Origin of the sequence: Aquimarina sp. BL5, assembly GCF_003443675.1 — a bacterium.
GTDB lineage: Bacteria > Bacteroidota > Bacteroidia > Flavobacteriales > Flavobacteriaceae > Aquimarina.
In genome coordinates this window covers 115,343-230,685 of the sequence record NZ_CP031963.1, presented here as the reverse complement: position 1 = coordinate 230,685, position 115,343 = coordinate 115,343, and the positions used below count along the sequence as shown (strand labels likewise).

105 protein-coding genes, 1 other RNA gene and 1 pseudogene (2 of these 107 running past the window's edge) are annotated in these 115,343 nt (G+C 32.2%); 42 read left to right on the top strand and 65 right to left on the bottom strand.

Going from position 1 to position 115,343, the window contains the following annotated elements:
- The 17 genes from D1818_RS01130 to D1818_RS01045 all read right to left on the bottom strand — a co-directional run.
- Positions 1 to 600, bottom strand: the beginning of a protein-coding gene (locus tag D1818_RS01130) for a P-loop NTPase fold protein (protein ID WP_118455557.1). Its footprint begins 2,190 nt before the window's first position; 600 of the gene's 2,790 nt are visible here — the first part of the coding sequence; it begins with the start codon at positions 598 to 600; its stop codon lies beyond the left edge, outside the window.
- A gap of 47 nt (positions 601 to 647) precedes the next feature.
- Positions 648 to 1,985, bottom strand: coding sequence for a restriction endonuclease subunit S (locus tag D1818_RS01125; protein ID WP_118455555.1), 1,338 nt, complete (start codon positions 1,983 to 1,985; stop codon positions 648 to 650).
- Entirely contained in the window at positions 1,986 to 3,446 is a 1,461-nt protein-coding gene (locus D1818_RS01120) for a type I restriction-modification system subunit M (RefSeq protein WP_118455552.1), read from the bottom strand. It lies immediately after the preceding gene.
- A gap of 26 nt (positions 3,447 to 3,472) precedes the next feature.
- Entirely contained in the window at positions 3,473 to 6,688 is a 3,216-nt protein-coding gene (gene hsdR, locus D1818_RS01115) for a type I restriction-modification system endonuclease (protein ID WP_118455550.1), read from the bottom strand.
- 111 nt (positions 6,689 to 6,799) lie between these two features.
- Positions 6,800 to 8,755 (bottom strand): hypothetical protein, encoded by a 1,956-nt coding sequence (locus D1818_RS01110; protein ID WP_118455548.1) that lies wholly within the window; start codon positions 8,753 to 8,755, stop codon positions 6,800 to 6,802.
- A gap of 390 nt (positions 8,756 to 9,145) precedes the next feature.
- Entirely contained in the window at positions 9,146 to 9,664 is a 519-nt protein-coding gene (locus D1818_RS01105) for a hypothetical protein (protein WP_051335916.1), read from the bottom strand.
- Positions 9,665 to 10,630: 966 nt separating this feature from the next.
- Positions 10,631 to 10,909 carry a GIY-YIG nuclease family protein gene (locus D1818_RS01095; RefSeq protein ID WP_233558571.1) on the bottom strand — a complete coding sequence of 93 codons (279 nt, stop codon included), beginning with the start codon at positions 10,907 to 10,909 and terminating at the stop codon, positions 10,631 to 10,633.
- A 230-nt stretch (positions 10,910 to 11,139) separates the two neighbouring features.
- Complete coding sequence (locus tag D1818_RS01090; RefSeq protein WP_118455542.1) at positions 11,140 to 11,334, bottom strand: hypothetical protein; 195 nt, start codon at positions 11,332 to 11,334, stop codon at positions 11,140 to 11,142.
- 318 nt (positions 11,335 to 11,652) lie between these two features.
- Complete coding sequence (locus tag D1818_RS01085; RefSeq protein ID WP_118455540.1) at positions 11,653 to 12,000, bottom strand: hypothetical protein; 348 nt, start codon at positions 11,998 to 12,000, stop codon at positions 11,653 to 11,655.
- 437 nt (positions 12,001 to 12,437) lie between these two features.
- Complete coding sequence (locus D1818_RS01080) at positions 12,438 to 12,716, bottom strand: GIY-YIG nuclease family protein (RefSeq protein WP_233558570.1); 279 nt, start codon at positions 12,714 to 12,716, stop codon at positions 12,438 to 12,440.
- A gap of 259 nt (positions 12,717 to 12,975) precedes the next feature.
- On the bottom strand, positions 12,976 to 13,608 hold the full coding sequence (locus D1818_RS01075) for a hypothetical protein (RefSeq protein ID WP_147406148.1): 633 nt from the start codon (positions 13,606 to 13,608) through the stop codon (positions 12,976 to 12,978).
- Between the two features lie 25 nt (positions 13,609 to 13,633).
- Positions 13,634 to 14,794, bottom strand: a complete 1,161-nt coding sequence (locus tag D1818_RS01070) for a hypothetical protein (protein WP_118455534.1) — start codon at positions 14,792 to 14,794, stop codon at positions 13,634 to 13,636.
- 122 nt (positions 14,795 to 14,916) lie between these two features.
- A complete protein-coding gene (locus D1818_RS01065; RefSeq protein WP_118455532.1) occupies positions 14,917 to 16,032 on the bottom strand; it encodes a DUF1266 domain-containing protein in 1,116 nt (371 codons plus the stop codon).
- Between the two features lie 7 nt (positions 16,033 to 16,039).
- Positions 16,040 to 16,780: a hypothetical protein gene (locus D1818_RS01060; protein WP_120752468.1), complete on the bottom strand. Its 741-nt coding sequence runs from the start codon at positions 16,778 to 16,780 to the stop codon at positions 16,040 to 16,042.
- Between the two features lie 360 nt (positions 16,781 to 17,140).
- The gene (locus D1818_RS01055; protein WP_118455528.1) at positions 17,141 to 17,812 is read right to left on the bottom strand and encodes a hypothetical protein; all 672 of its coding nucleotides are present in this window, start codon (positions 17,810 to 17,812) and stop codon (positions 17,141 to 17,143) included.
- Positions 17,813 to 17,850: 38 nt separating this feature from the next.
- On the bottom strand, positions 17,851 to 19,032 hold the full coding sequence (locus tag D1818_RS01050) for a hypothetical protein (protein WP_118455526.1): 1,182 nt from the start codon (positions 19,030 to 19,032) through the stop codon (positions 17,851 to 17,853).
- Between the two features lie 175 nt (positions 19,033 to 19,207).
- Positions 19,208 to 19,636, bottom strand: a complete 429-nt coding sequence (locus D1818_RS01045; RefSeq protein ID WP_118455524.1) for a hypothetical protein — start codon at positions 19,634 to 19,636, stop codon at positions 19,208 to 19,210.
- Between the two features lie 294 nt (positions 19,637 to 19,930).
- Here D1818_RS01045 and D1818_RS01040 point away from each other — a divergent pair, with 294 nt between their 5' ends.
- On the top strand, positions 19,931 to 20,353 hold the full coding sequence (locus tag D1818_RS01040; protein ID WP_118455522.1) for a hypothetical protein: 423 nt from the start codon (positions 19,931 to 19,933) through the stop codon (positions 20,351 to 20,353).
- 123 nt (positions 20,354 to 20,476) lie between these two features.
- On the opposite strand, the gene D1818_RS01035 is transcribed toward D1818_RS01040, so the two are convergent.
- The 3 genes from D1818_RS01035 to D1818_RS01025 form a co-directional block, all read right to left on the bottom strand.
- Complete coding sequence (locus D1818_RS01035; RefSeq protein ID WP_118455520.1) at positions 20,477 to 20,878, bottom strand: hypothetical protein; 402 nt, start codon at positions 20,876 to 20,878, stop codon at positions 20,477 to 20,479.
- A gap of 75 nt (positions 20,879 to 20,953) precedes the next feature.
- Entirely contained in the window at positions 20,954 to 22,444 is a 1,491-nt protein-coding gene (locus tag D1818_RS01030; protein WP_118455518.1) for a hypothetical protein, read from the bottom strand.
- 107 nt (positions 22,445 to 22,551) lie between these two features.
- A complete protein-coding gene (locus D1818_RS01025; RefSeq protein ID WP_118463403.1) occupies positions 22,552 to 22,965 on the bottom strand; it encodes a DUF3052 domain-containing protein in 414 nt (137 codons plus the stop codon).
- A 197-nt stretch (positions 22,966 to 23,162) separates the two neighbouring features.
- Between D1818_RS01025 and gcvT the strand changes: the two genes are divergently transcribed.
- From gcvT to D1818_RS01010, 3 genes are all read left to right on the top strand, one after another.
- A complete protein-coding gene (gcvT, locus tag D1818_RS01020) occupies positions 23,163 to 24,245 on the top strand; it encodes a glycine cleavage system aminomethyltransferase GcvT (protein ID WP_118455516.1) in 1,083 nt (360 codons plus the stop codon).
- A 95-nt stretch (positions 24,246 to 24,340) separates the two neighbouring features.
- Positions 24,341 to 25,156: a sugar nucleotide-binding protein gene (locus tag D1818_RS01015; protein WP_118455514.1), complete on the top strand. Its 816-nt coding sequence runs from the start codon at positions 24,341 to 24,343 to the stop codon at positions 25,154 to 25,156.
- Positions 25,157 to 25,215: 59 nt separating this feature from the next.
- Positions 25,216 to 25,629, top strand: a complete 414-nt coding sequence (locus D1818_RS01010) for a thiol-disulfide oxidoreductase DCC family protein (RefSeq protein WP_118455512.1) — start codon at positions 25,216 to 25,218, stop codon at positions 25,627 to 25,629.
- A 491-nt stretch (positions 25,630 to 26,120) separates the two neighbouring features.
- On the opposite strand, the gene D1818_RS01005 is transcribed toward D1818_RS01010, so the two are convergent.
- Positions 26,121 to 26,300 carry a hypothetical protein gene (locus D1818_RS01005; protein WP_118455510.1) on the bottom strand — a complete coding sequence of 60 codons (180 nt, stop codon included), beginning with the start codon at positions 26,298 to 26,300 and terminating at the stop codon, positions 26,121 to 26,123.
- A gap of 259 nt (positions 26,301 to 26,559) precedes the next feature.
- Here D1818_RS01005 and D1818_RS01000 point away from each other — a divergent pair, with 259 nt between their 5' ends.
- Positions 26,560 to 28,431: a DUF4139 domain-containing protein gene (locus D1818_RS01000; protein WP_118455508.1), complete on the top strand. Its 1,872-nt coding sequence runs from the start codon at positions 26,560 to 26,562 to the stop codon at positions 28,429 to 28,431.
- Between the two features lie 69 nt (positions 28,432 to 28,500).
- Here D1818_RS01000 and D1818_RS00995 read toward each other — a convergent pair whose 3' ends face one another.
- Together D1818_RS00995 and D1818_RS00990 are read right to left on the bottom strand one after the other, a co-directional pair.
- A complete protein-coding gene (locus tag D1818_RS00995; RefSeq protein WP_118455506.1) occupies positions 28,501 to 28,893 on the bottom strand; it encodes a hypothetical protein in 393 nt (130 codons plus the stop codon).
- 83 nt (positions 28,894 to 28,976) lie between these two features.
- On the bottom strand, positions 28,977 to 29,375 hold the full coding sequence (locus D1818_RS00990; protein WP_118455504.1) for a hypothetical protein: 399 nt from the start codon (positions 29,373 to 29,375) through the stop codon (positions 28,977 to 28,979).
- Between the two features lie 194 nt (positions 29,376 to 29,569).
- On the opposite strand from D1818_RS00990, the gene D1818_RS00985 reads away from it, so the two are divergent.
- From D1818_RS00985 to D1818_RS00970, 4 genes are read left to right on the top strand one after another with little or no spacing between them, the layout of a single operon-like run.
- Entirely contained in the window at positions 29,570 to 31,897 is a 2,328-nt protein-coding gene (locus tag D1818_RS00985; protein ID WP_118455502.1) for an outer membrane beta-barrel family protein, read from the top strand.
- Positions 31,881 to 32,621 carry a hypothetical protein gene (locus D1818_RS00980; RefSeq protein WP_118455500.1) on the top strand — a complete coding sequence of 247 codons (741 nt, stop codon included), beginning with the start codon at positions 31,881 to 31,883 and terminating at the stop codon, positions 32,619 to 32,621. The genes D1818_RS00985 and D1818_RS00980 overlap by 17 nt, the downstream gene beginning before the upstream one ends.
- Positions 32,622 to 32,646: 25 nt before the next feature.
- Positions 32,647 to 33,675 (top strand): sensor histidine kinase, encoded by a 1,029-nt coding sequence (locus D1818_RS00975; RefSeq protein ID WP_118455498.1) that lies wholly within the window; start codon positions 32,647 to 32,649, stop codon positions 33,673 to 33,675.
- Positions 33,672 to 34,346, top strand: coding sequence for a LytTR family DNA-binding domain-containing protein (locus D1818_RS00970; RefSeq protein ID WP_240338275.1), 675 nt, complete (start codon positions 33,672 to 33,674; stop codon positions 34,344 to 34,346). The genes D1818_RS00975 and D1818_RS00970 overlap by 4 nt, the downstream gene beginning before the upstream one ends.
- A 39-nt stretch (positions 34,347 to 34,385) precedes the next feature.
- Here D1818_RS00970 and D1818_RS00965 read toward each other — a convergent pair whose 3' ends face one another.
- The 4 genes from D1818_RS00965 to D1818_RS00950 form a co-directional block, all read right to left on the bottom strand.
- On the bottom strand, positions 34,386 to 35,828 hold the full coding sequence (locus D1818_RS00965; RefSeq protein WP_118455493.1) for an aminotransferase class I/II-fold pyridoxal phosphate-dependent enzyme: 1,443 nt from the start codon (positions 35,826 to 35,828) through the stop codon (positions 34,386 to 34,388).
- Positions 35,829 to 35,938: 110 nt separating this feature from the next.
- Positions 35,939 to 37,261: a dicarboxylate/amino acid:cation symporter gene (locus D1818_RS00960; RefSeq protein ID WP_118455491.1), complete on the bottom strand. Its 1,323-nt coding sequence runs from the start codon at positions 37,259 to 37,261 to the stop codon at positions 35,939 to 35,941.
- A 106-nt stretch (positions 37,262 to 37,367) separates the two neighbouring features.
- The gene (aroC, locus tag D1818_RS00955) at positions 37,368 to 38,432 is read right to left on the bottom strand and encodes a chorismate synthase (RefSeq protein ID WP_118455489.1); all 1,065 of its coding nucleotides are present in this window, start codon (positions 38,430 to 38,432) and stop codon (positions 37,368 to 37,370) included.
- 145 nt (positions 38,433 to 38,577) lie between these two features.
- Entirely contained in the window at positions 38,578 to 39,738 is a 1,161-nt protein-coding gene (locus D1818_RS00950) for a histidinol-phosphate transaminase (protein ID WP_118455487.1), read from the bottom strand.
- A gap of 157 nt (positions 39,739 to 39,895) precedes the next feature.
- Between D1818_RS00950 and D1818_RS00945 the strand changes: the two genes are divergently transcribed.
- The 13 genes from D1818_RS00945 to D1818_RS00885 all read left to right on the top strand — a co-directional run bounded on the left by D1818_RS00945 (position 39,896) and on the right by D1818_RS00885 (position 54,744).
- Positions 39,896 to 42,196, top strand: coding sequence for a type IA DNA topoisomerase (locus D1818_RS00945; RefSeq protein ID WP_118455485.1), 2,301 nt, complete (start codon positions 39,896 to 39,898; stop codon positions 42,194 to 42,196).
- A 195-nt stretch (positions 42,197 to 42,391) separates the two neighbouring features.
- Positions 42,392 to 43,180 (top strand): lipopolysaccharide assembly protein LapB, encoded by a 789-nt coding sequence (locus tag D1818_RS00940; protein WP_118455483.1) that lies wholly within the window; start codon positions 42,392 to 42,394, stop codon positions 43,178 to 43,180.
- 96 nt (positions 43,181 to 43,276) lie between these two features.
- Entirely contained in the window at positions 43,277 to 43,705 is a 429-nt protein-coding gene (locus D1818_RS00935; RefSeq protein ID WP_118455481.1) for a hypothetical protein, read from the top strand.
- Positions 43,706 to 43,794: 89 nt separating this feature from the next.
- Complete coding sequence (locus D1818_RS00930; protein WP_118455479.1) at positions 43,795 to 44,388, top strand: hypothetical protein; 594 nt, start codon at positions 43,795 to 43,797, stop codon at positions 44,386 to 44,388.
- A gap of 99 nt (positions 44,389 to 44,487) precedes the next feature.
- The gene (locus D1818_RS00925; protein WP_118455477.1) at positions 44,488 to 45,057 is read left to right on the top strand and encodes a Crp/Fnr family transcriptional regulator; all 570 of its coding nucleotides are present in this window, start codon (positions 44,488 to 44,490) and stop codon (positions 45,055 to 45,057) included.
- A 64-nt stretch (positions 45,058 to 45,121) separates the two neighbouring features.
- A complete protein-coding gene (locus tag D1818_RS00920; RefSeq protein WP_118455475.1) occupies positions 45,122 to 45,529 on the top strand; it encodes a DUF6463 family protein in 408 nt (135 codons plus the stop codon).
- A gap of 3 nt (positions 45,530 to 45,532) precedes the next feature.
- Positions 45,533 to 46,261 carry a DJ-1/PfpI family protein gene (locus D1818_RS00915; protein ID WP_118455472.1) on the top strand — a complete coding sequence of 243 codons (729 nt, stop codon included), beginning with the start codon at positions 45,533 to 45,535 and terminating at the stop codon, positions 46,259 to 46,261.
- Positions 46,262 to 46,265: 4 nt separating this feature from the next.
- Positions 46,266 to 47,432 (top strand): FAD-dependent monooxygenase, encoded by a 1,167-nt coding sequence (locus D1818_RS00910; RefSeq protein WP_118455470.1) that lies wholly within the window; start codon positions 46,266 to 46,268, stop codon positions 47,430 to 47,432.
- A gap of 265 nt (positions 47,433 to 47,697) precedes the next feature.
- A complete protein-coding gene (locus D1818_RS00905) occupies positions 47,698 to 48,330 on the top strand; it encodes a LysE family translocator (RefSeq protein WP_118455468.1) in 633 nt (210 codons plus the stop codon).
- 1,094 nt (positions 48,331 to 49,424) lie between these two features.
- Entirely contained in the window at positions 49,425 to 50,033 is a 609-nt protein-coding gene (locus tag D1818_RS00900; protein ID WP_118455466.1) for an ankyrin repeat domain-containing protein, read from the top strand.
- 88 nt (positions 50,034 to 50,121) lie between these two features.
- A complete protein-coding gene (locus D1818_RS00895) occupies positions 50,122 to 50,661 on the top strand; it encodes a hypothetical protein (RefSeq protein WP_118455464.1) in 540 nt (179 codons plus the stop codon).
- A gap of 208 nt (positions 50,662 to 50,869) precedes the next feature.
- Complete coding sequence (locus D1818_RS00890) at positions 50,870 to 51,271, top strand: hypothetical protein (RefSeq protein WP_118455462.1); 402 nt, start codon at positions 50,870 to 50,872, stop codon at positions 51,269 to 51,271.
- A 272-nt stretch (positions 51,272 to 51,543) separates the two neighbouring features.
- Complete coding sequence (locus D1818_RS00885; protein ID WP_162897246.1) at positions 51,544 to 54,744, top strand: YCF48-related protein; 3,201 nt, start codon at positions 51,544 to 51,546, stop codon at positions 54,742 to 54,744.
- A gap of 76 nt (positions 54,745 to 54,820) precedes the next feature.
- On the opposite strand, the gene D1818_RS00880 is transcribed toward D1818_RS00885, so the two are convergent.
- On the bottom strand, positions 54,821 to 56,413 hold the full coding sequence (locus D1818_RS00880) for an IS1182 family transposase (protein WP_205487257.1): 1,593 nt from the start codon (positions 56,411 to 56,413) through the stop codon (positions 54,821 to 54,823).
- 290 nt (positions 56,414 to 56,703) lie between these two features.
- Positions 56,704 to 57,114: an Lrp/AsnC family transcriptional regulator gene (locus tag D1818_RS00875; protein WP_118455458.1), complete on the bottom strand. Its 411-nt coding sequence runs from the start codon at positions 57,112 to 57,114 to the stop codon at positions 56,704 to 56,706.
- Between the two features lie 166 nt (positions 57,115 to 57,280).
- Between D1818_RS00875 and D1818_RS00870 the strand changes: the two genes are divergently transcribed.
- Both D1818_RS00870 and D1818_RS00865 read left to right on the top strand, forming a co-directional pair.
- Complete coding sequence (locus tag D1818_RS00870; protein ID WP_118455456.1) at positions 57,281 to 57,517, top strand: hypothetical protein; 237 nt, start codon at positions 57,281 to 57,283, stop codon at positions 57,515 to 57,517.
- Complete coding sequence (locus tag D1818_RS00865; RefSeq protein WP_118455454.1) at positions 57,510 to 58,025, top strand: N-acetyltransferase; 516 nt, start codon at positions 57,510 to 57,512, stop codon at positions 58,023 to 58,025. Before D1818_RS00870 ends, D1818_RS00865 begins: the two co-directional genes overlap by 8 nt.
- Before the next feature lie 234 nt (positions 58,026 to 58,259).
- Here D1818_RS00865 and D1818_RS00860 read toward each other — a convergent pair whose 3' ends face one another.
- Positions 58,260 to 58,613 carry a helix-turn-helix domain-containing protein gene (locus tag D1818_RS00860; RefSeq protein ID WP_118455451.1) on the bottom strand — a complete coding sequence of 118 codons (354 nt, stop codon included), beginning with the start codon at positions 58,611 to 58,613 and terminating at the stop codon, positions 58,260 to 58,262.
- A gap of 99 nt (positions 58,614 to 58,712) precedes the next feature.
- On the opposite strand from D1818_RS00860, the gene D1818_RS00855 reads away from it, so the two are divergent.
- The 6 genes from D1818_RS00855 (at position 58,713) to D1818_RS00830 (ending at position 62,319) form a co-directional block, all read left to right on the top strand.
- On the top strand, positions 58,713 to 59,312 hold the full coding sequence (locus D1818_RS00855) for a nitroreductase family protein (RefSeq protein ID WP_118455449.1): 600 nt from the start codon (positions 58,713 to 58,715) through the stop codon (positions 59,310 to 59,312).
- A gap of 102 nt (positions 59,313 to 59,414) precedes the next feature.
- Positions 59,415 to 59,711, top strand: coding sequence for a putative quinol monooxygenase (locus D1818_RS00850; protein WP_118455447.1), 297 nt, complete (start codon positions 59,415 to 59,417; stop codon positions 59,709 to 59,711).
- 1 nt (position 59,712) lies between these two features.
- A complete protein-coding gene (locus D1818_RS00845) occupies positions 59,713 to 60,573 on the top strand; it encodes a DUF4437 domain-containing protein (protein WP_118455445.1) in 861 nt (286 codons plus the stop codon).
- Between the two features lie 395 nt (positions 60,574 to 60,968).
- Entirely contained in the window at positions 60,969 to 61,448 is a 480-nt protein-coding gene (locus D1818_RS00840) for a hypothetical protein (RefSeq protein WP_118455443.1), read from the top strand.
- A gap of 98 nt (positions 61,449 to 61,546) precedes the next feature.
- Positions 61,547 to 61,762, top strand: a complete 216-nt coding sequence (locus tag D1818_RS00835; protein WP_118455441.1) for a hypothetical protein — start codon at positions 61,547 to 61,549, stop codon at positions 61,760 to 61,762.
- A gap of 56 nt (positions 61,763 to 61,818) precedes the next feature.
- Positions 61,819 to 62,319 (top strand): hypothetical protein, encoded by a 501-nt coding sequence (locus tag D1818_RS00830; RefSeq protein ID WP_118455439.1) that lies wholly within the window; start codon positions 61,819 to 61,821, stop codon positions 62,317 to 62,319.
- 127 nt (positions 62,320 to 62,446) lie between these two features.
- Here D1818_RS00830 and D1818_RS00825 read toward each other — a convergent pair whose 3' ends face one another.
- The 5 genes from D1818_RS00825 to bglX all read right to left on the bottom strand — a co-directional run bounded on the left by D1818_RS00825 (position 62,447) and on the right by bglX (position 69,445).
- Entirely contained in the window at positions 62,447 to 63,490 is a 1,044-nt protein-coding gene (locus D1818_RS00825) for an AraC family transcriptional regulator (RefSeq protein WP_118455437.1), read from the bottom strand.
- A 126-nt stretch (positions 63,491 to 63,616) separates the two neighbouring features.
- On the bottom strand, positions 63,617 to 63,751 hold the full coding sequence (locus D1818_RS25785) for a hypothetical protein (protein WP_255424788.1): 135 nt from the start codon (positions 63,749 to 63,751) through the stop codon (positions 63,617 to 63,619).
- 140 nt (positions 63,752 to 63,891) lie between these two features.
- The gene (locus tag D1818_RS00820; protein ID WP_118455435.1) at positions 63,892 to 65,235 is read right to left on the bottom strand and encodes a GntP family permease; all 1,344 of its coding nucleotides are present in this window, start codon (positions 65,233 to 65,235) and stop codon (positions 63,892 to 63,894) included.
- Positions 65,236 to 65,238: 3 nt separating this feature from the next.
- Positions 65,239 to 67,155, bottom strand: coding sequence for an NADP-dependent phosphogluconate dehydrogenase (gene gndA, locus D1818_RS00815; RefSeq protein ID WP_199726299.1), 1,917 nt, complete (start codon positions 67,153 to 67,155; stop codon positions 65,239 to 65,241).
- A 16-nt stretch (positions 67,156 to 67,171) separates the two neighbouring features.
- Positions 67,172 to 69,445 carry a beta-glucosidase BglX gene (gene bglX, locus D1818_RS00810; RefSeq protein WP_118463395.1) on the bottom strand — a complete coding sequence of 758 codons (2,274 nt, stop codon included), beginning with the start codon at positions 69,443 to 69,445 and terminating at the stop codon, positions 67,172 to 67,174.
- 318 nt (positions 69,446 to 69,763) lie between these two features.
- Between bglX and D1818_RS00805 the strand changes: the two genes are divergently transcribed.
- The 3 genes from D1818_RS00805 to D1818_RS00795 all read left to right on the top strand — a co-directional run bounded on the left by D1818_RS00805 (position 69,764) and on the right by D1818_RS00795 (position 72,576).
- Entirely contained in the window at positions 69,764 to 70,609 is an 846-nt protein-coding gene (locus tag D1818_RS00805; RefSeq protein ID WP_118455433.1) for a UDP-2,3-diacylglucosamine diphosphatase, read from the top strand.
- 160 nt (positions 70,610 to 70,769) lie between these two features.
- Positions 70,770 to 71,864: an adenylate/guanylate cyclase domain-containing protein gene (locus tag D1818_RS00800; protein WP_205487261.1), complete on the top strand. Its 1,095-nt coding sequence runs from the start codon at positions 70,770 to 70,772 to the stop codon at positions 71,862 to 71,864.
- 127 nt (positions 71,865 to 71,991) lie between these two features.
- Complete coding sequence (locus D1818_RS00795; RefSeq protein WP_118455431.1) at positions 71,992 to 72,576, top strand: tRNA-(ms[2]io[6]A)-hydroxylase; 585 nt, start codon at positions 71,992 to 71,994, stop codon at positions 72,574 to 72,576.
- A gap of 55 nt (positions 72,577 to 72,631) precedes the next feature.
- On the opposite strand, the gene D1818_RS00790 is transcribed toward D1818_RS00795, so the two are convergent.
- The gene (locus D1818_RS00790; RefSeq protein ID WP_118455428.1) at positions 72,632 to 74,296 is read right to left on the bottom strand and encodes a serine hydrolase; all 1,665 of its coding nucleotides are present in this window, start codon (positions 74,294 to 74,296) and stop codon (positions 72,632 to 72,634) included.
- Between the two features lie 235 nt (positions 74,297 to 74,531).
- Positions 74,532 to 75,086, bottom strand: a complete 555-nt coding sequence (locus D1818_RS00785; RefSeq protein ID WP_118455425.1) for a DUF4494 domain-containing protein — start codon at positions 75,084 to 75,086, stop codon at positions 74,532 to 74,534.
- Positions 75,087 to 75,395: 309 nt separating this feature from the next.
- On the opposite strand from D1818_RS00785, the gene D1818_RS00780 reads away from it, so the two are divergent.
- Positions 75,396 to 76,571 (top strand): DUF4848 domain-containing protein, encoded by a 1,176-nt coding sequence (locus tag D1818_RS00780; protein WP_118455423.1) that lies wholly within the window; start codon positions 75,396 to 75,398, stop codon positions 76,569 to 76,571.
- 2 nt (positions 76,572 to 76,573) lie between these two features.
- Here the strand turns inward: D1818_RS00780 and D1818_RS00775 are convergent, their stop codons facing one another.
- A complete protein-coding gene (locus tag D1818_RS00775) occupies positions 76,574 to 79,498 on the bottom strand; it encodes an FAD-binding and (Fe-S)-binding domain-containing protein (RefSeq protein ID WP_118455421.1) in 2,925 nt (974 codons plus the stop codon).
- Positions 79,495 to 79,974 carry an Lrp/AsnC family transcriptional regulator gene (locus D1818_RS00770; protein ID WP_118455419.1) on the bottom strand — a complete coding sequence of 160 codons (480 nt, stop codon included), beginning with the start codon at positions 79,972 to 79,974 and terminating at the stop codon, positions 79,495 to 79,497. The genes D1818_RS00775 and D1818_RS00770 overlap by 4 nt, the downstream gene beginning before the upstream one ends.
- A 161-nt stretch (positions 79,975 to 80,135) precedes the next feature.
- On the opposite strand from D1818_RS00770, the gene D1818_RS00765 reads away from it, so the two are divergent.
- The 3 genes from D1818_RS00765 to D1818_RS00755 all read left to right on the top strand — a co-directional run bounded on the left by D1818_RS00765 (position 80,136) and on the right by D1818_RS00755 (position 82,234).
- Positions 80,136 to 80,948, top strand: coding sequence for a DUF1338 domain-containing protein (locus tag D1818_RS00765; protein ID WP_118455416.1), 813 nt, complete (start codon positions 80,136 to 80,138; stop codon positions 80,946 to 80,948).
- 119 nt (positions 80,949 to 81,067) lie between these two features.
- Complete coding sequence (locus tag D1818_RS00760; RefSeq protein ID WP_118455414.1) at positions 81,068 to 81,556, top strand: hypothetical protein; 489 nt, start codon at positions 81,068 to 81,070, stop codon at positions 81,554 to 81,556.
- Between the two features lie 141 nt (positions 81,557 to 81,697).
- Positions 81,698 to 82,234: a hypothetical protein gene (locus D1818_RS00755; RefSeq protein WP_118455412.1), complete on the top strand. Its 537-nt coding sequence runs from the start codon at positions 81,698 to 81,700 to the stop codon at positions 82,232 to 82,234.
- 75 nt (positions 82,235 to 82,309) lie between these two features.
- Here D1818_RS00755 and bshA read toward each other — a convergent pair whose 3' ends face one another.
- A complete protein-coding gene (gene bshA / locus D1818_RS00750; protein ID WP_118455410.1) occupies positions 82,310 to 83,437 on the bottom strand; it encodes an N-acetyl-alpha-D-glucosaminyl L-malate synthase BshA in 1,128 nt (375 codons plus the stop codon).
- 187 nt (positions 83,438 to 83,624) lie between these two features.
- Positions 83,625 to 83,936: RNase P RNA component class A (rnpB, locus tag D1818_RS00745), an RNA gene on the bottom strand.
- Between the two features lie 126 nt (positions 83,937 to 84,062).
- On the opposite strand from rnpB, the pseudogene dnaX reads away from it, so the two are divergent.
- From dnaX to D1818_RS00735, 3 genes and pseudogenes are all read left to right on the top strand, one after another.
- Positions 84,063 to 85,520, top strand: a pseudogene (gene dnaX, locus D1818_RS00740) (DNA polymerase III subunit gamma/tau); the annotation flags it as partial.
- A 38-nt stretch (positions 85,521 to 85,558) separates the two neighbouring features.
- Complete coding sequence (locus tag D1818_RS25865; RefSeq protein ID WP_369899418.1) at positions 85,559 to 85,867, top strand: hypothetical protein; 309 nt, start codon at positions 85,559 to 85,561, stop codon at positions 85,865 to 85,867.
- Between the two features lie 102 nt (positions 85,868 to 85,969).
- On the top strand, positions 85,970 to 86,551 hold the full coding sequence (locus D1818_RS00735) for a tRNA-(ms[2]io[6]A)-hydroxylase (RefSeq protein ID WP_118455408.1): 582 nt from the start codon (positions 85,970 to 85,972) through the stop codon (positions 86,549 to 86,551).
- A 71-nt stretch (positions 86,552 to 86,622) separates the two neighbouring features.
- On the opposite strand, the gene D1818_RS00730 is transcribed toward D1818_RS00735, so the two are convergent.
- The 6 genes from D1818_RS00730 to D1818_RS00705 all read right to left on the bottom strand — a co-directional run bounded on the left by D1818_RS00730 (position 86,623) and on the right by D1818_RS00705 (position 92,182).
- Complete coding sequence (locus D1818_RS00730; protein ID WP_120752579.1) at positions 86,623 to 87,348, bottom strand: DUF6733 family protein; 726 nt, start codon at positions 87,346 to 87,348, stop codon at positions 86,623 to 86,625.
- A 2-nt stretch (positions 87,349 to 87,350) separates the two neighbouring features.
- Positions 87,351 to 88,229 (bottom strand): alpha/beta fold hydrolase, encoded by an 879-nt coding sequence (locus tag D1818_RS00725; protein WP_118455404.1) that lies wholly within the window; start codon positions 88,227 to 88,229, stop codon positions 87,351 to 87,353.
- Positions 88,230 to 88,231: 2 nt separating this feature from the next.
- Entirely contained in the window at positions 88,232 to 89,815 is a 1,584-nt protein-coding gene (locus tag D1818_RS00720) for a class I adenylate-forming enzyme family protein (RefSeq protein WP_118455401.1), read from the bottom strand.
- 130 nt (positions 89,816 to 89,945) lie between these two features.
- Complete coding sequence (locus tag D1818_RS00715; RefSeq protein ID WP_118455399.1) at positions 89,946 to 90,218, bottom strand: hypothetical protein; 273 nt, start codon at positions 90,216 to 90,218, stop codon at positions 89,946 to 89,948.
- Between the two features lie 11 nt (positions 90,219 to 90,229).
- On the bottom strand, positions 90,230 to 91,507 hold the full coding sequence (locus D1818_RS00710; protein WP_118455397.1) for an alanine racemase: 1,278 nt from the start codon (positions 91,505 to 91,507) through the stop codon (positions 90,230 to 90,232).
- 129 nt (positions 91,508 to 91,636) lie between these two features.
- Positions 91,637 to 92,182, bottom strand: coding sequence for a DUF4440 domain-containing protein (locus D1818_RS00705; protein ID WP_118455395.1), 546 nt, complete (start codon positions 92,180 to 92,182; stop codon positions 91,637 to 91,639).
- 244 nt (positions 92,183 to 92,426) lie between these two features.
- Here D1818_RS00705 and D1818_RS00700 point away from each other — a divergent pair, with 244 nt between their 5' ends.
- Positions 92,427 to 93,077 (top strand): Crp/Fnr family transcriptional regulator, encoded by a 651-nt coding sequence (locus D1818_RS00700; protein WP_118455393.1) that lies wholly within the window; start codon positions 92,427 to 92,429, stop codon positions 93,075 to 93,077.
- Between the two features lie 10 nt (positions 93,078 to 93,087).
- Here the strand turns inward: D1818_RS00700 and D1818_RS00695 are convergent, their stop codons facing one another.
- The 4 genes from D1818_RS00695 to D1818_RS00680 all read right to left on the bottom strand — a co-directional run bounded on the left by D1818_RS00695 (position 93,088) and on the right by D1818_RS00680 (position 97,285).
- Positions 93,088 to 93,642 (bottom strand): porin family protein, encoded by a 555-nt coding sequence (locus D1818_RS00695; RefSeq protein WP_118455391.1) that lies wholly within the window; start codon positions 93,640 to 93,642, stop codon positions 93,088 to 93,090.
- A gap of 140 nt (positions 93,643 to 93,782) precedes the next feature.
- Complete coding sequence (locus D1818_RS00690; RefSeq protein WP_118455389.1) at positions 93,783 to 94,682, bottom strand: Ppx/GppA phosphatase family protein; 900 nt, start codon at positions 94,680 to 94,682, stop codon at positions 93,783 to 93,785.
- Between the two features lie 5 nt (positions 94,683 to 94,687).
- The gene (gene ppk1 / locus D1818_RS00685; protein ID WP_118455387.1) at positions 94,688 to 96,793 is read right to left on the bottom strand and encodes a polyphosphate kinase 1; all 2,106 of its coding nucleotides are present in this window, start codon (positions 96,791 to 96,793) and stop codon (positions 94,688 to 94,690) included.
- Positions 96,794 to 96,799: 6 nt separating this feature from the next.
- On the bottom strand, positions 96,800 to 97,285 hold the full coding sequence (locus D1818_RS00680; RefSeq protein WP_118455385.1) for a histidine phosphatase family protein: 486 nt from the start codon (positions 97,283 to 97,285) through the stop codon (positions 96,800 to 96,802).
- Positions 97,286 to 97,682: 397 nt separating this feature from the next.
- Here D1818_RS00680 and D1818_RS00675 point away from each other — a divergent pair, with 397 nt between their 5' ends.
- Complete coding sequence (locus D1818_RS00675) at positions 97,683 to 99,863, top strand: OmpA family protein (protein WP_120752412.1); 2,181 nt, start codon at positions 97,683 to 97,685, stop codon at positions 99,861 to 99,863.
- A gap of 8 nt (positions 99,864 to 99,871) precedes the next feature.
- On the opposite strand, the gene pdxH is transcribed toward D1818_RS00675, so the two are convergent.
- The 14 genes from pdxH to D1818_RS00605 all read right to left on the bottom strand — a co-directional run.
- Entirely contained in the window at positions 99,872 to 100,516 is a 645-nt protein-coding gene (gene pdxH, locus D1818_RS00670) for a pyridoxamine 5'-phosphate oxidase (protein WP_118455381.1), read from the bottom strand.
- Positions 100,517 to 100,622: 106 nt separating this feature from the next.
- Positions 100,623 to 102,245, bottom strand: coding sequence for a S8 family peptidase (locus D1818_RS00665; RefSeq protein ID WP_118455379.1), 1,623 nt, complete (start codon positions 102,243 to 102,245; stop codon positions 100,623 to 100,625).
- 117 nt (positions 102,246 to 102,362) lie between these two features.
- A complete protein-coding gene (locus D1818_RS00660) occupies positions 102,363 to 103,268 on the bottom strand; it encodes a ribonuclease Z (RefSeq protein ID WP_118455377.1) in 906 nt (301 codons plus the stop codon).
- A 62-nt stretch (positions 103,269 to 103,330) separates the two neighbouring features.
- Complete coding sequence (locus tag D1818_RS00655; protein ID WP_199726270.1) at positions 103,331 to 103,783, bottom strand: thioredoxin family protein; 453 nt, start codon at positions 103,781 to 103,783, stop codon at positions 103,331 to 103,333.
- Positions 103,784 to 103,834: 51 nt separating this feature from the next.
- Complete coding sequence (locus D1818_RS00650) at positions 103,835 to 104,167, bottom strand: ribonuclease Z (protein WP_118455372.1); 333 nt, start codon at positions 104,165 to 104,167, stop codon at positions 103,835 to 103,837.
- Between the two features lie 4 nt (positions 104,168 to 104,171).
- A complete protein-coding gene (locus D1818_RS00645) occupies positions 104,172 to 105,101 on the bottom strand; it encodes an aspartate carbamoyltransferase catalytic subunit (protein ID WP_118455370.1) in 930 nt (309 codons plus the stop codon).
- A gap of 62 nt (positions 105,102 to 105,163) precedes the next feature.
- On the bottom strand, positions 105,164 to 105,703 hold the full coding sequence (pyrR, locus tag D1818_RS00640; RefSeq protein WP_118455367.1) for a bifunctional pyr operon transcriptional regulator/uracil phosphoribosyltransferase PyrR: 540 nt from the start codon (positions 105,701 to 105,703) through the stop codon (positions 105,164 to 105,166).
- 179 nt (positions 105,704 to 105,882) lie between these two features.
- Positions 105,883 to 107,709: a 30S ribosomal protein S1 gene (gene rpsA, locus D1818_RS00635; protein WP_118455365.1), complete on the bottom strand. Its 1,827-nt coding sequence runs from the start codon at positions 107,707 to 107,709 to the stop codon at positions 105,883 to 105,885.
- A 173-nt stretch (positions 107,710 to 107,882) separates the two neighbouring features.
- Positions 107,883 to 109,940: an OmpA family protein gene (locus D1818_RS00630; RefSeq protein WP_118455363.1), complete on the bottom strand. Its 2,058-nt coding sequence runs from the start codon at positions 109,938 to 109,940 to the stop codon at positions 107,883 to 107,885.
- Positions 109,941 to 109,942: 2 nt separating this feature from the next.
- Positions 109,943 to 110,860: a type IX secretion system membrane protein PorP/SprF gene (locus D1818_RS00625; RefSeq protein WP_118455361.1), complete on the bottom strand. Its 918-nt coding sequence runs from the start codon at positions 110,858 to 110,860 to the stop codon at positions 109,943 to 109,945.
- A gap of 3 nt (positions 110,861 to 110,863) precedes the next feature.
- Complete coding sequence (locus D1818_RS00620; protein ID WP_120752411.1) at positions 110,864 to 113,644, bottom strand: gliding motility-associated C-terminal domain-containing protein; 2,781 nt, start codon at positions 113,642 to 113,644, stop codon at positions 110,864 to 110,866.
- 163 nt (positions 113,645 to 113,807) lie between these two features.
- Positions 113,808 to 114,404, bottom strand: coding sequence for a bifunctional phosphoribosyl-AMP cyclohydrolase/phosphoribosyl-ATP diphosphatase HisIE (gene hisIE, locus D1818_RS00615; RefSeq protein ID WP_118455357.1), 597 nt, complete (start codon positions 114,402 to 114,404; stop codon positions 113,808 to 113,810).
- 80 nt (positions 114,405 to 114,484) lie between these two features.
- Positions 114,485 to 115,240: an imidazole glycerol phosphate synthase subunit HisF gene (hisF, locus tag D1818_RS00610; RefSeq protein ID WP_118455355.1), complete on the bottom strand. Its 756-nt coding sequence runs from the start codon at positions 115,238 to 115,240 to the stop codon at positions 114,485 to 114,487.
- A 58-nt stretch (positions 115,241 to 115,298) separates the two neighbouring features.
- Positions 115,299 to 115,343: the 3' portion of a DinB family protein gene (locus tag D1818_RS00605; RefSeq protein ID WP_118455353.1), read on the bottom strand. The gene runs 465 nt beyond the window's last position; the window shows 45 of its 510 coding nt (coding positions 466–510); its start codon lies off the right edge, out of view; it ends in the stop codon at positions 115,299 to 115,301.

Below are 115,343 nucleotides of genomic sequence, written 5' to 3'. Positions count from 1 at the left end.
TTGATTAAACCTTTCCAAAAAAGTAGTTTTACCATATCCCCAAACCGCATTAATTCCTATACTAAATGATTCCGAAGGTCTAAAATCGGTTAACGTAGTAATTAAATTCTCAACTATATCTTCATTTTCTATGATCTCACCTTTAAAAGGTAAATCTTCTATAAAATGAACAGGATTTATTTTTTTATTATCTGGTTTTTTTGATGTATTATTTAAGTATTGTACAAAAAGAACTATACAATGTAACAGGAATATAAAAAATAATAAATCGAGATATTTAATACTATTTTCTATGGGCAAGAAAACTATATTATCATTAGTAAATCTTGATAAGACATATAACGATGTACTTAAAATTAAAAGAAATGTATGATTAGGGCTAAAAATGTATTTTCTTGTAAAAGCCAAAATATATAGTATAAGTACTACAGAACAAAGAATGTAATAACCTATTTCGAAATACAACTGATCCAAACCTGATAGATCAATAATTTTAGCAAGAAAAATCTCAATACTTGGTTTTAACATCAAGAATATTGCAATCGCAATAAAATAGATCACCACATATCTTTTAGTTTGGTTATTAAGTCTTTCGAGCATCTTATTTTTATCTAATTATTTATTCCTAATTTCGTTTGTTATATTTATCATACTTTAACATTCCTTCGCTTACTCACTTTCTTAGGCTTCTTAACCGCAGCCTCCTCCTTCAATCTCTTAATCTCTTCCAACAACGCTCGTGCATCGCCATCACTATCTAATTGCGGTACCAATTCTCCTTTAAAAGCTTTATGTAAAATTGCTTGCGGTAAGGTGTCTACTTTAGCTTTTAACTTTTCGTATTGCTCTTGGATAGCATCAGCTTTTGCAAATAAACTTTCTACTCTGTTTACGATTTCTTGTTGTTCTTTTAAAGAAGGCAATTCAATTGGAGTATTGCTAACTACTCCTTGATTTATTTTAGGCATGTTACCTGCAGTCCCAGTAGCGTTATCTTTAAAATATTTTCTTGTATTTATTGAGCTTAAAGTATAATTCAAAAAATTATTAATTACTTTTTGATTAGCTTGTATTTTCATCATTATATCTGGATAAATGAACTCATAATCTTCCCCATCATAAATTGCGGATGTTCCAACATAATCCAAAGAATTAGATCTTTGAATTAAAATATCTCCGTGTTTCAACCATAAGTGAGATTCTTTATTTGGTTTATCTATATCCAAATATTTAATTTTCGAGCCATCAAATTTTCCCGAAGTAGTTGACGATAGTGATAAGCTTTTCACTAATGTTTCAAACTCTACTCCTTTTGGGGAGTAGCCATTTCTAGGTTTTTCTTTTATCAATTCAATTAAGGTTCTTTCTTCCCATTCCTCCAACTTCTTCCCTTCACGCCACTCCTCTGTCAACTTACCAGTCACCGCTTGCGTAAGCACTTGTTGTTTAAAATTTTTAAGCAATACTGGGATTTTCTCCAAACTCGCCTTCATCTCCTCTAATTGCCCAAAAACTACGTCCAACTTTGCTACAATACGTTCTTGTTCTGGGAGTGGTGGGAGTGGGAATGGAATTGTTCTTAATGATTGTTGATTAAGTTTCAGCCTAGTTGTGCCGCCAACATGATTTGTATAATCAAATTGATTAAAAAAATGTAATAAAAATTTATTGTCAACGAAATTATTAAAACCCTTAATAACGTGCGCATGATTATTTACCCAACTCTTTCCTGAAATTTTATATGCTACATTTTTAGATTTATCAAAAAAAGGAGCACCATCTTCTCCTAGTAAAATCAGCTCTTCGTTAAAGATGTAATCGTCAATCCACCCTGCTATTCCAGTAGCTCCGTAATATGGAATTTCCCCTAATCTTTTAGCTCTCTCATTAGCACTTACTGGCTTCCTCTTATTATCCAGAATTTCTGTAACAGTATCTATATTAGTTTCTTCCCAACTATTTGGCAATTTCTTTTCTTCCTCCATCTATCCTAACTCTTTAATCATTGCTTCTAGCTGTTTGGTAATCCCCTGTAATTCTACCATCGCTTCTTTGGCAATATCAATTGGTTCCCCTAGATCTCCAGCTTTACTAATACTACTATCTGCAATTAACCCTAAATCCAGAGAATTATTTTTCTTGGTAATTTCTTCTCTTGGGATACAACTCCAACGTTCGTCTTCTATCTTTTTTCGTTTAACATCATCAATGCTACCATCATATTTCTTTTCTACATCCTTGATACTAATACCACCTGTATAGGCTTTTACAAAACCTTCAAAGGCTTTTTCGGTAAAAGGGGTACGTTTCCCATAATTAGGGGTATTGGTGCGCATATCGTAAAACCAAACAGATTTCGTATTGTCTACTTCTGTAATACCTCGACTAAAAAACAATACATTGGTTTTTACTCCTGCTGCATAAAAAATACCTGTTGGCAATCGTAACACCGTATGTAGGTTACATTTGTGCATTAAATCACGCCGGATCTGTTGTCCATCTCCATCTTCAAACAATACATTATCGGGTAATACTACTGCGGCACGTGCCTTCCCATCTGGTTTTAAACTTCGATAGATATGCTGTAAAAAGTTTAACTGTTTGTTACTGGTTGGATAGGTAAAATCATCACGTGTAGGGCGCTCTCCTCCTTTTTTGGTGCCAAATGGTGGATTTGCCAATACGCCGTCATATCCTTTTAACCCTTTACCAAATTCGGTTAAGGTATCTGCCAGATGAATGGTACTTTCCATCCCATGCAATCGTGCATTCATCAATGCTAGTCTATGTGCATCAGGTACCAGTTCTACTCCACTAAATGCTTCTTCTTTCTGGAATTTTCGTTCTTTATCTGATAAGTGATAATAGTTATCGTATTTATCTCTTAGGTAACTATCTGCAGAGATCATAAACCCAAAGGTACCTGCTGCAGGATCATTCCACTGTTCGCCTAATTTGGGGACCAACAAATCAATCATAATATTAATCAATGGTCTAGGTGTAAAATACTGCCCTGCCCCACTCTTTTTCTCTCCTGCATTTTTCTCTAACAAGCTCTCATAGATATCGCCCATCACATCGCGATCATCTTCCTCATACCAATCTAGTTTATCGATGGCTTGTATGAGTGAATTAAAGTTTACAGGTTTGCGTAAACTAGTGGTAGCATTGGCATAGATCTCCTTGATGCTTTCACTTGTAGTTAGTTCGCTAATCTCCGCCAGAAACCTACGATAACGGGCAAATGCTTCACTATTATCGTGCTCATTGACAAAACCACGCCATTGGTATTGTTCAGGAATATGTTTTTCAAAATCTTTTACTTCGGATAACTTCAAGAATAAAATATAGGTTAACTCATTGAGGTATTGGTGATAGGTAACTCCATCATCACGCAATACATTACATAGGTTCCAGAGTTTATTGGCAATTTCGTCTGCGCTCATTGTCGATTTGTTGTTTTGTAATTATTCTAGGCGGAATATAAGTTATCGTTCAACACTTCTAAAATATGTTCGAGTTTATTTTCAAAAATTTTATCCAATCGTTTAAACCCTCCATCATTCATGAAAGGTTCTTGATTGAGATCGTCTTTGGTAAGTACCGTTTCCTTAAGTAATTGCGCCTCGAACCGGTCTATCCATTTCTGTTGGATTTTGTTCCATTGTTGTAACTCTTTTACTTTGGTTACTGCATTGCGTATCCGTTGTTCATGGCTGACCAAATTGGTATCTAATGCCAGTGTGCGTATATAAGAGATAATATCGGCTGCTATATCCTGGTTTTTGGCATTTTTCCAAGCGGTGTTTAGCGTGAGGCTGTTATACCCTTCTTGATCCAGTAGTATTTTTAATTCTTTAAGCGATTGCCTATCCAGTTCTGAAGGTCTGGTACAGATAACCTTTAATGCGCTAATCGTATTTCTGTTTTCTGCGATGAATTGTTTAAATCCTTCAATATAATCTTCAGGTTTCTCAGCTTTACCATAACCACGCTCCATAGGTCGATACTCATCGTAATGTTCGGATACCAATTGTACTTTAGGTTGATAGATCTTTTTATCTAAAAATTGCCACAGGCTAGCATATTCTGTAATCACTTGCTGTACAGAATCTCCATCAATATCTTTTAAGATGTCTATAAAATCCTCTGGTGAATTCCCTTTTGCCAAGTACATAAACTGATCCATATGATCATCTGTAATACGGTTTTTTTTTCGTTGTAGTTTGGCAATAATCTGATCTACTTGCTTTTTTGATCGTTCTGGGGTATTGATATGTTCTAATTCTTCTACCAATTTTGTAAAAGAGATAGACGGATTAGATACCGTTTTCATCTGGGTATAATCCTGCAATGCCTCATATACTCGTACGGCATCATAAATTCTAAAAAATTGCTTATCAATATCTGGACATAAACGCGTAGCACGACCTAACATTTGCTCAAATAGAATTCGTGAACGCACTCTACGCAAAAAAACTAAATTGGTAATGGTAGAAACATCTATTCCTGTGGTCAATAAATCTACTGTAACTACTATCGAAGGAAATTTTTCGTTTTTTAATCTTCTGGTTAGTTCTTCAGGATTGTAAACATTACCCGTTATTTTTTCAATGGTATCTTCGGGAACATCTAGACCAATAATAGAAAATTCTTCAAACAACAGTTTTACAATAAGATCAGCGTGAGAATCTCGTGCGGCAAAGATCATTGTTTTCTCCTCACCTTCTGGATCTATTTCTTGTACCAGTTGCCGAATGATTTCGCGATTAAAAGATTCTGTAATCACCACTTTATTAAATTGCTCAATCTCTATATGTAATTCGTCTTCAAGAACAGCTAGTTCTTCTATTGTATTGGTTTCAGAATTATATATTTTGGGTTGCGCTCCTTTTTCCCATAACATTCCTTCTTCGCTTAACTTAGTTTTTAATAAATAAGGAGGTTCATGGTCTACCAAATAGCCATCAATCACAGCTTCCCGATACGAATAACTGTGAACAGGCTCTCCGAAAACCTCGGTAGTATGTAATGCTGGTGTAGCCGTTAATCCTATGATGTATGCATTAAAATATTCTATGACCCGTTTATACTGGCTGATATAGTCATTTTCATCTCTAAAATGTAAATCCTCTTCATCCAGTTCTTTGTCCAGATTGTATCCTCGATGAGCCTCGTCAATAATAATACAATCATAGGTGTCTATTGGTAATGGATCGTTCTCTGAGTAAAATAAACGTCGTACTAGACTCTGCACCGTAGCAAAATGCAGTCGCGTATCTTCTTCTGGCGTAATAGCCTTTAATTCTTCTATCTGATAGACATCAGCAAAAGTATTAATTCCTTCTATTTTATTATCCTTAAAACTACCTAAAGCTTGTGTAGCTAGTAATCTTCTATCGGTAAGAAATAAGATTCGTTTAAAACGATCTGATTTAATAAAACGATAGGCTAATCCTATAACAGTCCTGGTTTTTCCAGTTCCTGTTGCCATGACTAATAAGGATCGCTTTTCTACAGCATTTGTAATGATTTTTTTTTCAATGGCTTTAATAGCATCAATTTGATAATCACGTAAACCCAGATTCTTTGGGTTTTGCAGATACTCATAATCACTATCACTTAATCGTTCATTCGCCTCATCAATATCTCTTTCATATTTAGTTACCAAACCTTCTGGAGAAAACCATCCTCTCAAGGCTTCCGCATGGTTTCGAGCTTTTCTAATATCTAAAAACCAGATACCACTTTTGGTTTTTAATTGTTCTAGATATGATCTTCCGTTTGCAGAGAATAGAAAAGGTACTTTATAACTATTCCAATCCCCTAAAAGTTTATAATTAGCGTCTTCTGAAATAAGAGAAGAATACACTTTGGATTGTCTTAGATCTGTGGAGATATCGGTGGCATATTTCTTGGCTTCTACAATACCATACAAAGTAGTTCCAACAAACAAAGCATAATCTGCCCATTTGCCTTGGCAAGGCCATTCGGCAATGGCTATATTTTTTCCTTTTTCTGGTAGGGTTTTATTTTTTTTATAATTGAGAACCTCTGTATCGCACTCCCATCCTACTTCTCTTAGTTGTTCATCAATTAGCTCTCGGGTTTCTGCTTCGGATTTATGAATATTGTTAGCATTTTTTATTGCTCTGACATGCCTTTCTTCTACCACATCCTTATTAGCATTAAAAGCTGCTATTTTATCCTTATAATTTTGAATTTCTCCTGATAATTGCGCTAATTCTGTCTCTAATTTTTCTACAGAATCATCAACTTCTTCCGATGGTAATTCGTATGAAGTAGATTCAATATATGTATTTTCATAGGTTTCATAAAACCATCTAGCCAATTGAAAGCACTTTTTAAGAATAAATAACGCTTCTGAATGCGATCCAAGACCATCATGACTTGCCTTATTCCCTGATTTACGAATTCTATGCAAAAGATCTTTTACTACATCTGGTATTGCATTGACATAAAAAAGTTGGTTGATCCGTTCTATCTGAGTCCCATGAAACTCCTCCATATTCTCAAACTGCCATATTAGTATCGATAGTTTCTCTGAAAATAGTCTGGATTTAGATAAGGAAGAACTTGGATCGACATGAATAAGTTTCTCAGATAAATCTGCAATAACATACAACTCTGGATATTCTGAAGAAAGAAATGAAAAACTGGAAGGCATAGTTATAATCGGCTAAATCTTGGGGGCAAGATTATTATTTCCCCGAATATAAGAAATAATCCGTTATTCTTACATAACGGATTATTTGCATTCTATATTGATTACTATAAATTAATTACCTGGCTTATTATTTTTTAAGAAATAAAAAGAATACCCAAATTGTAATTGTGAAAAATTGTTATTGATGTTGTCTAACTCATGTAATAGTTTATAGCGTATAAACAATCTACCAGTACTAGATATATCTAGGTTAAAATTAACATTAAAACTATTAATCCATCGGTTCTGAGAGGTAACTAATTTATCTTCTATAGATCTTAGAGGAATATCTGCATCCAGATTCTCAAACCATGACAGTTTATCAGAAAGCATGATGCTAAACCGTTTTTCTGGTAATAAATGGAATTTATATTCTATAGGAATTTCTATATTATTTACAAATTGAGTATTGACTGTTTCTGCATTAGGATCTTCGCCAATAGGTATATATCCACTTCTACCAAAAAGAAACCCCGCATCCAAATACATGTTTAGTTTTGCATTTTGATTTTCTAAGTTTAAAATATTCAGCATTCCACCAATGGCATAGTTTCGATGTTGCAACAATGCTAAAGGTTCATAAAATGGCTCAGAATTTACCATAGCTCCAGCTTCATCTTCTATCATTATGGTTCTGGATTCTAAGAATTTATTATTCTTTTCTATTTTAGAAATGTGAAATTGCGCATCAAAGTATTGGAAAAAACCATAGGCTTCCGAAATAAGCCCCGGAAAAAATGGAGGGATTACTTTTCCCCATCCACCAACTTGACGTCTTCTTGTCTTAATATTGAATCTTTTATTAACTTCTGTTTGTACCAAACCGTTAGGGTTTTCTTCATCAAACAAACTTAAAAAATCTGTATATACTACGGCTTCAAATAAACGGGTAGATTCTTCCTTATAAAGCTTAGTATTTGATCTTGATTCCTGATTTAATAGTACTAACTGCTTTTCTGGACTTACATCATTTGCATTGACATCTACCTTCTTTACATAGCGTATCGCATCACTAAAATATAGTTTTAAAGAAACATTTTTGAAACGTTTTATTATTCCTTCTTCCTCTGAGATTTCGTCGAACAATTCCACCAGAGATTTTTCAAATTCATTTTTCTTGTTTACTTCGAATTTTGTCTTTAAATCAGCAATTAAAAGGTTAATTGCTGGATTATCGATGGTCAAATACTTTTTAATATAAAGTTGTTCAAATAATATAGTTAATTCCTTTTGTTTCTCTGTAGGATCCGCGATTGGGGACTTTGGTAAATATTTTTCTAGGACATGGTCTATCTGTTTTCGGTTATTAAGAATAATATCTTCGTTAAATTTATCTTCAGAATAAAGGAGAGTACTAGATAACTTCTTAATGTTTTTTGTGGAACTTATACCGATTGAATATATATTACTAAAAGTTACATCTTGATTTTTTACAGTTCCTTTTAGTTGTACCTTTTCGATAAATCCATCATAAAAAGTAATTTCCGCATTAGCATTATCGAGTGTACCTACAAGGATACTATTCAATGCCTTTTTACTATTATCACTATAAACAGGTATATTGCTTTTCAAATAAATAGTAGCCACTTGTGGCCGTTCTTCATCTGTATTAAATGCTGTTACAATCCTTGCAAACAAAGTAGCTATTTTACCTTCTACGGCAAGTACTCCTGAATGATTGACTGATCTTACCTTATAGCTGTTTTTTGCTGCATTATCCTTTATTGCCTTCTCCAAAATACTTTTCACATTCCGTTTAAAACTAGAGATAAAACTAGGATAGGTAAGCGGCTGTAAAATAAAGGATTCTTCTTGCCCATCATATTTTAGTGAAATTTTGTATAGTTGATTTTCTTTTTCCTTTTTGCCTAGATATATTTTTATGCCATCTGCATTTTTAACAGCTTTTACACCATCAATTGATTCTACAAATGCGGCTAATATTTCTGATGATAATGTGTATTCTTGTGAGTATATCTGTTTTACTCCTAGAATAAGTAAAAAAAGATAGAACGTAATTTTTTTCATAATTTATTATTTAGAGTTATTTATAATGCGAAAAATAAGCAACACTATTGAACGAAATCATACCCAATGACAAGTATATTTTCAAAAAAGTATTAGGGGAAATTAATTTTTATTTACTGGATTTCTTACAGGTAGTTATACTTGTTTTTTTTAGTTGTTTTCCCCGATAAATACTAAAAAAAATCCCCAATAGTTACGTTAACTATTGGGGATTTTGGGTCATTTACTTCTAGCTTCTCAACCTTCGACTCCGCTTACCCTTCGGCTCCGCTCAGGGTTCGCACTCCAAAGGTTGAGGCTCTCGAAACCCGATTCGTCACCCTTCGAGAACCTCAGGGTTCGCTAAAATTCACCCTCGGATTACGTCTGGAGACTGAGGCTCTCGAAGTCTCATTCCGTACTACCATCCGTACCCTGATCGGTTTGATCCGGTATATCCTCTTCTGTGGTACTCGGGCTATTCGCAAATCGTTCTTTTAGTCTGCTATGTAACGCCTCTGCTCCTGCTACACCGCTACTAGCCGCCACACCAAACATCTTATAGGCTAATAAAGAAGTGCTATAGGCTTCGGATCCAGCCAAGATTCTCGTATCGTTTACCTTTTCTGATAATTCTGCTAACTCTAGTGCTAAAACCTTTAGCTCATTGTATAACGCATAATCTTTATCTACCTCTTCTACATTGATAAAATTGGGTAGAATATCTCCGTTTTGGCGCATACTATCTAGTGTATCTTCTACAAAGATTTTGTTACTACGATTGATCTTAGGGAGCGTCCTACGCTCGTCTTTAGTCAATCCTGTTAAAAATGGTAACAGTGTATTGATTTCCTCAATTCTGTTTTTTACTTCTGTGATCGCTGCTGGATCTACGGTTACCGATAATCGGTTGTTTAATACATTACTCATACTTCATTTGTTTTAATAATCTGGATCAATTTATTTTACTATTTCAGTATGTCAGTCTGAGCCTGTCGAAGACCGACAAGACCTAGGATCATTGTACACTTCGACAGGCTCAGTGTGACAAAGAAGTTCTGTATATAAAACTATTGTATCCAGATTGAGTTTAACATTCATTTGAGTTGCTATATGGTCAATTACAATACCGATAATTTTAAGATTCCGTATTTTTATTAATAATATTCTGTTAAATTTTAAATTTAATTGATTACTATCTAATGTTTTACATAAAAAATTATCAATACACAAATACCACAAAATCACTACTGACATACTGACCTCTATATAAAACGCTACATTACAATCATTTACAAACGCTTTCTTTATATATGGATACGTTTTTGATTTCATTTTTTACAATTACTCATTCGATGGATACTGACAGTGCTATTGGCTAAGGTTTGAGATATACTGGCGTTGTGTCACCCTTAGCCATTTCACCCTTCGAGAGCACTTCGACAGGCTCAGCATATCACCTCAGGGTTCGGTTACGTCCGAGGGCTGAGGCTCTCGAAGTCCGGTTCACCACCCTTCGAGAGCACTTCGACAGGCTCAGCATATCACCTCAGGGTTCGAAAATACATGGTGTTCAAAAATATCGTTTCCCGAGGGTTGAGGCTCTCGAAACCCAATTCGTCACCCTTCGAGAGCACTTCGAGAACCTCAGGGTTCGGGAATACTCAGGGTTCGGAAGTATTCTCATCCACGAGGGTTGAGGCACTCGAAACCCGATTCGTCACCCTTCGAGTGCACTTCGACCGCATTTCGACAAGCTCAATGTGACACTCAGTGTGACACCTAAGGGTTCGATATATCACATCAGGGTTCGATTGCTTCCGAGGGCTGAGGTTCTCCAAGCCCGGAAGGCTCTTCATCCGCGGAGTCGAAACCCGGTGACTTCGAGAGCCTCAGTCACCTAATATCACGATAAGCCATTGACAATCCTGGCAACGTATCCAAATCCCCATTAATCAACGCTTCCTTTTTTGCTCTGCTCCATCCTTGTACTTGTTTCTCTCGATAGAATGCAGTATCGATTCTGTCATATTGTTCGTAGTATAATAACCTAATAGGTAATCGTTTTTTTGTATGATTCGCTCCTTCTCCATTTTGGTGTTGCTGCAATCTCTTATCTAAATCTTTTGTACTTCCTGTATAGTAACTGCCGTCACTACATTCTAATATGTACATATATCCCGTCATACTTTATGATAGTAAGGTATTTATAGTATTATGTGTCAAAAATAAAGCAATTGTTACCTTACGAATTCACCCTTCGAGAACCTCAGGGTTCGGTTGCGTCCGAGGGTTGAGGCTCTCGAAACCCGGTTCAACTAGAATCACCCTTCGGCTACCACTTCGACAGGCTCAGTGTGACAGCTCAGGGTTCGGTTACTTCCGAGGGCTGTACTTCGGCAAGCTCAGCATCCGCGTAGTCGAAGCCCGTATTTATCAAATATTGAGTATCTTTTTCCTGCATCTGTAACCGGATAGGTTTTAGCATATGCTGCAGCCGTTTTTTTCATTTGCTGCATCCAATCTTTTTTAGGGATTTCTATTTGATCCGTGGTCTGATAAAAAACTATTACGGGTTTCTTATTTATATTCCGAGCCAAACCTTTGTTTATGAATTTTTTATGTATTCAAACTTCCATATCATTGTATGGAGATACGAATTGATTTTTAAGTGTTTGATACTGTACTAAACGCTCACTGATTGTAAAAATCGGCATTGCTACTTTTATATAAATCAATAATATCGAAAAGTAAAACTATTTAGAACGATCCCTACCACTAAAAACCATTGTTATTTACCACAAATTATTTTGGTTTACAGCGGCCTTTATGCCATCTACATTCTTTTTATGAAATGGATAACGATTACGTTATATGGACGATAGATTATTATATGCTAAAATTATAGGAATACAAAATCAATGAACAGGCATCAAAGATACCCATACATTACTTATAGAAGAAAGTATCTTGCTGACTATTGAATGTCTTTTTATAGTATCCATTACAGGATATTCATTAGCATACGCATCCACTGCTTTGATCATTTGATCTGTCCAATACCTTTCAGGAATCACAGCTTGATCTGTAGTGGTGTGAAACGTAACAATTGGTTGCTTCAGTATTTTTGTTCCAAAACCATTGTTTATGATCTTTTTATGCATACGTACTTCTAATAAAACTTCCCTTTTGTTATATGGTGAAACAAATTGAGTTTTTAAAGTTTTATAAGGCTGAACATGTTCTGTAGGTCTTGATATTTGCATACTTTGGGGGTATTGATAAATATTACAAAACAAAATAAAGAATTCTGTAGGATAAAATCACCCCTGAAAACCACTGTTTTAAAATTTATATAAGAAAATTTCCCCTTTACAATTAGGGTATTGAAGAACTTTTGACCTTTCGACGAACTTCGTGTAAATAAACTCACCCTTCGAGAGCACTTCGACAGGCTCAGCATATCACCTCAGGGTTCGCACTCCGAGGATTGTACTTAGATAAACTCAGCAGCCGCGTAGTCGAAATCCGGTCAGGGTTCGGGAGCATCACCCTTCGGTTTATTATTGGAGACTGAGGCTCTCGAAGTCTCACCCTGCTATTACCCTTCGACTACGCTCAGGGTTCGGGAATACGTGGTGTTCAAAAATATCGTTCCCCGAGGGTTGAGCCACTCGAAACCCGGTGACTTCGAGAGCCTCAGTCACCTAATATCACGATAAGCCATTGACAATCCTGGCAACGTATTCAAATCCCCATTCATCAACGCTTCCTTTTTTGCTCTGCTCCATCCTTGTACTTGTTTCTCTCGATAGAATGCAGTATCGATTCTGTCATATTGTTCGTAATATATTAACCTAACCGGTAATCGTTTTTTTGTATGATTCGCTCCTTCTCCATTTTGGTGTTGCTGCAATCTCTTATCTAAATCTTTTGTACTTCCTGTATAGTAACTGCCGTCACTACATTCTAATATGTACATATATCCCGTCATACTTATGATAGTAAGGTATTCATATTACTATGTGTCAACAATAAAGCAATTGTTACCTTACGAATTCACCCTTCGAGAACCTCAGGGTTCGGTTGCGTCCGAGGGCCGTACTTCGGCAAGCTCAGTGTGACACCTCAACCTTCGAGAGCCTCAGGGTTCGGAATTCAGTTCAGAGTTCGAACATCCGAGGACTGAGGCTCTCGAAGACCCATTTACCACACCTTCTTTTTCTATAAGCACAAAAAAGTTATAACCTTGGGATTTTTCTCCTATTTTCTTCAGTGAAACCTATATACTTTAAATCCTTGTTAGCATCTATATTTGTTATATCAAACTCATATCTAAGATGATATGTACAATGACATGAACAATTGCCGCCATAATCTATATAACCCAACTGAATCATATCTCCACGTACATCGGCTTCACCTAAAAAATCGTTACAGCAATTAGAAACCAATTGAACATCAATGAAGAGTAAGTTATCCTTTCGCCATATCCGAGTAATATTCTCGTGTAACTTAGTATAACGATTAGATGCATTGAATACTAATATATCTTCTTCTAGCGTTTCATCTCCTGATGACTCTTCTTCACGCCCTTCATCACAAGTATCTATCATTTTAAAACTAAGTGCTTCTACCCCATTTAAAGAAAGTCTACTTAACTTTCTAGAGTCTTTAAGCAACATAGTTCCTACTAAAACTTGGTTACTCCTCATAGCATCTTTCTGAACCAACAAAGTATCTACCTCATAATCATTGCTATAGTTTTGCCTTTTTATAATAACTGTATCAAATTTTCTTTCTTGTCCATAGAAAGGAATGATCCATAGAAGACTGATCATTAAGAATACAAAAATTTTTGATAATTTTCTCATCACGCAGTATTTTACATATACATTACTATTCTACTGTAAAGGCTTTATAATTAGGATACCAAACATCTAATATTGGAAAAGATCCTTTGATATAATATTGATACGCATCCACTTCATAGAAATTTGATAGTATTCTAGAGACATTATCAAGATCATCTACCCTAGAATACGCTTCATTAGGTGTTTTTACCCACCTATCAATATAATAAGTTTCCTCATTAAAAAATTCCAGATAAATATATATTTCTTTTGTATACTGATCCCTAATAAGATGAAAACCCTCTGTTAGTGCTTCGAGATATGCTTTTTTCAATGCTAAGTTGTCGTCTTCTTTAAATTGCAATGTTTTTACTAACAATAATAATTTACTATCATTCTTTTTAAGAATATAGGTATTCAGAGAATCTTTTTCGACACCTAAATACGCTTTCATATGCTTTTTGAACTCCTTCATTTCCCGATTCTTTGAGTATCGCCATTGAGTATTTAATTCTTGTATTTGCCTACTTATTAAATTGTTAACAGCATCTTTTTCGAATTTCTTAGTACCGTAGATTAGATTGTGTAACGCTGTTGGATAATGCTCGGATAACAATTCATAATATGCACGATCAATTTTCTCCAAATAGTAAAAATAAGTTCCAAATTTTGGGTCGCTTCTTGAAGAATACTTAGAAACACTATCTGTCTTCGACGCGTTATTTAGAATACCTGTGTAGGCCATATTTAGTGATTCTAAATATTCTGATATTTTATTTTTAACTTTATACACCTTAGAAACATTACGTAATGTGTCCCCTACCTTATATATTTCTGATAGGTATGCTTCATCTGTTACATAATTTCGGATGTATACATCTTCTTCAAATCGATCCCAAAACCTCACTATATCAGAATGTTTAAAGGGTAAGTCTGCCACAGTATATTTAGGATGTTCTATAGTATCTCTGTTATGTACTGTAGTTATTTTAGCATATAAAGTACTCCAATCCCTAGCTGCATATTTTAGTTTTGCATATTGATAGTCCAAATCCTGAATCACATCTTTTTTAGCTTTAAGCTTAGTAATCTTAGCCTCCTTATTAGTATCATACCTAGATTTCAAAAAAATAAAACTAACAAATAGCGCAACAATACATGTACTAATTACTAATATCTGATATGCTTTCTTCTTTGTATTTGACATTGTTGATTTATGGTTTGATATTCATTTTATTTAGTATCTTTTTTCTGTATCGGTTTAGGAATTGTATTTAAACCTTTTGCACCTTATACCTTTCGAGACCTCCAAGTGCTCGGTAGTAAATCCTACCCATCCTCTGTCTTACGAAAACCTATGGGTGTTATTTGTTTGTCTTTTTGGATATCAGAAAGATGTTCTGCAAAATTAGTCTTCATATTATCTGGCAATTCTATTGCTTCGGGTTTTGTCCATTCCAGCTTTTTAGAAGGCCAGTCGCAACGCTCTTTAAAGTTTTTCCATTTCTCTAATCGATCTGTGCAAGCCTCAAAATTGTTACTCCAAAAAGCATGACCCACGCGATAATTATCATAATAGTCTTCATGACTATCAAATAAGAAATAAATAAGCTCAGAAGCTTTTAAAATATTAGACCAAGCCTCTTCTTCTGAAATATATCCTGACATAAAAGCCCATCTACTCATTGGAATCACCCTAAACAAATCAAATCCCCATATCAATTTCTTTGGCTTATTGTTTAATACCGTTCCACAATCTTGTATATATTGCTTATCCACTTTGGTTAGCCCTGAGATCTGATTTATCATATCTCCTGCTGAATCAGATTGGATGTCTTGAGCAAACCATTTAGAATGCATTCCATCAAACAGTCTTCCTATCATCTCCGTGTATTGATCTCTATTTAAGACTCCCCAATCCTCGTTTAAGTATTGTTGATATAACTTATCATGTTGTATATCAAATGTCTTCGGGTTAAATTTTTGTTTACCCAGACGAATATTACACGGAAAAACCTCTAAAGTATTCGACCAACCACCAAAATAAAACATGTGTACCAGATTGAGCCGTATTGCTTTTTTCTGATCTATATCCAAAGGCTTTACATTTCCCAGTGTATAATATGCCTGTTGTTCTTTGATTGCTAACTTTCGCTGTTTATTCAGAAAAAATAGTATAAAAAATATGGATACTCCTACTCCTAAAATAATCGCTATAAAATCGGGTTCTAGTAGCGTACTTATAGATATTCCATCACCGTTCGCAGGATTTCCAAAAACCTCATAAAACCCCATACCGATTACTAAAAGAAAAAATAGTGTAGCTGTTCCTAGTATTGACAAGCCCACCTTAGCATTAGATTCTAAATTTTGATACGCTTGTAAAAACGTGTCATTTTTTGGTGGGTTTTTACGACTTAGTGGAGTGTTCTGTAATAATTCCATATTTGGTCTATTCTGCAGTAATTTTATAATTCTTAGTTTTATTACTCATTACCTGGGAATTAAATCGCCAGCGTTTATCTTGTGAAATAATACTAATCTTCTGCGCATTTTTATCTGAATTAAATTTTCCTTGAATTTCTTGATCCGAAAAACTAGTGTGTTCAGCTTCTAAAGTATCGAAAGTTAGCTCTCCAATACTAGTACTTGTTACATAAACACAAGTACTATCTATAGGGTTAACATTCACGATCTGGATCCATCCATGTGCTAAGAAAGGGGTTTGACTGTCATCTATAGTTTGATTGATAAATCCATAATATCGGTCTCCCTTTTCTGGTAAGGACACAAACTCTTCTATATTCATTTTAGCTTGTGGGTTACCAAAATACACTAGATAAAAAATTAATGCAAATGCGCCAACTACGCCAATAATAGTTGTTGAAAACAGTATTTTACCAAATAAAGAATATGTTTTTCCCGAATCCATCACAGGATACTCCTGAGCATATCGAGAGGCTGCCTGTTTCATTTGTTGTGTCCAATCTCGTTTTGGAACTTCTGTTCGATTGGTTGTAGTATAGAATGCAACTACCGGTTTCTTTTTTACGTTTTCTACTAAACCGGTATTAATGACCTTTTTATACAAACACACTTCCATTAAGACTTCCATCTTACTACTAGGGGAAATAAATTTACTTTTTAGCGTATGATAATGCTCCAGATGTTCACTTATCGTTATGATTGGCATGATTTACTTTTATCTAATTCTTGTTATTCAAAGTAAATAATATTTTAAACAGCAGTCACCCCTGTAAACCACTGTTTAGATATGGAAGTTATCTTTGTTACAACCCGTTATGCATTTTAATTTTTTTATTCGAAACCCGTCAATTCGAGTACTTCGAGCGAAGTAAGAAGTGTATCGAGAATAGGATTTTGTGCACGAAAAGCTATTCTCGATACCCTCCAGAGGCGGGCAGGCTAGTTTTTTTATTTCATTACAAAAAATCACTCCTTTAGATTAGCATTTATATATTTTATAATTTAAAGAACGGAAAAGTAATTGTTGAACACTTGTAAAAAAGGGTAACTTCTTTTTAATTGAATGTCACTCATATCGAATGCCTTTAATCCAATTATGCACCATTGTATCTGACAGCAGCTTGCCAATAATTCTGTATTTAGAATACTTCAGTGGGTTTTCTGAATCTAATGCTTCGGCCATTACACCTATTTCCGGTTGATAATAACTAGCATGAATAAATCTTATTTTGTTATTGTCTACACTAATAAAACCCGTATGATCATCCAGCCCAACTAGATACAATCCATCTCCACTATTTAATAAAAAGTCTTCTATGGTTCTTAATGGCTTATTGGTAAAACGTTTAACTTGTTGCTTGGCTAATTTCTTAATAAACACTTCGGAGGCAGATTGTGCCCATTTATATCTAGGAATGTTAAATCCAATATCTTGCAATGTAGTGGTTACAAAATAGCCGCATGCGATCTTGCCTTCTCCTGGTGTTTTGGTATGCCCATTAAAATCCCAGGGAGTTCCATACCATAAAGGAAAAATATCCTTTACTAGTATTTTAAAAATATAAGCTCGGGTTTCTACAATAATAGAATCTTTTTCTGTGGTATTTGCTACATTATAAGAGGTTCTCACCTTTTCTCTTACCATTTCTATTTCCTGTAATGTAGTTGTATAGTCTTTTTGTTGCGCGTGAATGCTGCAAGCAAAAAATAATAATAGCACAAGTAAAGTGTATTTCATTTGATAAAATTATACGTATTCAAATAAGTCAACAAAGATTATTCCTTTCTTATCAAATGAAGATATTTCTGATCACCACATTCCCCAAACACGATGAATGAATTCATAGAATTTCCATAATTCTGGATAACGATCTCATTTCTATAGTATGCTCCTTGCACTTCAACTTTAGGTTCATCGGTTAGCAATCCTTCAAAAGTAATACTACCATCTTTAACTAAAAAGGTTCCTGAATGTTCTCGTTTATTAGTTTTGAGATAATATCGGTTGTCTTCTAATACAATTTGTAATCCACAGGGAGATTCAGTTTCTAAAGTATATACTTTCTTATAAACCTTATAATTACCGTTTGTATATTTTAGAATTTGCTTTGATTTCTGCGTAGTTTCCTTTTCATCACAATCATCCTCTCCTTTTTCGAAAGTTTCCATAGTAGTGGTTGCTATGCTTGCTTCTATATCATAGAATCCCTCTGTCTTATTAGAATCTATAATCAAAATTTTATTCACGTTGATAAACTCACCTGTACATTTCATATCCCATTCTCCCCAATGAGAATATACTTCATAAGCGTCTAGGATTTTTAATAATTTATCGGCAACCGGAACAAATAATGAAATTGTCTTGGAGCTATAAGGGTTAGGTTTAGATGCTCCTAAAAAATAAATCCTCACTCCAAATGCTCTTAGATCATCTTTAACCAAATAATTGGCAGTATCAATACCTATTTCTGCAATACGTATAGCATCAGAGTCCCAACCATTGGTTTCATTACTTTCATAAAATTGCTGTTTGATAACGGCTGTTTCTGAATCTACTACCAAAACATAACTGTTTAACGAAAAGGAATATCCATCATCTTCTAGGCTGGCTACTGTAGGTATCACCACTACTGCACTCTTAGCATCATAAGGCAATATTTTCTGCACAACAAACTCTTCATACACTTGTATGGGTTTTATCCCTAGTTGTTCTAAGATTTTCGCTATAAATGGAGAAGGTACAAAAGCTTCTCTCTCTACCTCTATTATTTCATTCTCTTCTTTTGAGGAAGATTTTTCTACCCTTTCTACTGCGTCCTCTACCCTTTGTGGAGTGCTTTCTGTAGCGTTCTCTGTAGAATCTTCTATACGGTTATTAGTAGTATTTACTATTTTTTCTTGTGTAGAATTACAAGAAAAGAGATTAATTAGGAATATAACTATAAGTATTTTTTTCAACGATGCTCTATTATGAAGTTTATCATATCGTAAGTTTACTTTTATGGAAATTTACAAAATCACTTTTTATTATTTTCTTTTATGCTGAAAAATATCGATTTTAATGAGTCCTTAGCTTTTTTTATCGATGTCTAGCTATAAGAAAAAAATATTAGATAATATGCTGTATCCAATTTTAGTTAGAAACTGCCGCCTCGGTTAGGCTTTTAGTCCAATGAATAGCCTCTTCTAAGGATTCAAAACTTTTAAACTTACTTTTGATGAATAATTTTTCTATCAATGAGTTTAGTAACCCCTTGGGAGTATAACTAACAATCGCATAGCCTTTCATCCTGTAATCGCTCTTATAAAATTTTATCCAATCACTGGGTTTTACGGCATACCTATGCACCCTGTTAGTAATGTAAACTACATTAGATCCATCGTGATCATATAGGTTCGTTAGATCTTCCACCAACAGTTTTGCATGGTCATCCCAAGTAACCACTGTATCTTCTTTAAATTCTCCAATTACAAATCTATCAAACAAATAAAAGTCGCCAAACGAATAATTTAATTCATGAATGGCATCTTGATAGAATATAGAATCTTTTACATATTGCATAGAGCAAAAATATTATAAATCATTATCTTATCTTATAGCAAACATCTAAAACTCCATTACAAATCGATAAACCGCTTAAAGCTATCGTTAAGTGGTGATTCGTAACATTTTTCGAATATCTTTTTTTTCGAATATACATCATTTTTAAGGGAATATATAGATTTCACATCTTTAAACACCCTGAAAACAGGGTGTTTTCTTCACTGAAAAAAGTGTTTGGTAAAGGTATAAACAAGTGTATATTTGCATTGTTAATAAAAACAAACCAATTAATTAACATTTTATATAAAAATCATGAAAAAAACCATTTTAAATTTCGCATTAGTTATGGCTGTTCTTTTTGCAGCTTCTTGTAAAAACGAAACTAAGTCTGAAGCAACTGAGGGTGCTGAAAAAACTGAGGAAGTTGAAAAAGTAGAAGAAAAGACTGAAGAAAAAACTGAAACTGCAGCATCAGAAGGTGTACCTAGTTTTAGTGATGAAAAAGTTCAGGAGTATGTAAATTCTTATGAAGCTTATATCGAAGAATATAAGAAAGTAGTAGAAAGTAAGGATATGACAGCTTTTGCTTCTTTAGGTCAAAAAGGACAAGAACTAGGTACCAAAGCTCAAGAAGTTATGGGGAACCTTTCTGGTGATGACGTAAAAAAGCTTAATGATTATATGATGGCTAAGTCGACTGAATTACAAGAGTTATCTAAAAAGTTAATGCAGTAATCCATTGCTAACTTATTAAGTTAACTTATCGTAATCGATAAGAGTTATGTTACAAATCCTGTTCTCAGTTAGAACAGGATTTGTTATTTACTAGTGTTTATATATACTTCCTGAAAAACGAGTTTAAGGAAGCTTCTGATAGCGCTGTCCACATCCCTCTATACAAGGGTGATATAAAAATAAACTTCCCTCTTTGATTTCAAAACTAATCGAAAAAGGAGTATTACACGAAACTGTTATAGTATTTTCATCGATAGAATAACTTTCTGTACTATTCCCTTCAGATTCTATAGCTAAGGAACATAAACTACCATTAGAGACTTGTAGAATACCTCCTGCTAAAAATTCTAATTCTAAATCACTACTTATCGGTTGGAACGTACCACTTCCATCACCTGGATCCACTAACTGTTCTATTAGCAACCATTTTCCTAATAAATCTGGACTTGCTATCGTATCGTCATCATTACTACAGGAGAAAACAAATAAAAGTGGAATTAAAAAAAGAAAGAGATATTTTTTCATAACTACGGCGTTTATGATATAGATACGGTTTACACAATTAGGTTGCTTCATTTTCTTATCTTAAAATAAATAACTTTATATCATCGTTTTTATCATCCCATTTTTTATGCAAATCCAAAGGTAATTCCAAAAAGATTTAGTTGGATCTCTTTTCACCTTTATAGCATCTTCATATACCGATCCTTTAGCTTCCTTATCACTAATAACTACATCTGCAATTGAAGTAAGTATTTTTACTATCCCTTTGCTGGAATGTGATGCTTCTGCAATTTCAAAATTATCATATCGCATTCTCATCGCTCCAAGAGCTTCAGTATCATTTCCCTTAAAATTATAATACATTTCATCAATAACGCCTTTTGTACGAACATCGGTTACGGGGATCAAAAAGGAATTTAAAGATGTATCCTTTACATTTTTGATAGAGCCCTCTAAAGAAAAACTATCCGTATTATCTAAGATGTTAAAGCTCCAACTTAGTTCTATCGGTGCTTGCCCCATATAGTAAGCTAAAAAGTGTGCTTTAGTATATGGAGCGTTTTCTAAATTAGATATTTTCGATACATGAACATCCAAATTATTAAATTCTAAAACACCAGAATCCATATTACTATCAGGTTGTTCTTCATATTTTATGTTACTCTTACGAATACTAGTGGAATCAATATGTATCTTTAACTTTAAGTCTCTGAGCATTTTACTGTATAACGGTTTTACAGAAGTATCATCTGCCAATCTTTTATCTCTATAAATACTAAGATTTATATAATCCATATATAGTGCATCTGCCCCAATAACAAATCCTTTTGTTTGTTCATGAACTGTTGGTTTTTTTATAATTAAGGATTCTCCTGTAAGTTTCATATAATCTTGCTCATTCTTAATACTTTTAGAAAATTCTGATCTGGAAACTGTAGGATTGATCGAAAAGTCAAATAGCGCTATTTGTTCATTTGAGCTATTAAATTTTGGTATAGAAAAAGTGTAGAATGCATTTATCTTATAAGACAAGTCTTTTATTTGTAAGGTATGTGAAGTAAAGTCAAAAGGGATTACACTATAAATTGTTTCATCAGATATATTTAGATTAGATAATTCAAGGTCAAAATTATTTATAGCCGTATGATTATCGATGTAACTACCACTTATTAACGTAACCTTATCTATGAATACAGAGAATTTCTTATCTGATTGTGATTTTGTACTTATACTGTTTTTATTTTTTTTAAGGTTTTTCTTAATTAATACAGGTTTCATTATCAATAAGTCTGATGCCTTTAATTTATCTTCAATTAATAAATCAAACAGACTTATACCGCTCAAAGAAATTGTTTCAACATTAAATACTAAATCTTTATTTTTCTCAATTAAAATACTATCGATGGTTACGCTACCATTTATTAGTTGTACCTGAATATTTTCATATCCGATCTTTAGTTCGTCAGTAGAAATTTTCTGTATTTCCTTCCCGATTTTATGTTCGGCCCATTTACCTATCCCAAAATAAATTCCAAATACGGTAATGACAAGAAAAATAGAATAAGTAAGTTTTTTTGATATCTTCATTTATTATAAAGTAAAACCTTGAGTTAATAATTTACATAAAATTAAGCACTATTTGACTAGCTAATTATCCTATTTAAACAAAAAAATATCGTGATTGATATATTGAATCATAATCTATCGTTAACTCGGTAGACAAATTTTAAACCACTCCAGTCATTATCAACAGCGGCTACCTTAATATCTACCAATCCAATATCTAATAAATATTCCCGTATAGGCTCTCTTTTAAGATCAGTAGGTATTTTAGAACTCCCTTTGGGCCAGCTCACCCATAACATTCCTGTTTTCTTCAGAGCAGTTTTATAAATTGGAATCTGTGTCTTTAGCTCATCAACGCTAGTACAAAACACGTGAATAAAATCTGCTTCTTCGGGTGTAACCTTTGTTAACTCTTTTATATTCTCTGGCACGTCCGAAAATAGATTCCAATAATGATCTGGACGGTTATAAAATAATAGCGTTTTACCTGGCTTTATTCCTAGCTTTTTAGCAAGTGGCGTTCCTGAATATCCTGCTGACATCATCTTATAATTAGTAAGGATTTTTATAAAGTTATTAAAAAACATAGGAAATCAAATCGTATGTTATTATATCCCTAATTATTTGCTTTCAGATTTAGAAAAAGTTAACAATTAATCATATAAAAGGATTGTTTACCAACGCAAAGTTTTTTACTTTCGGCCTCAATTTGATTCTTAATTCTACAAATCGACTCTTTATGAAAAATACTGCATTAACAGAAACACATGCTGCTTTAGGAGCCAAAATAGTTCCATTTGCTGGATATAATATGCCCGTATCCTATGAAGGAGTAAATATAGAACACGAAACAGTTCGTAATGGTGTTGGTGTTTTTGATGTATCGCATATGGGTGAGTTTTTAATAACAGGCCCTAATGCTTTGGATTTAATCCAAAAAGTAACTTCTAATGACGCTGCTAAGCTTGTAGATGGAAAAGCTCAGTATAGTTGTTTACCAAATGATAAAGGTGGTATTGTAGATGATCTGATTGTATATAAAATTGCTGACGAAAAGTACTTATTGGTAGTCAATGCGTCTAATATCCAGAAAGATTGGGATTGGATTAAAAGTCATAATACGATGAACGCTGATATGCGGGATCTATCCGAAGATTATTCTTTACTGGCTATTCAAGGTCCAAAAGCTGCGGAGGCAATGCAATCTCTAACATCCGTAGATCTGGAGACTATGAAATTTTATACGTTTGAAGTAGCAGATTTTGCAGGAATTGATCATGTCATCATTTCAGCTACTGGATATACTGGTAGTGGTGGTTTCGAAATTTATTGTAAAAATTCTGAAGTACAACAAATTTGGGATAAGGTATTAGAAGCGGGGGGCGATTTTGGAATCAAGCCTATTGGTCTGGCAGCCAGAGATACCTTGCGATTAGAGATGGGATATTGTCTTTATGGAAATGATATTAATGATGAAACGTCACCTATTGAAGCTGGTTTAGGTTGGATTACAAAATTTACAAAAGATTTTGTAAATGCTGATGCTTTGGCAAAAGAAAAAGAACACGGATCAGAACGCAAACTAGTAGGTTTTGAATTAGATGAAAGAGGGATTCCTAGACACGATTATGATATTGTAGATGGAAATGGTAATAAAATAGGTATTGTGACCTCTGGTACGATGTCTCCATCTTTAGGTAAAGGAATTGGATTAGGATATGTACCTAAAGTTTTTACTGCTCCTGGCAGTAAAATTAATATCCAGGTACGTAAAAAAGCAATTCCTGCAACAGTAGTAAAATTACCTTTTTATAAAGGATAGTTATTTTATAACAATAATAAAGGGTAAGTTAAGTTTCAAGATTACATAGTTTAGTGATCTTTGAAACTTAACTTTTTTTTAGCGTAAGATACATATTGAAGAAGATTTTAATCATAGGAGCCAGTGGTTTTATAGGAAATGCTCTATATAAAGAGCTTAACTCCTATTTTGATACCTATGGTACATACCATACTGACAACGATTTTTATGAAAAAAATCAAAAGTTCTTTCAGTATGATATGGAAATGGAAGATATCTCTATATTACTCGATAACTTAAAGCCCACTATTATTGTTTCCGCTATTAGAGGGAATTTTAATTCGCAGTTAGATGCTCATCAACGAATCATAAACTGGTTAAAAAAGAATAAATCAAAATTGATATTTCTATCCAGTGCTAATGTATTTGACACATTTAGCAACTACCCTTCATATGAACACGATAAAACATTGAGTGACAGTGTTTATGGAAGGTTAAAAATCAAAATTGAAAATGCATTAATGCGATTGCCAACACATAAATATGTGATCGCTAGGATACCTATGATCTTTGGAGCAAGTACACCTCGTATACAGGAACTTAAAACCTTACACGATCTTAAGGCACCAATTGAGGTTTTTCCTAATGTAATTATCAATGCAACCGCTATTTCTAAACTTACGCAACAATTACATTATATCATCAACCGAAGTAAAAAAGGTATCTTTCATCTCGGAAGTACTGATCTTATTTATCATCTAGATCTCATTACAGAAATATGTGATATGCTTCAATTAAAAGACCCTACTTTTAAACAAGTTTTTGATTCTAATAATGATCGCTATCTGGCAGTCTTGCCTAAGGATAATTTATTACCAAAGAATTTACAAATTACGACTAAACAAGTTATAGATTCTATTATCCTGAAATGATTCTTAATGAAATGATAATTGCCTAACAAGATTCTATATTTGGTTCTTATCTTTGTACTATGAATATCGAAGGAAAAAAAATCATATTATTTGATGGAGTTTGTAATCTTTGTAATGGTGCAATTAATTTCATTATTAAACGTGATAAGAATGATGTATTTCGATATGCTTCTTTACAAAGCGAGGTAGGACAAAAATTGGCGAAAGAAAGAGATATTGATACATCAAAATTAGATACAATTCTGCTCATCGAACCTGGAATGGCATATTACCATAAGTCAACAGCTGCCCTGCATATTGCAAGACAGCTGTCTGGTGGTTATCCGTTACTTTCTGTTTTTCTTATTTTTCCTAAGTTCTTAAGAGATTGTGTTTACGATATAGTCTCAAGAAACAGATATAACTGGTTTGGCAAAAAAGAGAGTTGCATGATTCCAACTCCAAAGCTAAAAGCCCTCTTCATAGACCAGTAACACATAATTTACTTTTGCAATAGCATTATGAATTAATATCAAAACTTTCCCCCTTTGATGTTACCCTATTCAATTCGGCTTTATTCATATTATCTATATGAACAAATCCTAAGCATGCTACTGCAAAGCAAATTAGTATTATTGGTATTAAAAGCTTTTTCATTTTATTTTGGGATTAAATGATTTGGCAGCAAAAAAAGACCATTCTTTAATTACGGTTTAAAAGTAATCATGATTACGGTCTGACATGGTGGGTATTTTAGAATTCGTAGGGATTCAATTAGAATTCGTAAAAACAGCTTTTCTACACATACAATTATAAGGATCTATCTAACTTATTTAGCAAACAAAAAAACTGCCTTACAATAATATGTAAGGCAGCAGTTCTGGAATGATCCGTTACTTTTTTTGTTTTCCCTTTTTTATTTATCCAATTCAGAAGGAATTGATTTTCTTTCTTTATTGGTTTGTAACGTATCTTTCTCAACTCTTCATTTAGTGTCGAACTTATCTATTCTTGTAATTTCTACATCAGAATCACTGTTGATTTGATGTTTCTCTCTTAACTGATTATATTCTTCATCTAGCTTATTCACATTATCGATATGCACAATACTTAGGCATATAACTGCAAATGAGATTAAAGCTATGGGTAGAAAAAGCCGTTTCATAATGAGTGTATTTTAAGTTTATTAATAAGTGTGGTTCAAAAGTATACTTATCCCTTGCGCAAAATAAGGGGACTTTAGCTAGAAATCATATAGGGGTTTTCCCCCTTTTTCTTTATTTACAAGGTATTTACAGCATTTTTGCACTATAAACTAAGCCCTTATATAGATTTACTCAACCAAAAAGGCACTTCACTCAATATGGGTTTATTATCATAAGCTATAGCCATATTTTCGTTTAAAATCCAAAAAACATACAACTATGAGAACCTTTACCTTATTACTTATATTACTCCTACCTACTATCATTTTTGGTAATAACGAAAAAAAAGTATCCTCTACCATAAAAGAAGTAACCGTTTATGTATCAGGAGCTAGAATACAAAGAACTGCTGTAACAGATGTGCTTCCAGGAGTGAACGAAATTATATTTTATGATCTTTCTAATAAAATTGATGAGAATAGCATACAAATTTCAGGATTAAAAAACGCTTCTATCTTATCCATAAGTTATGGGATCAACTATTTAGAAAAGAAAAAGAATTCAAAAGAACTAGAATCATTAGAACATCAACTAGAACTACTATTATTAGAGAAAAACAAATTAGACAACTTACTCTCAGGACTCAATCAGGAAAAGAAGGTATTAGAAAACAACCAACGAATAGGTACTGATCAAACCGCCCTTTCATTGGATAAAGTAAAACAAATATCCACCTATTACCGAGAAAGATCAGTAGCTATCCAGAATGAAACTTACAACATCAATCTGAAAAAAAATAAATTACAAGACGAAATTACAGATATCATTAATCAAATTGATAGGCTTAGTGATCACACTAAAGAAGAACGAGGAGAAATAAAGGTGAAAATAGATGTGTCTTCTGCCACGAACCTTGCATTAAAACTTAAGTATAATGTAAGTGACGCGGGATGGTTTCCTTTGTATGACATCAAATCAGAAAATACCGAAACTCCTCTTAAAATAACTTACAAAGCTAATGTATATCAAAAAACCGGTACTGATTGGAATAACACAAAAGTAACCTTATCCACAGGTGATCCTAACACTAATAACATAAAACCGAATCTTACAACCAGATATTTAAACTTTAATTACGGTAGTTATCAAAGAAGAAGTGCTGTAAATAGATATTCCTCAACTTATAATCCAAATATAAAAACGGTGAGCGGTATTGTAACGGACGAAAAAGGGCTTCCGCTTCCTGGTGTCACTATAATTGAAAAAGAATCAAGTAATGGTGCTGTAACAGATTTTGATGGTAGATATACCATTAATATAACACAAGGAAAACAATTAATATTCTCATACCTTGGTTATACTACTGAAGAAATAACAATAGGAAGTTCTGTAGTCAATATAGGCATGGAAGAAGATAGTAGCACCTTAGATGAAGTAGTTGTAGTAGGTTATGGAACTTCATCAGGATATAGGAGAGCATCGCGTAGTAAATCGAAAAGAAAAAAAGAAACCTATAATATTACTGTTGAAGCCAAAGAAGAAGGGATTACAAATACCCGATTTGTGATCAAAAAGAAATATACTATCAAATCCAATAGTGATATCACTACTATAGAAATTGATAATTTTAATATGAATGCTGATTATAGTTATTATGTAGCTCCAGAACTCAATGAAAATGTATTCTTGACAGCCAAATTAGGAAATTGGGAGCAATTTGATCTATTGGCAGGAGAAGCCAATATATATTTTGAAGGTAGTTATGCTGGTAAGACCAATATTGATCCACAAGCAACAACAGATAGTTTGACAATCTCATTGGGAACCGACCCTAATATTGTAGTAAAAAGAGAACCTCTAAAAAAATTTAAAAGTAAATCCTTTTACGGTAGCAATAGAATCGTAGATCTTGGGTATTCTATACAGTTAAAAAACAATAAACAAAATACAATTCACTTGATTCTCGAAGATCGAATTCCTATTTCTCAGAATAAAGAAATTAAAGTAGATAATATCGGAACTAATGATGCGAATTACGATCCTAAAACAGGAATCATGAAATGGAAACTAACGGTAAAACCAAAAGCGCAATTAGAAAAACAATTTTCTTATCAGCTGAAATATCCAAAAAACAAAAGAATTAATCTATAATGCTCTTATCATAAATACTACTACCGTTTTTGTGAAAATTAAAAAACGGTAGTAGTATTTTAAGCAGTACTATCTTTCAAAACGGAAAGTAAATCCATCTATAGCGCTTTCTGTGATAGTAAACACAGTGTTTTCTAAATTTAATCTGCCATAATCTACTTCGTTAACCGCAAGTATGTTTGCATCCGCTGCATCAGAAACACTATATGTATATGTTCCTGACGCTAACAATGTGTTAGCAGAAGTAGTTGTGCTATTGTTAACGATGGTAACCATCCCTGAAGCTGTATCAAAATCCCAAACAACCGCTCCTCTATCTATATCTTCATCCAATCCAGTGATACCTCCTGATACATTAACGAGATTCCAAGAACCTAGAAGCGTAGGTGCTACGTTATCATCATCATCATTGCTACAACTGAAAAGGATAATCGAAAGTAATACTAAATAGAAGCGTTTCATATTTTATAATTTAAAAGTTCATTCTCTTAATAGATGGGATACTACTATATAGGTTGCGTCTACAAACGAGGAACTAAATTAAATTAACGCTCAAACCTGATCTCGAATCCGTCTCTAAACTGTTGGCTAACGGTAAAACTATCGGATGTAGTAATAAATGTTCCTAGGTTAATTTCATTAACGACTAGTTCATCAATATCGGCAGGAGCAACAATAGAATAGGTATATGTTCCAGAAGGGAAACCATCATATACACCTGTAATAGTACTGTTATTAGTAACGGTTACCATCATATCCGACTCATTAAAGTCCCAAATAATAATTCCTTTTTCAAAATCTTGATTTACTCCTGCGAATCCACCAGTAATATTCACCAGATTCCACTCCCCTTGTAAACCTAAAGATCCATTATTAATGGTGTCATCATCATTACTGCAGCTGATAAATACGACTAAAACCAATAAAAAGTATAAACGTCTCATTGCTTTATGTATAAGGTTAATAAATACATTAATGTAGATGATTGTTTTTAAAATTAGTTGCGTTACAAAATGTTAATTATATAATATTTGTGACTTTACTAAAAGTATTGTTAACAGAGGAATTAGTGACATTCACAGATTAAAATTTCATAAAAAAGATAAGAGTATCACTTTTGATTTATCAACATCAAAAAATGATACGAACAGTAACTTTTATAGTATTATCAATCCTAGGGTCGCTAATCACGACCGCTCAGGAAATAAAAACTTATAAAGGAACCGTGCAAGATGCAAATACTCAAGTGGTAATTCCATTTGCAGCTATTTCAGTCTATAATGATAAAGATGAATTGATAGATGGTTCTTCTGCTGATGATAATGGTCAATTTCAACTAAAATTAAGTAAGTCACTTGCCTATTTTGAAGTCAGTTTTATAGGATACAAGACGTATATAAAACCAATATCAGAAATTAGAGATGCTCAGAATATTTTAATCGAACTAACAGTCACAGTAAATGCTCTGGATGAAGTTGTTATAGAAAATAATCGGGCAACAACGCAGCTTAAAATTGATAGAAAGGTCATAAACATAGGAACAGATATCCAACAATCAGGAACCACAGCGCTAGAGGCCTTTGATCAAATTGTAGATATACAAACAGACTTAGGAACTGGTAGTTTATCTCTGAGAGGAAGTGATAATGTAAGATTATTAATTAATGGTAAACCTTCTTCTTTAGGTGCCGTTGAATTATTAGAACAAATACCTTCTTCAAATATAAAAAGTGTAGAAATAATTACTTCTCCATCTGCAAAATATCAGGCAGATGGTATATCAGGTATTATTAATGTAATCCTAAAAAGAAATCTAAATACCGGACTTAATATTAATCTCAACGGTTCAACAGGAACAAAAAGGTATGGATATGACGTTAATGGCAACTATAACCTATCGTTTATGAATGTAAGATTTAATGCTTCTCAATCCGGAAGAGAAATGGATAGTAAACAAACTATTAATAGAACATTCATGAATGGCGAAACTCAAGGAATATTTACTCCATATGATTTTAATGGATTGATACGACAAGGAGCAATAGGATTAGATTTTTTTATAAACGAACATAATGAATTCTCTATAGCGTATAACCATACAGATGATTACCATAGTTTTTATAATAGATCACAATATTTCAACTTAACTGATCGAGAGGATTTTACATACACTAGAAATTCTGAACATACGCATGTAACATCCGTACTTAATACGAATTACCGTCGCGAATTTTCTAAGACAGGACATTTCCTGGAGTTGGATTATAATCTTAATAACAACAAAAATGATTATCCGGCTTCTGATTTTGAAGATACTATATTCTTATTCAATCAGCTTATAACAGAAGATAATAGGATTCATACATTGTCTTTGGATTACTCCTTGCCTATTTCAAAAAAAGTACTCATAGAAACAGGCGTTTCTTGGAATAAAAGCAACTCAAAAAACAATCAATATTTTAGATCAAACCAAGCTGATGCAACAAATAATACATTTGTTTATAAAGAAGAACTTATTGGATTTTATGGGCTCACCAAATTCAACGCTTATAAATTTGATTGGCAAATAGGACTACGATATGAAGCTTTTTCTTCGGAATCTGAGAATACCTTAAACTCATTAAACACAGATCTAAATTTCTCTAACTTATTTCCATCAATACACCTTTCTTATAAATTTAATGAAGATATCACATTCGGAATAGGATATAGTAAACGTGTCTCCAGCCCTAACTTACACCATATTAATCCGTTTCAATTAGGGAACCCATTTTTTAGATTCGACGGCAATCCAAATTTGAAACCTGAATACAGTGATAACATTGAGTTGAATTATCAAAATAATGGTGAAAAACTGAATTGGTCTATTGCTTCCTTTTATCGCCACCGAAAAGATGTGATACTCTGGGTAAATGATATTGAAGATGATAATGTACAGGTGATTTCATTTCAGAATATCGGTATAAACCATTCCTTAGGTATAGAAACAACAGTGTCTTATAAAATAGCTAAGTTTTGGGATGCATTTTTTACAGGAAATTACTATTACACAAAAGTTAATGAAAATAACTTAAATACTTGGAATGATTTATATTCTTCTAATCTACAAATCAAAAATACCTTAAAAATTTCTAAAAAAATAAGTACTGATATTACCTACCGATACACACCAAAACGGCAAAATGCTTTCAATTTTATTGAGCCAAGAAATAGAGTTGATTGGGGAATAAGAGCAAAATTGCTAAAAAATAAACTGACAGTTAACTTGAGAGTAATAGATGTACTTGATGATAATTTGATGAAACGAAATACACGTACTGCAGAATTTAATCAACGTACTGTATGGAAGTTCCAATCCCAAACTCTGGGATTTCTATTTAGTGTCAATTACTCCCTCTTTAAAAACAAAAATAAACAGAGAAAAAGAAAAGAAAGAGAATATAGACATAATGATTCTAATAATTAAACAATTAGCAATGGTAAAATATTATATAAAAAAAGTAGGCTTTTATTCGTTTGTAATATCAATAATCTTTGTTTTGATACTAACTGGATGCGCACCAAATAAGAGTATCGAAGAACAAATCACTCCACAAGAACTTATTACATGGAAAACTTTAGGAAAAGGAAAAACTTCAATACAGCATCAAGAATTTATTATGGAGGAGATTGACAGTTCTGATGGTCTCTTTTTAATAAGTCCTAAAAGTTATCAAGGAGATATGGTATTGCGATACAAAATAAGAGCCTTATCTGAAGCATCAGTACTAATAGTATTATTCTCTGCTTCTGATAATAGTGAAACATTACAACTAACAATACCACCAGAAAATAGTAAAAATGAAGATATTTGGAAATGGCGAGGAGAAATGAATCATTACAACTTGACTTTTAACAATAAATCTCATGGATACACTCCTTTTTTCTATAAAAACATTTCTTCTTTAGAACGCGAATTCCATCTAAGAAAACAAGATAATATAATGAAATCTAATCAATGGGTTACTGTAGAAATTGGAAAGAAAAAGGGAAAAGTTTGGTTTTCTTTAAATAATGATATGGTTTTCGAATATATGGACATGTCTCCACTTTTAGGTGGACACATAATTTTTAGAATAAGTGGTGCTACTAAAGAAGGAAAAAATATTCTTGCGAAAGCATCTATTAAAGATTTGACGATACATCATTAATAAAAATAATACCTTAGTACTATTCATGAAGAAAGATTCGATATATCTTAAATTAAAAAAAACGGAACCACTGTTACATCTGCTATTTTGGGGAATTGTCCTTTTGTTTCCGTATGTAAAGTTTATGGGGCGGGAAGGAGGCTATCCTATGAGTTTCCCCCATGAATTAGTAGCTTTATTTTTTAATAGTATCCCTACATATATTATGTATTTGTGGTTTTTTCCTTTAAAAAATAAACAAAAATACATACTGTTAGTACTACTTCTTTTTATTGGCAATGCCTTTTTTCATTATTATGCAGATTCTTTTTTTCATATGGAAGAGGATCATAAAGATCATCGATGGAGATCCATGATTTCCAGCTTAGTAACGTATACCTCCTTTAGTTTAGGTTTTTTTGCACTATTCTCCGTAAAGAAACTGTATGCAAAACAGTTAGAATTAGAAACCACAAAACAAGAAAAACAACAAGCAGAACTTAACGCACTTAAAGCACAAGTAAATCCTCATTTTTTATTTAATACGCTGAATAACATTTATGCAAATGCTTTAAGAAAAGATGAAAAAACTCCAGATTTAATTTTAAAATTATCAGATAGTTTTAGATACCTATTACACGAAGGTCAAAAAAAGCAAGTAACACTGGATAAGGAAATTAATCACATAAAAGATTATATTAGTTTACAAGAAGAAAGATTGTCAACTAAAGTAAAAGTTAATTTTTCAGAAGATATTCATAATCCACAAAAGGAAATAGCTCCATTATTATTAATACCTTTTATCGAAAATGCATTTAAGTATACCAGTACTCTAAAAGGAAGTAAACATCTCATAAAGATAAAAACCATATTAAATAAAGAGCAATTCTATTTTTATTGCGAAAACTCATATAACGAAAACAAAATATCGGAAATCGAAACAAATTGGCAAGAAAGTGGTATTGGTATAAAAAACACGGAAAAAAGATTGCAATTGCTATACCCGAAACAACATCAATTACTAATTGAAGAAAAAGATAATCTCTTCAAAGTAACACTTACTATTATATTATGATGAATTGTATCATTATAGAGGACGAACATGGAGCACAAGACGTTTTAAAAAACTATGTAGATAAAACTCCTTTTTTAAATTGTAATGGAATCTATGAGAGCGGATTAGACATTGATTCAAAGCAATTAGAAGAAATTGATTTCATATTTTTAGATATTCAGTTGCCTGAATTGAATGGATTATCTTTTTTAAGAACTTTAGTTAATCCGCCTAAGGTTATCATTACTACCGCCTATCCGGATTACGCTGTTGAAGCTTTTGAAGAAGCCGTTATAGACTACCTGGTAAAACCATTTTCTTATGAACGATTTTTTAAAGCTGTAAATCGCATACAAGATAAAACTATAGAGAAAAAGGAGCATATCAAACAGTTTTTCTTGTATACTGACAAAACAATTTATAACATATACGTTGATGATATATGCCTTTTAAAAGCTGAAGTAGATTATGTAAAAGTGGTTACAAATCATAAGAACATATTGATTTTAGATACGCTTCGAAATTGGGAAGAAAAACTACAGAATTTCAATTTTATTAGAATACATCGTTCCTATATTATCAATATGGATAAGGTAGAAAAAGTATCAGGAAACCAAGTTTTTATTGGAGACATAGTAATCCCAATAGGTAAAACGTATAAGAATACTTTTTTAAAGCTTATCAACTATTAAAATAATATTCCCTCTAATCTACAAATTCATATAAAATTATTATATGAGCGTATGAGCTATTTTTTGTATCTCATCTAAAAGCGCTATAAAATCTTCTTTATCTGTTAACGGATTCATTATGGAAGTCCTTAGGTAGCGCTCCTCTCCTATCATAGTTTGAACGATATAAAATTTTCCTGATAAAAGTAACGTTTCACGTATTTTTGAATTGAATGTATTGATTACTTCTGAAGGAATATCTGTATATCTAAAATTTACAATATTAGCTTCTGGATTTATGAGTAATTCAAACCCCTCCCTTTCTTTAATGAGCTTGGCAAATACTTTTCCTAAATCATATAATCGATCCATATTCTTTTCGAAAATATCTTCGCCATACATTCTTATAATTGAATATACCTTTAGCGACATCATCAATTTAGTACATTCGAAGGTTCTTTTTCCAGAATTATACCACTCTCTAGATTGTTGGGAGTCCCAAAGATATTGAGCCTTTTGCTCAAAAGTCTTATATGAAGCTTCACTATTCTTAAAAATTAAAGCGGTATTCAAAGCAGGAGTTAATAACATCTTATGAAAATCAATCACAACAGAATCTGCTTTGTCAATTCCTTTCGTTAGGTATTTATATTTTTCCGAAAAAACAACGCCACCTCCGTGAGCTCCATCTATATGAAACCATAAATTATTGTTTGTAGCAAAACTAGCTAACGTTTCTAAATCATCATAAGATCCCGTAGAAGTTGAAGAAGCGCATCCAACAAGCGCTATAACATTCAAACCTTTATTTTTCGCATTTTCTAGATATTCTTCTAATAATGAAGTATCTATTTTATAAGATTTGTTAGAAGGTATCTTTATAATTCCCTCTGCACCAAATCCTAGTATTCTCGCTGCGCGATCTATACAATAATGAGCCTCCTCAGAAACCAAAACGGCTAATTTTTCATTGTGCCCTTCTTCCCAAACCGAACTGGGAGCTTTGGCTTTTCTTGCAGCTAATAATGCCGTTAGGTTTGCTAAAGTTCCGCCCGAAGTAAGAAAACCGGCAGCCTCAGATCCATATCCAATTTTTTGTGCTACGAAATCCGTAACAATTCTTTCTAAAGCATTAGATGCCATGCCCATTTCATAGACTCCAGTACCGTTACTCAATAGATCCGTTACCAACCCAGAAAGACTACTGATTATTGAAGGTACGGCTACCTGATGGCCCATATATCTTGGATGATGCACATGAATAGATCTATCTAAGATTTTTTGATAAAAATCCATCATATCAGTGTTAGAAGACATATCCGCTTTCCAATACACTAATTCTTCTTCAGGATCCTGATATTTGATTACAGGTCGTTCTTCCTGTGATTGTACTTGATCTAGATGATCTGCGAGCACATCAATTAACTGATGTCCTATTTTTCTAAAATCCGATGGACTATATAATTTTTGTAGTGATTCGTCTAAAAGCGTATCTTCCTTCATGCCGAGCTTGATTAATCAATTCGCATTAAAGGTAAAAACCCTAATTGTAAATTAGGTAAAAAGGATTGAATTTTAGAAAAACAATAACAGATTAGTTCATAAAGAATAAACTATCCTTCATAATGGTCATCCCAATCTTTTACTTTAGGATCTCCTAGTTTACCAACAGACTTAGCAACGATCATAGCCACCGTAGCATCTCCAGTTACATTAACAGTGGTTCGTAACATATCTAGTGGTCTATCAACCGCGAAAATTAACGCCAATCCAATTGGTAATTTATCCGATGGAAAACCAATTGCTTCTAAAACAATTACTAACATTACCATTCCTGCACCAGGAACAGCGGCAGAACCAATAGAAGCTAATAAAGCTGTTAACACAATAGTAATTTGATTGCTAAATGTTAATCCTTCTGGCCACAATACCTGCATAATAAATACCGATGCTACAGCTTGATATAAACTGGTTCCATCCATATTAATGGTTGCTCCAACAGGTAATACAAAACTCGATACTTCCTTATCTACACCAATATGTTCTTCGACTCTTTCCATGGTTACTGGTAAAGTCGCTGCACTAGAACTTGTGGAAAACGCTAACAATTGCGCCGGACTAATCTGTTTTAAGAACCAGAAAGGAGGTTTTTTAGTAATCACAGAAACTAAAATACAGTAAAACACTATCATAAGTGCTAAACCAAATACTACAACTCCTGCATATCGTAATAAGGCTAACAATATATCTGGATCATCCGAAGTAACTACTACATTAGCCAATAATGCAAATACAGCAAAAGGAGCTGTAAGCATAATTAAATCGACCATTTTTAAGACTACTTCATTTAAACTATCAAAAAACTTCTTTAAAGGATTTGACTGTTCTTCTTTAATCAATAACATACTTATTCCCAAGAAAATAGCGAAAAATATAACTTGTAGCATCATCTTATTATCGCTCATTGCTTTTATGGCATTCTGCGGTACCATATCTACCACAAATTGTAATGGTCCGCTTTCTTTTTGTCTTCCTGCCTCTGCAATACGCTCTGATATTTTTGCACTACTTGCATATTCAGTTGTCAGTTTTTCAATAGTTTCAGGAGTAATTCCATTTCCTGGTTTCATTACATTTACAAGTAATAAACCAATAGTAATAGCAATTACTGTTGTAAGAACATAAATGATAATAGTTCTACCCCCAATTTTTTTAAATTTTGAAATATCCTTTAAATCTGAAATCCCTTTTATTAAAGAAGCAAGAATTAGAGGAACCGCAATTAACTTCAGAAGGTTTACAAAAATAGTTCCTAAAGGAGCGATCCAATCACCTGTAAATCCTTTTCCCCAGGAAAACTGAGTCATTAAAAATCCGAATAATATCCCAGCGATCATTCCGATCATTATTTGCCAATGCAGTGCAAGTTTCTTCATGTGAATTATCTAATTTTCTGAATACAAAAAGTCGAAGATATAAATTAAAAACAAAAAAACGGTAACCTTATTCAGATTACCGCAACATTAACTATATTTTGAATCTCTATTTTTTAATCGTACGATTCATTAACCAATAATCCACTAAAACCAAGGCAGCCATAGCTTCTACAATAGGAACAGCTCTTGGTACTACACAAGGGTCATGTCTACCTTTACCTTGCATATTTACTATATTACCTTCTTTATCAATCGTTTCTTGATCTTGCATAATGGTAGCCACAGGTTTAAAGGCTACATTAAAATAGATGTCCATTCCATTAGAAATACCTCCTTGTATTCCTCCGGAAAGATTGGTTTTGGTGGTTCCGTCAGCATTAAATAAATCATTGTGCTGACTACCTTTTAGCTCAGCTCCAGCAAAACCACTACCATATTCAAAACCTTTTACCGCATTGATCGAAAGCATAGCTTTTCCTAATTCTGCGTGTAGTTTATCAAAAACAGGTTCTCCCAATCCAACTGGAACTCCAGAAATCGCACAACTCACTACTCCTCCTACGGTATCTCCCTCTTTCCTAATCTGTTTAATATATTGTTCCATCTCTGCAGCTTTCTCTGTATCTGGACAACGAACAATATTACTTTCTGTCAATGAAAAATCAAGTTCAGTATGTGGTTTTTCTAATTTAATAGCTCCTACACCACTTACATATGCATTAAATGTTAATTCAGATAACACCTGTTTTGCAATAGCACCAGCTACTACTCTACTCGCTGTTTCTCTAGCAGATGAACGCCCACCACCACGATAATCCCTAACACCATACTTCTGGTCATAGGTATAATCGGCATGTGAAGGCCTATATGAATCTTTTATATGAGAATAGTCTTTTGATTTTTGATTGGCATTTTTAATAACAAAACCTATGGGAGTTCCTGTAGTAACTCCTTCGAAAATTCCTGAATAAAACTCTACAGTATCTGGTTCTTTACGTTGCGTAACAATAGCCGATTGACCAGGTTTACGACGATCTAATTCAGCCTGTATCGCTTCAAGATTTAATTGTACTCCAGATGGGCATCCATCAATGATTCCACCAATTGCTACTCCATGTGATTCTCCAAAAGTGGTTACCTTAAATAGGTTTCCAAATGTATTTCCTGCCATTAAAAAACAATTTTCAACAAATGTACTTGTTAATCTTTAAAAACATGCTAGTAATTTGATAGAAAAACCATCCTTTATTTCCTAAAAATTGTAACTCTTTCAGATTTCAAACTCTTTTTTTACACTATGATTATTTTCAACGTATTTAGGCTTTTAACCAATTCATTCCATCTAGAACTTTTAAGAAACTATTCATTTCTTCTAATCTACCAATACTAATCCTTGCCCAAGTAGGATAATGTTTTCCTCCACCAGGAATTATAGCAAAGCCAAATGGTTTTAATTCGGACCTAAAACGTTTAGCATCTTTTACATCCATTAGTATAAAATTAGTACTGCTATTTACATATTTTATACTACGAGTATCTAAGCTTTTTTCTACGTAAGTTCTTACTTCAGAATTCTTTTTTCGATATTCATCAACATAAGAAGTATCTTCTAAGGCGGTTATGGCGGCTACTACTCCGGGATTGGCAATAAGCCCACTAAAATTATAATGCTCGTGATTCAATAGGGCGATGGTTTCTGCGGATCCCATCGCATATCCCACACGTAAACCCGCTAAGCCATATGCTTTAGAGAAAGTTCTAATAATTAAAACATTGTGATTTTCTCTTAATAATTTTATGGTGTCTGGTGTGTCAGAAGGATTCATTAATTCTATATATGCTTCATCTATGGCTACTGTACATGTCGATGAAGCAACTTCTTTACAAAAAGATATTAGTTCAGCAGCAGGTAATGCTTTTCCGGTAGGGTTATTAGGATTACAGATATATACCAGTTTTGTATCCTTAGTTACAGCTTTTTTGGTAGCTTCTAAGTCAATATTCATCGCTTGATTAAGTAGCATTCTCTTTACTTTATGATCAAATATTCTATCTGCAAAAGCGGCTGTAACATTAAATGTGGTAGCTGGAACGATAATACTGTTTTGTTCTTTGCCAAAGGTTCTGGTGAGCATACATAATATCTCAAACGAACCATGTCCTAAAATCACCTGATCTTCTTTAATATTATTACGCTCTGCAATCATCTTTTTCAGATGATTAGTATCATATGTATGAAAAGATGCGTATCTGTTAACTCGATTGGTATGCTTAGTAATTGTATCTAATACTTTTGGAGAAGGTCCGTAGGGATTTTCATTAGAGAATAATCTGAGACTCTCATTTTCTTTAGAAAATTCTAAAGCATCATCCTTAAATAGAGAAGCTCCATATGCTATCGGCGTTACGGCACTTGCTACTGCAATAGTGCTTCCTAGTTGTAAAAATTTTCTTCTATTAAATCCTGGTGTATTCATATCGTTAAAGGTTTTATACAAAACTGACTGATATCTAGTAGTTTTCCTATCAAGATCGTGATCTTGGCAAACTAAAACGTGATATACTCGATAATGATAGTCTTCATTTTTATTTTAAATTCCTTAATTTTCACCTCTATAATAAAGAGCATTATTCATGAAGGTTTGTATAGCCGAAAAACCAAGTGTTGCACGAGAAATTGCTACCGTTCTGGGAGCTAATACAAAGCGTGATGGTTATTATGAAGGAAATGGATATGCGGTTACCTATACTTTTGGACACTTATGTACTTTATATGAACCTAATGACTACAAACCGTATTGGAAAAGTTGGGATCTGAATAATCTGCCTATGCTTCCGGAAAAGTTTAAAACCAAGGTGGTGGATAATCAAGGGATTCAAAAACAATTTAATATTGTAAAGTCCCTGTTTGATAAAGCTACTTTGATAATCAATTGTGGTGATGCAGGACAAGAAGGAGAATTGATACAACGATGGGTGATTCATCAAGCTGGTTATACTGGAGAAATACAACGTTTATGGATTTCCTCACTAACTACTGAAGCGATAAAAGAAGGGTTTAATAATCTAAAACCATCTGAGCAATATGATAATTTATATTACGCGGGCTTCTCTAGAGCAATTGGTGATTGGTTATTAGGAATGAATGCTACCAGATTATATACAGTGAAACACGGTGGATATAAGCAAGTATTATCCATAGGAAGAGTGCAAACTCCTAGTTTGGCAATGGTAGTAAATCGATATAAGGAGATCCTAAACTTTAAACCACAGCCCTACTGGGAACTGCAGACATTATATAGAGATACATTGTTTAGTTATGAAGAAGGACGTTTCTTAAAAAAAGAAGATGGCGAATTGTTAGCCAATAAGGTAAAAGAAAGTGATTTTGAGATTGTTTCTATTACTAAAAAAGATGGGAAAGAATATGCACCAAAATTATTTGACCTTACAGGATTACAAGTATATTGTAATACAAAGTTTGGATTTTCTGCAGATGAAACCTTAAAAATTGTTCAGAAGTTATATGAACAAAAGGTAGTTACCTATCCTAGAGTGGATACGACTTTTTTACCAAATGATGTATATCCTAAAGTTCCAGGAATTCTAGAAAAACTAACAGATTATAATACGCTAACAAAACCGTTGTTAGGTAAAAAGATTAAAAAATCTGCCAAAGTTTTTAATGACAAAAAAGTCACAGATCACCACGCAATTATTCCTACTGGAGAACAAATGAACCTGCAATACAATCAAAAACAGGTATATGATATTATTACAAAACGTTTTATAGCTGTTTTCTATGATGATTGTAAGGTTGCAAATACCACTGTGATTGGAAAGGCGGATACTGTCTCTTTTAAAACAACTGGTAAAGTGATTTTAGAAAAAGGATGGCGCGTTGTTTTTGAAAATCCTAATGCACCTAATAAAAAAGAAACTGGAATTCTTCCTGTCTTTGTAAAAGGAGAAAAAGGGCCTCACGAACCTTCTTTTCTAGAAAAAGAAACCAAACCTCCTAAACAGTTTACGGAAGCTACCTTGCTTAGAGCTATGGAAACAGCTGGTAAACAAGTTGATGATGATGAGATGCGAGAATTGATGAAGGAAAACGGTATTGGAAGACCTTCCACCAGAGCAAATATTATAGAAACACTTTTTAAGCGTAAGTATATAGAGCGAAATAAAAAGCAAATCCTACCCACAAATACTGGTATTCAACTAATTGACACCATACAAAACAAACTACTGACTTCTGCCGAATTAACCGGAAGATGGGAAAAGCAACTAAAGGAGATTGAGAAAGGTACTTTTAATGCAGGAGCGTTTATAAAAAACATGAAACAAATGGTAGATCATTTGGTTTATGAAGTGAGAACCGAAAAAGTAAGAGCCAATATATCTCATACTACTACTCAAAAACAAAAAAAAGTAATAAAAAAGGCTTCCGGAATCACTACAGAATCATGCCCAAAATGTAACAAAGGAAAGATCCTAAAAGGAAAGTCTGCATATGGTTGTAGCACGTTTAAAGAAGGATGTGATTTTCAATTACCTTTTAGCTATCTAAATAAGAAAATATCCGAAAAACAATATATCCGCTTATTGAAAAAAGGATGTACTGTTAATCTAAAAGGGTTCAAAACTGATGCAGGTTCTGCAGAAGGGTTGTTGCGTTTTGATACCGATTTTAAAATACTTTTAGAACCAAAGAAAGCTTCTCCCACTCCAACATCGGATACAACAACTGATCAAATGCCTTGTCCTAAATGCAGTAACGGATATATCCTTAAAGGTAAAACAGCTTATGGATGTAGTGAATTTAAAAATGGTTGTGATTTTAGATGTTCTTTTGAAACAGTCAGAACTAAAGCCATAGGAAAACCTATGTCTAAAGAATTGGTCTATGCTATTTTGAAAAAAAATCTAAACTAAAAATGTTTGTCGTCAAAAAACATTTTATTTGATTCTTTTTTAATTTGAGAATTATATGTTTCTTTAATAAAGAATAATCACAACCATAGAATTAATCTTCTATTATACGGTTGTAAACGGTTATAACTAAAGATATATAGGGCATGTATCCTATATTCGCGTGTTATATGTAATTAACCAAAATGTAAATACTAAGTGAATATTTTTAAAAAACACTTTTCAAAAACAAATGCTAAACATCTGTTTAAATTGGGGCATGAGGAGTATAAAAAAGGGAAAATAGATAATGCAATCAAACTCTATACTAAAGCGATAGAGAAATTTAATGATCATATTCCTAGTTTATATTCAAGGGGCTCTTTATACATAGATATATTTCAATGGGATAAGGCATTAGCGGACTTAGAAAAAGTATATAAATTAGATTCAAAAGCTTACAACATACATTTTTTATTAGGAGTTTGTCAATGCTCTACTGGAAATGAAAAAATTGGTATTGAGAATCTGAAAAAACAAATTGAATTAACTCCAAAAAGTCCAGATCTCTATTGGAACATGGCTATATTTAATCTAAGAAATGAAAAATATGATCTTGCATTTAAAGATATTAATACGGCTCTTGAAATTACACCTAAAAACCCTTATTTACATTCTATAAAAGGTAAGATATTAGAAAAAAAAGGCCTAATCGATAAAGCTGAGGAAAGTTATCTTATAGGGGCTAATCTTGAAAAAAAGTCCGGAGATTCAACAGGTAAATTAAAAGAGTTTTATAAACGAACAGATAATATTACTGGGTGTATTAAGATGATTGAAAAGATCCTTGAAGCGTTTCCTTATGAGCCTGAAATTTTAAATGAGGGTGGAGATTTGTATAGAATCAAAGGGGATTTGGTCAAGGCGAAAGAATATTATGAAAGGGCAAAAAATGCGGGTTGGGAAAATGCGAATGAAAAATTATTGAAAATTAATTCCCAAGAATAAAACTACATACAACAATTTGTATATTACATATGCTCCCTTCGGGAAGCAAACGCACCATACAAGAGACGTTGTAATGCACTACCAAAAATAGCAATTATGAAATTTAAATACACTGAATTAAAAGAAACTTATTTGGAGGTGAAAAAATTTCTTGAACACGCTTCTGGTGAGAAAATAAATAGTCTAAATACAAAAATTGTTGAAGATTTAAAATTATGGGGAGATGATAATTATTTCCTCTTGATTGAATTTATTGAAAAATATGATTTGAATTTTGAAAAGTTTGAATACGACAAACACTTTGACTCTGAGGGAGAGCTTGTTGGATTTAAAACATTCATACTTGGAGTTTTTAAGTTGCCTGTACTGATAATCAATAATCTTTTAATAAAACATATTTCGATTAAGACATACAAGAAAATTGACAATACTCTTTATGATAGAACAAACTGTAAAAAGGATTTGACATTTGGTGATTTGATTTTGAGTAAATTAAATGGAGAGTTTACCTTGAGAGAAAATTGACAAATTTCTAAAAATATAATTAACTGTATATCAGAAATAAAACTTGATATTAGTCAAGATTAAAACAGACTTAATTAGAAAAATATAATATGGGAGGAATGTTTCATCCTACTAGTAAAGGAATAGTTGACGGACGTATAAAAGGTTTAAATAACTCAGTTGATATCACTAGATTTATGATAGACAATGGCCTAAATGAGTTGAAAATGCCAGAATATTACACATTACCTGGAACTGAATATTATATCGGTTTTGGCACAGGTTATGAACTAGGTCAAAAATTGAGAGATTTATTGGAAAACGATACCACTTGTAAAATGCCTTTAGACGAAAAAATAGAATGTCTTTCCTTTCTACTAAAAAAGCAAGAAGGCTGTAGATTAATACTATCAACTGACTCTTTTCTCGATAATATTAAACACTGGGATGAATTTAACATCTCAAAAACAGTTATAAATGATATTCAAAATCTTTTAAAAGAAAACAAAATACAAAGAGCTATTAACAAAATACTTATATACTTAAAAGATAGATTTTACTTAAAAACTTCAATGGAATTTTATCCGATATATGAAAAACTAATAAACTTAAGAGAAGAGAAAAAGAAAGACGAAGAATTTGTTATTACCGAAGAGCTAGAAAAAATAAAAATGGAAATCCAACGTTGGATTAGTTTAAAATAAAGAAAACTACACACAACAATTTGTATATTTCATTTGCTCTCCTCGAGTAGAAAACGCAGCATATAAGAGACGTTATACACAATTAAAGCGAACTAAAGATTGATTGAAATAATAAATAAAATAGCATTGAATTATTGCAGTCTTAACAAATTAACAATATCCAATTGGGAAGTTAATAGTAAAATAATTGAATATAGAAAAGGAGAGCAAATAGTAAGTGAAGGACAAAAAAGGCATAAATTATTTTATGTAATAAAAGGTTCTTTAAAAGCATACTACATGAATGAAGATAAAAAAATAATAGATTGGTTTGCTTTCGGAAATGAGTTTATAACTTCAAGCACAAGTTATTTCACCGACGAACCAAGTCTTCATTTTATCGAAACTATGGAGGATTGTATTATTCTTGAAACTGAAAAAAATAAAGTAGAAATGCTTTGTAAGAATAATCACGATTTCGAACATTTATTTCGTCTTATCTTATCAAAAGTAATCGTTCAATTTAGATATAGAGTTGTTTCTATTCAATTTAAAACTGTTAAACAACGATATGACAGTTTAATAAAACAATATCCACAAATTGAATTAACAGTACCACTTGGAGATATTGCATCTTATTTAGGAATCACACAAGAAACTTTAAGCAGAATAAGAGCATCTTACTCATAATTTGATATAGGTCAAAAAATGTTTTTAAAAGTACCTGTACTTTTATAACAGTAACAAACAAATTATGAAGCCATTTAATGGTAAAATACTAATTTATACAGGAATTGCGCATTGTCTACTAGGTATATCACCTTTTGCTTTTGGAAAACAATTTTCAGCATTTTCTAAAAACTACTTTTTCAAAATTAGTGATGGAATTTTTGAATTCCCGTTATTGAATGGAATAATGAACTATGAAAATTTTGCTTCTTTTTGGTTTGTATATTTTGGGATTTTAATTATCCTCATTGGAATTCTTGTAAATTATATAGAAAACACACATAAATTAGTTCCAAGAAAATTCATAATCACGTATTTAATTGCTGTATTAATTGGTGTTTATATGATTCCTTTTTCCGGCATGACATTTCTTATGTTACCACACGCAATATATATGTTTTATCAAGGTAGAAGAAACAAAATTAAAGTATAAAAAATGAAAAAAACAATCACATTACTCACACTAACATTAATACTTTTAAGTTGTTCAGAACGAACAAAAACCAATTCTGAAAAAACAATAATAACTAAAACTTCAATACAAGAAAAAATAACAGAAAAGCCTATTAACCAAAATTTACCAACCATAGGAATACTAATCTTTGAAGGAATAATAATTAATGAAGTAGTTGCTCCATTAGATGTCTTTTCTAATCCTACCATTGATAATAAGAATCTTTTTAACGTAATAACAATTGCAAAAAAAAATAAAACTTATAAAAGCGCTCATGGATTAAAAATAATACCAGATTTTGTGATTGAAGATATTCCTAAATTAAAAGTTTTAGTTGTACCAAGTTCATACAATCCTGCCGACCAAACTTCTGATGAAAAATTAGTGAATTTTATTAAAGAACAGAATAAATCAACTGATTATATAGCTAGCCATTGTGCAGGAGCATTTTTAATTGGAGCATCAGGAATTGCTGACAATAAAGAAATAGTTACCTATGTTACTGGTGGAGAGTCTTTAAAAGAAAATTATCCCAATTTACAAGTTGTTGACGATACTAAATTTTCTGTTGTTCAAGATGGAAAATTTATTTCGTCGAATGGTAGCTTAGTAAGTTATATCGCCTCGTTTGATTTGTTAGAAAAACTAACAAGTAAAGAACATAGAAAATTTGTCGAAACATCAATACTATTTGATAGAATAAAAAAATAAATTTATGACAGAAAATATAACTATAATTGGCGGAGGAATTGGAGGTTTAGTAACAGCATTGTCCTTTGATAAATTAAATATTCCATATACATTATACGAAAGAGCAGCTTCATTGGAAGCAGTTGGAGCAGGAATATGGTTATCACCAAATGCTTTACAAGTTTTACAATGGATTAACCCTTCCCTACTACAGGAAATTCAAAATGCTGGAAATACTCTTAATAGAATTTTGGTGGCGGACCATAAATTTAACCCGATATCGGATTCCAATCAAGATTTTGTACAAGAAAAATTTGGTTTTACTACAATGGCTATTCATAGGGGAAAGTTACAGGAAATTTTATATAAATATGTAAAACAAGAAAATATTGAATTAGGTAAAGAATTCAAAGAATACTCACAGGATAGCGAAAAATCTATAAGGTTATATTTTATAGATGGTTCTCATATAAATACAAATGCAATAATTGGTGCAGACGGAATTAAGTCCAAAATAAGGAAACAACTATTTCCTAATAGTAAATTAAGATATTCAGGACAAACCTGTTGGAGGGGCATTTCTAACTATGATTTAGATCCTCAACTAGAGTCTGTAGGTTTTACCTTGTGGGGTGAAAAATTGCAATTTGGTGTGTCTAAAATTGCAAATGGAAAAGTATATTGGTTTGCTGTAAAACTAAGTCAACCTAACTTAACCGATGATGAAAAAAGCCTCAAAATTATTCTAACAAACATGTTCTCAGAATACCCTCCTCTTGTAACTTATCTAATTGAAAACACACCAAATGAGAAAATTTTTAGAGATGACCTTTCTGATTTAGAATTACTAAATAAATGGAACCTGGGAAGTATATGCCTAATTGGAGATGCTGCTCATAGTATAACGCCAGATTTAGGGCAAGGTGGCGCTCAAGCAATTGAAGATGCATTTTATCTATCAAACTTCATCAAAAAAACTAATACGTTAGATACAGCATTCGATAAATTTTATAATTATAGAAAGACGAAAGTTGAAAAATTAGTAAAACAATCAAGATTCACATCAAAAATCTCAATAACAAATAGATTTTTGGAAATCATTCGAAATTTTATTCTTAGAAAAACACCTGAATCTTATATGAAAAAACAGATGTTAGAAATGTATAAACTGGACAAAACTATTGTCAGCTAGGTATAAAAAACATAGGGCGTTTATGTTTGTGGAAAGGTCTGAGAATATTTACAAAGTCCGCTAAATATAAAATTTACAACTATTGGTTTATTTTATATTTTTGAAGTCGTAGTCCTTCAGTGGGCATTTACGAAAAATAAAATAAAAGCAAAATATTTACATTTGGCTTAGTACCAAACCAAAACGTATCGCCTATCACCTGCCCTACGTTTCTTTACACGAGACGTTGTGCAACAGCTAAAAACTAAGAATTAAAAACAGAAATATGATACCAATTAATGATTTAATACTATTTGGATTAGCAGCATTGATAATGGTACTTTCTCCTGGTCCGAATATGATTTATTTAATCTCTAGGTCTTTATCGCAAGGAAAAAAAGCTGGAATCATCTCTCTTTTCGGGGTAATGTGCGGATTTTTATTCCATATACTTATGGTCTCTTTTGGGCTTACTGCAATATTTTTTGCTGTTCCTTATGCTTTTGTTGTGGTTAAATTTCTTGGAGTAGCATACTTATTATATTTAGCCTATAACACTGTGAAATCTAAAAACAAAATTTTTGACGCTGACCAAAACTTGAAATCAGACAAACCTCTTAAACTCTTTAACATTGGACTTTTGACAAATATCTTAAATCCCAAAATGGCAGTATTTTATCTTTCATTTTTTCCTCAATTTATAAAACCAGAATATGGCTCTATATTAGGTCAAAGTTTTCAACTTGGAATTATACAAATAATAATAAGTTTTTCTGTTAATTTTCTGATCGTCATATCGGCCGCTAAAATGGCAAGTTGGTTCTCGAAAAAACCAATTTGGTTAAGAATACAAAAGTGGTTTATGGCTTCTGTATTGACTGGACTCGCTATGAAAATGGCATTCGCAAAAGTGAAATAAAAAACGGAAATGAAACTTATCGAATTGAATTTTCCGAAGAATTTAGTTATATAATCGGAATGTTGCTTTTAAAGAAAAAAGCAGGAGAGAAATATATAATGATGGATGACCATTAACGTACTAAAAACTATGGGCAACAATATATATGTGGTTATAGCTGTTAATTGACGATTCGATACGTCCGTGTCTTTTTGCAATGGTGCAATCCTTGCAAAAAGTAAAAGTTAGCAACCAATGTGCAAAAAAACCGAAAAGAAAGGTTACATTTTGCCCTACTACGACACATATATAAACGTTACCGTAAGCTGTAAATTTTGGACTTGATTAACATCTTAACTACCAATAAATAAGTGAAATATTATAATATAAAAATTTATTTTATCGCTATTATAATCAATATTATTCCTTGCTTTATATTCTTTATTAACAAGGAATGTTCTGGTGATAGTTGTATGGTCAAATTATTTGGTGTAGCATATTTCTTATTATCCGTGTTAATATACTTACCATTCCTATTTATAGCTCGAGAAAAATTCAAAACAAAAATTGAAACTGAAAGAGTATTATTTTTTATTCCAACTATGCTTTCAATATTAATCTTATTGTACGCAAATCTTACTTTTCATGGTCTAAGCATTGTAATACCTGCCATAGTATTAATACCAAATTTTATATTACAAATAATTCTATACAGGAATTATATAAAAAGGTTAAAAAACTATGACCGAAAATAATAAGGCGAAAAAAAACGATTTTGCGAAAGTTTAATTATAATAGAAATAGAAATCTCAGATTAAAAAGCAAAATGCCATAAAAATGTACGGTGGACTTTACTCTGATTGCTAAATGATGTGGTTTTCGGAATAATACGGATACTGAATATTAAATCTAAAAAAACGTGCCGTAACACGATATGAGTGATCATAGCAGTTTGGCAATTAATCGAATGGTTGTTGTATTTTTGATAAGGCGCAATGCTTTCAGAGAGGAAAAGTTAGCAACCAATGTGTAAAAAAAATTAAAAAACAGGGTAACACTTTACCTCATTACGATACTTATATTAAACACTGTACTTCATTAATACGAATCTATAAATGAGTTTATTAAAAAACATATATTCTTCAACAAATCCTGAGAAAAATATAGGAACTAAATTGTATAGGGCTTTATATGAATCAAATAAAGACAAACTGGTTGAATTAATTGAAACTTATAATATCGATATTAATAAGTTTGTAGCCTTTTCTAATTCTGACTCTATTTTAATAAACGCAACAGATTGTTCATCTGAATCAAGAAACTCCAAAGAACAAATTGACATAATAAATTATTTAATTGATAGTAATGTTAATATAAACTGGAAAAACAAATATGGATACAGTGCTTTACATATAGCTCTTGAATATCATGATCTTTCAAAAATAGCATTAGTTTTAATTAAAAGTGGAAGAATAGAAATCAATGAAGCTGAAGAAAAAAATGGAAATAGCCCAATTTTCACTGCAATAAGAGAATATAACAAAACCTGGAGAGAAGAACAAAAAGCGCTGAATCAACTTCGATTGGAAATTATTGAGGAATTATTAAAGCTTGGCGCAAATCTAGATCAAGTAAATAATCACGGAATTTCATCAAGACGTTGGATTCAGATTTCGGAAGATGAAAAATTACATAGTTTGATTAAAAAATATGACAAGAAATAAAAATTCACAAATAGATCGATTGGTTTAAGTATACTTGCCTTGCTTCTATTCTTACTATTAAACATCAGCTATAAAACATAAAAGTACCATGGGATTTGGATTTAACTTATTCTTTATTCTTATTCTCTTACCAGTAACGGGAATATTATTAATAGCTTGGCTTTTATTTAGAAAAAAATCTATAGGAAAGTTGATTGGTTTTATTTGGTTCGGAATTTTTGGGTTAGTTCTATTTTCTAGTACTATTAAATGGTTAACCTCAAAAACTGAGTTAGATAAAGAAGATTATTATGGAGAATATATAATTAACAGAGAGTATTTTAAAGGACAACAAAGCGATTGGCAATACAATAGATTTAGATTTGAAATCAAAGAAAATGATTCTATTTACTTTTACGAAACGGAAAACAACAATGTTATAAAAACATATAAGGGAAAGATAAACACAACAGATTCATATATCTATAAATCCGCAAGACTTATTATCGATATGGAACAACCAACTACTCATATTCTGACAAGTAATCCTACGACTTACAGAAGTTCTTGGAGCTTTTATTTAGTCTTCAATTCTCCTAAATTTAATAACATGTTTTTCAAAAAAGGGAAATGGAAACCAATAAAATAAAAAGCTAAGCGCACTACATTATATATAAAATCAGAGCAAATTTTAGTACTGATCGAAAGGTCTTTTCCTTTTGAAGTGAAGCTAAATTTTTTAAAATTTAATAAGAAATAAAAATGTGCAGATAGATCGATTGGCTATAGCTTACTTGGCTTGCTACTATTCATATATTTGGTACTTTAAGGCATACAAAATTAAAATTGATAGATAAATGAAAATTTACGGGAAATGTAAAAACTGTGAAACCGAAAATAAATACTCAACATATGCTAATACGCGAGTAGAATTTGCAATGCAAGACGGGGAAACTAAAACTTTGAATTGTACAAATTGTGGAACGGATACGAAATACCATGTTGATCAATTATACGCAAAACAATCTAAGAGTGCTCAATTAATTGCTGGATTGATACTGTTTATCGGAACACCCCTTATGTTTTTCGGAATTAATCCGGTCTTTACGGGAAATCGGAATCATTATGTAATTTATATTATTGGAGGGTTTTTACTGATTCCGATTTTTGCATATGCTGTAATCAATAAACAAGATCAAACCCGTGTGAGTGATTTTAATAGACGAACACTAAAAGGCAGAGTACATAATATTACATAAAAGCAAGTTTTACAACAACATATATGTAATTATTTTAACTAAGTGATCAATCAAATTGTTGTTGTATTTTTGGATGGTGCAATGCCTTCAGAGAAAAAATTAGCAATTAATGCGCAAAAAAACAGAAAAACAAGGTAACATTTTGTTCTTATAAGACACAAATATGAAACGTTGGGTAACACGTAAAACCTAAGTATAGAAATAAATTTAAGAATTTAATAATGAAAAAAAATCTACTTATACTGTTATGTCTTATTTTGTTTATTAATAAAATGCAATCTCAAACAAACTGGGAATTGTTAAACCCAAAACCAACAGCTAATACTGGTAAAGATATTGAGTTTGTTACAGCTAACATTGGATATATAATAACTTCAAATGAATTATTAGAAACATTGGATGCTGGTGATAATTGGTTAAAAAAACAAAGCATCTCTAGTGGAAATGATATGAGTTTCTACAACTCAACTGGTTATATAGTTGGGAATTATGGATATGTTTTGAAATCTATAGATAACGGAATAACTTGGAATCAAATATCGACAGGTTTTAGTGGTTCTTTTAATACTGTAAATATTATTGATACTAATAATATTATATTATCAACTTCAAACGGTATCGTAAAAACTAATGATGGAGGAACCACATGGGAAAGTTTGAGTATTCCAAATTCTGGAGTTAATAAAACATCTTTTACTAGTCCATTAATTGGACACGCTGTGTGCAATGAAGGAACAATCTTAAAAACTATTGATGGAGGACAAAATTGGTATACAACGCAAAGTACAAATACATTTCCTTCAGATTTTTTTACTGTCTACTTTATAAATGAAAATATCGGATTCGCAACAAGAGAGCACGATGACATGTTTAAAACGATAGATGCTGGCGAAACCTGGGTAGAAATTTCAGGTCCAGGAGAAGCTATCTACGATTTTCATTTTCTAGATGAAAACATAGGCTTTGTAACAGGAGACCACGGAGCAACATATAAAACAAATAATGGTGGAAATACATGGAGTCAGATCTTTTTTCAAAATGGATTTGTTTATAACACTTCTATGTATGGGATTTACTTCCAAGATACTAACATTGGTTATGCTACTGGTGCTCGTGGTCGTATTATTAAAACTATAGATGGAGGTAATACTTGGACACCTCATTCAATGACCTATATTGATTTTAGACAAATACAGTTCCTAGACAGCAACACAGGTTATGCTCAATCAAGAAATAATTTTTACAAGACGATAGATGGCGGAGATAACTGGTCTTTAGTTGGTTCATTAAGTTTAGGTACATCAGTAAGTAGTAGTGATTTTACTTTTGTAAATGAAAACTTAGGCTACGCAACTACAGGAGGAACATATGGTGGGCATGTTTTTAAAACTATAGACGGTGGAGTTACATGGATAGATTTGAACAATGGTTATGACATTATTGATGAAGGAATAACTTCCATTTTTTTTCTTGACGAGAACAATGGCTTTATTTCAGGTGGTTTTAATCAAAGGAGAGTTATGAAAACTGTTGATGGTGGTATTAACTGGACTCAAGTCGAATCCATCTCATTTGGTCAAATCCAGTTTGTCAATAACCAAATAGGGTACGCACATAGGATTGGATATTCAAATGGCAGAATGTATAAAACTACAGATGGGGGTAATACTTGGAGTGTTAATTTTGAAGCAGATGAAGAAATTAACGCATTTCATTTTGTCGATGAGAATAATGGGTATTTTGTTGGAGATCAAGGCTTAATCTACAAAACTAATGATGGCGGAAACAACTGGAAAGAGTTAGACATTCCTTATGATTGGTATACTCAAGTTAAATTTTATTCAAAAAATGTTGGTTACATAGCTGACGAAGATGGTAAGCTATATAAAACAGAAAATGGTGGAGTATATTGGGAATATCTAACGAGACAATATAAAATCAATTCTATCGAACTCATTAATGATAAAATCTATACTGCAGGTACAAATGGTAAAATTTATAGAAGTGATGTGGAATATGAAACTATAGTTTTACACGTCAACCCTGTTGATAACATCTATAATTCAAGTGCTAGTTTAACCGGTAATGTTGCTTCGAATGGCGAATCTATTTCTAACATCCAGTTTGAATATAGTCTCGATTATTCTTTTAGTAATATAATTTCAACAACTCCTAATACAGTTGATTCAAATGAACTTTTAAATGTTTCTGTGAATTTATCAAACCTGGAATCTAACACTACATATTACTTTAGACTATCTGGAACACAAAGTTCAAATATAGAGTATAGCGAGATTTTGAGTTTCACGACACTTCCTGATTATGAAATAACAACAAATTTTGCTTTTAATTATTCGGCAACTACTGCAGAAATATCAGGTAATATTCTTTCCAATGAACATGATATTACAAATGTAGAATTTCAATATGGATTAAGCTCTGATACTTTTACTAATACTGTAGTTGGGACGCCAGAATTAGTAGTTGGCAATACAAATGAGAATATTATTGCTAGTTTAAATAATTTACAACCTGAGACACAATACTATTATAGAATCAAAGCAACTCATCAAGGAGAAGATATTTATGGGGACGTACAATCTTTTACAACATACCCTGAATATAACATAAATCTATATCTTCCAAATATCAATGGAACTGATGTTACGCTATCAGCGTATTTAACTTCCTACAATCAAGATATAACTGATATTGTTTTTGAATACGGATCTATCGATTACGAAAATAATATCTCAACTACCCCATCACAAATCAACGCTAACAGTTCATCACTTGTTAATACCACTATAACTGGTTTAGATACAAGTTTAAATTACTATTATAGATTAAAAGCTATCCATAATGGAGAGACTATTTATAGCGAAGAAAGTGTTTTTAATTTCTCAGAAGATATCATTATGACAATTGGCACAATTGAAGGAATTCAAGACAATTCTTTAGAAATGAAGGGATTAATTAATAGCTATGGTGCTTATTTAACAAATATCCATTTCGAGTATGGAGTCACAAACAGTTTTGGTTCATCAATAGTAGGAACGCCAAATTATGCTTTCGGTTATAATACTAATCTGATAGTTGGTTTAATCGACAATCCGTTACCTAATCAAACTTATTATTATAGGTTAGTTGCCACTAATAATGAAAATATAATCTATTCCGATACTTATCAATTTACAACAGCTACACTTGGCCTGACAGATTTTGATTTAGAAAGAAGCATATCAATATATCCAAATCCAACAACTGATTTTGTAAATATTAAATCTAATGTTTCTGAAAAAGTTAAGTTTATAGAATTCTATAATGCTTTAGGTCAACGTGTTTACTATGAGAATACTTCTAATATCTCTGATATAAAAATTGATGTATCAAATTTTAGAAAAGGAATATACTTTGTAAAAGTAAATTTTGAAAGTACCAAAATGGTATTGTCGAAATTGATATTGAATTAAAAATAAGATTGCCTAATAATGGTAACCGTTGCACAAGTACTTAACTTTTGATGGGGTTGACATTAAAAATACTATTTTAAACCTCTTTTATTTTGAAAATGCTTGTTGAAATTTCAAAAATTTGAGTGCTTAAAATGAAGGCTAGTGTTTGTATTAAGACCAATTTTTCAAAAAAAAGAGGAGCAAGTGCTTTTGCTTCACTTTTTACTCGTTTTTCTGTGAATTTTAGATATTTCTTTAAATTATAAGCCATTGCCGATAGATGCATCACTTTGTTAGCCTGCTTTATGCCAATAGTGTTGATCTTGCGCAGTCCCATAAACTGGGTGAGGGTTCCAAAAACAGGCTCTACAGTACTTTGCCGTTTGGCTTTCATTACTTTGCCTTTGGGAGTGGCTAGTCGAGCATTGTTACGCTCATATTCCTCCCGATAGTAGGTTACACTAAATTTCTTTTCTTTAGCTGTTTTTCCCAAACAGCTAAGTGATAGTGGACAGTCTCTACATATTTTACTGGAAATACGGTATTCTTTCTTTAAGGTTTGGGTACGGTAGTCTTTGAACACTTTCTTGAAAGGTACTATTGCTCTGTTGGGACAGATATAATGATCTTCACTTTTTATATATTCAAAGCCATCTGGACCACCTTTGTAAGTGCCATGTGGTGGTATGTAACCTTTGATCTCTTTATTTTCTAAATAAGCGTACACCTCTCCGCTACTATATCCTGTATCTGCCAGTACGTTTTCTAATTGAAATCCTGACTTCCACAACCGCCGTTGAACACGATCTACAATGTCCTCCATATATTGACTATCCTTACCATCTGCATGATAAGCTTTGATGTCAGTAATCACATGATTTGCCGTGTCTACACTAAGTTGGCTGCTATAATTGAGTTTTCGAGCCTTGCCTGGCTTCACACTTATTCTAGCATCTGGATCGGTTGGACTGTAGTGTGTCTTGTTGCTTGTATAACGGCTACCCTTGTTATTTGCACCTGGGCGCCTGTCTTGATTCTTGCTCCAGTTCTTGTTCCTGGACTCAATACTTTTTAGTTCTTGTTTTGTGGCAGTAATACTTTGCTGCTCTTCACTGGCTTTGTTTTCCTTGGCTTTGCGAAAAACCTCTTGATCCCGATGGCTAATATGGCGTACAGCAGCTAAGTGTGCTTCTAAATCTTGACAAGGAACTTTTAACTCCAGACTATCCATACTGGCATTTGCTTTTACAGGTGCAGAATCTATCGCTTGGGTGCGCCCTTTTACCATACCCTTGCCGATGCACATCTCCAAAATGTGGATGAATACTTGTTCAAAAATTTCTTCAGGGAACAACTGGCGTGTCCTACTGATAGTCGAATGCCAAGGTAGTGTCTCATCAATGTCATAGCCCACAAAATAGAGGATATCCAAGCGCATACTACAGTGCTCGATAAGCTTTCTATCGCTTATAATATTTTCTAGATAACCAACTAAACAAAGCTTGAAAAACACTACAGGATCAATACTACGTTGACCACTTCTACCGTAATAGGTACTGGTTTTTTTATATAAAAAGTCTAAATGCAAAACACTCTTTAAACGATAATAAAAATTGGTCTCCGCTACACGATCACTTAAACGGAAATCACTAAACAACTTCTCTTGATATATCTTTTTTCCTTGCATATCATGAAATTAATCCTTTTTACTAACTTGTGCAACAGGCACAATGGCTATAGTTAATACCCGGTTTAGTACTAAACCAAGTTCTAAGCTTTAAACCAAGTCCGCCAAATCTTTTGATTTGATTTTATGAAGAAAAAGATAAAACAAAAGATTTGGCTAAGTGCTTAACGGGAAATTTAGTAATATTAATTCCCGTACTAACCTTAGTCGAGACGTTACTCTACAATTATGAAAAAAATCCTGCTAAAATTGACAATTTACCGGTTTATAGTATCTTTCTAGGAAATAAATTACGCTTCTAAAATAATACTCGTTTTTGAAGCACCATACTTTGCAATTTTTTCAAGAAAGGAAATAAGATGCTTATTGTTTCTAAAATAACCTAAAACGCATAAGCAATCATCGCCAGTAATTCTATCACATCTTTGCACTTCTTCCATTGCTTGTAATTGCTTTTGAGCATCGTTTGAACCTGCTGACCCTCGGTGTATTACTAATGTTATATATGCTTTGGTCTCAATACCCAATTTTTCATGATTCACTTTTAAAGCATAACCTTCGATTATGCCTTCTTCTTCCATTTGTCTAACACGCTTCCCTATAGCTGGAGCAGACAACCCCACTTCTTTTCCAATAGTAGCAAAGCTTTCTCTAGCATTAATTTTTAGCATTTCTAGTATCTTTTTATCTAACACGTCCATTTACAATCAAAATTATATTAGCAATTATTCGATATAATCGAATTTAAATATACCATAATAAACTCGATTATAAACTAAAAAAGAGTTATTACATTCTATATTTGTTGTATTAGTTTTAGGTTGGTAGTCTCCAACTTTAAATATTTAAATAGAAAAAACACAAAATATGAGTCCATTTTTAATTGATTGTATTGGTTACGGAGGTTTGGTCATTAACTTATATTCAATGTCCACCAAAGGTGAATATAAACTAAGACTAATCTCACTAATCGCGAATATTATTTACATTTTATACGGCGCATTAATTAGTGCAACTCCGATAATTGTAGGATGTACTATTGCCGTATTTCTGCATGGGTATCACCTAAGACGATTGAAAATTAAAAAGGATAACAATGATTAAAATACAAATAGCTAAAGAAGCTGATAAGGAGGTTTTAGCTCTTTTAGGAAGAGTGACATGGGCCGAATCTCACGGGCAATATATAGATGATAAAAACGATCTGCGTAAATACCTAAACAAGAATTTTTCAGTTTCTAAAACAAAACAAGACATAAATAATCCTAAAAACCTTTTCTATATTATTTATGTCGATGATTTACCCGTTGGTTACGCAAAATTAGTACTAAACGCCATAAATGAAAGTATTGCCTCCCAAAACAATTGTCGTCTTGAAAGGATCTTCATTCAAAGTGAATTCATACACTTAAAAATTGGACAACAACTTCTAACTTTTGTTGAAGAAAGAGCTAAAGCATTACAATTAGATACGATGTGGCTTTCTGTTTACATAAAAAACAAAAGAGCGATTAGATTCTATGAAAGGAATGAATTTAAAAACGTAGGAGAATTAAACTTTATAGTCAATGGAAAAGCGTATGAAAACATAGTTTTTTCAAAAAAAATATAAGTAAGTAAAAATCTTATAAACCTATGAACTGGAATAAGGTTAAAGTTGGGACTCTAAATACTGAAGAGTGCAAAGAATTATTAAATTATATGAAAGAAATGGGTTCAAAAAAAAGTCTAAAATTAAAAATTTATTAGAGATTTCATTTGGTCGTTTTCTTTTACTAATTTAATTGATGACCAAGTCAACTAATAGCACACGAGCGGTTTGACAACAAGTTAAAGCGACAATCTGCTAGGAATATTTTTTAACCACTAAATCACCCCAATCTGCAATCGATTTAATAAGTGGAATTAAGGTTTTCCCGAAATCAGTTAATGAATATTCTACTCTTAAAGGAGGCTTAGAAGTATAAACTTTTCTATTAATTAATCCATCTTCTTCTAATGACTTTAACTGTAAGCTCAATGTTCTTTCGGTTACAGTTGGCATAGATTTTCTCAATTCATTATACCTTAATTTTTCATCCATTAAATAAAAAAGTATAACCGTTTTCCATTTTCCACCAATAATTCCCATTGTAAGACTAGCACAACAAGGATATTCATTTCCTTTGAATTTAAGGATTTTGGGTTCTTTTGCTTTCATAAAAGTATACTATCATTTTTGACCGTTATTGCAAAGGTAAAATACTATACTTAAGTTTGCAACTATAATTATTATAGTTAAACTGACAAGTATAAAAATATGAGCTTTTTAGAATCAATGCAAAACCGTTATACAACCAAAAAGTATGACCCAGCAAAAAAAATTGAACGTAGTAAAATTCAAGAATTAAAGGAAATTCTGCACTTAAGCCCTTCTTCTATAAACAGTCAACCTTGGAAATTCACTTTTGTTTCGGACAACGATACAAAACAAAAGCTAGCAAAAGTTTCTTGGTTAAACACCAATAAAGTTCTTGAGAGTGATACAGTTGTCGTTTTTAGTCGAATCAATAACATCGACTTATTCGAAAAACAAATTGAAAATGAGCTTCCTGAAGGAGCAGTTAATTATTACAAAGAATTTATAAAACCTCAAACAAAAGAGCAAATAAAAGCTTGGTTTGATAAACAAGTATATTTAGCTTTAGGTGTTTTTTTAAGTGCTTGTCCTGAAATGGGAATTGATGCTACACCGATGGAAGGAGTTGAACCAGAAAACTATGACGTAATTCTAAATCAGACGAACTACTCTACTCTTATGGCAGTAGCTATTGGTTATAGAGACGATGAAGACTTTAACCAACCAAGTAAAAAACCAAAATCTAGAAGAGACATAAATAAAGTAATAGAAACCATATAAAAAAGTAGTAATGGTAGATGGTAGTAGATAAAAGTATATATTTTATACTGTGCACAAATCCAAGAATTAAAAAAACACATCGAGTAATAAAATTCCGAAATTATGAATAATCAAAAGTTAACAATCGTTGCAAAAATATTAGCAAAACCGGAAAAAAGAGAACTAGTAAAAAGTGAACTAGTAAAATTAATTGATATTACTAAAAAAGAGAAAGGATGTATCAACTACGATTTGCACCAAGACAATGAAAATAAAAATCTATTTCTATTTTATGAAAATTGGGAAAGTAGAGATTTATGGCAAACGCATATGAATAATACACATTTAGCTGATTATATGAAAGCAACAGACGGAGCTGTAGAAGAATTCACACTTAATGAAATGACTCAAATTCAATAAAATGAACAAATTATCTATCTATCTAATACTAATTTTAGGAATCTCTTTTTCTTGTAAAAATCAAGAAAAGAAATTAAGCGAAGCTCTTTCAGAAAAGATTGAAAACCCAACAAACAAAGTTCTATTAAGCAGTGAAATTAAGTGGGAAAAATTAAATCCAGCAAGAGGAGACCAGAGCCCGCAAGCTGGAACAATTTGGGGTGATAGAAAAGGAACAGAACCAACAGGTTTTTTAGCGAAATTTGTTGATGGATTTTCTTCACCACCACATATTCATAATGTTACCTATCGAGCAGTCGTAATAAAAGGATCGTTGCATAACGATGATCCAAAAGCCGATAATATGTGGATGAAATCAGGTTCGTTTTGGACGCAGCCCGCTGGAGAACCTCATATCACTTCCGCTAAAGGAGAAGAAAATATCGCTTTAGTAGAGATTAACAAAGGACCTTATTTGGTTAAACCAATAAATGAAGCATTTGATAACGGAGAAAAACCCATAAACATAGATGATTCAAATATTGTCTGGCTCAATAATGAACAGACAAATTGGGTTGGTTCAAAAAGTAAAGCTGAAATTAGTTTTCTTTTAGATAGTAAAAAGAATAATGGTCTTAAAAGTATTTTTGTAAAACTTCCAAAAGACTATAATGGAGCAATAGAAACCAATGGAACTGTTTTACATTCCGTTGTGATAAAAGGCAATCTAAATTATATAATGCCTCAAAATAACGAAACAAAAAATTTAGATGCAGGAAGTTATTTTGGTTCGACAGATAAAGCTATCCATACAATTAAAGGTAATTCTGAAAAAGAAATTATTCTATATATAAGAACAAATGGAGAAGTAAAAGTGAAATAAAGTCAGTTACCATCAATGCATAAAAGTAATAGCGGTTTGGAGTTTAATCCAAACCGCTATTACTTTTTATTTTGTAAATTACTTTTGAAAGTTAAATGATTTAAAACTCGCTACAACTCATACAAAATACTATTGGTTGTAAATAGAGCAAATAAATAATCATCCAGAAAAAATTGAACAGATATTTAATGATGTTAAAAAGTTTATGGAATATGCTCTTGAACTAAACGGGTATGTTTTAGTATTTAAATATTGATAAAAAGGATCCTAAAGTTTTAAAACTAATTTAAATTACAATTTAATCTTTAACTTGTGTTACCCAAGTGCTTTAACGAACAACTAAGAAAACAAAAAACATGACTAATAAATTAGTATCAATATTCTGCGTTGTCTTCATGCTAAATATAATAAGTTGTAAAGAGCACAAAACAACAAAAATAGATCAAGTAGTTAATCTGGAAATCGATATTGAAAAAGAAAAAAAAGCTATTTTAGAAACCCTTAACAACGAGACTAAAGCTGCTTTTCAAAGAAACTATAAGGACTGGAAAGACAAATGGGTACACGATCCTGAGATTACGAAAACCTACATAGATTTTGCGGATAGTACTTTTTCTGAGTCTGTGGGTTGGAGTGAAATAAGTCAATTCGTTAAAACCTTTATCGAAGAACATCCCGAACCAGAGCCCTTACCTAAGTTGTTGGACAAAATTGATGTAAGACTCTATGGAAATGGAGCTTGGGTTACTTATGAACAACAAGACTCACTACGTGGTCTGAAACGCGAAACTAGACTTATGGAGAAAGTAAATGGAGAATGGAAAATTGCAGGAATGCAGACTACTATTTACGGATTCAAAACCGATAAAAAGTAATAAAATCTATTTCGAAATAGAATGCTATGAATCAATTGTGGTAGAATTATTTAAATTTAAGCGTGTGTTCAATTAATAACAATTACAAATAAAAAGGAATGAATAAATTCGTTTTGACAATATTCTTGTTAATGCACTTTGGATGTATTGGACAGAATGGCAAGGAAGCTTCAAATACTTCTGAAAATAACAAGACTGAAGTTATTCTTTTAGTCAAAAAAGATCTTATAAAGACTCTTAAAGAATTAAAATCAGAAAATGATTCGCTTAAAAGTTATGGATTGGTAAAAAGTCAAATTAAAAGTGTAAAGTAGAACTAAAAAACAAAGAATTATCTATTGATTCGATATCAAATGTCTTTACCCATTCTTTGATCAATAGAATAATCCCTTTTTGGGAAGGAACCGAATGGTCGTTTGAAGGGCATACATCGATCCCAAAGAAAGGAAAAATTGCCTGTGGGTATTTTGTTTCGACAACATTAAAAGATGCTGGAATAAACTTAAATCGATACAAGCTTGCTCAACAATCTCCAATAGATGAAGCGAAAAGTTTAGCGCTTAACAATCAAGTAATTGAAATTTCCGAAAATTCTATTGAAGAAAATATCTCAATGATCAATAAGAGTTTAAAAGACGGAATCCATTTCATTGGATTTGATGCTAGCCACGTTGGATATATTTTTAAGGAAAATGGACAACTATATTTAATTCATTCAAACTATATGGATTATAAAGGAGTAGAAATCGAGAAAATTGAAGATTCAATTGTTTTTGCCTCCTACAATAAATTCTATCTTGCAGAGATTAGTACGAACGAACAACTGATAAAAAGTTGGATTACAGGAAATGAAATCCAAGTTGTGCATTGAAAACAAAACCCATAATGTAAACAACAGTTTATAAATTTGTCAATGTGTATCTTACCTGTTTTTGGTTTATCAGTACCCCATAAAATCTATGTAAATCAAAATAATCACAACTTAAAGCTATACAACCCTATAAAGATTTTAATTGGGCCTCTCTGTATTGAACTGCAGTTGTATTCGTCAACTTTTTAAAAGCTGTGTTAAAAGAAGATATACTGTTAAACCCACAATCATATGCAATACTGGATATTTTAAAGTTTTGATATTCTGGTAAGTGTAATAATCGCTTTGCTTCTGCTATTCGATATCTTGCAATATACTGTGAGTAATTTTCCTTTTTATTCTGATTAATAACTTGAGATAGTTGCTTAGAGGTTATTCCTATTCTGTTACTAAGTTTAATTAATGTAATCTTAGGATCCAGAAACAATTTTTCTTCCTCCATTAGATATGTCAACTGATCTAAATACGTTTTTGCATTTTCATCATTTAAAGAAGAATTAGCATACTTTTTGTTTTCAATCTTAAACAAAAAAGGATTCCTTAGAGCATAGATTAATAAAACAAGAACTATCGCTGAGAATAAAAAAGCTGTACTTAAATACGGTACTATGCGCAAAAACACTCCCATCTGAATAAGTGACATCCCAATGGTAAGCATTGTAAAAAACAATAACCAATGATACACCTTATACGATTTATGATTAGATTGATTCTTACTAGTAAACAACCAATACAAAGTATATAACCCGTATAACAAAATATGGGATAATAATCCTAGAAAAATTATTCTGGAAGATATTGAATCATCATTTGGGATTATCCAACAAAATATTACAAATAAAAGTAATGGAGCATACTGAATCAAAATTGACCTACTGTTCCTTATTTCGTTAGTGAAAAATAATCTCGTTGCATAAAACCATAATGAAGGGCCAATAGCTAATAACATTCCAAGAAAAACATTCCTTATTACAGGGTCAATTGGAAAGTAATTATAGAATAGAGATTTACCAATTCTAAGGCTAAAAGCTAAGAGATAAATCGCCAGAAAAACATTCGCACTAGCACGCTCTTTTTTTGTTATTATCAAGAATAATCCAAAGAATAATGCGATTATAAAACCAATACTCCCTAATAATAATTCGATATGTTTAAAAACTTCCGGATTCATTGTCAAACAAAGAAAGTAATTTTTACTCTTTGTTCATACTAATGATTCTATAAAGAATAATAGAATTATATATTTCAAAATAGACCTGAAACCAAAATATTCATTCTTTAGTAATCCAAACAATTATTAACATGGCTCATAACTAATTGCCATTCTGCACCATACAACAACGGATTTTTGTTGAGCACCTCCATTAATTTTATATTTTTCGTCTCTTTCTAATTCTTTATACAGTATCTTAAGATCATTTAATGTTTTCATAGTACTTCATTTAAATTGTTAATCATCTAAAACTACATCTTGTTAATAGTAGCATTGCCACCCGAAATGGGTAGTTAACTAGTTTTTAACTGAATCATATGTTTTAGTTTATTTCCTTTGGAATAGTTTCTAAAGACTGGCTAAAAAACATACCATAATAACAAAGACATCAAAACTCCAGTAATTGCAATAAGAGTTGTCATAACAGTCCAGGAACGAAAGGTTTGTTTCTCTGTCATTCCCAGATATTGTCCTACTAACCAAAATCCACTATCATTCACATGAGATAAGATCGTTGCTCCCGAAGCAATGGAAATTACAAAAAGAGCAATCTGTGCAGCACTAAAATCTCCAGCAAGAATAATCGGTGAGGTAATACCTGCAGCTGCAATCATAGCGGTCGTAGCAGAACCTTGTAAAACTCTAATCAAAGCCGCAACTATAAATGCAAATAACAATGGGTGGATGTATGAACTCTGTAACGAAGAAGCTAATAATTCCCCTGCTTTGGTGTCTACTAATATTTGTTTAAAAGCTCCACCAGCACCAGTTAGTAAGATAATGGCTCCTGCTGGTTTGAATGATTTCATTGAAATTTTCAAAAGTTCATCTCTAGTAACTCCTCTTTTAATTCCGAGAAAATACCAAGCAATTAAATTTGCTATAATCAAAGCAGTAAAAGGGTGCCCTAAAAGAGTTATTATATATATCATTGATTGCGGTAACACATCTTCCTTAAACCAATCGCCCAGCAAAACTGTTTTTAATACTATTAATAAAATGGGTAACGTAATAATTATAATAATACCAATAGGATTAGGAGTATTATCCATTCTTATATTAGAATCATTAGCCTCAGGAATCGTGATATCTATTTTATTAGCAAGGTGTTTTCCCAATATTGGTCCACTAATTATCGCAGCAGGAACACCTGTAATAAATCCAAATACAATGACCCATCCAAGATTAGCTCCCAATATATCAGCTACAGCGACTGGACCAGGAGTTGGTGGTATAAAACTATGTGTAATTGCTAATCCAGCTAATAATGGAATTGCATAGAGCAATAAAGATTTTTTGGTTTTTCTGGCAATTGCATATACTATTGGTACTAAAATAATAAAAGCCACATCAAAAAAAACGGGTATTGCAATGATGAACCCAGTGATCATCAATGCCCAGGATGCATTTTTTTCTCCAGCTAATTTTAGTATATAATTTGCCAATCCTTGTGCCCCTCCTGAGTTTTCTAACAATCCACCAAATAATGCTCCAAGCCCCACAACAGTTGCTACAAAACCAAGTGTTCCTCCCATTCCATTCTTAATACTAGTAAGAATTTCTTCTGCTGGTAATCCAGCAACAATTCCCACCAATATACAAACGATAAGCAGTGCAATAAATGCTTGCATTCTTAATTTCAGGATCATAAAAAGCAATGCAATGATACCTACTCCGACAGCAATTAATAATTGATAGTCCATAAATTAGTGTTTCCAGTTTGTATGAAAATATTCATCTAGCGATGTATCTACTCTTTGATAGGTATGTGCTCCAAAATAATCCCTTTGCGCTTGTATGATGTTGGCCGAAGACTGAGCCGATGTATATGCTAAAAAGTAGTTCGCCGCTGCCGAAAATACTGGTAGAGAAAATCCTGATGTAAGTCCGGCAGCAACGGTTTCCGTTAGTGAATGAATATCTGATTTTACAGTTATGATTATATCCGGAAGTAGTAACAGAGAGGTGTCATTATCATTTAAAAACAACTTCCAAATTTGCTCCATTAAATCACTTCGTATGATACAACCGTTTGTCCATATTCTGGCTATTTTAGAAAGGTTCAGTTCCCAGTTGTATTCGTTAGAAGCTTCTTTTATTAGCTCAAAACCGATATGATGATTAATAACACTTGCCGTTCTGAAAGCTTTTTCTAAATTTTCAATAAATATGGTATCATTTGAAGAAATACTATATGTTTTTAGCTGATATTTTTCTGAAGCTTCAACACGTTTGGATTTGATTCCAGAAATGTTACGGGCCATTACAGATTCTGAAATCGTAGATAACGGCATTCCGACTTCTAAAGCAGCATTCGTAGACCAACCACCTGTTCCCTTCTGCCCTGCTTTATCCAGTACTTTATCTATTAGAAAATCATCTCCCTCTTTTTTAAGAAGAATATCGGCCGTAATTTCGAGCAAATAACTATCTAATCCATTATTTCTCCAAATATTAAAAATAGCTGCTATTTGATCAGGATTTTTCTTTGCATAAAAACGCAAGACATGATAGGTTTCCGCTAACAATTGCATCTCTGCATATTCGATACCGTTATGAACCATTTTTACATAATGTCCTGATCCTTCTGGCCCAATATATTCACAACATGGATTATTTGCTTTATCTCTCGCCGCAATAGCTTCTAAAAAATTTCCTGATCTATTATAAGCTTTCTTTGATCCTCCAGGCATAATCGAAGGACCTTTTAAAGCTCCTTCTTCTCCTCCAGAAATACCTGCTCCTAAAAAATGGATTCCTTTATCAATTAATCTATCGCTTCTCTCTAATGTTGATTTATAATGAGAATTTCCTCCATCAACAACACAATCATCTTTCGATAAAAATGGTACTAATGCTTCAATCACCACATCCACCGGTTTCCCGGCATTGACCATAAGTATAATGGTACGAGGTTGTTCTATAGAGTCTACAAATGATTTTAAATTATCAAACCCTAGTACCATATGGTTATCAGGCTGCTCCTTTACAAACTTTTTTGCGATATCAACCTCATAATCATCCACTTGCCTATTATACACAGAAAGTGTGAAGTTTTTAGATAAAAGGTTTTTAGCTAAGCTCTTACCCATCACTCCTAATCCTATCAATCCTAACTGCGATCTATTTGTATCCAATTTAGATTTAATTTCATTCACAATTTCATCACTACTTTTATCAACTGTTATAACAATCCCTTTTTCTGGTCCTTCTAAGGTTTCAAATTGAGAAACCAACATTTCTTTTTTGAAAAAATGATTTTTTCTTGCTTGCATGCGTTTGGAAATCATATCATAACTTCCTTCTAAGAAAATCCATTTTATGTATTTTTCATCAATAGATCCTAGCGTTTTTCTATACTTTATTTTTAAGGCAGAACAAGCTAATACTGCTCCATTTTTAGTGTTCCAAACTTTAATTTCATTCGCTATCTTTTGTAACCAAGGCTCCCTATCTGTATCATCAAGCGGAAATCCATCAGACATTTTCTTAATATTACTTTCTGGATGAAAGTCATCTGCATCAAAAAAAGGAATATCTAAATCTTTAGCTAACTTTTTTCCTATAGTTGTTTTTCCACTTCCGGAAACTCCATATATGATATATACAATACCTTTGCTCACAATATTATTATTCCTTTTATTCTAATGTAAATTCTAATTCATTCGCTTCATCCATCGAATGTTTACTTACCCATAGTTTAAAATCACCTGGTTCTGTAACCCATATTTTATCCGGTCCATAAAAAGCCAAATCATCTGTAGAAAAATTAAATATAACTTCTTTAGAAGCACCTGCTTCTAAAGTTACTTTTTTAAATCGTAAAAGTTCTTTAACTGGTCTGGTTAAACTACCAACCATATCTCTAAAATACAATTGTACGGTTTCTTTGGCTTTAATTTTTCCTGTATTGGTAATCATAGCTTTTACCGTAATTGTATCTCCAATCTTAGGGCTAGTTGATGAAATACTAACATCAGCATATCTAAAATTACTATAACTTAAACCATACCCAAAAGGATATTGTGGTAAAAAACCTGCATCCAGATAATGTGATGTATTACCCAGAGAACTTTGCCAAGCCGCAATTGGTATTGAATCCATATACACAAATTCTTCTGGAATCACAGGTCTACCCGTATTTTTATGATTGTAATGAATTGGTATTTGTCCTACTTCTTTTGGCCAGGTAATCGGCAGTTTTCCTGAAGGGGAAACTTTTCCGGTTATAATATTTTTCAAAGCAGGCCCGCCCATAGTTCCAGGATGCCAAGCCATTAAAACGGCATCAACCTTATCTATAATGTTTCCTAATGTAATTGGTCTACCTGCCATAACAATTAAAACAATAGGCTTTCCTGTCTTATGTAATTCTGTGATTAAATCTTCTTGACCTCCAGGAAGGTTTATACTAGCTCTACTATGCGCTTCTCCAGATAAAATAGCTTCTTCTCCAGCAAAAAATAGAATCACGTCAGAAGACTTTGCTGCTTTTATTGCATTACCAAAACCATCGGTTGATTTATCTCTACTGTATGATAATCCTTCGCTGTATTGAATTGTATACTGATCATCCTGTTGAAATGATTTTAATGGAGTAATGGTATGTTCTTTTTCGCCATCAAAAGTCCAAGTACCTAATTGTTCGTGAGGAGCATTTGCCAAAGGACCTATAATTGCTAATTTATTTTTGGAATTTAACGGTAATAAATTATTCTTATTTTTTAGTAATACCGTACTTTCTGTAGCGGTTTCTTGAGCCGAAGCTAAATGTTTTTTATCATAAAGAATCGCATCATTAGGATCAAAATATGGATTCTCAAATAATCCTAATCGCAGTTTTATACGAAGTATATTCTTAACAATTGTATCCAATTGTTTTTCAGAAAACTTACCTTCATTGATTAATTGTTTTAGATGATCGTGATATGAAGTACTAGTCATTTCCATATCCAACATTGCATTTATTGATTTCTCTGCTGCTTCTTTTTCATCTTTTGCAAATCCATGATTTACCATCTCTATAATAGAATTCCAATCACTCACCACAAAACCATCGAATCCCCATTCATCTCTTAAAATATCTTTAAGAATATATTTATTGGCAGACGCCGGAACCCCGTTAAGCTCATTAAAACTGGTCATAAATGTTGCCGAACCCGCTTCTACAGCTTTCTTAAATGGCTTCAAATACGTATTATGTAATAAATTTTCGTTTATATTCGCCGTATTGTAATCTCTTCCTCCTTCTGCTGCTCCATATCCAATAAAATGTTTTGCACAGGCTGCCATACTTGTTGGTGATGATAAATCTTCTCCTTGGAAACCTTTTATATATGCTTCTGCCATTACACTTGTCAAATAGGGATCTTCACCCGCTGATTCAGCAATTCTACCCCATCTAGGATCTCTTGATATATCTAACATCGGAGCAAAAGTCCATCTAATTCCACTTGTACTTGCTTCTATCGCCGCTACTCTAGAACCTTCCTTTACCAACAGAGGATTAAATGAAGCCGCCTGCCCTAGTGGAATAGGGAAAATTGTTTTGAATCCATGGATCACATCTCGTGCAAAAATTAATGGAATCTTACTAGGGCTTTCTTCTACGGCTATTCTTTGTAATTCTTTAGCATCGTTTTTATTCATAATATTAAGAAAAGAACCAATCTGTCCTTTTCTCACGGCTTCTTTAAGATCTGCAGGTAATTCTTTTACTCTACTGGATTTACCTCTTTGAGCAGTTTGACCAATTTTCTCTTCTAAAGACATCTTGGAAAGAATGCTATCAATTTTATTCTCAATTGGATCTTCTATTATATCTTTTTTTGAAGTATCTAGATTTTTAGATTCACAGGATAGAAATACACTAAATATGATTAACAATAATGACAACCTATTATAAATTTTCATTTGTAAAAACGTCATAAAATAATTTTAGTTAGAGAAAGATATTTTAAACTTTTCAGTAAGAATACTGTTAAGATTTACAAGACGAATTTAGATATACTTCAGGATAAGAAAAAAGCGAAACAAACCAATTCTTTAGTTGTTAAGAAAGTATATAGAACCTTTTTATCGAAATACAGGGAAATCTTTATGGAATTGAGTCTACTTAATAACATTATGATAACATAAGAAATATACTAGGCATAAATCATAACAATCTACTTATAATCAGTTAATTGTTTTTTAATCTATGTGTAGTTAATTTGGGGCTTACTATAGTCTATGAAAAAACGTATTGTTGAAGTTGTTGTGATTTCTGATGTCCATCTAGGGACATTTGGCTGTCAGGCGGAAGAATTGTTAAATTATCTAAATAGTATAAAACCAAAAACACTTATTCTTAATGGGGATATTATTGATATTTGGCAATTCAGAAAACATTATTTTCCTAAATCACACCTTAAAATCATCAAAAAAATTATCAATTTTGCTTCAAAAGGAACAGAAGTTATTTACATAACAGGGAATCATGATGAGATGCTAAGAAAGTTTAGTGATACCAAAATGGGTAACTTCCAATTAGTGGATAAAGTTGTTCTGGAGTTAGATAATAAGAAAACCTGGATATTTCACGGCGACATTTTTGATGCTTCTATACAAAATGCAAAATGGCTTGCCAAACTTGGTGGTTGGGGATATGATCTTTTGATATTAATAAATCAACTTATGAATTGGTGTCTGGTAAAGTTTGGTAAAGAAAAATTCTCTTTATCCAAAAAGATCAAAAATAGTGTAAAGAAGGCTGTGAAATATATTAATGATTTCGAACAAGTGGCAGCAGATTTAGCTATCGATAATGATTATCATTATGTAATTTGTGGACACATTCATCAACCTCAAATAACCAAAAAATCTAATAAAAATGGATCCTGTATGTATTTAAACTCTGGTGATTGGATTGAAAACCTTACTGCTCTAGAGTATAAAAATAAGGAGTGGGAACTTATAACATACCAAAATAAAGATATTAAAACTGATAAATTGGTAGATGATGAAATAGAAGATCTAGATATTAGTTTAGAAAGTATTCAAGCTTCTTTTGCAATCAATAAATTGATAAAAAAATAATAATCAATATACTTCTAATAACGTATCGCTATAACTTCTTTGCAACTTTAAGCAATGTGATCCGTCCTTTTCTGTAACAACTTTTAATACCCAAAATATTTATTCTTAACTTTGAGTGAGCATGCTCCTCTTTAACCACCAGTTAACATTCATACTTTTAATGAGTATACTTTCTCCTTTAAAAAAAAGATTAATATATAGGGTTACTCCTTTCATTATACTTTTTATTATTTCATCTTTAATTTATTTATTTTTAGAAAAAGGAATTCTCGGTGATGCAACCCATTACCCTTCTACTAACAATCCTTATAACTTTAATAACAGTATCATTATTTCCATAATTTCTGCTTGTATTTTTGGGTTAATTATTGGTTCTTTTGAAGTATTATATTTTAATAAATTCTTTTATTCGAAAAGCTTCCTTAAAAAAATAATCTACAAAATAGCTTTTTATATAGTTATAGTAATTATTTTCTTAGTTAGTACAGCTACTATATCATTCATTGTTGAATTTGATACTGATTTATTTGACAAGAACGTATGGATAAATTTGCGCAATTTTGTAACTAATATTGCTTTTCTTAGTGTTATATTATATATCATAACAACTATTGGATTTTCTTTGTTTTATCTAGAAGTAAGTGACAATATTGGTCAAGAAGTATTATTTAATTTTTTTACTGGAAAATACCATAAACCCATTGAAGAAGAGCGCATTTTTATGTTTTTGGATATGAAGTCCTCTACTTCTATTGCTGAAAAATTAGGTCACGTGAAATATTTTGAGATGTTAGCCCAATATTATGCTGATCTATCCAACGCTATTGTAGAACACGCGGGTATTATATATCAGTATGTAGGAGATGAAATTGTGGTTTCTTGGAGTTTAGATAAAGGACTTAAAAATAATAACTGTATTCATTGTTTTTACTCTATGCAAAAAGCTCTCAAAAATCAATCTACAAAATATCTGGAACAATTTGGAGTTTTACCAACTTTTAAAGCAGGATTTCATTGCGGAATGATTACAGCCGGCGAAATTGGAACAATTAAAAAGGTTATCGTTTTTACAGGAGATGTACTTAATACTACAGCCAGAATTGAAGGACTCTGTAACACCTATGGACAAGTTATTCTTATTTCTGATTGTTTAGTAAAAAAATTGAAAAACAACTCTGGTTTTACATACAAGACAGTTGATAAAGCTTCATTAAGAGGGAAAAATGAACAAATAGAATTGTTTACAATTGTTTAATAAGAAGTCTATATCCACAGTGAACCATCAAACCACTTTTATAATCAATAATTATAATTGTTAAAAAACAAAAGCTGTAATACGTATCTTTGGTCAAACATTCCAAATCATCTAAAACAAAACATTTATGCTTGGTTTAAAATTGGCAACGGATCCTCGTTGGGCTGCATTAGTAGAATCAAATATCGAAGAAATTCTTACAGATCACGCTTGGTGTGAACAAAAAGCAGCAACCAATGCTATTACTATTATCACACTAAACTCTGAACACGAAGATCTGGTAACCGATTTACTGATCTTAGCTCAAGAAGAATTAGAGCATTTTCAAATGGTTCATGAACTCATAAAAAAGCGTGGTTATAAACTCGGACGCGAACGAAAAGATAGTTATGTAAATGAATTATTTAAGCATAAAGTAAAACAAGGAGGAAGTCGTCAGCAAGGTTTAGTAAGTAGATTGCTTTTTTCTGCTATGATCGAAGCTCGAAGTTGTGAACGTTTTAAACTTCTTTCGGAAAAAATAAAGGATTCCGAATTATCAAAATTCTATCATGATCTTATGATTAGTGAAGCGGGTCACTATACAACCTTTATTGGTTTTGCGCGTAAATACGGAAAAGATATTGATGTGGATCAACAATGGCAAGACCTACTGAAATTCGAAGGAGAACTTATTCAAAAATATGGCAAAAAAGAAACGATACACGGATAATTTTAATAACCTATCTACATATCGTTTCTATATTTCTTTTGGATAAAAGCTAAAATTATTCTATTCGTTTAGCAGGCATTTGTCTTCCTCCTTGGTTTAAAGTCAAACTATCTATGGTTCCTTTATCACTTTTATTGAATGTAATTTCTGCAGGAACTACTTTTAGGAAAAATTGTGTTTCACTTTCTGCAAAAATCTCAAATTTAGGTTGACCTGTAGCCATTGCATATATAGAATTTCCTTCTAAAGTTATATCAATAATAAAATTTGGTTGTAGTTCATACTTACCTACATAATGTTTTAAAACATCTGGTGCTACAGTTATTGACTTTCTTTCTGCAGGAGGTGCTTTATCAATTCCTTTTCCCACAAAATTTTCTTGAGCCGTTTTAAAAACGGTTTGTCGTGTGGCATCATCTTCCAAAGAAAAAGTATATGATATGGTTCCATCATCAAATATAAATGAACCATCTTTCATTGGATATATCTCAAATTCTCTTGAGTTCTTTCCTTCCTTAAGACTAAATAACTTACCCTCTTTTAGGATAATATGTCTTATCACACCTTCTTCGAACTCATATGCACCAACCCATTTCTTTGCTTCATCAATGGATAATGGTATAGCATCTTTCTTATCTGGAATTGGTTTACCTATTACCGTAGCGGCTACTTTCATAGTAATTTCACGTATGTTTTTACAATTACAATTAGTCAACCCAATTACATACACATTTTCTTTTTCAAGAAAAATTCCATTCGTTGTATACCCAAAAATCCCTCCACTATGAGAATATCCTTTAGAACCCTGTATATCAGTCTTACGCCAACCATATCCATAATTAATTTCCTCACCACTATTCAATGTAGAACCGTTAATTGCTTTTTCTAAGCTTGTTCTTTTTATAAAGGTATTTGCATTAATTGCATTTTGCCATTTTAACAAATCATCTATTGTAGACATTAATGAACCAGCGGCATATGGCAATGTCAAACTAAGATAATCTGCATTTAAAAACGTATCACCTTCTTGTTTATAACCTAATGCTCTGTTTTTAATAAGCTCACTCATATTTCCATAATAAGAAGAATTCATGTCAATCTTTTCAAAAATATTCTTCTCGATAAAATTCTCATAAGTATCCCCCGAAATTACCTCAATGATATATCCTAATAATATGTACCCAGAATTATTATACTTGAACTCTTCTCCAGGATCAAAATCCATTGGCTCATTTTTAAAAACGTCAATAAGTTCTTTTGGCGTCATATCCGTTCTTGCGGATTTCATGAAGCTTTGCATCCCTGTATAACTTTTTATACCCGAAGTATGATTCAGTAAATGATGAATCGTGATCTTTTTACCATTAGTGGGATAATCTGGAATGTATTTCGTGATTTCATCATCAATTTTAAGCTTTCCTTGTTCCTCTAACATTAGAATAGCAACCGCTGTAAACTGTTTAGTAATTGACCCTATCTCGAATACATTTTCTGGTTTTAAAGGAACATCTAACTCTAGACTTGCTTTACCAAATGCCTTGCGATAAATAGATTTACCATCTTTTGCTACTAAAATAGAAACTCCTGGTTCATTCGCGGTATACATTGAAGAAATAATAGCATCAATATCTTTCTCTATATTTTGACCTTGAACGTGTGTAAAACAGATTGTACAAAGACTTGCAAAAAAGAGTAATCTAATTTTTTGTAATGATTTCATGTGATTCTTTATTTTTGATTGATATATAAAATTACTTAAGAATAAGTAACATATGTATGACGACTAATTCCGGAATAAGTTACTAGTATCTTAGTAAAAATCAATTTAATAGTTCCACATATAATTCTATTGTAAAAAAAAAGTTTTTACATCTATGACAAATCACAGATATAAAAACTTATAAAATAGAAAACAGTATTATACCAGATTTCTAATAATAGTATCTAAAAAGAAATTATTCTTCTTCGTCTTTTATAATAAAACCAGGAGCTGCAGGTACATTTTCATCTATCTCTACTTCTTCTACAACCTGAATAGAATCTCGTAATGCTTTAAACTTTTCTAATTGATCTTCTTCTCCTGTAAAATAAGGAAACACATCCATGATTGGCGATTCTGTAATAGCTGGTATGGTATAATCTCCTGTGGTACCTTTCATCATACTATTTGTATTATCGAAAGCTTCTTTTACATCATTTGCCTGTACAAGTAAGTACATATTAGTTTTTCGTTCTTTACCACTTTCTTCATCATATGCAATCAAAGATACCTTTGACTTAAACCAACGATCAGAATTCTCAAACGGATGTATCTCGGCAAAATTCGCAACTTTTATATTAGTGATTTTAAATTCTTCGCTAACATAAGCTGCCATTTCTTCATTAATTCTAGTTTCTGCTTCTGTATAAGATACAGCATCCACCAAATAAGGTTCTGTAGTAACCTTCTGTACTCCGGAATCGTTTATTTTTCTATACTTTACTTTACATTCATACCAAGTAGCGCTCATATATTTACTTTTTTAGGATGCCAAATATAAATCTTAAAAAAAAATCTCACAGCGAATTATACCAATAGATATTCACAATTTTGAAAGCTCTATTTTATAAATAATCAAGACTAAACATTATAACTGAAAATCAAACTATTACGCTACCAAAAATTAGAAATTGAGAGAGTAAATAAAAATGAATTTGGGAATAATTATTTTTTTAATAAAAATCATGGGTAAGAAATGATCCCATACGTAACTATTTGATGAAAGTAGTGAACTAATGATCTGCTTTAATAAATCATTTATATAAAAATCATTCATACAATGAAAAACATCTTAAAAATCACATTGTCCATTTTTAGTTTTTTACTAATCTATTCTTGTCAACAGGAGTTGGAAGTTAATGATGAACTAGAAAATATTAATCAAGAAATCAATATTGAAGAAATTACATCCAAAATCTATGTTTCTGAAGACGGAGTGCTAAACTTTGCAACCACAGAGGATTTTAAAAATACTATTTTATGGATAAAAGATCTATCAGAAGAGAAAATAATAAGCTGGAATAATGATATTGGTTTCAACTCTTTATTCTCTATATATATAAACGCATTAGATGAAGAAAAAAGAATTTATAACCAGTATAAAGATTTTCTTCAAGAAGACAATTCAAAAGATATAGCATTGGCAAAATCTTTTGATGAAGAATATAATTCTCTAAAAAAGAAATATGAAAACTATATGTCTTTTGATGGTTACACTATTGATCAATTTAGAATCAAGGATGAAATTTTAGCTACTTTGTTGGATAAAAATGGAATTGTTTACGTTGCAGGTTCAAAACTGGAATATTCTAATAAGGAATTAAGGATTAATCTAAATTATAAAAATGATCCTTCACTAAAAAAATCAGGAAATAAGAATGATGATTTAATTGTTATCAATTTATTGAATGAAAATATCAATAAAACTTTTGATGAAACACTAAAAGACAATTGTATATGGTCTCCTCCAGGTGAGCGAAGAGAATTGACTGGGAATACCTCAATAATAAATACATTCACTCCCCAATACAGACAGGTTTGGGTACCAAGAGTGTGTAATATTGTTTGTTCTGGATTAGAAGAATTACCTATAGATCCATCAGATGGAGGTATTATTCCAATTGGAGATCCGGGAGAATGCTATGAAGTATGCACAGGAGGATATTATCGAAATGTTTTCGTAAGAAATAATCTAACAAGCACTAGACTTGTCGCTACAATGAGAAGTTATAAGTGTAGACAGGCGTTTGTGGGATTAGGATGTTCAAGACGTTGGAGTATTCAATCTGTATTTCTTCTTGTAGACACTCAAGGTTTTATACAGGAAATAAATCCTGGAAGTTTTTCAAAATTCACATACACTGAAGATCTTTCAAATAGAGGTATTACCAATGTAGAGGTAACATACTCAAGAAGGCCATCTGATTCTAACTGTACTACTCAAATATCTTGGTAAAACTAATTGACAAAGGCTTTTCTTAATATACTAATGGGATGCAACGCAGTGCGTTGTGTCCCATCTTTTATCTGATGTCTACAACTCGTTCCAACAGCAGCAATAATGGTAGCTTCAGAAGCCTTTCTAACGGATGGAAACAACGTCTGCTCGCCTACTTGCATACTGATATCATAGTGTTCTTTTTCATATCCAAAAGATCCCGCCATACCACAACATCCGGATGGAATAATAGTAACTTTAAAGTTTTTAGGTAAGTTAAGATATACAAACGTTGTATGAATAGTAGATAATGCTTTTTGATGACAGTGTCCGTGAAGTTTTATCACCTTTTCTTCATTTGTAAATTGATCAGAAGAAATGTTTCCTAGTTCGATTTCTGATTTTAAAAATTCATCGATGAGAAAAACATTTTTAGAAAGTGTTTTAGCATCTTCTTTATGGTCTGCTAATCGGAGATATTCATCTCTAAATGTTAATATAGCTGAAGGTTCTAAACCGATTAGAGATATTTCATCCGAAATCAAATTACTAAAAACACTTACATTATGATTTGCCAAAGCTTTGGCTTGCTTTAACAAACCTTTCGAAATAAAAGTTCTACCACTTTCTTTATGCTTGGCTATTTTTACTTCATAATTTAATTGAGTTAGTAGTTCTATGGCATCAATTCCAATATTAGAGTCTAAATGATCTGTAAATTCATCTATGAAAAAGTAAATAGTTTTTATTGGATTTTTTGGTTGAATGGATACTAAATTTTTACAGCACCAATTTCTAAGAGACTGTTTACTTAACAGAGGTAAATCTCTTTCTTTAGCAATACCTAATGTAGATTTTAAAATTCCAGAAGTAATTGTATTTTTAAAAACAAAGTTTGTTAATCCAGGAGCAATTCTTCCTAGATTATTTAATTTATTATTATTTGCAAATAGCTTCGTTCTTAACGAAACTCCATGCTCTTTTTGGTATTGATATTCAAACTCAGCTTTTAAAGTAGCCACATCTACATTAGAAGGACATTCACTAGAACACCCTTTACAACTAAGGCATAAATCAAAAACTTCTTTTAACTCCTTTTGATTAAATGTATTTTTACTTGTATTATTAGTTAACACTTCTCTTAGAGCATTTGCTCTACCTCTGGTGGTATCTTTTTCATTTTTAGTTGCTCTGTAACTTGGACACATGGTTCCACCTGCTTCTACAGATTTTCTGCAATCACCACTACCATTACATTTTTCTGTAGCCCTTAATATTCCTTGCGAATCCGTAAAATCAAACAATGTTTTTATTTCAGGTTCTTCACGATCAATTTCATATCGTAGATGCTCATCCATAGCATAAGCATTGACAATTTTACCAGGATTGAAAATACTTTTAGGATCAAAAGCATTTTTAATTCGTTTCAATAATTCATAATTCTCTTCTCCAATCATAAAAGGAATATATCCTGCACGGACAATTCCGTCCCCATGTTCTCCACTCATAGATCCTTTATACTTCTTTACTAAAGCAGCTACATCATCGGTTATTTTTTTAAAAAGCACTACGTCTTCTTTCTTTTTAAGATCTAAAATAGGTCTTAGGTGGAGTTCTCCAGCACCTGCGTGCGCATAATAAACGGCTTGCTGATCGTGTTTCTTCATAAGATCAGAAAACTCGGCGATATAATCTGCCAAATCAGGTAAAGCGACTGCCGTATCTTCTATACACGCAACTGCTTTCTTATCACCAACAATATTACCTAATAGTCCTAATCCTGCTTTCCGAAGCTCTAAAGCCTGATGTATTTCATCTCCTAATAAAATAGGATTTGCATATGATAATTTTGATTTCTCTAGAGTAGATAAAAGTGCTAATTTTTGTTTTTCAAGGTTTTTAGTATCGTTTGCTCTTAGTTCGAGCATTAAAATTGCTTGTGGATCTTCTTTTATAAAGAAACGATTTTTAAGCTGTTCTATATTATTCTTAGTACAATCTAAAATCGTTTTATCCATCATCTCACAAGTGAATAATTCGTGTTGCATTACAGGTGCTACCGCATTAAGACAATCTTCAATAGAGCGAAAATGAGAAGCAATCATCAATGATTCTTGCGGAGGTAACTCATCTAACTGTAAGGTAATCTGGGTAGTAAAAGCCAATGTTCCTTCACTACCAGATAGTAACTTACACATATTAAAGCTATCCTTTCTATCAGAAAAAATAGCTGATATTATAAGTTCATCTATTGCATATCCAGTATTACGTCTGTGTATATCCGGTTTTGGAAAATTATCATCAATTCGCTTTTGTATATCCTTTGGTGAGAGTTCTTCGTAAATGGTTTTATATATTTTACCTTCAAGAGTATTTTGATTCATTTTATGTTCAAAATCTTCTTTAGAAATATCTGTAAAAACAGCTTCACTCCCATCAGACAAAATCGTTTGTAACTCAATTACCTTATCTCTGGTAACTCCATATTGTATAGAGGTAGTTCCACTACTGTTATTACCAACCATTCCGCCAATCATACATCGATTAGAAGTAGATGTATTAGGGCCAAAAAATAATCCATATGGTTTTAAAAAACGATTAAGATCATCCCTAATCACTCCCGGTTGAACGGTTACCGTTTTATTTGTTTTATCAACAGAGATTATCTTAGTAAAATATTTAGATACATCTACTACAATACCTTCTCCTACACATTGTCCTGCAAGGGATGTCCCAGCTGTTCTAGGAATCAAACCGCAATTATGATCATTAGCAAAATCAATAATTTTCTTTATATCTGATATATTCTTTGGAAAAGCAGCCGCAATAGGAATCCTACGATATACTGATGCATCCGTAGCATATAATGATTTCGTAAGTGAATCAAATCTTAGTTCCCCATCTAACCGATCTTGTAAAACTAACAGGTCAGTTTCTTTAATCATAACTGTTTTCCTTTTGCCAATGAATCTAAGGTAATTTGTCTTTTGAAATTAGTATCAAAACAGATAAAACTATCTGTTCCGCCTACACCTTCAATTTGATGGATCTGTTCATATAATATATTCCGTAGATGATGATTATCATATGCAAATATCAGAATAAAAAGCGCATAATTACCCGAAACGTAATTACATTCTAATATCTCCGGTATTTTAGCTAGATCATCTACCACAGATTTTGCATACCTAGCTTCTTTTAGCCTTATACCAACATAAGACTTGGTCTTATACCCTATCTGTTTTTCATTAATTACAAACTCTGCTTTATCTATGACACCATTTTCTTTTAACTTTCTAATTCTTTGATGTACTAATGAATTAGAAATCTTTAACTCTTCTGCAATTTGAGAAAAAGGCTTTCTAGCATCTTTACGGATCTGTAATAATATCTGCTGGTCTATATAATCAAAATGATTCATAATTAATGAAATTTTGCAAGATCTATACTCAAACAAGAAATCTTGTTTTTAAGTAAAATCAATTTGACATAAAATAAAACTATAAATGACTAAATCGTTTACATTTCAAAACAAAAGTAGTCAAAATTAGTATTTTTGTATTAAAATAAAACAAATAAAAAATGAATCCTACACTTTTTTTATCAGCACTATGGAAACAATATGCCAGTAAAACCCCATCTGCATATAAGGTAAAATCTCTTTTAGAAGCAAAAGGCGAAACAGTTTTTAATGATCATATTGCTATTAGAACATTTGATGACCCTAGAACCAATATCGAAGTTATTGCTAAACCATTTATAACAATGGGATATAAGGAAATGGGTGAATATCATTTTGAAGCTAAGAAATTATATGCAAAACACTACGAGCACATCGATAACCCGAATGCTCCAAAAATCTTTATTAGTCAACTATTAACCCATCATTTTTCTGATGAATTACAAGAGACAATAAAGGAAATACTAGATAATTGTGATCAAAATATCTTCAATGAAGATGAGCTTATTTTAAAAGGTAGCGTTTGGGAAACACCGTCTTACAAAACGTATAAAGCGCTACAAAATGAATCGGAATATGCAGCTTGGATGTATGTTAATGGGTTTTGTTCTAATCATTTTACTGTAGATGTTAACAAGCTAAAAGGGTTTGAAGATTTAAGTAGATTAAACGAGTTCCTAAAAAACAACGGTTTCTCAATGAATTCATCCGGAGGGGAAATCAAAGGTACTCCTGCTCAATTACTAGAACAATCTAGCATTCTTGCAGACAAAGTCGAAGTAACATTCATTGAAGGTGTTAAGGAAATTACTTCTTGTTATTACGAGTTTGCTTATAGATACGAGCAGGAAAACGGAAAACTTTTTACCGGGTTTATTGCAAACTCAGCAGATAAAATTTTCGAAAGTACGGATATGAAGCTTCACGAATTGTAAATGACCTATTAATCAATTTAAGAAAACGTTAACTAAATTAACAAAATCTTAAGCAACTCTATTACATTAAAATATAGGATAGAACGTTATACTGGGATAACAATAAAAACAAAAGCACAATGACGAAGCGTATTTTTATTATTACCACATTATTATTAGCTTCTATCTTTACTGTTCAAGCACAGGATATTTCCGAACATGCAATTGGTTTACGACTAAGTGAAAGTGATGGTTTCTGGGCAGAAGCTACCTACCAAGCCAAATTAAGTTCTGATACAAGAATTGAATTAGATCTAGGAGTACAAGGAAGAAATCAATTTAATGCAGTAAAAATTACAGGAATGTATCAATGGGTTTTTAACATTGATGGTGGTCTTAATTGGTATGTAGGTCCAGGAATTGGTGGTGGTCTGGTAGATTTTGATACTGATCTTGATAATAGAGACTTAGAAACTTTTGGTTTTGTTACGGGAGATGTAGGTATCGAATATAATTTTGATTTCCCTTTGATGATTTCGTTAGATTTTAGACCAGAAATCTATTTTGATGACTATACTGATGACGATATTATATTTAATCTTGGTCTTAGTGCAAGGTATAAGTTTTAGTAATATTACATATTAAATTAAATACAGTGAATCCTTAACAATCTTGTTAAGGATTTTCTTTTTTAGAAAAAATAAATGCACCTGTGTTAACCTATCAATTCTAAATGACACTAAAGGTAAATTAAAAAAAACCTTATAATCATGAAGAAATTATTTTTTGGAGTACTCTTAATCGTAACAAGTATTAACTTAAAAGCTCAGGATATTCCTAAAAACGCCATTGGGATTAGAATATCAGAAGGTGTTGTAGGAGACGAAGGATTTGGTCCAGAAATTACATATCAACGACAAATGTTTGGAGAACACAACCGAATTGATATTAATCTAAGCTGGAGAACTAATTCTTTTATCAACACCTATCGTGGAGGTGGATATTTTCACTGGAGTTATAATATTTGGGATAATCTAAATTGGTTCGCAGGTCCTGGGATTGGTGCTGGATATATCGATTTTAAAACGAGTTTCTTTGGTATAGGAATAACTAACAATAGAGATAGTGAATTCTTTCCTTATGTAGGAGCGGATTTTGGAGCAGACTATCGTTTTGATTTCCCATTACAAGTAGCCTTTAGCATTCGTCCTACCTATGATATTCATTCTATAGAAAATACCTCAGGATTTAACGATGTCGATAATTTTGGAGTAAATGTTGGTATTGCAGCAAGATATACCTTTTAGTTACCCCTATAGATCAATTGATTTGATTTATGTTTAGTTGTAAAGCACTATCAATTACTTGATAGTGCTTTATTATTATACCGTCTCCAATGCATTTTCGTACAACTCTACATACATAGGAACAATATTATCTATATCAAATCTTAAGGCTTGATCAAACGCTCCTTCTTTAAAGGTGTTTAGAGTATCATCATCTTTGAGAATTTGGATTGCATTTTCTGACATTTCTTTTACATTACCAACATCACTTAAATAACCCGAAACTCCTTCTACATTTACCTCTGGAATACCACCTGCATTACTAGATATTACTGGTACTTTATTGACCATAGCTTCTAACGCCGCCAGCCCAAAACTTTCACGTTCTGATGGTAATAAAAATAAATCTGAGAAACATAGTATCTTATCAATCTCATTACTATTACCTAAAAAGATGACTTTATCCTTAATTCCTAATTCCTTACATTTTTTTTCTGCAGGTTCGCGTTCCGGTCCATCACCTACCATCAACAATTTAGCAGGAATCTCTTTCTGAATATTATAAAATATATCTACAATATCCATAATTCTCTTTACGGGTCTAAAATTACTAATATGAGTAACTATTCTTTCTTCTGAAGTTGCCATTAACTCTCTCTGGCAATCCGTGAAATCAGTTTTACGAAGACTAGCATCAATAAAATTAGGAACCACTTCTATATTTTTCTTAATATCGAAAAGTCGTAAGGTATCATCTTTCAAACTTTCTGAAACAGACGTTACAATATCACTATTATTTATACTAAAAGTAACTGCTGGCTTATAAAAAGGATGGTTCCCTACTAGTGTAATATCTGTACCGTGCAGAGTAGTAACCATTGGAATATGTATCCCTTCTTCTTCTAACATTTTTTTAGCCATATAGCCTGCATACGCGTGTGGTATCGCATAATGTACATGTAATAACTCAATATCATACTTCTTTATAGTATTTACTAGCTTACTAGATAAAGCTAATTCATACGGCTGATACTGAAAGAGAGGATACTCTGGCACTGTAACTTCATGAAAATGAATATTTGGATTTAATAATCCAAGTCTCACTGGTTGTTTATACGTAACAAAATGTACTTGATGATTTAGTTTAGCAAGCGCAATTCCTAATTCAGTGGCCACTACTCCACTACCTCCAAAAGTTGGATAACAAACAATAGCAATATTCATCTATGTATTTTAATTTTTCAAATAGGTTAGATGGAATTCGCCAGTAATCTTAGAAATTAATAACAACTTCGTTATTATGGCTCATTTCATAAATACAATTTTCTTTTCATCGCACAATGTACAAGAAAATTGGTATTGGTCCTTGTTAAAGGATTTGTAAAAAAGTTATTTAGTTTTAGTCAAAAATAAAAAAAGCAGATCATAAGCCGGATTCTGTATTCCACCTATGGCGGACTCCTTATCATTTATCTAGTATTGACATTACTATCAATATCAAACCGCCTACCCTCCAACATTGAGCGTGCAACTCTTAAGCGTTGGTTTACATGGCGTTGCACCGCATAGAGTTTACCTGGTTTCACTACAGCTTAACCTGTACATACTTTCTGCTGCACTTGTCCTCATCTCGCGACGGACGGGCGTTACCCGCTATGCTGCACTATGGTGTCCGGACTTTCCTCTCTCCGCAAACGCGAACAGCGATAAGGTGATCTGCTTGCTGCAAAAATAGAATAATTCATATACCTGCATTCAGAATTCAATAATATTTTTATCTGTTAATAACTCGGTATAAAAACCAAAAACAACAATTCTTTATTTCCAATCTATTTTTAACTTTGTATCGATGGAACATTTTATAGTATCTGCACGTAAATACAGACCCCAAACATTTAAGGATGTTGTCGGTCAACAGGCTATTACCAATACGTTGCTTAACGCTATAGAAAATAACCATCTCGCTCAGGCCTTATTATTTACCGGACCTCGTGGAGTAGGAAAAACATCCTGCGCTAGGATTTTGGCTAAAACCATCAATCAGGAAGGTCATGAAAATCCAGATGAAGATTTTGCTTTTAATATTTTTGAACTAGATGCAGCTTCTAATAACTCTGTAGATGATATCAGGAGTCTCATTGATCAAGTTCGTATTCCTCCACAAGTAGGTACTTATAAAGTATATATTATTGATGAGGTACATATGCTTTCTCAGGCAGCTTTTAATGCATTTCTTAAAACATTAGAGGAACCTCCTAAGCACGCTATTTTTATTCTAGCAACAACCGAGAAACATAAAATCATCCCTACAATATTATCACGTTGTCAGATTTTTGATTTTAAAAGAATCACTGTTACCGATGCTAAGAAACATCTTATGCAAGTAGCGGAGCAAGAAGGAATCACGGCTGATGAAGATGCACTACAAATCATTGCTCAAAAAGCAGATGGTGCTATGCGTGATGCTCTATCTATTTTTGATAGAGTTGTTAGTTTTAGTGGAAAAAACCTTACTAGACAAGCTGTTACTGAGAATCTCAATGTTTTAGATTACGAAACGTATTTTAAAACTACAGATCTTATTTTAGAAAATAATATCCCACAACTTTTATTAGAATTTAATGAAATACTAGCTCAGGGGTTTGATGGTCATCACTTTATTGCTGGTTTAGCTTCTCATTTTAGAGACTTATTGGTTTGCAAAAATCAAGCTACCATTAATCTATTGGAAGTTGGAGAACAAACAAAAGCAAAATATTTGGAGCAATCACAAAAAGCGCCACATCCATTTTTAGTTAAGGGGATTGAACTAGCAAATGATTGTGATTTAAAATACAAAACAAGTCGTAACCAACGATTGTTAGTCGAATTGTGTTTAATGCAACTTGCCTCTGTTCTTACTAAAGACGGAGAAAAAAAAAAGGCCAGCCTTACATAATCCCTCCTAATTATTTTAAGGAGAAAGGGATCCAACCCATAAAGGTTTCAACCGAACTTAAAGAAAAAGCTGAAGAAAAAGCAGCTAATGAAAAGTCCGAAGATATAGCGTCTAAAGAAATTTCTGAAGTATCTGATGCATCTAATCTAGTTAATAACAAAACAGAAAAGCTTTCTTCCTTACAAGGTAACGCTAAACAAACAGAAACCATTACTCCTACTTCTACTGAAAATAAGAGAGTAGTTAAGCCTAGAGAAGGTCGCACTTCAGGGTTATCACTTAGCAGTATCCGAAAGAAAAAAGAACATGAAGAGAAAAAGGTAGACACTATTGTTGATCCCAAAAACCTACCAAGTGATGATTTCACTGAATCCGAAATGCAAGCCGGTTGGGAAGATTATGGAAAAATGCAAGACAAAAAAGGAGAACGTATTATTGGTTCTATGTTTGCAATGAATATACCTACATTGAATGATGGTAAAATTTATTTAGAACTACCTAATAATTCCATGAAAGCCGATATGGAGAGTGCACTACCTGGATTATTTCAGTTTCTCTACAAAAAACTTAATAATTATAGTATTGCACTTGATATTAAGGTAAACGAAGAAGCATCAAAAAAATACGCTTTTACTCCACAGGATAAATACGAAAAACTTCGCGAAAAAAACCCTCTTATTGATAAGTTGAGATCTGATTTTGATTTGGATATATAATACTATTTCGTTTTCCTTGATCACCATTTTTACGAAACTCGTTAGCTTAGGAGACTACAAAACATTAATTTTGCTTTAAATATTAAGCAAAAAAAACAGATAATGCTAGGCCTAAAACTTCCCACGGACCCAAGATGGGTAAATATTGTAGAAAAGAACATCGAGGAAATCCTTACGGATCACGCCTATTGTGAGCAAAAAGCTACATCCACAGCAATATCTTTAATTGTTAGCTTTCCAGAGTATACAGAACTTGTTCAAGAGATGACCAAACTGGTTAAAGAAGAGATTAGTCATTTTAAAATGGTTCACGATAAAATTATTGCAAGAGGATGGACATTAGGCAGAGATCGCAAGGATGATTATGTAATTCAATTAGTTACTTTTTTTCCTAAAGGAGGCAGTAGAACAACACAATTAGTGCATCGCTTACTCTATGCAGCTTTGATTGAAGCCAGAAGCTGCGAGCGCTTCAAACTACTTTCTGAAGAACTAGAAGATCAAGAACTAGCAAAATTTTATAAAGATTTGATGGTAAGTGAAGCGAATCATTACACTATGTTTCTTGGTTTCGCAAGACAATATGGTGATCGCGAAGAAGTGGATAAAAAATGGCAAGATCTGCTCATCTACGAAGCCGAGATTATGAAATCCTTAAGTAAAAAAGAATCCATCCACGGATAATAATATAAAGCGAGTATAACATACCATTCATACTCGCCTTGTTCGGTTTTCTATTTTAATTTGTTTGCATATTACAAAGGTATAAATGCAGAAACTTTATAAAACTCATCAGATGTTCCTGCATCGGTATTGAGCGTGGCTCCTGCAGATATTCTAAAAGCAATTCCTTTATCAAATTTTAGTTTTATCGATCCTCCTAACCACTGATAAACTAGTAAGGGATCACCTTCTTCCTGGCGTGTAATTCCAAAAGATTCATAAAAAGCTCCTAAGACTACACGCCTACTTACACTTACTCCTGGAGCCATCCAATTTAAAAGATAATCTTTAGTCAGGATACCATCATCTTCTCTTATTGATTTATAATAAGATATATATCCTTCAAAATCAATCAAACCTTTTTGATAGTTTACATATAAACTTGGAACAATCCCTTCTCCTATTTTAGTTCCTGTACTATTGGATGAAAACTTACCACTAGTAAAACCAAAAGATGGATTAACATATAAAGACTTGTTCAAGAACTTAAAACCTAATCCAACCGAAGTTTCTAATAATAGATCACTTCCGGATGGTAAATTTCCAAAAGACGGATTTGTCCAAAAAATAGTATAAAAGGTAATGTCAAAATTTTTATTCGTTTCAAAATTACCAAAGAAAATAGGATAAAAACCTGCAACACTGTTATGAATTATTTTGGTTGCAAATGTCGTTTTATTCTGTTCTTCTTTTTCTTGAGCATTAGAAGCATACATCATTAATAAGCATACTATAATCGCTAATATATTCTTTTTCATAATTAAAATTCTGTTTGTAAAAATTGATTTATTAATGTTGAAGTTTCTATATACGTTTCTTCGAGATGTAAATGATGACCACCTTTCACCCAATGAATAACGGCTTTTTTAAACCTCTTAAGCCTTTCGCTAAACATTCCATCTGCGAAAAGGCCTTCTTTTCCTAAAATGACAAGTATCTCACAAGATATTTTTTCAATAAAAAGTTGTGCTTGTCTTTCTGTCATCTTATAACATTCTGGTAATGCAATACGCGGATCATAACGCCATCGATATCCATTTGATGTTTGATATAAAGATCTCTCTATCAAATATGCAGATGCATCATACGAAATGCTACTGATGTTGCTCTTCATTCTATCTTTAATGGCCTCATCCTTAGTATCAAATTGAGAGGAATTTGTTGAAGAAAAACCAAACAACTTGGTTTTCTTAGCCATTTTCAGTTGTTTTATTGATTTTCTAAAATTAGATACAACATCTCCTTCATTAATTACAAAAGGAGCACCTAAACCATCTATAAAAATTAGCCTATCCACAGATTCTGGCATAGCAGCCGCAATTATAGCAGCTATTCCTGTACCCATAGAATGTGCTAGAATCGAAAAGTTCTTCCATTTTAATATGTTAACCACATTCAATATATCAACCGCATAGTCCCACAAATAATAAGAACCATTCATTGATCGATGATCAGAAAAACCATGACCTGCTAAATCAGGAGCCACTAAATAAATATCTTCAGATAATAATGGTGCTATCTTATCGAATGTATTTGCATTATCTAACCAACCATGAATACCAAGCAGCGGTCGACCTGTTTTATCTCCCCAGGTTTTAGCATTAACCTTAAAACCTTCTATATCCAATACTAACTCCATAATTAAATAGATATAGCATTATTAGCTTCTTCTATGATTTTTAATGCTTTTTGTTTTAGTACAATTACATTAAATTTTCCATTAGGAGTTTTCGGAATTGATTCTATAATCTGAATATGCTCTGGTACTTTATAATTTTCTAAATTAGAAGAGCAATGGGATAAAATCTCTTTTTCTGTGATTGATTCATTTGAGTTAAGTACAATGAATGCAAATAACGCTTCTCCATAATCAACATGAGGAACACCAGTTACTACAACAGCATTGACTTCTTTAATACTTCCTATATAATCCTCGACTTCTTTAGGACTAACTTTTATACCTCTAGAATTGATCATATGATCCATTCTCCCTTTAAAATAGAGATATCCATCTTGGTCAATAGTACAGTAATCACCGGTATACAATACTTTTTCACCTGGATATCTCCCAGGTTTTAGTTTTTCTGATGTTTTAATTGGTTTATTCCAATATCCCTGCATTACAGTTGCTCCTCTTATTACCAATTGACCTATCGTATTTGGAGTAAATATTTTATTATCATCAGAGTTTACTAACCACAGTTCGGTATTCGGAATAGCAACACCCACACTATCTGGTTTATTATCAATATCTTCTGGTGGTAAGTACGTGCATCTCTTGCACTCTGTTAGACCATACATTGAAAATATTTGAGCTTTTGGAAACGTGCTTTTGATCATACTAATATTACTTCCTGTAAGGGCTGCTCCCGTATTTGTTACGGAACGAATACTTCTTAAATCAAAATGATTTTTCTTGTTTTGTTCAAACAATAGCATAATCATTGTTGGTACCGCAGGTATTATTGTTGCTTTCTCCTTTTCTATTCTTTTTAATAGAAATATTGGCCAAGTCGATTCTGTTTCTAATAATAGTGTTGCTCCAACAGAAATACTCATTATCATTTGATATAAACCATAATCAAATGATAAGGGTAAAGCACATAAGATTTTATCTTCCTTACTATATCCTAAATAACTATTTAATGAATCAGTAGCGGCAATCATATTTTGATGAGTTAACATCACTCCTTTTGGTTCACCTGTAGAACCAGAGGTATATATAATTGCAGCCAAATCAACACTAATTGTTCTGGAAGAAGCAAGTTCTTTTTCCGTTTTATTAGATACTAGTCCAAAATCAACGAATATGGGTTCTTCTAGATTTAATGATTTATTAGGGATAATAATCTTTTTAAGCTTGGAGTTATCTAATAGTTCTTTATTCCGAACTGCTATATCGTCTTTAGTGATTAAAACTATAGCTCCAGAATCATTAAGTATATATTCTATTTTACTGGATTTTAGCTCAGTTCCTACCGGAATTACAATAGCTCCAATTTTTAGAACTGCCCAGAAAGAGATAACAGTCTCTATAGTATTTCCTAATTGAAGTACAACCCGATCACCTCTTTTAACACCGATATTTTGAAAATATGCAGCAAGCGAATCAGATTTTTTATTTATATCAGAAAATGTAAATCTTTCTTCTCCGAATACTACAGCTATTCCGTTAGGATATAGATGTACGGATTCTTCCAAGAAATTTTGAATTTTTGGTATCATTATAAAGTATTTATAAGTTGAAGTAACAAGTAGCTTATTGATACTCGTAAAATGACTAGAGTATCAATAAGTACTTACAGTAAAGAAATCTAGAATCTCTCTACAATAATTAAAATGAAAGTTTTATAAGTTATAAGACCGAAACATTTATATTCATTTCGGTAAGTACGTATTCGAAAATTGTTTGCAACGTATTAAAGTGTTTAGCTTCTATATTATTAGGATTTACCTCGAAACCATTAATGTTATCTTCTAAATATGTTAGAAAAAACATAGATGAAAGCGAATCAATTCCTAAATCATTTTTAAGATGAGATTCTATTAAGATCTGTTCTTTGGTAATATTAGGAATACTATCTAGTAAACCTTCCTTTATTATATCTAAAATTTTATGAGTATCCATTATCGTGTCAATTAACTTAAGATTAGTTCTTCTTGTTTAAAATTTACTAGTATTTGCTTATTTACAATATCTTCTGTTGTATCACTACCTCTTATGAGGTAGGTTTCTCCACGATATAATAATATCTCAGAAGGGAATCCATGACTATGAAAAAGCCCAGGAGAAGATGTAGGACCATACGCTCCTGACAACTCGACTAACAAAATATCGGATACATTTACTTTAGTAAGCATAATATTGCGCCCAATGATATCATCTGGACTGCATAATGGTCCCGAAACTTGATATTTATCTACAAAACTATCATCTGGATTAGATATATTTTTCATCGGAAAATTTCTTTTTACAACTCTTCCTGAGCCTGCCGCTGCGGAATGGCAATTAGTACCTCCATCAGTTACAACAAAAGTTTTTCCATGATTAGATTTCATGTTGTTTACTTTTACCGCCATTGAACCTGCAGTGCCAATTATAAATCTTCCAGATTCCATAATGATTCTAGTATTAGGAAACTTTTTATTAAAATTGTTAAATAGCGGGACCATTAGGTTTCGAAATTCTTTAAGGTCTAGTTCTTCTTGATTATTAAAATATGGAATTCCCATTCCTCCTCCTACATCAACCATAGTGAATTCACAATTGTATTTTTCAACAATCTTTTCGTATAATCCTAAAATATACTTAGTGTTTTCATATACTGATTTAGCTTCTAAAATATTTGTGCCATTATATACATGAATACCTCTAATATTTACATTAGGTGTATCTAAATAAGTTTTAAAATTACGAATAGCTTGTTGTTCTTCAATCCCAAAATGAGTAGGTCTACCACCCATTTTCCAAGGAGATCCTTCTGCAGAAAAATCTGGATTAATACGAATCGCAACATTAGCCGTAATCCCCAGTTCTTTAGCAAAAGAAGATACTCTTTCTAATTCTATTTCAGATTCTATTACTATAGCAAATATGTTTAATGCAATTGCTTTTTTAAGCTCTTCATCTTTTTTACAAGGACCTAAATAAATGATATCTTGTACAGGTGTTCCGGCTTTAAGAGCGATTTCCATTTCTGTGATAGAACATACTTCTGTACAAGCTCCTTGTGCTCGTAATAATTTTACCAAAGAAACATTTGGATTTACTTTAAGAGCATAAAATACATCGACACAAGAAGGTAACGCATTAACTAAATTTTGATAATTGGTAATCAATTGTTCTCCGTCATAAAAATATGCTGGTGTTCCATATTTATCTACAGCGGATATTATTTCTTTATTATTGTTTTTCATTTTTTTTGTAATTATCAGTAGTAAACTTGATATATACGTTTAACTACCGTAAGATATACTACTCTATTGAGTACTATGTTCTTATTAAGTATTGAGTTTTAAGAGTGTTTTTAAGGAAGGTGTGGAATTCTATTTATCCGAATTAAACATATCATACTCTATAAGCCAATGGCCATTTTCTTTTTTCCATAGAATCACATAAGATCCCTCGAAAACGTGCTCTTTTTTTGAATCTAAATAACCGAGCATATGACATCTTTGAAATGCTACATCCATTTTTCCGAAAAACTGTAATTCATCTTGAAAAAACTCAACTCTATCTACTGATTTTACACTTAGAGAAAATTCTTTTTCAATTTGGGTTCTACCTATTCTAGGTTTGACTCCTGGTTTCATAAAAACGGCACCTTTACTCGTGTATTCTTCGGAAATCCCTTTTGGATCTTTATTCTTCCATTTAGATTCGAAACGACGATCCGCTTTGTCAATAAGTTTTGCCTCTTTTAAAAGATCTTTTTCAGTGATATTTTCATTTCCGAAATAACTAACGACAGAATCTTTGTATTTAATTTCGGCCTGAGTTGATTTGATAATTACCAAGAATGATGATGAAAAGATTAAGACAAAAATTCCGATAAAAAACGTCCAAGTTGGTTTTAGACTAACTGTTTTCATAACTGGTTTGAGTTTAAGAGTTAAAAATTAATATTTATCAGATTCGAAATTATAGCAGCTTCAATTTTTTAGCTATAAATATTCTAACATAAACTTTACTTTATTATAGTTATGAGCGGTAATAAATGATATGATTACCATAAAAAAAATATGTAATAATGATAATCAAACATGATTTTAAACGTTAAATCGATATTATTTTAACATTTCATAAAGATTTACTGTAAAAAATCAAAAAGAGAGAATGTATATTAATTTATTAGATGGCCTTATAAAGGCTAATCAATATAAGCGGAACTGCTATGATCAAAAAGAAATTATAACTAATCAAGAATGCATATGTAACAAATTCTACCTTATAAAAAATGGAGTCGTAAAAGTTAGTAGTATTACAGAAAGAGGAGATGAAGTAATATTATTTGTACTAAGCAAAGGGCAAGTTTTTGGTTCGAACCCAATTATAGATAATTCGTACATAAACCACTCCTGTGAATCGCTTAACGAAGAAACTATATTGTACGAATTTGATATTCAGCATGTGAGGAATTACATAAAAGAAAATCATTTCAAATATAGAGATATACTGATTGCGCTAGGGAATCAATATTTCCAATTAGAAAGAAGAATACAAACTTTAACAAATAACAGCGCGGAACACCGATTAATCAATGCCCTTCTAGAATTCATGGAAAAGTTTGAATCAATATCAGATAATAATCAAAGTATCATCATTGATATACCACTCAATCAAGAAGAAATCTCTAATTATATTCGGGTAACAAGAGTTACCATTAATAAAATAATTAATAAACTAAAAAAAGACCTACTAATTGAATCTAATCAACAAAAAATTATCTTAAAAAAGAGCTTTTTTGACTATCAGAAAGGATTTTAAAGCAAAGTAATTATAATCTATATCCAACGGATAGTTGAATATTTCGGTTTGATCCGTCTATGTTTACACCAGCTCCATCATCAAAAACATTAGACAATCCAAAGGCATAACGAAGATCTACAAAAAAGTTGTCTGTTATATTCGCTCCTATCCCTATAACTCCGGCAAAATCAAATGTACCAAAATCAGTATCACTAGACTGATTATCCTCCCATTCCCATATCTTAAGACCAACTTGTGGTCCTAATTGAACATTAAAAAGATCGGTAATATTATATTTTACCATTACAGGTAATTGAAGATAATTAACGCGTAAATCTCTATCCTTATTTCCTTGTCCAGAATATTGAAATTCTGGTTGTAATCTTAATTTATCCGTTAATCTATAGTCTGCTAAAAAACCTACTACAACACCTATTCTACTCTGATCTAAATCCCCAGTAATATCATCAGAACTAATAGAACTTAAATTTGCTCCTATTCTAATTCCATATCTTGATTCCTGAGCATTAATAGTAACAGTACCTATAAATAAGGTAAATAGTAAAAGTAAAATTTTATTCATAACATAAGTATTTATAATCAATTTGGTTCTTAAAGCAATTTAACACAAAAAAAGTGATTTTAAAGATTGTGTAGATACTTTAGACCAAATATTCGAATGATAAATCGACAAAAAGCCAGTAAATTGATTTTTTATGTCTTTTATCGATTTTCTAATTTATCGCTATATAGTGATTTTATAATTCCATCAGAGAGACCAATTTTGGGAACAAAAATTTCTTGAGCACCACTCCATTTCATAGCGGACAAATATATTCTAGTAGCTGGTAAAATTACATCTGCCCTATCCTGATTCAGGTTTAACTCCCATATTCTCTCTTCATATGACAGCGAATTTAATAAATCATAATAGGAGCTTAGATATAAGAATGAAAGTGGTTTTCCATTACCTTTTCCACTGTTTTTAAAAATATTATTTATGTTTCCACCGGATCCGATCAAAGATAATCTAGAATATCCTTTAGTTACATTTCCAATCCATTCTTCTACTTCTTTCCAAGTACTTTCGGAAACAACATTGTTCAACAGCCTTACTGTTCCTAACTTGAATGATCTAGAAGTTATCGTTTTTCCATTATGATATAATGTAAACTCAGTGCTACCACCACCAACATCTACATATAAATAGGTAGCATCAGAATTAATCAAATCATGAAGGTCGGTCATCGCAATAATTGCTGCTTCATCAGAACCATCAATAATATCAATCTTTATTCCTGTTTTTTCTTTAATCAGATCGGCCACTTCTTTGCCATTTTCTGCTTCTCGCATTGCAGATGTAGCGCAAGCTTTATATCGAACTACTTTATGTGTTTTCATTAGTAGGTGATATGCCTGCATAGCATCTATCATTCTAGTAATATTCTCTTCGGAAATTTTATTCGTTAAAAATACATCAGCACCTAATCGAATCGGAACACGAACTAAACTGGTTTTTTTAAACCTAGTAGTCTTTCCTTTTTCTTCGTGGACGCTACTGATCAATAATCTAACTGCATTAGAACCTATATCAATGGCTCCATATTTTTCTATAGTCAACAAAATATCTAATTTCCTAGTTTTCTTAAATAATAATCATACGTGGTGATCTGAGATCTTACTTTCGTATTATTGTTTCGAATATACCCATTATCCTGATTCTCTGAAAGTTTTCGTGCCTTCACATTATCACTCCAACAAATTTCGAAAGTATCCATTAGCTCTTCTTTAATATCTGTATCATAAATAGGGCATGTTATTTCTACACGTCTATCAAGATTCCTTCTCATCCAATCCGCAGATGATATATATACTTTAGGATCTCCGCCATTTTTAAAAATCAAAAGTCTTGGATGTTCCAAAAACTTATCGATTACACTTATTGCCCTGATATTTTCGCTCATTCCAGGAATTCCCGGAATCAAGCAGCATATTCCTCGAATAATTAAATCAATCTTCACTCCAGCTCTACTTGCTTCATATAATTTATCAATCATTGAGTAATCACTAAGGCTATTTAATTTTAGTTTAATACCTGATGGCTTACCTTCCTTACTATTCTGTATTTCACTATCTATCAACTTAACCAAAGAACTTCTAGTATAATGCGGAGAAACTAACAAATGCTTATACCTACTTACCTTATAATTAATTTCAAAAAACTTAAATACCTTATTTGTTTCCTTTAGGATAGCTTCATTTGTTGTAAATAATGTATAATCAGTATATATTTTTGCGGTAGATTCGTTAAAATTCCCTGTACTTATGAACCCATATCGTTTTAATTTCCCTTTTTCTTCTCTCTCAATTACACACGCTTTACAATGTACTTTTAAGCCCGAAACTCCGAAAATAAGGTTTACACCTTCTCTTTGCATTTGTTCTGCATATCCAATATTTGCCTCTTCATCAAATCTTGCCTGGAGCTCAATCTGTACAGTCACATTCTTTCCATTCTTTGCTGCATTAATTAAAGAACTTGCAATATGCGAGATACTCGCTAATCGATAGATAGTAATTTTGATCGTTTTCACTTTTGGATCAATTGCCGACTCTCTCAAAAATTTTACGGTATAAGAAAAGGTGTGATAAGGCGTGTACTGCAAATAATCTTTTTTTGCAATTTTATCTAACAAACTACCTTGTAAACTTAAACCAGGGATAGTTAAAGGTAATAAGGGTTGATATACCAATTCTTTTTTACCTAAATCAGGAAAATTCATATAATCCCTACGATTGTGATATCTACCGCCAGGAATAATACTATCTGCATTATCTACACCCATTTTTTCCATTAAAAAATTAAGGGTATCCTTATCTATGGTTTTATCATAAACAAATCTTACAGGTTCTCCATCTCTTCTCGATTTTACACTACTCGAAATTTTTTGTATAAAACTTTTACTAAAATCGTTATCAAAATCCAGCTGCGCATCTCTAGTGATTTTAATCATATGTGCAGAAGCACTGATGTAATCAAAAATACTGAAGTTAATTTGCATACAGTACCTAATCAAGTCATCCAATATAATAATGTATTTCTTACCATCTTTTTCTGGTAATACTACAAAACGATCTGTGTTCTTAGGTATCTCGATTAAGGCATAAATTTTTTCTTTAGTTTTTTGATGTAATATCTTGGATATTGTTCCTTCTTTAGGTATCTTATCTTTTAGCACTAATTTTACCGCCAGGTAAGCAACACTATCTTTAAGATGTGGAAACTTATCAAGGTCATTTAATATATAAGTTACTAATGCAGGGCTAACTTTATCGACAAAATATCTACGTATGAAACTATCTTGTTCGGTAGTTACTTGATTTTCATCAATGATAAAAATATCGTGCTCTTTTAGTTTTTCTCCAATAGAATTAATGGTTTTTAAACTTTCAGACTGTTGCTTGATTACAATTTTAGTAATCTGTTCCAACAATTCACTCGCTGTTTTACCTTTAAGAACATTCTTACCATCACGGCCGGCAAGATCTATTCTTTTAATTGCAGCATATCGTACCTTGAAAAATTCATCTAAATTATTTGAAAATATACCTATAAACCGTAATCTTTCTAATAATGGCACACTATCATCAGATGCTTCTTGTAATACTCTAGCATTAAATTGTAGCCAACTTAACTCCCTATTTATATACTTATTAACTTGATTTTCTACCATTTAACTTTATCTTAATTCCTTTGGAAATAGGGTAAGTACGGTTTTTCCTACCTCTATATCACTCCAATTTTCGACATTAAACTGAATACCTACGACTCCCGCGGTGGGTAAGTTATCTATTACTTTACTGCCATAAAGATTTGCTATAGATGTAAATGCATGATTGTGACCAAAAATCATTAAGGTATTAATATTCTTATCACAACTTTTTATTACATCTATAACCTGATGACCGCTAAAATCATAAAGTTTTGATTCTAAACTGAATACATTTTCGTTAATATCAAGATTACCTAAAATAATTTTTGCGGTAGTTTTTGCTCTTTCTGCATCACTACTTATTACCTTATCTATAGTATTAACAAGGGTTTTTAGTCTTTTACCAATTAAATCCGCATCATTTAACCCTCTTTTATTAAGAGGTCTTTCGTGGTCTTCTAAATCAAATTCCCAAGAAGATTTAGCGTGTCTAATAATGTACAAAGTTTTCATGCCTCAGGATTATTTTAAACAATATAAATTATATATACGCAAGTTTAAGAATAAGCATTTACAATTCTAAGTATTATATCATAAAAAAAACTCCTCGATAATAAAAAAACGTCTCATCAAAAAAATATTTCAGATTAAGTTAATTAGATATAGATCATATCATAATTTATTGTGAAAAAAAATCGCTAATTCAATGAAAATGAGTTAAATAATTAAGTGCATTTAATCGATGAAACTGTATTTTATATCGAAAAGAACAATTTTTACTTACATAATCAAATGTTAAAATTTAAATTTACCTACGGTTTCCCCTTAAAATGAAGACAAGTACCCTAACTAATTAGATACAATTTAAGAACAAAATTTAAGTTAACCTATAGGGATTAAATAAGGAAAAGTGGAGAAAATTTGTAGACAAATAATAGATTTTAAAAAGGTGAATTTTAGCCTTGTCATTGCTATACTATATTTTTCGTTTAATATATATGGTCAGGTTGAAGTGCCTCTTGAAAAAAGAACTGAATTTACCATTAAAGGAGATTTTAAGTTCGTTTCTAATACTATTTTAGGAAAAGTAAGTAATGATGATGGGACTGATGTTTTTAACCCAAATAAGAGCTATAACAATGGCGGGTTAAATAATCAATTTAGAATGGGCTTTATAGATATAGATAATGATCCATCTACTTTTAACTCTAGTAGTGCGGATTTAGATATTACTTCTGGTTGTGCTTCCATTAAGCATGTAGGCTTATATTGGACTGCCGCTTATGCAGACGAAAACAGAGAAAACGATATTACTTCAATAAAAATTAAATATCCTGGTAATGAATCTTATACCCCTATTACAGATGCTACTGTAATTCATGACTACTATAATGATTCTAAATCCTTGTTCAAGCAATACTCCTGTTATAAGGATATTACTGATCAGATTATGAATCTTGAAGATCCAACAGGAACATACACTGTAGCCAATATTCCAGCTACAACATCAGAGATTAATGATGATGCCGCTCTTGGAAATGGTTTAGCAGGTGGCTGGACAATGGTTGTTATTTATGAAGATACTTCAAAACCTAGAAAACGTTTTTATGTCTATGATGGTTTTGTAAATATTGACTCCAAAGCTAAACCTGTAGAGTTTTCTTTTGATAACTTCCAAACGATTCCAGAAGGAGCTGTACACGGAAAAATCGGGGTGATTTCTTATGAAGGAGATAAAGGAATACGAGGAGATCGTTTTCAGGTAATGTCTAATGAAACGAATAAGTACAAAGGAATTACGGACAATACAAATCCCATGAACAATTTCTTTAACGCTAATATAACGGAAAACGGAAAAAATATTACATCCAGAGTTCCTGCCAGTCAAAACACATTGGGGTATGATGCTGACCTATTTGATATAAAAAACCCAAGAAATAGTATAATCGGTAACAATCAAACAAAATCAAGCTTTCGATTACTTACAGATAATGATGGATATTCTGTTATGGCGGTAGCTTTTAGTGTGGAAATATACGAACCAGCTATTCAAATCATAAAAAGATCGCGTTATACTGACAATAGCTTTGTTTTTCCTAACGATATGGTGGCACCTGATCAGGATATAATTTACAGTCTAACTATTAATAATGATGGTAATGACGATGCAAAGAACACAGTTATAAAGGACATACTTCCAGAAAATGTACTATTCGCTGAGGAGTCTGTTGTGCTTCCTTCTAAAAGAATTAAAGTATCCTACGATAAACCTTCCAGAACGTTGAGTTTTTCGATACCAAACAAAATGGTAAAAATTGATAGCGAGCCTTTTGAGATTAGATATGCAATTAAAGTAAATACTAGTTGTGATCTAATAAATGAAACAGGTGAGGTTACTATTTTAGATCAACCGGTTATTGCAGAGTTTAATGGTTCTTTTAATGATACTAAAAAATATTCTAAAGGTTATAATTACATGAATAAATGTAATCTTCCAGATTATTACCAACTTAAGTTAGCTGTTGATATGAGTGGCTTAAATTGCCCTAATGCCAATACTAATTTTGTGGACAGAACAAAAGAATTGGATAAAAATCTTGTAGAATTAAACACATCAAACAAATCAGAAAATACAGAAAGTACTGGAATCAATAATGATGATGTAGTTAAAACGGAACAAGATCCAACATCCGGATTAACATCTGATATAGAATTAAATAAAACTCTAAATGACCTAATCAAATTAAATGAAATTTATTTTGAATTTGATAAATGGGATATTACTGAAAGAGCAATTGTAGAGCTTGACAAGGTAGTATCATTAATGAAACAGGAATATCCTGATATGATTATCAAAATAGAAACACACTCTGATAGTCGTGGAGATACTGATTATAACTTAGTATTATCACAAAAAAGAGCGGAGTCTATATTTAGGTATTTAGTTGATCAAGATATTTCTGAAAACAGAATACTTTCTTATAGAGGGTTTGGAGAAACAAGACCTGTGAATAACTGTCTTGATGGACAGGATTGTGAAGAAGATGAATATCGCAAGAACAGAAGGTCTAACTTTGTTATAATGGAATGATCATTTGTTTAAGGTGACAATCTTTCTCTTTTCCAAGTATTTTTTTTAGCAACATACCTAATTCTATCATGTAATCTATTAGGTCTACCTTGCCAAAATTCAAATTCGATTGGTTTTACACAGAAACCTCCCCAGAAATCAGGCTTTGGTATTTCCTTATCTTGATACTTCTTTTCTAATGAAGCTAGTTTTTCTTCTAAAATTTCACGTGACTCAACAACATGGCTCTGATCAGACGCCCAAGCACCTAATTGACTTCCTCTAGGACGAGATTGAAAATAGTCATTACTTCCTTCTTCAGATATCTTATCGACCTCTCCTTTAATTATAACCTGTCGCTCTAAATTCGGCCAGAAAAAGGAAATACAAACTTTATTATCATTGGCAATAGCTTTTCCCTTTTCGGATTGATAATTAGTATAAAACACAAATCCATCATTATCGAACTGTTTTAATAAAACGATTCTTGCCTTAGGAAAACCATCTAAACCAAAGGTAGTTAGCGTCATGGCGTTTGCTTCTTCTACTCCGCCAGCTTCTTCAACCTCTTTAAACCAACTAGAAAACAACTGAACAGGAGATTCGGGCAACTCGCTTTCTTCCAATGCCTTTTTATCATAAGATTTTCTATAAGCCGTAAGATCCCTATTCATTAGAAAAAGAGTATTTAATTAAATAAACAATACTGTAAAGGTATACAATTTTTGATTTAAATGAAGAACCAAAAACAACAGTTCTGATTCTTTATTTAAAACTATACTATCTTTTTAACAGCATCGTATGATACAAGGAGTTAGTACTCGCTACTTCATATCTTACAATATATAAGCCACTACTTAAATCAGAAACATCCATTGACGAAGTAACATCATTAAATTTATTTGCCAATTTTCCTGTAGTCGTATAAACAGATACCGACTTAATCTTTATATCAGAATTAGTTTTAAACTGTACTATGTCCTGTGCGGGATTTGGGTATAATAAAAATTCATGATTAGATTGACTAGGAAGATCATCTATAGAGAGTACTTGATCATTCATCAATGCCTGTAAACTTTTAAACAGGTTTAATCGACCACCAGTAGTCGTTATATCCTCTAAACTAGTATTTGGGTCAACATTATCTAAAATATAACCACGCACTTTCATTGCTGCTTCTTTTGGATTACTTATTGCCAATTCTGCAAATGTATTACTAGGAGCGGCATACAATAAAGCTATAGCGCCTGCAACGTGAGGTGTTGCTCCAGAAGTACCTCCAAATCCCCCATAACCGCTTCCAGAAGTTATTGTGTACGCATTTTCACCGTGTGCACCAAGATCAATAGTAGTTTTTCCAAAACCTGCGAATCTAACTTTTTCGTCATCTTGATTCATATTAGTAACTGAAATCAGAAAATCACTAGGGCAAGCTGTTGGCAAATCTCCTACAATATCTATATTCTGATTATCATTAATTGTTGCGCCAGCATTCAAAATCCCATGCTGTCCTAACTCATCATATAATGCACACCATAATGGAGCATCTTCCGGTTGACCAAAATCAACTCCCCAAGAAGCATTTGTAGCAACTACAAAAGCGCCTTTTTCTCCATTGGTCTCATTATATAATTTTCTATTGTCTAATATATAAGAATACGCTCTGATAACTTCTTCTTCAACACCTGTCCCTCCATCTATAGCCATTATTTTCACATCCCAATTCACTCCAGCTACTCCAAGATTATTATTTCCTTTTGCTCCTATTATTCCACTAACTGGGGTTCCGTGTCCCAAATCCCCAACATTATCGTCATTAGTCGCAGTATTCCATCCTTTTACGTCATCCACATATCCATTCCCATCATCATCAATATTGTTTCCTGCTATTTCTTGTGAATTCATCCAAATATTACCTTGCAGATCTGGGTGATCAAATTGGATCCCATCATCAATAACTGCAACCACTATTTCATGACCGTTAGCAGTTGTGCCCCCGGTTGTAATATCCCAAGCTTCATCTGCATCGATATCCTTGTCATTTTCTTGAAAATATTGCCATTGTCTATCATAACGAGTATCATCAGGCATAGTTGCTCTCTTTTCAATAATATGATTTACTTGAACGATCAGTGTATTTTTATTTCGTGATACACTTTTTAAAACATCTTCCATTTTTACTGCATTCGAATCAAAACTGTATTTCCAAATATTTAATGATTTTGAAACTAAAACTGGATTACTCAATTGTGTACTTGACTTCCTAAAGTCTTGTAAAAAAGATTTAGAAGAATAATCTTTTTGAAGTTTAACCAGAACTTCTCCCGGAATATATTTTTGTTGTTGACTAAAGCCTAAATTGGAAATCAAAAAAAGTAAAAAATAGAATAATGCCTTTTTCATTGGTGATTTGTTTAAAATATTATTCGATACACTCTGTTATCTTTAATTAAGAACAAATTACCTTAAAAATACCCTACTTTTATTAAAGGTTAATTTTAAAAACTAAGAATTTTATAATTAAAAAGTGAAAACTTTACCATCATCCCCTACTTCAACATTTTCAAAAACTGTTAAAGCTTCGTCTTTAAATTGTTCAATATTATCATACCTTGTAGAATAATGGCCTAAAATCAAGTTTTTTGCATTAGCCTTTTTCGCAATGGTCGCTGCTTCGATAGCAGTACTATGTCCAGTTCTATGGCATAAATGTTTATGACTCTCTAAAAATGTAGACTCATGATACAAAACAGTGACTTCATTAATTAAAGGGATTTTACCTTCATCATATCTAGTGTCACTACAAAAAGCATAACTTTTAACAGGTGTAGGGTCCTCAGTTAATTCTGCGTTTGATATCACGCTCCCATCGTTTAATATCGCATCCTTACCTTTCTTTATAGACTTATAATATGCTTTATCAATATCATAATTAAGCACCTTATTCATTACTAGTTTTCTATCTCCTGGCTTTTCTTGAAATAAAAAACCATTACAATAAATACGATGCTGAAGTGGGATTGTATGCACAGTTACCTTATCATCCTCATACACTAACTCGGAATTTGAACTAGTTAATTCATGAAAATGCAAAGGGTAATCAGTCCAAGAATTAGAAAGCTTTAATTGTAATGTAATCGCTTCTTTTATCCCCTTTGGCCCATATATATGAAGTGGATTTTCTCTATTTAGCATCCTAAAAGTAGAAACCAAACCAACTAAACCGAAAAAATGGTCTCCATGAAGGTGAGAAATAAAAATATGATTGATCCTGGAGAACTTTACCTTATTTCTTCTAAGTTCCACCTGAGTACCTTCTCCACAGTCGATAAGAAAAATGTGATTATTTATTTCTAATACCTGAGAAGTTGGGTTCGTAAACGTTCTGGGTGTTGCCGAATAGCAGCCTAAAATTGTTACTTTCAATTGTCTTTACTTCTTAATTTAAAAGAGCGTGAAGATACTCTAATCTTATATATTAATCAATCTCAGCTTCCAAAAGAATTAAAAGTAGTAAGTAATTCTATATAGCGTTTTGCTGACATTTTTCTATATCCAGTCGCACCAAGAACTTTCCCTTCTTTATCAATTACCAAAATAACCGGAAACACCATTTTTTTATTGTACCGTTCCGCAAGCTCTATATTCTTCTGTTGCTGAATTTCTGATAATCTATTTTTTTTACGCTTAGGAAAATCCGCTTTTACCCAAACAAAATTTTGATTTGCAAATTTATTAAATTCTGGATCAGAGAATATCTTCCTTTCTAATTTTATACAAGGAGGACACCAATCGGATCCGGTAAAAAGTAAAACAATATTTTGATCTTTTTCTCTTGCTAAAGTTTTTGCTTCATCAAAATCATATTTCCAATCTTGTGCATAAGTAGTACCAGAAAATATAAACATAAACACAAGAATAAATGGGGCGAATTTATTCATAAGTATTAGGACGTAAAAAAGAATTAAAAATTACAGAACAAAGAAAAAAAATTAAAAATCTAAATCTCTTTCTATTTCTTCCATTTCGATCAAGTCTAAAGCTTCTATCAAAGTTGGAACAATAGTTATCTCTTTAGGAGTTTCATCATATGACACCTTATCAGTCACAATAACAAACGAGCGTTTATTAGTCTTATGCTTTTTAGAAACTCTCAGGAATTCATTAATATCGCTTACGGATAACTCTTTCAATGAAAAAAGATTAGCCACAATATTATCATTTTTCAATGATTCGTATTTATCCTCAATTCCTTTTACAAAATCTACTACCGTAGCTTTTTCTTGTGTAATTATAGTTGTTGCACCTTCTTTATTAAATATCATAAGTCTATTGTTTTATTTTTGAAGCTAAAAGATAAATAACTGCCATCCTCACTGCTACTCCGTTCTGCACCTGATCTAATATTATGGCTTGCTTAGAATCAGCAACATCACTCGTGATTTCTACGCCACGATTGATAGGTCCCGGATGCATTATTACAATCTCTTTATCAAGGCTATCTAATAGCCTCTTATTTACTCCAAATTGCTGGGTATACTCTCGAGTAGATGGAAAATAACTTATTTCCATACGTTCATTTTGAACTCGTAACATATTAGCAACATCACACCATTGTAACGCTTTAGTAAGATCCGTTTCTACTGTAACCCCAAGTTTTTCTATATATTTTGGTATTAAAGTTTTCGGGCCGCATACTTTTACCTCTGCTCCTTGCAATTTAAGCGCGAAAATATTTGATAATGCCACTCTAGAGTGTAAAATATCTCCAACAATAACTACTTTCTTTCCCTGTATTTCTCCTAATTTTTCTCGTATAGAATATGAGTCTAACAAAGCTTGAGTTGGATGCTCATGAGCTCCATCCCCTGCGTTTACAATACTCGCGTTTACATGCTTAGAAAGAAAAACTCCCGCTCCCGGATTTGGGTGCCTCATCACAACCATATCCACTTTCATAGAAAGGATATTATTAACAGTATCAATGAGAGTTTCTCCTTTTTTAACCGAAGATGACGCCGCAGAAAAATTAATAACATCTGCAGACAATCTTTTTTCAGCAAGTTCAAATGACAACCGTGTTCTTGTGCTATTTTCAAAAAACAGGTTAGCAATCGTTATATCTCTAAGCGAAGGAACTTTTTTTATTGGTCTATTGATTACTTCCTTAAAATGATCAGCAGTTTCAAAAATGAGATTTATATCTTCTTTTTTAAGATACTTAATTCCTAGTAAGTGATTTACACTTAATTCGCTCATTCGTTTATATTCTTATTATACTCCCAAAATGTTTTTGATAGCATTTCAGAAATTATTTAACTTTAATTATTTATTAAATATACAGCATCTTCTCCACCATTTTCCAACCAATGTACTTTTACTTTTTCTTGATTAATAGCATCCACTTGTCTTCCACGATAATTAGGCTGTATTGGTAAATGTCTGCTAAAACGTCTGTCAATTAACGTAAGCAACTCTATTTCTCTGGGTCTTCCAAAAGATTGTATTGCTGTTAATGCGGATCGAATACTTCTTCCAGTATACAAAACATCATCAATAAAAACTACACGTTTATCTTCTACAGTAAAATCGATATGTGTTTTATTAGCTTCCAAAGTTTTTTCACCTCTTCTGAAATCATCGCGATAAAATGTAATATCTAGATACCCCATTTTAACGTCGGAAAGATCATAATCCTCTACTAAAATATTTTTTATTCTGTCTGCTAAAAAGATACCTCTTGGCTGAACACCTACGAGAACGGTATCTTCAAAATGAGTATGATTCTCTATTAATTGACAAGCCAAACGGTGCAGAATAATATCTATCTCTTTTGCACTAAGTAGTAATTTTTGACTCATAATCTCCAAATGGATATTTGGTATACAAAAGTAATAAAATTTAGAGTTATTACATCAGTGGATCTATATAAGTTTTAACAATTATATTTTCATTATATCGAATACTATACTAGAATACATAAACAAAAAAAAGACCGTTCTTACGAACGGTCTTTCATTATATATTGAAATTAAGAGATTTAGTTACCTCCTTTTTCCATCTTAGCTTTAAGATCTGCTAATGCGTCGATATCACCAAGAGTGGTTTTCTCTGAGTTACTAGCAGCAGCTTTCTTAGCAGCTTGCTTAACAATCTTAGCTTCTTCTTCTTTGAATAAAGCAGTATGAGAAGCTACAACTCTTTTGAATTCTTTATTGAACTCAATGATTTGGAATTCTGCTTCATCACCTTTAGTAAGCTTCTTACCATCTTCTTTTTCTAGATGACGAGATGGTACGAAAGCAACGATATCTTCATTAAAATCGATAGTAGCACCTTTGTCTACAATCTCAGTAATGGTGTTCGTGTGCTTAGTTCCAACAGCAAACTCTTTTTCATACTTATCCCAAGGATTATCCTCAGTTTGTTTGTGTCCAAGACTTAATTTACGTCCTTCTACATCTAACTCAAGAACTACAACATCAAGTTTATCACCAACATTAGTAAAGTCTGATGGGTGCTTGATTTTCTTAGTCCAAGAAAGATCAGAGATATAAATTAATCCGTCAATACCTTCTTCTAACTCTACAAATACTCCAAAGTTAGTAAAGTTACGAACGATACCTGTGTGTTTAGAACCTACAGGATATTTAGTTGTAATATCAGTCCAAGGGTCTGGAGTTAATTGCTTAACACCAAGAGACATTTTACGCTCTTCTCTATCTAGAGTAAGAATTATAGCCTCTACTTCATCTCCAACCTTTACGAAATCTTGTGCAGAACGTAAATGAGTTGACCAAGACATTTCTGAAACGTGGATCAATCCTTCTACTCCTTCTTCAACTTCGATAAATGCACCATAATCAGCAATAACGACTACTTTACCTTTTACTTTGTCTCCAACTTTAAGTTCGTTGTTAAGAGCTTCCCACGGATGTGGTTTCAACTGCTTAAGACCTAATTGGATACGAGTCTTAGCCTCATCAAAGTCTAAGATTACTACGTTTAATTTCTGATCAAGCTCAACGATCTCATTTGGATGATTGATTCTAGACCAAGAAAGGTCTGTAATGTGAATAAGTCCATCAACTCCTCCAAGATCAACGAATACACCGTAAGAAGTAACATTCTTAACAGTACCTTCTAATACTTGACCTTTTTCTAATTGACCGATAATCTCTTTCTTCTGCTCTTCGATATCAGCTTCGATAAGTGCTTTATGAGATACTACAACGTTTTTGAATTCGTGGTTAATCTTAACCACTTTAAATTCCATTGTTTTACCAACATAAGCATCATAATCACGAATAGGCTTCACATCGATCTGAGAACCTGGCAAGAACGCTTCGATACCGAAAACGTCTACAATCATACCACCTTTAGTTCTACACTTAACAAAACCGTTTACGATTTCGCCAGTATCGTGAGCATTATTTACTCTATCCCAAGCCTTGATCACACGTGCTTTACGGTGAGATAAAATTAATTGACCAGTAGCATCTTCACGCACATCAATTAATACCTCAACCTTATCACCTACTTTAAGGTCTGGGTTGTAACGAAATTCATTTAATGAAATAACACCTTCACTCTTTGCATTAATGTCAATGATAGCATCACGATCAGTAATATTAATTACCGTTCCATCAACTACTTCATCATTTAGGGTGTCAACAAAATTTTCTGCAACTAGCTTTTCAAACTCTTCAAGTTTTGAATCTTCGATTGGGTCAATACCTTCCTCGTAGTTGTGCCAGTTAAAATCTTTTAAAAATTGCTCAGGGTTTTCTTGTTGAGGAGATACAGCTGGAGCTGCCTTAGGAGCCTCTACTTCCTGAACATCTGTGTTTTTTGTTTCTTCAGACATTGAAGATAAAATTTGTATCCTGTACTTGTTTGAGAATCAATACGAAAACTTATACAGAAGCGTTAAATTAAATTGTTTTAATCCCTTTTTTATTCTCTTTCTCGCCAAAAAGGGGTGCAAAAATACAATTTAATTTATTAGAAAGCAAGGTATTATGGATTATATCAAATTGTTTAGTATTTCACAATTTCAAACTCACTTCTTCTATTTGTTTGATGCTCTTCTTCGGTACAGATTTTATCACCACAATCAATTAGCGGCAAAGATTCTCCAAACCCTTCAAATTGCATTCTTCTAGCATTCACATATCCAACTAATGCCAGATAATTACGTGTAGATTCTGCTCTTTTTTCGGATAAAACCTGATTGTAAGAATCGGTTCCTCTACTATCTGTATGGGAATCAATCTTAATATAAACAGTTTTATATTTCTCCAATTTTAGTGCAAACTCGTCTAATACTTTTTTAGAATCTGCTCTAATATTCCATTTATCATAATCAAAATAGATAGGTGGAAGATCAAAATAGAGCTTACCGTTCTTTTCAATAACCTGCGGGCCTACCTTATCCGAAAGCAACTTCAGTCTGAGTTCCTCTGCAGTAAGCTCTTCACTCTTCGTTCTTGTATTATCTTTAGAAGTATTAACAGCATTTGTTTTAGTTTTTTCAGAATTTTCAACAATAACAGGTTCTTTCTTCTTTTCTAAATAAATAATATATGTCTCCTCATCTTTTTCCTTGATCAAAATAGGCTTGATTTTAGATTCATATCCATTAGAAGAAGCTTTATAATCATACTTCCCCGGAAAAACACTTAAATTAAAAGATGCTATAGAATCTAGTTCTTTTTCATAAACCGTTTTCTTATCTGCATCATATAGAATCACACTAGCATTAGGAATATAATTATCTGTAGCAAATTCTCTTACTTCAAATCTTGCTTGGTATTCCTTTAAAAATATCTCTCCAATCTGTGAAAAAGAATAGATATCATCTTCTATTTTATTTTTTCTATTAGAAGCAAAAAAACCATCATTTTCATCATAATAGGTCAAAGAAAAATCATCGTAACTAGAATTGATCGGTGCTCCCAGATTTATAGGTTTGGTAAAAGTTCCTTCTTTTGCTTCTGAAACAAAAACATCCATCATTCCTAATCCCAAATGACCATTAGAAGAAAAGAACAGATGTCCTTCTTTAGAAATAAAAGGAAATTGCTCCCTGTTTACGGTATTTACCACAGCTCCAAGATTAACTGGTGCTCCATAAGTTCCATCTACATTAATTTTTGTAACATAAATATCGAAATCTCCGTATCCTCCAGGCATATTAGAAGAAAAATACAACATTGTATCATCCTCAGAAATAGAAGGATGCTCTATAGAATAGGTAGTATTATTAAACGCTAACTTTTCTGGAGTCTGCCAAGAACCATCAACCTTTATGGCTTTATATAAATGAATTGAATTGTTTCTCAAGCTGTCAAACTTCTTTTTTCCTTTCTCTGAATTACTTTTTGAAAAATAAATAGTATTACCATCAGAAGTAAAACAAAAATTACCTTCGTGAAGCTTAGAATTAATTTCTCCTGAAATGGTTTCTATCTCTGAAACAGTGGCATTTTCCTTATTAACTTTTACTGTATATATATCCAAAAATGGTCGGTGCGTCCATTTATAATTTTTACTCATAAAACCATTAGAACTTCTATCTGAGGTAAAATATATAATACTATCTCGTTTTACGGCACCAAATTCTGATGCTTTCGAATTAAATTCAAGAGATTTTATTGTATAATCATCATCTTTAAGCTTAAAAGCTTCTATGATAACTATAGCATTAGATTTATTCAACTCGACCGTTTCATCACTCTTTTTATATACCGCTAGAAAATCAACCGCTTTTTCATATTTACCCAATGCAGAAAGCACCTGATACATCATAAAGTTATACGAATTATCAAAAGTTTTATCCTTTCCATAAAACTTCCCGGAAGTCAAAATCTTAAGATATCTATATGCTTCTTTAAACTGAAAGGTATTATAATATGAGGTAGCAATATTTTCAAGAATATGCTTCTCATACCCTTTTTGGTTTAACTCTTCTTCATATCCCAATGCTGCATTAATATAATCCCCTTTTTCGAAAAACCGATCTGCTCTACTTTTTTTCTGAGAAAAAGTAATCTGTGTAATCAATAAGATTAATACGAGTATTATTTTAGTTTTCATGCCTAGTAAAATCTTGGAGATGTATATTTATTACTAAAATTGAGTAAGTCAAAATTATATAACAATATAATTTCGTGGCTTCCATTATTATATCCACTTAGTTCGCTGGTGCTAAAGTCATATGAATATCCGACTTTTAGATTTCTTGTTATATTAAAACCTGCTAGTGCAATAAAAGCATCCTCATAGCGATATGAAATTCCTAATTCGAATTTATTATAAATCAAAGAATTCAATGAAATATCAAATGTTAATGGAGAATCTAATACTTGTTTTATAACCATAGATGGCTTTAGCTTAACCTCATCTACCAGATCAAATACGAAACCCGTTACTCCATATAAATGTGTTTTTGATTGAGAAACTCCAATTCCATTCACAGCTACATCATTGGGTAATAAATTAGGGGATGATATTCCTGCATAAAAATTATTAGAGAATAAAAATAAACCCGCGCCAATATTAAGTTGTAGTTGAGAGTTATTATCGGCAAATGCGGGATCATCCGCTACATCAGACCCAGAAGCATCTAGTTTAAAACTATTAATTCCGGCTTTCAATCCATAAGAAAGTTTAAAACGATCAGAGATACGGGTGATATATGCAAAATCAACATTAAAGAAATTGTTATTGGTACTAATTGCTTCACCAATTCTATCATTTACATAATTAACACTTAACTCAATCTTTTCACTTAATGGAATATTCCCAAAAACATTTGCCGTTTCTGGGGAACCATCGATTCCTGTCCATTGTTTTCTATATAATAAACCTGTAGAAATCAATCCGCTTTGGTTCGTAACATAAGCTGGATTAACGGTGCTCATGTTATACATATATTGAGAATATTGTGGATCCTGTTGTGCATATAATACTGAACAGAAAACTATCGCTATACTAAAAATTAATCGTGATTTCATTGTTTATCTGCTTAGGTAAAAGCTTCCTTGAATAGGAAAGTTATTTTCAAAATTGGGAGTAAATATGTAGAAATAAGTACCAGATGGGAGATCATCTCCTAATCGTATGGAAACATTACTTTCTCCTCTAAACTCCTCTGTATTTCGATTACCTTCGAAGACAGTGGCCCCATATCGATTATAAATTTTCAACTCAAAATCAGGAAAAGCAACAGGAATATTAAACTCGTCTTCTATAAATAACTCAAAAGTGTCATTTTGGTTATTCCCATCTGGAGAAACTCCATCTTGAAAATCTAAAGAACATATATCGCCATTAGAAAATCGTTCCCCCATATTGAGTATATTTATAGCAACAGTAACTCTTTCGGATTCACAATTATCCGTATCGACTGTAGCTATATAATAAATTTGATTATCAACCAGCAATGGATTATCAATAATCGGCATATCGCTTTCTAGTGTAGGGTACCAATTATAATTTAAGACATCTACTTCTATATCATCTAATCTTTTTGCATCCAGGATGCAAAACTCCTGATCTGGAACGTTAGGTTCTGGCAGATCTATAATTTGTACTTCTACATTTAGAGACGATTCATCGCAAGGAGCTGTATTAGGAATTACATATCTGAAATTATATATTTTATTAACCTCATTATCTGGGTTTGGTAATAAATCAAATTCTACAACTCCTTCTGGTGTTAATGCACCTGTATTTTCAATATCCTGAAAACTCCCGATTCTTGGAGTATCATTATCCAGAATTGCAAATAAGTTTACTCGTCCATCAATTTCACAAAAAGAATCGCTTCTATCGTTACCTATTTCCACGGGTTCAACAATTTCTATAGTTACAGTAGCCTGATCCGAATTAACACAACTTTCATTTCCCATTACAGTATATACATAATCTCCAGGTCCTAAAATCGGTAAAGTTAGATCCGAGGCATCAAAAACACCTAGATAATCGGGAGAAGTATATCCGAAAGGACCTGTCCAAATACCCGTTGTATCGGGATCATCTTCTAATAAATCAAAAAGAGTAACGGTTAAATCATCAGAGCATAATGTTATTGGAGTTCCACTTCCCGCTCCTGCATTAGCGTTCTCATAAATTGTAAAAGTTAGATCCGCACTATCTGAACAATTATCGGCACTCACTGTACTATATGTAAATGTAAACTCCTGCGGTGATTGTATTAGTGTATCTGGAAATAAAAAAAGATTATCAATTTGATCACCATTTTGGTTAGTCCAAATACCGGTTTCTACAACATCATCAATTCCATTAGTACTTAATAAACTTCTTAGATCAACTGATCCCTGATCAATACAGAAACTTAATCCAGAAGTATCTTCTCCTGCATGATCTTCTGCTAAAATTTGTAAAACCACTTCTGCTTCTAAATCTGGACATGAGTTTCCTCCACATCCTACAATGCTGGAACATACATAATATCTAAACCTATATTCTCCAGGTCTCGCTCCATTGGTTCTAATAGCTCCGTTAGCATCGTAATAAGGTGGTAGTAAATCATCATTGGTAATTGCGGGATCCGCTACACATCTTAATAGTGCAGGATCTGTAATCTCTTCACTTCTTTTAGAAACCAAGCCCAAATTACTTGGTCCAGAAACAAACTCCCAATGAGTAGAGACATTATTCTTATACTCAAAGTCTAGGGTAAACTCTAATAAATCAAAAAGATTTATAATTACAGGAGGCTCCTCTATTTTACCTGGGCAAACTACTGGAAATTCTGATTGCTGAAAAGGTCTAAGTTTTTCATACAACGTGAAAGTCACCACTGAACTAGCATCGCTACACACTACAGATCGTTTTTCTACTATATAACCAAAACTATAAGACCGACAACCAAACCTTAAGTTGTTTCCATTATCTATGAGTTCATTATATAAGTCCTTTATATTTACAGTAAGATTCTCAGGGGTTCCATTTTGTTCTTCAATCCAATAGCCTTCAATATCCTCTCCTTCTAAAAAGTCTCTTACATTTAAATCGGCATCCCAATCTCCAGCAAGAATACTACTTTCACAAATTGATTGATTATCTGGTATACCAGCATCTACCTGTCTTACTACAGATACTCTTATGGTTGTCTGAGTGCTCAAATCACAAGGAGCTATTCCTGGAACAACATAGCTTATTTCATATACATTCTGATCCACTCTTGGAAGTCCTGGTTGATATTCTACAGGTCCTCCTGTAAAAATATTTCCTGATACAGAGCCTCCGTCTGGATTATTTCCTGTTAAAGTCCAAAATCCATTTATATGAGCTCCAGGTGTTACGCTATTAGTTACTAAAACTGTATCAAGATTTAATTGTCCATCAGTTTCACAGATATAGTAATTAATATCATCATCATCAGGTGGTAGTGCAGTACCAGAATAAGGGCCCAAAATAAGACTCACAACTAAAACAGGATCATCGCCACAATCGGGACTTGATAATATAAATTGATAGTCCGTTACACTCTCTGAAGCATCCCGTAATTCCCAAGTTGGTAAACTTCCTGTAGCTTCATCCAAAACAACGGAAATATTAGCTGTTGTAGACCAAACACCATTTGCGGTAGTAGTTCCTGTTTCAGTATACAAATTAATGATACCATCGGGTACGCCATCGATATCAAAATCGATGGTTTCCATATTACATATTGATATTACTTGAGTTTGATTGCATTGAGATACAACCTCTCCAAAGCTTCCAAATAATAGTAGTAAAATGAATAGTAGTTCTGTTTTATATCCTTTCAAAGTTTATTAGTTTATATGTAAGTGTCATAATTCTGCTATTTGTTACCCATCTGAATGAAATAATTTATTCAGAATCAGAAAAAAACGTCAAAAATATAAAATTATGTTAAAAATCAGCTATTCATAGATAAAAAGGGCATCATTGATCACTCAATCAAATCGACTAACCTCTTGATTTTAAAACCTCTACAATATCATTTAGTTTATATCCTTTGGCTTGTAATAAAATCAGGTAATGAAAAAGTAAGTCAGCACTTTCGCTTAGAAATAAATCATCATTATCATCTTTAGCTTCTATAACTACTTCTACAGCTTCTTCTCCTACTTTTTGAGCTACTTTGTTAATTCCTTTTCTAAATAAAGAAGCTACATAAGATTTTTCATCATCTTGATTCTCCTTTCTATTTTGTATGGTGTCTTCCAATTCTGTTAAAAAACCAAAAGATTGGTCATTAACACCATTCCAGCAAGTATCAGATCCTTTATGACAAGTTGGCCCTACAGGATTCACTGAAATCAATAAGCTATCTTGATCACAATCGTTTTTAATATTTACTAAGTTCAAAAAGTTACCACTCTCTTCTCCTTTGGTCCATAATCTATTTTTAGTTCTACTAAAAAAAGTAACTTTCCTTGTTTCTACTGTTTTTTGATAGGCTTCTTCATTCATATACCCTAACATTAAAACATTCTTGGTAGTTGCATCCTGAATTATTGCAGGAACCAATCCATCATTATTTTTATCGAAGTTTATTTCCATAGTTGTTTCTTATACACTTCGACAAGTTCAGTGTGACAGGAAAAAATCCATCAGTCTGAATTTGCCAAAAACTTATATTATTATAATCTTACCGGAATTTTGTTCGCTTTTAATTCCTCTTTCAAATCTTTAATTTCTATTTCTTTAAAATGAAAAACACTTGCCGCCAAAGCTGCATCTGCCTTTCCTTCTTTAAAAGTATCTACAAAATGTTGCATATTTCCAGCTCCACCAGAAGCTATTATTGGAATATTCAACTCATTTGATAACTTAGCTAGTGCTTTATTTGCAAAACCATCTTTGGTTCCATCATTATCCATTGAGGTAAATAATATTTCTCCGGCACCTCTTTCTTCTACTTCTTTTGCCCAATCAAATAGATCAAGCTCAGTCGGCACTTTCCCTCCTACTAAATGTACTATCCACTTTCCATCAATCTGTTTAGCATCTATGGCAACAGTAATGCATTGACTTCCGAATTTTCCTGCTAAATCATTGATAAGCTGTGGATTTTTCACCGCAGATGAATTCACAGAAACTTTATCTGCTCCGTTCTGAAGTAATATATCTACATCTTCTATTGATGAAATTCCACCACCAACTGTAAAAGGTATATTCACTTTTTCCGCAACTCGAAGCACTAGATCTGCTAATGTTTTTCTTCTTTCTTCAGTAGCAGAAATATCTAAAAAAACTAGTTCATCGGCTCCTGCTTTAGAATACGCATCAGCTAACTCTACAGGATCTCCAGCATCTCTTAAGTCTACAAAATTGACTCCTTTTACCGTTCTGCCATTCTTGATATCTAAACAGGGTACAATTCTTTTTGTAAGCATTTCTTTGTTAATAGTTTATGGTTGTTAGTTAATGTACTCTTAACTCAGTACTAAGTACTTATTCGTTTTTAATATTCAGATCTATACCATCATAAAAACCTAA

What these genes read in the sequence shown, in the direction of transcription:
- D1818_RS01125 (WP_118455555.1), bottom strand. Translation starts at nt 1,985, where the DNA reads ATGGAGGAAGAAAAGAAATTGCCAAATAGTTGGGAAGAAACTAATATA.
- D1818_RS01120 (WP_118455552.1), bottom strand. Translation starts at nt 3,446, where the DNA reads ATGAGCGCAGACGAAATTGCCAATAAACTCTGGAACCTATGTAATGTA.
- hsdR (WP_118455550.1), bottom strand. Translation starts at nt 6,688, where the DNA reads ATGCCTTCCAGTTTTTCATTTCTTTCTTCAGAATATCCAGAGTTGTAT.
- D1818_RS01110 (WP_118455548.1), bottom strand. Translation starts at nt 8,755, where the DNA reads ATGAAAAAAATTACGTTCTATCTTTTTTTACTTATTCTAGGAGTAAAA.
- D1818_RS01105 (WP_051335916.1), bottom strand. Translation starts at nt 9,664, where the DNA reads ATGAGTAATGTATTAAACAACCGATTATCGGTAACCGTAGATCCAGCA.
- D1818_RS01095 (WP_233558571.1), bottom strand. Translation starts at nt 10,909, where the DNA reads ATGTACATATTAGAATGTAGTGACGGCAGTTACTATACAGGAAGTACA.
- D1818_RS01085 (WP_118455540.1), bottom strand. Translation starts at nt 12,000, where the DNA reads ATGCAAATATCAAGACCTACAGAACATGTTCAGCCTTATAAAACTTTA.
- D1818_RS01080 (WP_233558570.1), bottom strand. Translation starts at nt 12,716, where the DNA reads ATGTACATATTAGAATGTAGTGACGGCAGTTACTATACAGGAAGTACA.
- D1818_RS01075 (WP_147406148.1), bottom strand. Translation starts at nt 13,608, where the DNA reads ATGAGAAAATTATCAAAAATTTTTGTATTCTTAATGATCAGTCTTCTA.
- D1818_RS01070 (WP_118455534.1), bottom strand. Translation starts at nt 14,794, where the DNA reads ATGTCAAATACAAAGAAGAAAGCATATCAGATATTAGTAATTAGTACA.
- D1818_RS01065 (WP_118455532.1), bottom strand. Translation starts at nt 16,032, where the DNA reads ATGGAATTATTACAGAACACTCCACTAAGTCGTAAAAACCCACCAAAA.
- D1818_RS01060 (WP_120752468.1), bottom strand. Translation starts at nt 16,780, where the DNA reads ATGCCAATCATAACGATAAGTGAACATCTGGAGCATTATCATACGCTA.
- D1818_RS01055 (WP_118455528.1), bottom strand. Translation starts at nt 17,812, where the DNA reads ATGAAATACACTTTACTTGTGCTATTATTATTTTTTGCTTGCAGCATT.
- D1818_RS01045 (WP_118455524.1), bottom strand. Translation starts at nt 19,636, where the DNA reads ATGCAATATGTAAAAGATTCTATATTCTATCAAGATGCCATTCATGAA.
- D1818_RS01040 (WP_118455522.1), top strand. Translation starts at nt 19,931, where the DNA reads ATGAAAAAAACCATTTTAAATTTCGCATTAGTTATGGCTGTTCTTTTT.
- D1818_RS01035 (WP_118455520.1), bottom strand. Translation starts at nt 20,878, where the DNA reads ATGAAAAAATATCTCTTTCTTTTTTTAATTCCACTTTTATTTGTTTTC.
- D1818_RS01030 (WP_118455518.1), bottom strand. Translation starts at nt 22,444, where the DNA reads ATGAAGATATCAAAAAAACTTACTTATTCTATTTTTCTTGTCATTACC.
- D1818_RS01025 (WP_118463403.1), bottom strand. Translation starts at nt 22,965, where the DNA reads ATGTCAGCAGGATATTCAGGAACGCCACTTGCTAAAAAGCTAGGAATA.
- gcvT (WP_118455516.1), top strand. Translation starts at nt 23,163, where the DNA reads ATGAAAAATACTGCATTAACAGAAACACATGCTGCTTTAGGAGCCAAA.
- D1818_RS01010 (WP_118455512.1), top strand. Translation starts at nt 25,216, where the DNA reads ATGAATATCGAAGGAAAAAAAATCATATTATTTGATGGAGTTTGTAAT.
- D1818_RS01005 (WP_118455510.1), bottom strand. Translation starts at nt 26,300, where the DNA reads ATGAAACGGCTTTTTCTACCCATAGCTTTAATCTCATTTGCAGTTATA.
- D1818_RS01000 (WP_118455508.1), top strand. Translation starts at nt 26,560, where the DNA reads ATGAGAACCTTTACCTTATTACTTATATTACTCCTACCTACTATCATT.
- D1818_RS00995 (WP_118455506.1), bottom strand. Translation starts at nt 28,893, where the DNA reads ATGAAACGCTTCTATTTAGTATTACTTTCGATTATCCTTTTCAGTTGT.
- D1818_RS00990 (WP_118455504.1), bottom strand. Translation starts at nt 29,375, where the DNA reads ATGAGACGTTTATACTTTTTATTGGTTTTAGTCGTATTTATCAGCTGC.
- D1818_RS00985 (WP_118455502.1), top strand. Translation starts at nt 29,570, where the DNA reads ATGATACGAACAGTAACTTTTATAGTATTATCAATCCTAGGGTCGCTA.
- D1818_RS00980 (WP_118455500.1), top strand. Translation starts at nt 31,881, where the DNA reads ATGATTCTAATAATTAAACAATTAGCAATGGTAAAATATTATATAAAA.
- D1818_RS00975 (WP_118455498.1), top strand. Translation starts at nt 32,647, where the DNA reads ATGAAGAAAGATTCGATATATCTTAAATTAAAAAAAACGGAACCACTG.
- D1818_RS00970 (WP_240338275.1), top strand. Translation starts at nt 33,672, where the DNA reads ATGATGAATTGTATCATTATAGAGGACGAACATGGAGCACAAGACGTT.
- D1818_RS00965 (WP_118455493.1), bottom strand. Translation starts at nt 35,828, where the DNA reads ATGAAGGAAGATACGCTTTTAGACGAATCACTACAAAAATTATATAGT.
- D1818_RS00960 (WP_118455491.1), bottom strand. Translation starts at nt 37,261, where the DNA reads ATGAAGAAACTTGCACTGCATTGGCAAATAATGATCGGAATGATCGCT.
- aroC (WP_118455489.1), bottom strand. Translation starts at nt 38,432, where the DNA reads ATGGCAGGAAATACATTTGGAAACCTATTTAAGGTAACCACTTTTGGA.
- D1818_RS00950 (WP_118455487.1), bottom strand. Translation starts at nt 39,738, where the DNA reads ATGAATACACCAGGATTTAATAGAAGAAAATTTTTACAACTAGGAAGC.
- D1818_RS00945 (WP_118455485.1), top strand. Translation starts at nt 39,896, where the DNA reads ATGAAGGTTTGTATAGCCGAAAAACCAAGTGTTGCACGAGAAATTGCT.
- D1818_RS00935 (WP_118455481.1), top strand. Translation starts at nt 43,277, where the DNA reads ATGAAATTTAAATACACTGAATTAAAAGAAACTTATTTGGAGGTGAAA.
- D1818_RS00930 (WP_118455479.1), top strand. Translation starts at nt 43,795, where the DNA reads ATGGGAGGAATGTTTCATCCTACTAGTAAAGGAATAGTTGACGGACGT.
- D1818_RS00920 (WP_118455475.1), top strand. Translation starts at nt 45,122, where the DNA reads ATGAAGCCATTTAATGGTAAAATACTAATTTATACAGGAATTGCGCAT.
- D1818_RS00915 (WP_118455472.1), top strand. Translation starts at nt 45,533, where the DNA reads ATGAAAAAAACAATCACATTACTCACACTAACATTAATACTTTTAAGT.
- D1818_RS00910 (WP_118455470.1), top strand. Translation starts at nt 46,266, where the DNA reads ATGACAGAAAATATAACTATAATTGGCGGAGGAATTGGAGGTTTAGTA.
- D1818_RS00905 (WP_118455468.1), top strand. Translation starts at nt 47,698, where the DNA reads ATGATACCAATTAATGATTTAATACTATTTGGATTAGCAGCATTGATA.
- D1818_RS00900 (WP_118455466.1), top strand. Translation starts at nt 49,425, where the DNA reads ATGAGTTTATTAAAAAACATATATTCTTCAACAAATCCTGAGAAAAAT.
- D1818_RS00895 (WP_118455464.1), top strand. Translation starts at nt 50,122, where the DNA reads ATGGGATTTGGATTTAACTTATTCTTTATTCTTATTCTCTTACCAGTA.
- D1818_RS00890 (WP_118455462.1), top strand. Translation starts at nt 50,870, where the DNA reads ATGAAAATTTACGGGAAATGTAAAAACTGTGAAACCGAAAATAAATAC.
- D1818_RS00885 (WP_162897246.1), top strand. Translation starts at nt 51,544, where the DNA reads ATGCAATCTCAAACAAACTGGGAATTGTTAAACCCAAAACCAACAGCT.
- D1818_RS00880 (WP_205487257.1), bottom strand. Translation starts at nt 56,413, where the DNA reads ATGCAAGGAAAAAAGATATATCAAGAGAAGTTGTTTAGTGATTTCCGT.
- D1818_RS00875 (WP_118455458.1), bottom strand. Translation starts at nt 57,114, where the DNA reads ATGGACGTGTTAGATAAAAAGATACTAGAAATGCTAAAAATTAATGCT.
- D1818_RS00870 (WP_118455456.1), top strand. Translation starts at nt 57,281, where the DNA reads ATGAGTCCATTTTTAATTGATTGTATTGGTTACGGAGGTTTGGTCATT.
- D1818_RS00865 (WP_118455454.1), top strand. Translation starts at nt 57,510, where the DNA reads ATGATTAAAATACAAATAGCTAAAGAAGCTGATAAGGAGGTTTTAGCT.
- D1818_RS00860 (WP_118455451.1), bottom strand. Translation starts at nt 58,613, where the DNA reads ATGAAAGCAAAAGAACCCAAAATCCTTAAATTCAAAGGAAATGAATAT.
- D1818_RS00855 (WP_118455449.1), top strand. Translation starts at nt 58,713, where the DNA reads ATGAGCTTTTTAGAATCAATGCAAAACCGTTATACAACCAAAAAGTAT.
- D1818_RS00850 (WP_118455447.1), top strand. Translation starts at nt 59,415, where the DNA reads ATGAATAATCAAAAGTTAACAATCGTTGCAAAAATATTAGCAAAACCG.
- D1818_RS00845 (WP_118455445.1), top strand. Translation starts at nt 59,713, where the DNA reads ATGAACAAATTATCTATCTATCTAATACTAATTTTAGGAATCTCTTTT.
- D1818_RS00840 (WP_118455443.1), top strand. Translation starts at nt 60,969, where the DNA reads ATGCTAAATATAATAAGTTGTAAAGAGCACAAAACAACAAAAATAGAT.
- D1818_RS00835 (WP_118455441.1), top strand. Translation starts at nt 61,547, where the DNA reads ATGAATAAATTCGTTTTGACAATATTCTTGTTAATGCACTTTGGATGT.
- D1818_RS00825 (WP_118455437.1), bottom strand. Translation starts at nt 63,490, where the DNA reads ATGAATCCGGAAGTTTTTAAACATATCGAATTATTATTAGGGAGTATT.
- D1818_RS25785 (WP_255424788.1), bottom strand. Translation starts at nt 63,751, where the DNA reads ATGAAAACATTAAATGATCTTAAGATACTGTATAAAGAATTAGAAAGA.
- D1818_RS00820 (WP_118455435.1), bottom strand. Translation starts at nt 65,235, where the DNA reads ATGGACTATCAATTATTAATTGCTGTCGGAGTAGGTATCATTGCATTG.
- bglX (WP_118463395.1), bottom strand. Translation starts at nt 69,445, where the DNA reads ATGAAAATTTATAATAGGTTGTCATTATTGTTAATCATATTTAGTGTA.
- D1818_RS00805 (WP_118455433.1), top strand. Translation starts at nt 69,764, where the DNA reads ATGAAAAAACGTATTGTTGAAGTTGTTGTGATTTCTGATGTCCATCTA.
- D1818_RS00800 (WP_205487261.1), top strand. Translation starts at nt 70,770, where the DNA reads ATGAGTATACTTTCTCCTTTAAAAAAAAGATTAATATATAGGGTTACT.
- D1818_RS00795 (WP_118455431.1), top strand. Translation starts at nt 71,992, where the DNA reads ATGCTTGGTTTAAAATTGGCAACGGATCCTCGTTGGGCTGCATTAGTA.
- D1818_RS00790 (WP_118455428.1), bottom strand. Translation starts at nt 74,296, where the DNA reads ATGAAATCATTACAAAAAATTAGATTACTCTTTTTTGCAAGTCTTTGT.
- D1818_RS00785 (WP_118455425.1), bottom strand. Translation starts at nt 75,086, where the DNA reads ATGAGCGCTACTTGGTATGAATGTAAAGTAAAGTATAGAAAAATAAAC.
- D1818_RS00780 (WP_118455423.1), top strand. Translation starts at nt 75,396, where the DNA reads ATGAAAAACATCTTAAAAATCACATTGTCCATTTTTAGTTTTTTACTA.
- D1818_RS00775 (WP_118455421.1), bottom strand. Translation starts at nt 79,498, where the DNA reads ATGATTAAAGAAACTGACCTGTTAGTTTTACAAGATCGGTTAGATGGG.
- D1818_RS00770 (WP_118455419.1), bottom strand. Translation starts at nt 79,974, where the DNA reads ATGAATCATTTTGATTATATAGACCAGCAGATATTATTACAGATCCGT.
- D1818_RS00765 (WP_118455416.1), top strand. Translation starts at nt 80,136, where the DNA reads ATGAATCCTACACTTTTTTTATCAGCACTATGGAAACAATATGCCAGT.
- D1818_RS00760 (WP_118455414.1), top strand. Translation starts at nt 81,068, where the DNA reads ATGACGAAGCGTATTTTTATTATTACCACATTATTATTAGCTTCTATC.
- D1818_RS00755 (WP_118455412.1), top strand. Translation starts at nt 81,698, where the DNA reads ATGAAGAAATTATTTTTTGGAGTACTCTTAATCGTAACAAGTATTAAC.
- bshA (WP_118455410.1), bottom strand. Translation starts at nt 83,437, where the DNA reads ATGAATATTGCTATTGTTTGTTATCCAACTTTTGGAGGTAGTGGAGTA.
- D1818_RS25865 (WP_369899418.1), top strand. Translation starts at nt 85,559, where the DNA reads ATGCAAGACAAAAAAGGAGAACGTATTATTGGTTCTATGTTTGCAATG.
- D1818_RS00735 (WP_118455408.1), top strand. Translation starts at nt 85,970, where the DNA reads ATGCTAGGCCTAAAACTTCCCACGGACCCAAGATGGGTAAATATTGTA.
- D1818_RS00730 (WP_120752579.1), bottom strand. Translation starts at nt 87,348, where the DNA reads ATGAAAAAGAATATATTAGCGATTATAGTATGCTTATTAATGATGTAT.
- D1818_RS00725 (WP_118455404.1), bottom strand. Translation starts at nt 88,229, where the DNA reads ATGGAGTTAGTATTGGATATAGAAGGTTTTAAGGTTAATGCTAAAACC.
- D1818_RS00720 (WP_118455401.1), bottom strand. Translation starts at nt 89,815, where the DNA reads ATGATACCAAAAATTCAAAATTTCTTGGAAGAATCCGTACATCTATAT.
- D1818_RS00715 (WP_118455399.1), bottom strand. Translation starts at nt 90,218, where the DNA reads ATGGATACTCATAAAATTTTAGATATAATAAAGGAAGGTTTACTAGAT.
- D1818_RS00710 (WP_118455397.1), bottom strand. Translation starts at nt 91,507, where the DNA reads ATGAAAAACAATAATAAAGAAATAATATCCGCTGTAGATAAATATGGA.
- D1818_RS00705 (WP_118455395.1), bottom strand. Translation starts at nt 92,182, where the DNA reads ATGAAAACAGTTAGTCTAAAACCAACTTGGACGTTTTTTATCGGAATT.
- D1818_RS00700 (WP_118455393.1), top strand. Translation starts at nt 92,427, where the DNA reads ATGTATATTAATTTATTAGATGGCCTTATAAAGGCTAATCAATATAAG.
- D1818_RS00695 (WP_118455391.1), bottom strand. Translation starts at nt 93,642, where the DNA reads ATGAATAAAATTTTACTTTTACTATTTACCTTATTTATAGGTACTGTT.
- ppk1 (WP_118455387.1), bottom strand. Translation starts at nt 96,793, where the DNA reads ATGGTAGAAAATCAAGTTAATAAGTATATAAATAGGGAGTTAAGTTGG.
- D1818_RS00680 (WP_118455385.1), bottom strand. Translation starts at nt 97,285, where the DNA reads ATGAAAACTTTGTACATTATTAGACACGCTAAATCTTCTTGGGAATTT.
- pdxH (WP_118455381.1), bottom strand. Translation starts at nt 100,516, where the DNA reads ATGAATAGGGATCTTACGGCTTATAGAAAATCTTATGATAAAAAGGCA.
- D1818_RS00665 (WP_118455379.1), bottom strand. Translation starts at nt 102,245, where the DNA reads ATGAAAAAGGCATTATTCTATTTTTTACTTTTTTTGATTTCCAATTTA.
- D1818_RS00655 (WP_199726270.1), bottom strand. Translation starts at nt 103,783, where the DNA reads ATGAATAAATTCGCCCCATTTATTCTTGTGTTTATGTTTATATTTTCT.
- D1818_RS00650 (WP_118455372.1), bottom strand. Translation starts at nt 104,167, where the DNA reads ATGATATTTAATAAAGAAGGTGCAACAACTATAATTACACAAGAAAAA.
- D1818_RS00645 (WP_118455370.1), bottom strand. Translation starts at nt 105,101, where the DNA reads ATGAGCGAATTAAGTGTAAATCACTTACTAGGAATTAAGTATCTTAAA.
- pyrR (WP_118455367.1), bottom strand. Translation starts at nt 105,703, where the DNA reads ATGAGTCAAAAATTACTACTTAGTGCAAAAGAGATAGATATTATTCTG.
- rpsA (WP_118455365.1), bottom strand. Translation starts at nt 107,709, where the DNA reads ATGTCTGAAGAAACAAAAAACACAGATGTTCAGGAAGTAGAGGCTCCT.
- D1818_RS00630 (WP_118455363.1), bottom strand. Translation starts at nt 109,940, where the DNA reads ATGAAAACTAAAATAATACTCGTATTAATCTTATTGATTACACAGATT.
- D1818_RS00625 (WP_118455361.1), bottom strand. Translation starts at nt 110,860, where the DNA reads ATGAAATCACGATTAATTTTTAGTATAGCGATAGTTTTCTGTTCAGTA.
- hisIE (WP_118455357.1), bottom strand. Translation starts at nt 114,404, where the DNA reads ATGGAAATAAACTTCGATAAAAATAATGATGGATTGGTTCCTGCAATA.
- hisF (WP_118455355.1), bottom strand. Translation starts at nt 115,240, where the DNA reads ATGCTTACAAAAAGAATTGTACCCTGTTTAGATATCAAGAATGGCAGA.